The 113,591-nt window shown below is 64.9% G+C and carries 104 protein-coding genes, 4 tRNA genes and 4 pseudogenes (1 of these 112 running past the window's edge); 68 read left to right on the top strand and 44 right to left on the bottom strand.

What is annotated here, in order from left to right:
• Positions 1–1,987: the 5' portion of a flagellin gene (locus RQI43_RS05015; RefSeq protein ID WP_311274429.1), read on the bottom strand. 1,664 nt of this gene lie to the left of the window's left edge; the window shows 1,987 of its 3,651 coding nt (coding positions 1–1,987); it begins with the start codon at positions 1,985–1,987; its stop codon lies beyond the left edge, outside the window.
• Positions 1,988–2,555: 568 nt separating this feature from the next.
• Between RQI43_RS05015 and RQI43_RS05010 the strand changes: the two genes are divergently transcribed.
• From RQI43_RS05010 to RQI43_RS04970, 9 genes are all read left to right on the top strand, one after another.
• The gene (locus RQI43_RS05010; RefSeq protein WP_056433940.1) at positions 2,556–3,557 is read left to right on the top strand and encodes a helix-turn-helix domain-containing protein; all 1,002 of its coding nucleotides are present in this window, start codon (positions 2,556–2,558) and stop codon (positions 3,555–3,557) included.
• Between the two features lie 673 nt (positions 3,558–4,230).
• Positions 4,231–5,700 carry a carbohydrate porin gene (locus RQI43_RS05005; protein WP_311274428.1) on the top strand — a complete coding sequence of 490 codons (1,470 nt, stop codon included), beginning with the start codon at positions 4,231–4,233 and terminating at the stop codon, positions 5,698–5,700.
• Between the two features lie 47 nt (positions 5,701–5,747).
• Positions 5,748–7,016, top strand: coding sequence for an SfnB family sulfur acquisition oxidoreductase (locus RQI43_RS05000; RefSeq protein ID WP_311274427.1), 1,269 nt, complete (start codon positions 5,748–5,750; stop codon positions 7,014–7,016).
• A gap of 47 nt (positions 7,017–7,063) precedes the next feature.
• Positions 7,064–8,473 (top strand): LLM class flavin-dependent oxidoreductase, encoded by a 1,410-nt coding sequence (locus RQI43_RS04995; RefSeq protein ID WP_311274426.1) that lies wholly within the window; start codon positions 7,064–7,066, stop codon positions 8,471–8,473.
• Positions 8,474–8,481: 8 nt separating this feature from the next.
• Positions 8,482–9,252, top strand: a complete 771-nt coding sequence (locus RQI43_RS04990) for an ABC transporter ATP-binding protein (protein WP_056433926.1) — start codon at positions 8,482–8,484, stop codon at positions 9,250–9,252.
• 13 nt (positions 9,253–9,265) lie between these two features.
• Positions 9,266–10,147, top strand: a complete 882-nt coding sequence (locus tag RQI43_RS04985; RefSeq protein WP_056433922.1) for a branched-chain amino acid ABC transporter permease — start codon at positions 9,266–9,268, stop codon at positions 10,145–10,147.
• Positions 10,148–10,151: 4 nt separating this feature from the next.
• Positions 10,152–11,210, top strand: coding sequence for a branched-chain amino acid ABC transporter permease (locus RQI43_RS04980; RefSeq protein WP_056433919.1), 1,059 nt, complete (start codon positions 10,152–10,154; stop codon positions 11,208–11,210).
• Between the two features lie 32 nt (positions 11,211–11,242).
• On the top strand, positions 11,243–12,592 hold the full coding sequence (locus tag RQI43_RS04975) for an ABC transporter substrate-binding protein (RefSeq protein WP_311274425.1): 1,350 nt from the start codon (positions 11,243–11,245) through the stop codon (positions 12,590–12,592).
• Between the two features lie 11 nt (positions 12,593–12,603).
• Positions 12,604–13,371 carry an ABC transporter ATP-binding protein gene (locus RQI43_RS04970; RefSeq protein WP_311274424.1) on the top strand — a complete coding sequence of 256 codons (768 nt, stop codon included), beginning with the start codon at positions 12,604–12,606 and terminating at the stop codon, positions 13,369–13,371.
• 17 nt (positions 13,372–13,388) lie between these two features.
• On the opposite strand, the gene RQI43_RS04965 is transcribed toward RQI43_RS04970, so the two are convergent.
• Positions 13,389–13,778, bottom strand: a complete 390-nt coding sequence (locus RQI43_RS04965; RefSeq protein WP_311274423.1) for a DUF6538 domain-containing protein — start codon at positions 13,776–13,778, stop codon at positions 13,389–13,391.
• Between the two features lie 219 nt (positions 13,779–13,997).
• Between RQI43_RS04965 and RQI43_RS04960 the strand changes: the two genes are divergently transcribed.
• The 4 genes from RQI43_RS04960 to RQI43_RS04945 are packed head-to-tail and all read left to right on the top strand — an operon-like array spanning position 13,998 to position 16,900.
• Positions 13,998–14,264: a hypothetical protein gene (locus RQI43_RS04960; RefSeq protein WP_311274422.1), complete on the top strand. Its 267-nt coding sequence runs from the start codon at positions 13,998–14,000 to the stop codon at positions 14,262–14,264.
• Positions 14,261–14,644 (top strand): hypothetical protein, encoded by a 384-nt coding sequence (locus tag RQI43_RS04955; protein ID WP_311274421.1) that lies wholly within the window; start codon positions 14,261–14,263, stop codon positions 14,642–14,644. Before RQI43_RS04960 ends, RQI43_RS04955 begins: the two co-directional genes overlap by 4 nt.
• Positions 14,641–15,498, top strand: coding sequence for a bifunctional DNA primase/polymerase (locus RQI43_RS04950; protein WP_311274420.1), 858 nt, complete (start codon positions 14,641–14,643; stop codon positions 15,496–15,498). The genes RQI43_RS04955 and RQI43_RS04950 overlap by 4 nt, the downstream gene beginning before the upstream one ends.
• The gene (locus RQI43_RS04945; RefSeq protein ID WP_311274419.1) at positions 15,446–16,900 is read left to right on the top strand and encodes a phage/plasmid primase, P4 family; all 1,455 of its coding nucleotides are present in this window, start codon (positions 15,446–15,448) and stop codon (positions 16,898–16,900) included. The genes RQI43_RS04950 and RQI43_RS04945 overlap by 53 nt, the downstream gene beginning before the upstream one ends.
• A gap of 112 nt (positions 16,901–17,012) precedes the next feature.
• Here RQI43_RS04945 and RQI43_RS04940 read toward each other — a convergent pair whose 3' ends face one another.
• Together RQI43_RS04940 and RQI43_RS04935 are read right to left on the bottom strand one after the other, a co-directional pair.
• Positions 17,013–17,249: a DUF2188 domain-containing protein gene (locus RQI43_RS04940; RefSeq protein ID WP_311274418.1), complete on the bottom strand. Its 237-nt coding sequence runs from the start codon at positions 17,247–17,249 to the stop codon at positions 17,013–17,015.
• Positions 17,250–17,397: 148 nt separating this feature from the next.
• Positions 17,398–17,712: a hypothetical protein gene (locus RQI43_RS04935; RefSeq protein WP_311274417.1), complete on the bottom strand. Its 315-nt coding sequence runs from the start codon at positions 17,710–17,712 to the stop codon at positions 17,398–17,400.
• A gap of 191 nt (positions 17,713–17,903) precedes the next feature.
• Here RQI43_RS04935 and RQI43_RS04930 point away from each other — a divergent pair, with 191 nt between their 5' ends.
• Entirely contained in the window at positions 17,904–18,338 is a 435-nt protein-coding gene (locus RQI43_RS04930; protein ID WP_311274416.1) for a hypothetical protein, read from the top strand.
• A gap of 12 nt (positions 18,339–18,350) precedes the next feature.
• Here RQI43_RS04930 and RQI43_RS04925 read toward each other — a convergent pair whose 3' ends face one another.
• Positions 18,351–18,728 carry a hypothetical protein gene (locus RQI43_RS04925; RefSeq protein ID WP_311274415.1) on the bottom strand — a complete coding sequence of 126 codons (378 nt, stop codon included), beginning with the start codon at positions 18,726–18,728 and terminating at the stop codon, positions 18,351–18,353.
• Between the two features lie 864 nt (positions 18,729–19,592).
• On the opposite strand from RQI43_RS04925, the gene RQI43_RS04920 reads away from it, so the two are divergent.
• The 4 genes from RQI43_RS04920 (at position 19,593) to RQI43_RS04905 (ending at position 22,606) form a co-directional block, all read left to right on the top strand.
• On the top strand, positions 19,593–20,729 hold the full coding sequence (locus tag RQI43_RS04920; protein WP_311274414.1) for a phage major capsid protein: 1,137 nt from the start codon (positions 19,593–19,595) through the stop codon (positions 20,727–20,729).
• 318 nt (positions 20,730–21,047) lie between these two features.
• Entirely contained in the window at positions 21,048–21,695 is a 648-nt protein-coding gene (locus RQI43_RS04915) for a hypothetical protein (protein ID WP_311274413.1), read from the top strand.
• Positions 21,679–22,152, top strand: a complete 474-nt coding sequence (locus tag RQI43_RS04910) for a hypothetical protein (protein ID WP_311274412.1) — start codon at positions 21,679–21,681, stop codon at positions 22,150–22,152. Before RQI43_RS04915 ends, RQI43_RS04910 begins: the two co-directional genes overlap by 17 nt.
• Positions 22,153–22,411: 259 nt before the next feature.
• Entirely contained in the window at positions 22,412–22,606 is a 195-nt protein-coding gene (locus RQI43_RS04905; RefSeq protein WP_311274411.1) for a hypothetical protein, read from the top strand.
• Here RQI43_RS04905 and RQI43_RS04900 read toward each other — a convergent pair.
• The gene (locus tag RQI43_RS04900) at positions 22,603–23,175 is read right to left on the bottom strand and encodes a hypothetical protein (RefSeq protein WP_311274410.1); all 573 of its coding nucleotides are present in this window, start codon (positions 23,173–23,175) and stop codon (positions 22,603–22,605) included. The two genes, RQI43_RS04905 and RQI43_RS04900, sit on opposite strands and share 4 nt — an antisense overlap.
• Positions 23,176–23,628: 453 nt before the next feature.
• Here RQI43_RS04900 and RQI43_RS04895 point away from each other — a divergent pair, with 453 nt between their 5' ends.
• Positions 23,629–24,510, top strand: coding sequence for an exonuclease domain-containing protein (locus RQI43_RS04895; protein WP_311274409.1), 882 nt, complete (start codon positions 23,629–23,631; stop codon positions 24,508–24,510).
• 222 nt (positions 24,511–24,732) lie between these two features.
• On the opposite strand, the gene RQI43_RS04890 is transcribed toward RQI43_RS04895, so the two are convergent.
• The 3 genes from RQI43_RS04890 to RQI43_RS24535 form a co-directional block, all read right to left on the bottom strand.
• A complete protein-coding gene (locus RQI43_RS04890; RefSeq protein WP_311274408.1) occupies positions 24,733–26,325 on the bottom strand; it encodes a C39 family peptidase in 1,593 nt (530 codons plus the stop codon).
• Positions 26,326–26,463: 138 nt separating this feature from the next.
• A complete protein-coding gene (locus tag RQI43_RS04885) occupies positions 26,464–26,727 on the bottom strand; it encodes a hypothetical protein (protein WP_311274407.1) in 264 nt (87 codons plus the stop codon).
• 308 nt (positions 26,728–27,035) lie between these two features.
• On the bottom strand, positions 27,036–27,197 hold the full coding sequence (locus RQI43_RS24535) for a ribbon-helix-helix domain-containing protein (protein ID WP_405030562.1): 162 nt from the start codon (positions 27,195–27,197) through the stop codon (positions 27,036–27,038).
• A 430-nt stretch (positions 27,198–27,627) separates the two neighbouring features.
• Here RQI43_RS24535 and RQI43_RS04880 point away from each other — a divergent pair, with 430 nt between their 5' ends.
• The 5 genes from RQI43_RS04880 to RQI43_RS04860 all read left to right on the top strand — a co-directional run bounded on the left by RQI43_RS04880 (position 27,628) and on the right by RQI43_RS04860 (position 30,268).
• Positions 27,628–28,161: a hypothetical protein gene (locus tag RQI43_RS04880; RefSeq protein WP_311274406.1), complete on the top strand. Its 534-nt coding sequence runs from the start codon at positions 27,628–27,630 to the stop codon at positions 28,159–28,161.
• A 1-nt stretch (position 28,162) separates the two neighbouring features.
• Complete coding sequence (locus tag RQI43_RS04875) at positions 28,163–28,411, top strand: hypothetical protein (RefSeq protein WP_311274404.1); 249 nt, start codon at positions 28,163–28,165, stop codon at positions 28,409–28,411.
• Between the two features lie 85 nt (positions 28,412–28,496).
• Positions 28,497–29,036 (top strand): hypothetical protein, encoded by a 540-nt coding sequence (locus RQI43_RS04870; RefSeq protein ID WP_311274403.1) that lies wholly within the window; start codon positions 28,497–28,499, stop codon positions 29,034–29,036.
• A gap of 4 nt (positions 29,037–29,040) precedes the next feature.
• A complete protein-coding gene (locus RQI43_RS04865; RefSeq protein WP_311274402.1) occupies positions 29,041–29,229 on the top strand; it encodes a hypothetical protein in 189 nt (62 codons plus the stop codon).
• Positions 29,219–30,268 (top strand): tyrosine-type recombinase/integrase, encoded by a 1,050-nt coding sequence (locus tag RQI43_RS04860; RefSeq protein WP_311274401.1) that lies wholly within the window; start codon positions 29,219–29,221, stop codon positions 30,266–30,268. Before RQI43_RS04865 ends, RQI43_RS04860 begins: the two co-directional genes overlap by 11 nt.
• A 40-nt stretch (positions 30,269–30,308) precedes the next feature.
• Here the strand turns inward: RQI43_RS04860 and RQI43_RS04855 are convergent.
• Positions 30,309–30,382 (bottom strand) — tRNA-Gln (locus RQI43_RS04855).
• 523 nt (positions 30,383–30,905) lie between these two features.
• Between RQI43_RS04855 and glpD the strand changes: the two genes are divergently transcribed.
• Positions 30,906–32,414: a glycerol-3-phosphate dehydrogenase gene (gene glpD / locus RQI43_RS04850; protein WP_311274400.1), complete on the top strand. Its 1,509-nt coding sequence runs from the start codon at positions 30,906–30,908 to the stop codon at positions 32,412–32,414.
• A 70-nt stretch (positions 32,415–32,484) separates the two neighbouring features.
• The gene (gene glpK / locus RQI43_RS04845; RefSeq protein WP_311274399.1) at positions 32,485–33,990 is read left to right on the top strand and encodes a glycerol kinase GlpK; all 1,506 of its coding nucleotides are present in this window, start codon (positions 32,485–32,487) and stop codon (positions 33,988–33,990) included.
• A 57-nt stretch (positions 33,991–34,047) separates the two neighbouring features.
• Here glpK and RQI43_RS04840 read toward each other — a convergent pair.
• Positions 34,048–34,121, bottom strand: a tRNA-Cys gene (locus RQI43_RS04840).
• Between the two features lie 206 nt (positions 34,122–34,327).
• Here RQI43_RS04840 and RQI43_RS04835 point away from each other — a divergent pair.
• From RQI43_RS04835 to RQI43_RS04805, 7 genes are all read left to right on the top strand, one after another.
• Positions 34,328–34,403: transfer RNA gene (locus tag RQI43_RS04835), tRNA-Asn, on the top strand.
• A gap of 332 nt (positions 34,404–34,735) precedes the next feature.
• Positions 34,736–36,058 carry a glycosyltransferase family 1 protein gene (locus tag RQI43_RS04830; protein WP_056433899.1) on the top strand — a complete coding sequence of 441 codons (1,323 nt, stop codon included), beginning with the start codon at positions 34,736–34,738 and terminating at the stop codon, positions 36,056–36,058.
• 358 nt (positions 36,059–36,416) lie between these two features.
• The gene (locus tag RQI43_RS04825; RefSeq protein ID WP_311274398.1) at positions 36,417–38,621 is read left to right on the top strand and encodes a polysaccharide pyruvyl transferase family protein; all 2,205 of its coding nucleotides are present in this window, start codon (positions 36,417–36,419) and stop codon (positions 38,619–38,621) included.
• 230 nt (positions 38,622–38,851) lie between these two features.
• Positions 38,852–40,165 (top strand): glycosyltransferase family 1 protein, encoded by a 1,314-nt coding sequence (locus tag RQI43_RS04820; RefSeq protein ID WP_244477932.1) that lies wholly within the window; start codon positions 38,852–38,854, stop codon positions 40,163–40,165.
• Between the two features lie 70 nt (positions 40,166–40,235).
• A complete protein-coding gene (locus RQI43_RS04815; protein WP_056433889.1) occupies positions 40,236–41,237 on the top strand; it encodes an NAD-dependent epimerase/dehydratase family protein in 1,002 nt (333 codons plus the stop codon).
• 176 nt (positions 41,238–41,413) lie between these two features.
• The gene (locus RQI43_RS04810; protein ID WP_056433887.1) at positions 41,414–41,620 is read left to right on the top strand and encodes a hypothetical protein; all 207 of its coding nucleotides are present in this window, start codon (positions 41,414–41,416) and stop codon (positions 41,618–41,620) included.
• A 341-nt stretch (positions 41,621–41,961) separates the two neighbouring features.
• A complete protein-coding gene (locus tag RQI43_RS04805) occupies positions 41,962–43,716 on the top strand; it encodes an outer membrane beta-barrel protein (protein ID WP_311274397.1) in 1,755 nt (584 codons plus the stop codon).
• Positions 43,717–43,792: 76 nt separating this feature from the next.
• Here the strand turns inward: RQI43_RS04805 and RQI43_RS04800 are convergent, their stop codons facing one another.
• The 6 genes from RQI43_RS04800 to RQI43_RS04775 all read right to left on the bottom strand — a co-directional run bounded on the left by RQI43_RS04800 (position 43,793) and on the right by RQI43_RS04775 (position 48,690).
• Positions 43,793–44,386 (bottom strand): AprI/Inh family metalloprotease inhibitor, encoded by a 594-nt coding sequence (locus tag RQI43_RS04800; protein WP_311274396.1) that lies wholly within the window; start codon positions 44,384–44,386, stop codon positions 43,793–43,795.
• A 168-nt stretch (positions 44,387–44,554) separates the two neighbouring features.
• A complete protein-coding gene (locus RQI43_RS04795) occupies positions 44,555–45,808 on the bottom strand; it encodes a cytochrome P450 (RefSeq protein WP_311274394.1) in 1,254 nt (417 codons plus the stop codon).
• Positions 45,805–47,106 (bottom strand): FAD-dependent oxidoreductase, encoded by a 1,302-nt coding sequence (locus RQI43_RS04790; protein ID WP_311274393.1) that lies wholly within the window; start codon positions 47,104–47,106, stop codon positions 45,805–45,807. The genes RQI43_RS04795 and RQI43_RS04790 overlap by 4 nt, the downstream gene beginning before the upstream one ends.
• 5 nt (positions 47,107–47,111) lie before the next feature.
• Positions 47,112–47,357: a ferredoxin gene (locus RQI43_RS04785; RefSeq protein ID WP_200919226.1), complete on the bottom strand. Its 246-nt coding sequence runs from the start codon at positions 47,355–47,357 to the stop codon at positions 47,112–47,114.
• Between the two features lie 80 nt (positions 47,358–47,437).
• Positions 47,438–47,947 carry a GNAT family N-acetyltransferase gene (locus RQI43_RS04780; protein WP_311274392.1) on the bottom strand — a complete coding sequence of 170 codons (510 nt, stop codon included), beginning with the start codon at positions 47,945–47,947 and terminating at the stop codon, positions 47,438–47,440.
• Between the two features lie 14 nt (positions 47,948–47,961).
• Entirely contained in the window at positions 47,962–48,690 is a 729-nt protein-coding gene (locus RQI43_RS04775; RefSeq protein ID WP_056434251.1) for a DUF3750 domain-containing protein, read from the bottom strand.
• A gap of 224 nt (positions 48,691–48,914) precedes the next feature.
• Between RQI43_RS04775 and RQI43_RS04770 the strand changes: the two genes are divergently transcribed.
• Positions 48,915–51,092, top strand: coding sequence for a TonB-dependent receptor (locus tag RQI43_RS04770; protein ID WP_405030555.1), 2,178 nt, complete (start codon positions 48,915–48,917; stop codon positions 51,090–51,092).
• Between the two features lie 153 nt (positions 51,093–51,245).
• Entirely contained in the window at positions 51,246–51,485 is a 240-nt protein-coding gene (locus tag RQI43_RS04765; RefSeq protein ID WP_056433863.1) for a hypothetical protein, read from the top strand.
• Positions 51,486–51,740: 255 nt separating this feature from the next.
• On the opposite strand, the gene RQI43_RS04760 is transcribed toward RQI43_RS04765, so the two are convergent.
• The gene (locus tag RQI43_RS04760) at positions 51,741–52,115 is read right to left on the bottom strand and encodes a DUF6481 family protein (protein ID WP_056433860.1); all 375 of its coding nucleotides are present in this window, start codon (positions 52,113–52,115) and stop codon (positions 51,741–51,743) included.
• A 212-nt stretch (positions 52,116–52,327) separates the two neighbouring features.
• Positions 52,328–52,537, bottom strand: coding sequence for a cold-shock protein (locus tag RQI43_RS04755; protein ID WP_018043862.1), 210 nt, complete (start codon positions 52,535–52,537; stop codon positions 52,328–52,330).
• A 658-nt stretch (positions 52,538–53,195) separates the two neighbouring features.
• Here RQI43_RS04755 and RQI43_RS04750 point away from each other — a divergent pair.
• From RQI43_RS04750 to RQI43_RS04730, 5 genes are all read left to right on the top strand, one after another.
• The gene (locus RQI43_RS04750) at positions 53,196–55,109 is read left to right on the top strand and encodes an autotransporter assembly complex family protein (protein ID WP_311274391.1); all 1,914 of its coding nucleotides are present in this window, start codon (positions 53,196–53,198) and stop codon (positions 55,107–55,109) included.
• 104 nt (positions 55,110–55,213) lie between these two features.
• Complete coding sequence (locus RQI43_RS04745; RefSeq protein ID WP_405030554.1) at positions 55,214–59,581, top strand: translocation/assembly module TamB domain-containing protein; 4,368 nt, start codon at positions 55,214–55,216, stop codon at positions 59,579–59,581.
• A gap of 146 nt (positions 59,582–59,727) precedes the next feature.
• Positions 59,728–60,384, top strand: coding sequence for a DUF47 domain-containing protein (locus RQI43_RS04740; protein ID WP_056433851.1), 657 nt, complete (start codon positions 59,728–59,730; stop codon positions 60,382–60,384).
• A gap of 5 nt (positions 60,385–60,389) precedes the next feature.
• Complete coding sequence (locus tag RQI43_RS04735; protein WP_311274389.1) at positions 60,390–61,397, top strand: inorganic phosphate transporter; 1,008 nt, start codon at positions 60,390–60,392, stop codon at positions 61,395–61,397.
• A gap of 385 nt (positions 61,398–61,782) precedes the next feature.
• Positions 61,783–63,459, top strand: coding sequence for a methyl-accepting chemotaxis protein (locus RQI43_RS04730; protein ID WP_311274388.1), 1,677 nt, complete (start codon positions 61,783–61,785; stop codon positions 63,457–63,459).
• A gap of 99 nt (positions 63,460–63,558) precedes the next feature.
• On the opposite strand, the gene RQI43_RS04725 is transcribed toward RQI43_RS04730, so the two are convergent.
• The gene (locus RQI43_RS04725) at positions 63,559–63,933 is read right to left on the bottom strand and encodes a hypothetical protein (protein ID WP_311274387.1); all 375 of its coding nucleotides are present in this window, start codon (positions 63,931–63,933) and stop codon (positions 63,559–63,561) included.
• A gap of 90 nt (positions 63,934–64,023) precedes the next feature.
• Positions 64,024–65,646: an ABC-F family ATP-binding cassette domain-containing protein gene (locus RQI43_RS04720; RefSeq protein WP_056433838.1), complete on the bottom strand. Its 1,623-nt coding sequence runs from the start codon at positions 65,644–65,646 to the stop codon at positions 64,024–64,026.
• A gap of 247 nt (positions 65,647–65,893) precedes the next feature.
• On the opposite strand from RQI43_RS04720, the gene RQI43_RS04715 reads away from it, so the two are divergent.
• From RQI43_RS04715 to RQI43_RS04705, 3 genes are all read left to right on the top strand, one after another.
• Positions 65,894–66,394 (top strand): peptide deformylase, encoded by a 501-nt coding sequence (locus RQI43_RS04715; RefSeq protein ID WP_311274386.1) that lies wholly within the window; start codon positions 65,894–65,896, stop codon positions 66,392–66,394.
• Positions 66,391–66,819: a hypothetical protein gene (locus RQI43_RS04710; RefSeq protein ID WP_311274385.1), complete on the top strand. Its 429-nt coding sequence runs from the start codon at positions 66,391–66,393 to the stop codon at positions 66,817–66,819. Before RQI43_RS04715 ends, RQI43_RS04710 begins: the two co-directional genes overlap by 4 nt.
• A gap of 77 nt (positions 66,820–66,896) precedes the next feature.
• Complete coding sequence (locus RQI43_RS04705) at positions 66,897–67,199, top strand: hypothetical protein (RefSeq protein WP_311274384.1); 303 nt, start codon at positions 66,897–66,899, stop codon at positions 67,197–67,199.
• Positions 67,200–67,593: 394 nt separating this feature from the next.
• Here RQI43_RS04705 and RQI43_RS04700 read toward each other — a convergent pair whose 3' ends face one another.
• Positions 67,594–67,803, bottom strand: coding sequence for a hypothetical protein (locus RQI43_RS04700; protein WP_056433825.1), 210 nt, complete (start codon positions 67,801–67,803; stop codon positions 67,594–67,596).
• A 159-nt stretch (positions 67,804–67,962) separates the two neighbouring features.
• On the bottom strand, positions 67,963–68,256 hold the full coding sequence (locus RQI43_RS04695; protein ID WP_311274383.1) for a hypothetical protein: 294 nt from the start codon (positions 68,254–68,256) through the stop codon (positions 67,963–67,965).
• 200 nt (positions 68,257–68,456) lie between these two features.
• On the opposite strand from RQI43_RS04695, the gene RQI43_RS04690 reads away from it, so the two are divergent.
• Entirely contained in the window at positions 68,457–69,083 is a 627-nt protein-coding gene (locus RQI43_RS04690; RefSeq protein WP_311274382.1) for a hypothetical protein, read from the top strand.
• 69 nt (positions 69,084–69,152) lie between these two features.
• Here RQI43_RS04690 and RQI43_RS04685 read toward each other — a convergent pair whose 3' ends face one another.
• From RQI43_RS04685 to RQI43_RS04670, 4 genes are all read right to left on the bottom strand, one after another.
• Entirely contained in the window at positions 69,153–69,659 is a 507-nt protein-coding gene (locus RQI43_RS04685) for a DUF2934 domain-containing protein (protein ID WP_311274381.1), read from the bottom strand.
• An 84-nt stretch (positions 69,660–69,743) separates the two neighbouring features.
• Entirely contained in the window at positions 69,744–70,004 is a 261-nt protein-coding gene (locus tag RQI43_RS04680) for a hypothetical protein (RefSeq protein ID WP_056433811.1), read from the bottom strand.
• Between the two features lie 119 nt (positions 70,005–70,123).
• Complete coding sequence (locus RQI43_RS04675) at positions 70,124–70,531, bottom strand: hypothetical protein (protein ID WP_018043878.1); 408 nt, start codon at positions 70,529–70,531, stop codon at positions 70,124–70,126.
• The gene (locus RQI43_RS04670; RefSeq protein WP_311274380.1) at positions 70,528–70,929 is read right to left on the bottom strand and encodes a hypothetical protein; all 402 of its coding nucleotides are present in this window, start codon (positions 70,927–70,929) and stop codon (positions 70,528–70,530) included. The genes RQI43_RS04675 and RQI43_RS04670 overlap by 4 nt, the downstream gene beginning before the upstream one ends.
• 439 nt (positions 70,930–71,368) lie before the next feature.
• On the opposite strand from RQI43_RS04670, the gene RQI43_RS04665 reads away from it, so the two are divergent.
• The 5 genes and pseudogenes from RQI43_RS04665 to RQI43_RS04645 all read left to right on the top strand — a co-directional run.
• Positions 71,369–71,444 (top strand) — tRNA-Ile (locus tag RQI43_RS04665).
• Between the two features lie 416 nt (positions 71,445–71,860).
• Complete coding sequence (locus tag RQI43_RS04660) at positions 71,861–72,349, top strand: DUF3489 domain-containing protein (RefSeq protein ID WP_311274379.1); 489 nt, start codon at positions 71,861–71,863, stop codon at positions 72,347–72,349.
• Complete coding sequence (locus tag RQI43_RS04655; protein WP_311274378.1) at positions 72,349–72,681, top strand: DUF2924 domain-containing protein; 333 nt, start codon at positions 72,349–72,351, stop codon at positions 72,679–72,681. The genes RQI43_RS04660 and RQI43_RS04655 overlap by 1 nt, the downstream gene beginning before the upstream one ends.
• Positions 72,662–72,883 carry a DUF2924 domain-containing protein gene (locus tag RQI43_RS04650; protein WP_311274377.1) on the top strand — a complete coding sequence of 74 codons (222 nt, stop codon included), beginning with the start codon at positions 72,662–72,664 and terminating at the stop codon, positions 72,881–72,883. The genes RQI43_RS04655 and RQI43_RS04650 overlap by 20 nt, the downstream gene beginning before the upstream one ends.
• Positions 72,883–73,482: pseudogene (locus tag RQI43_RS04645) on the top strand (recombinase family protein); the annotation flags it as partial. The gene RQI43_RS04650 and the pseudogene RQI43_RS04645, both read left to right, overlap by 1 nt.
• Before the next feature lie 44 nt (positions 73,483–73,526).
• On the opposite strand, the gene tnpC reads toward RQI43_RS04645, so the two are convergent.
• The 3 genes from tnpC to tnpA all read right to left on the bottom strand — a co-directional run bounded on the left by tnpC (position 73,527) and on the right by tnpA (position 75,898).
• Positions 73,527–75,029: an IS66 family transposase gene (tnpC, locus tag RQI43_RS04640; protein WP_311274376.1), complete on the bottom strand. Its 1,503-nt coding sequence runs from the start codon at positions 75,027–75,029 to the stop codon at positions 73,527–73,529.
• Between the two features lie 111 nt (positions 75,030–75,140).
• Positions 75,141–75,488 carry an IS66 family insertion sequence element accessory protein TnpB gene (gene tnpB, locus RQI43_RS04635; protein ID WP_311274375.1) on the bottom strand — a complete coding sequence of 116 codons (348 nt, stop codon included), beginning with the start codon at positions 75,486–75,488 and terminating at the stop codon, positions 75,141–75,143.
• Positions 75,485–75,898 carry an IS66-like element accessory protein TnpA gene (gene tnpA, locus RQI43_RS04630; RefSeq protein WP_311274374.1) on the bottom strand — a complete coding sequence of 138 codons (414 nt, stop codon included), beginning with the start codon at positions 75,896–75,898 and terminating at the stop codon, positions 75,485–75,487. Before tnpA ends, tnpB begins: the two co-directional genes overlap by 4 nt.
• Before the next feature lie 51 nt (positions 75,899–75,949).
• Between tnpA and RQI43_RS04625 the strand changes: the two genes are divergently transcribed.
• The gene (locus RQI43_RS04625; protein ID WP_311274373.1) at positions 75,950–77,050 is read left to right on the top strand and encodes a recombinase family protein; all 1,101 of its coding nucleotides are present in this window, start codon (positions 75,950–75,952) and stop codon (positions 77,048–77,050) included.
• A gap of 416 nt (positions 77,051–77,466) precedes the next feature.
• Here RQI43_RS04625 and RQI43_RS04620 read toward each other — a convergent pair whose 3' ends face one another.
• Positions 77,467–77,628, bottom strand: a complete 162-nt coding sequence (locus tag RQI43_RS04620) for a hypothetical protein (protein WP_156652653.1) — start codon at positions 77,626–77,628, stop codon at positions 77,467–77,469.
• The gene (locus tag RQI43_RS04615; protein ID WP_311274372.1) at positions 77,625–79,082 is read right to left on the bottom strand and encodes an amidase; all 1,458 of its coding nucleotides are present in this window, start codon (positions 79,080–79,082) and stop codon (positions 77,625–77,627) included. The genes RQI43_RS04620 and RQI43_RS04615 overlap by 4 nt, the downstream gene beginning before the upstream one ends.
• Positions 79,083–79,188: 106 nt before the next feature.
• Between RQI43_RS04615 and RQI43_RS04610 the strand changes: the two genes are divergently transcribed.
• The 7 genes from RQI43_RS04610 to RQI43_RS04580 all read left to right on the top strand — a co-directional run bounded on the left by RQI43_RS04610 (position 79,189) and on the right by RQI43_RS04580 (position 89,473).
• Positions 79,189–81,636 carry a penicillin acylase family protein gene (locus tag RQI43_RS04610; protein ID WP_311274371.1) on the top strand — a complete coding sequence of 816 codons (2,448 nt, stop codon included), beginning with the start codon at positions 79,189–79,191 and terminating at the stop codon, positions 81,634–81,636.
• Positions 81,633–83,096, top strand: coding sequence for a M81 family metallopeptidase (locus RQI43_RS04605; protein ID WP_311274370.1), 1,464 nt, complete (start codon positions 81,633–81,635; stop codon positions 83,094–83,096). The genes RQI43_RS04610 and RQI43_RS04605 overlap by 4 nt, the downstream gene beginning before the upstream one ends.
• A gap of 3 nt (positions 83,097–83,099) precedes the next feature.
• A complete protein-coding gene (locus RQI43_RS04600; protein ID WP_311274369.1) occupies positions 83,100–84,251 on the top strand; it encodes a M20/M25/M40 family metallo-hydrolase in 1,152 nt (383 codons plus the stop codon).
• A 61-nt stretch (positions 84,252–84,312) separates the two neighbouring features.
• Positions 84,313–85,902, top strand: a complete 1,590-nt coding sequence (locus tag RQI43_RS04595) for an ABC transporter substrate-binding protein (RefSeq protein ID WP_311274368.1) — start codon at positions 84,313–84,315, stop codon at positions 85,900–85,902.
• 117 nt (positions 85,903–86,019) lie between these two features.
• Entirely contained in the window at positions 86,020–86,961 is a 942-nt protein-coding gene (locus RQI43_RS04590) for an ABC transporter permease (protein WP_056429711.1), read from the top strand.
• Positions 86,962–86,978: 17 nt separating this feature from the next.
• Positions 86,979–87,845: an ABC transporter permease gene (locus tag RQI43_RS04585; RefSeq protein WP_056429709.1), complete on the top strand. Its 867-nt coding sequence runs from the start codon at positions 86,979–86,981 to the stop codon at positions 87,843–87,845.
• Positions 87,846–87,859: 14 nt separating this feature from the next.
• Positions 87,860–89,473, top strand: a complete 1,614-nt coding sequence (locus tag RQI43_RS04580) for an ABC transporter ATP-binding protein (protein ID WP_311274367.1) — start codon at positions 87,860–87,862, stop codon at positions 89,471–89,473.
• 309 nt (positions 89,474–89,782) lie between these two features.
• On the opposite strand, the gene RQI43_RS04575 is transcribed toward RQI43_RS04580, so the two are convergent.
• The gene (locus RQI43_RS04575) at positions 89,783–91,255 is read right to left on the bottom strand and encodes a protein adenylyltransferase SelO family protein (RefSeq protein WP_311274366.1); all 1,473 of its coding nucleotides are present in this window, start codon (positions 91,253–91,255) and stop codon (positions 89,783–89,785) included.
• 204 nt (positions 91,256–91,459) lie between these two features.
• Positions 91,460–91,622 (bottom strand): annotated as a pseudogene (locus RQI43_RS04570) (integrase); the annotation flags it as partial.
• Between RQI43_RS04570 and RQI43_RS24530 the strand changes: the two are divergent.
• Positions 91,613–91,930 (top strand): annotated as a pseudogene (locus RQI43_RS24530) (hypothetical protein); the annotation flags it as partial. The pseudogenes RQI43_RS04570 and RQI43_RS24530 sit on opposite strands and share 10 nt — an antisense overlap.
• Before the next feature lie 437 nt (positions 91,931–92,367).
• On the opposite strand, the gene RQI43_RS04560 reads toward RQI43_RS24530, so the two are convergent.
• Positions 92,368–93,000: a tyrosine-type recombinase/integrase gene (locus RQI43_RS04560; protein WP_311274365.1), complete on the bottom strand. Its 633-nt coding sequence runs from the start codon at positions 92,998–93,000 to the stop codon at positions 92,368–92,370.
• A gap of 380 nt (positions 93,001–93,380) precedes the next feature.
• Here RQI43_RS04560 and RQI43_RS24525 point away from each other — a divergent pair, with 380 nt between their 5' ends.
• From RQI43_RS24525 to RQI43_RS04550, 3 genes are all read left to right on the top strand, one after another.
• A complete protein-coding gene (locus tag RQI43_RS24525) occupies positions 93,381–93,869 on the top strand; it encodes a TonB-dependent receptor plug domain-containing protein (RefSeq protein WP_405030553.1) in 489 nt (162 codons plus the stop codon).
• A gap of 2 nt (positions 93,870–93,871) precedes the next feature.
• Positions 93,872–95,476: a TonB-dependent siderophore receptor gene (locus RQI43_RS04555; protein ID WP_405030552.1), complete on the top strand. Its 1,605-nt coding sequence runs from the start codon at positions 93,872–93,874 to the stop codon at positions 95,474–95,476.
• 230 nt (positions 95,477–95,706) lie between these two features.
• Positions 95,707–96,600: an alpha/beta hydrolase gene (locus tag RQI43_RS04550; RefSeq protein WP_405030561.1), complete on the top strand. Its 894-nt coding sequence runs from the start codon at positions 95,707–95,709 to the stop codon at positions 96,598–96,600.
• Positions 96,601–96,936: 336 nt separating this feature from the next.
• Here the strand turns inward: RQI43_RS04550 and RQI43_RS04545 are convergent, their stop codons facing one another.
• Together RQI43_RS04545 and RQI43_RS04540 are read right to left on the bottom strand one after the other, a co-directional pair.
• The gene (locus RQI43_RS04545; RefSeq protein WP_311274363.1) at positions 96,937–98,322 is read right to left on the bottom strand and encodes a hypothetical protein; all 1,386 of its coding nucleotides are present in this window, start codon (positions 98,320–98,322) and stop codon (positions 96,937–96,939) included.
• Positions 98,315–99,493, bottom strand: a complete 1,179-nt coding sequence (locus tag RQI43_RS04540; RefSeq protein ID WP_311274362.1) for a nucleoid-associated protein — start codon at positions 99,491–99,493, stop codon at positions 98,315–98,317. Before RQI43_RS04540 ends, RQI43_RS04545 begins: the two co-directional genes overlap by 8 nt.
• On the opposite strand from RQI43_RS04540, the pseudogene RQI43_RS04535 reads away from it, so the two are divergent.
• Both RQI43_RS04535 and RQI43_RS04530 read left to right on the top strand, forming a co-directional pair.
• A pseudogene (locus RQI43_RS04535) lies at positions 99,473–100,373 on the top strand (IS3 family transposase); the annotation flags it as partial. The gene RQI43_RS04540 and the pseudogene RQI43_RS04535 overlap by 21 nt on opposite strands.
• A gap of 239 nt (positions 100,374–100,612) precedes the next feature.
• Positions 100,613–101,179 (top strand): fasciclin domain-containing protein, encoded by a 567-nt coding sequence (locus RQI43_RS04530; protein WP_056431732.1) that lies wholly within the window; start codon positions 100,613–100,615, stop codon positions 101,177–101,179.
• Positions 101,180–101,858: 679 nt separating this feature from the next.
• On the opposite strand, the gene RQI43_RS04525 is transcribed toward RQI43_RS04530, so the two are convergent.
• The 7 genes from RQI43_RS04525 to RQI43_RS04495 all read right to left on the bottom strand — a co-directional run bounded on the left by RQI43_RS04525 (position 101,859) and on the right by RQI43_RS04495 (position 108,466).
• A complete protein-coding gene (locus RQI43_RS04525) occupies positions 101,859–102,989 on the bottom strand; it encodes a M20 family metallopeptidase (RefSeq protein ID WP_311274361.1) in 1,131 nt (376 codons plus the stop codon).
• A 216-nt stretch (positions 102,990–103,205) separates the two neighbouring features.
• Positions 103,206–103,958 (bottom strand): amino acid ABC transporter ATP-binding protein, encoded by a 753-nt coding sequence (locus RQI43_RS04520; protein WP_311274360.1) that lies wholly within the window; start codon positions 103,956–103,958, stop codon positions 103,206–103,208.
• A gap of 42 nt (positions 103,959–104,000) precedes the next feature.
• Positions 104,001–104,852, bottom strand: coding sequence for an amino acid ABC transporter permease (locus RQI43_RS04515; protein ID WP_311274359.1), 852 nt, complete (start codon positions 104,850–104,852; stop codon positions 104,001–104,003).
• Positions 104,849–105,595: an amino acid ABC transporter permease gene (locus RQI43_RS04510; protein WP_311274358.1), complete on the bottom strand. Its 747-nt coding sequence runs from the start codon at positions 105,593–105,595 to the stop codon at positions 104,849–104,851. Before RQI43_RS04510 ends, RQI43_RS04515 begins: the two co-directional genes overlap by 4 nt.
• A gap of 40 nt (positions 105,596–105,635) precedes the next feature.
• Complete coding sequence (locus RQI43_RS04505) at positions 105,636–106,466, bottom strand: transporter substrate-binding domain-containing protein (protein WP_056426279.1); 831 nt, start codon at positions 106,464–106,466, stop codon at positions 105,636–105,638.
• Positions 106,467–106,597: 131 nt separating this feature from the next.
• Entirely contained in the window at positions 106,598–107,767 is a 1,170-nt protein-coding gene (gene solA, locus RQI43_RS04500; RefSeq protein WP_311274357.1) for an N-methyl-L-tryptophan oxidase, read from the bottom strand.
• Positions 107,768–107,845: 78 nt separating this feature from the next.
• Positions 107,846–108,466, bottom strand: coding sequence for a helix-turn-helix domain-containing protein (locus RQI43_RS04495; RefSeq protein ID WP_244478074.1), 621 nt, complete (start codon positions 108,464–108,466; stop codon positions 107,846–107,848).
• A gap of 254 nt (positions 108,467–108,720) precedes the next feature.
• Between RQI43_RS04495 and RQI43_RS04490 the strand changes: the two genes are divergently transcribed.
• The 5 genes from RQI43_RS04490 to RQI43_RS04470 all read left to right on the top strand — a co-directional run bounded on the left by RQI43_RS04490 (position 108,721) and on the right by RQI43_RS04470 (position 113,315).
• Positions 108,721–110,028, top strand: a complete 1,308-nt coding sequence (locus RQI43_RS04490; RefSeq protein WP_200919076.1) for an MFS transporter — start codon at positions 108,721–108,723, stop codon at positions 110,026–110,028.
• 123 nt (positions 110,029–110,151) lie between these two features.
• Positions 110,152–110,550, top strand: coding sequence for a Rid family detoxifying hydrolase (locus RQI43_RS04485; protein ID WP_056426290.1), 399 nt, complete (start codon positions 110,152–110,154; stop codon positions 110,548–110,550).
• Positions 110,547–111,116: an MOSC domain-containing protein gene (locus RQI43_RS04480; RefSeq protein WP_082490389.1), complete on the top strand. Its 570-nt coding sequence runs from the start codon at positions 110,547–110,549 to the stop codon at positions 111,114–111,116. Before RQI43_RS04485 ends, RQI43_RS04480 begins: the two co-directional genes overlap by 4 nt.
• A gap of 156 nt (positions 111,117–111,272) precedes the next feature.
• A complete protein-coding gene (locus RQI43_RS04475) occupies positions 111,273–112,067 on the top strand; it encodes a PDR/VanB family oxidoreductase (RefSeq protein WP_311274356.1) in 795 nt (264 codons plus the stop codon).
• 48 nt (positions 112,068–112,115) lie between these two features.
• Positions 112,116–113,315 carry a Zn-dependent hydrolase gene (locus RQI43_RS04470; RefSeq protein ID WP_311274355.1) on the top strand — a complete coding sequence of 400 codons (1,200 nt, stop codon included), beginning with the start codon at positions 112,116–112,118 and terminating at the stop codon, positions 113,313–113,315.
• Positions 113,316–113,591 lie beyond the last annotated feature (276 nt).

Genomic DNA, 113,591 nt, shown 5'->3' with positions numbered 1-113,591 from the left:
GATCGCCCGATGCTCCAGAGACCGCCGTACCGGTCGCAGTCACCTTCGCGGCGGTGCTGGCGGACGGCGTGGTCGCCTCGTTGGTGGCCGTCAGCGTGTTGGCTGTGCCGAGGCCGAGGCCGATCGTATCGGAGGCGTTGGTGATCTGCGGGGCTGCGGCCGTATCGTTCGGCCCGACGAAGGTCAGCTTGTTGGAGCTATCGATGTAGGCGGAGTATTCCGAGCCGCTGAGCTGGTTGTTGATGGCCTCTACCAGCGATTGCTGGTTCGGGTTGGTACCGATCGCGGTGCCGGATGCGTCGAGCTTCGCCGCATCGATGGTGATGGTCTTCGGCGTCGTGCCGTCGGTGACGGTGAACGTGGCGGATTTGCCCTCCGTCAGGTCGGTGTTCGCGGCGATCGTCCCGGCTACCGTCGTCGAGGGCGCGCTGAACAGGCCGATCTGATCGGTGAGGTTGTTGCCCTGGGTCGTGAGGACTGGGTCGCTACCAGCGCCGACGGCCGCGTTCTCGAACTTCAGTGCACCTTCCGTGCCTCCGGACAAGGTCGCGACGATTCCCGATCCGGCGGCCGTAAGCTGCCGCTTGACTGCTTCGAGGATCTTATCGTCGGTGATGCCTGTCGTTCCAAGAGCAGCCCCGTTCGCGTCGAGCGAGTCCTTGTTGATCGTGATGTTGATGGTCTTGTTGGCGACTGCGTCGGTGACCGAAAAGGTCGTGCTCTGACCGGCGCCGAGGTCGGATGTTTCGGGGACTGCAGTAGTGGAAGCTACGGCACCCTTGACCGACGCTGTACCGGTGGTCAGTGTCTGGGCGGCTACCGCGGTACTGTCGGTTGAGTCCGTGGAATCCGCCGCCGCGGGAGAGCTCGCGACCGGCGTGCTCGCGGTGAAGGTGCTGAAGCCGATGCCGGCCGCGCTGTTGCCGCCCGTGGTGTCGATGCCGCCGATCACGGAGATCTGCGCGTCGGGGCCGACATCGGCCGACTTGAATACGAGGCTGTTGGTGCTGGACAGTTCAACCGTCGCGGTGGAGCCGCTATCCTTGAGCTGCTTGTTGATCGCCTTTGCGACATCCTCCCGCGAGGCCGAGGCGCCGAGCGTGCCGCCGAGCTCGTCGGTGGCCGAGTTCTTGTCGAGCTGCACCTGGACCGAGGTGTTGCCGTCGCTGACCACCAGGGAGGCGCTGCCGGTGGAGAAGTCCGTGGCGACGGCCAGGGCGGCATTGGCGGTGACGGTGGCGGAGGTCGGCGTGGTGGTGGACTTGCCGTAGCCGATATCCATGGTGGAATTGGCCGAGCCCGCCACGGTCAGGCTGGCGGATGCTCCCGTCGTCGTGGTCGCGAAGGTGATGCGGCCGTCGGGGCTGGTGCCGGCCGTGACCTTGCCGGCCAGCGCGCTGTTGTTGGCGATCTGGCCGTTGATGGCGGTGAGGAGCTGGTCCGACGTGATCTTGGAGAGGTCGGTGCCGGACGAGGCGAGGGTCGCGGAATCGATGCGGATGGTCGACTTGGTGCCGCCGAGGGTGATCTCGAGAGAGGCGTCCTTGGTCGGGCCGGAGAAGTCGAACGTGGTTTCGCCGGTGGCGTCGGTGGTGCCGAGGGAGGCCAAGGTCGAGGTGCCCGTCACCTTGGCAGCCTGCTCCGTCGCGCCGCCGCTGATGCCGCTGCTGCCGCCGGTCTTGTCGGCGAGCGCCTGACTGGCCGTGGACTTGGCGGTTTCGAGAAGCTTGGTGATCGAGGTGATGCCCTGGCTCGCCGCCTGGATCGCCTGGACGCCGTTGGAGATGCCGTCGAGCAGCGAGCTGATGTCGCTGGAGCGCGCCGACAGGCTCTGCGCCGTGAAGAAGTTGGTGGGGTTGTCCAGCGCCGAGTTCACCTTCTTGCCGGTGGAGAGCCGGTTCTGGGTGGTCGAGAGCAGGTTTGCCGTGTCCTGGAGCGAGAGCAGGTTTTGGCGCGTTGCGGATGTGAGGGTGATGCTGCCGGACATCGGGCGGATCCTGTTGATCGAGACATCGCCCTGTTGGCGACGCCCCAGACAGGGGGGGATCCACTTATCGACATCTTAATTGATGCTCGAATTGTGTTTGTATTGAGGGGCAATGCGTCTCACATAAGTAGCATAGTGTCTCAAATCGTCTTTAGGTTACTTCGTATCTCAAACATAGTCGTTTTTGTCTCATAATCGAGCCCCCATGCGGATTGGCCTGCTTGCCTTGGTCGCCGGCCCGTTTCAAATGACCCTGACGGCCGGCCGGATCACAATCGGCCGATAAGACTGTTCATCGCGACCCGATCACGTTGAAATCCAAGTCTCCGTAAATTAAAGATTTATTAAAATATGATGTTATGCTGGTGATGTTGTACGTAAGTACTTCTCTATCTCTAGGATGTGGTCTGTTTGTACAAAGTCATGGTCGAGATGAATTCTCTTTCGAGTATCGGTTGATGATGCCGCCATTAGAAAATCTGTCTCAGGGCGAAGCTTCCATAAGACATCAGGTTCCGTGCTGCGGCGTGACGACCATGGGCCTTCACCGTTTTGAAGGCCTTGATTTATGACGGGCATTCTCTGCGACCGTTTCATCGCTCCCACCGATCCGGCTTTGCTGGCTCAGTCCTGGTGCAATCATCTTGCGCCGGTCTTCGAGGCCGAGCTCGCGTCGGATGCCGATCTGGCCTCGCCGATCGCCCTGACCACGTATCATTTCGGGGAAGCCCTGATTGGCTCCGTGACCGCGCCGGCCCAGCGCCTGAAGCGCTCGGCCCGGACCATCGCCCGGCAGGGCGTCGACCACATCCTGATCCAGTTCTACACCGCCGGCCAAAGCCGGATGGGCGCCGCTCGACGCTCAGTGGAGATCAAGGCTTCCCAGCTCGTGGTCTTCGACCTCACCCAGCCGATCGTCAGCGAGGCCGGGCCGGTCTCTGCCACCAACGTGATGCTGCCGCGCAAGCTCCTCGGCGACCAGATCGCCACCATCGAGAATTTGCACGGGCAACCCCTCGATTACCGCTCGGCCCCCGTGCGGCACCTCTCCTACACGTACCTGTCCGGCCTGGTGGCCAGCGCCGCCTCCGCCGAGGCGCACCAGCTGCGCTACCTGTCGAGCGCGGCCGCCGATCTCTGCGCCGCCTGTTTCCAGCCCGACGTGAACCAGGCGCCGGCCCTCGACCGGCTCAACAAGATCGCCATCTGCCAGTTCATCGAGCAGGAACTGGCCTCGGAATCCCTTGGGATCGATACGCTGATCACCCAGTTCGGGCTTTCGCGGGCCACCCTCTACCGGCTCTTCGAGCATGAGGGCGGGGTCGCCAGCTACATCCGCGAGCGGCGCCTGCTGCGGGCGATGAAGCTCCTCGGCGCGGCGGGCGGCCGCCCGCGCATCTCGTCGGTGGCCTACGCCACGGGCTTCTCCGACGAGAAGACCTTCAGCCGTGCCTTTCGCAGACGCTTCGGATTCCTTCCGAGCGAGGCACTGGAGGAGCGGCTGGTCGCGCACCGTAGCCAAGATAGCATTCCGGTGCTGCTCGGCTGGATGCGGAGCCTCAGCGCCTGAGCGCCACACGAGATCGGCAGAGACGTCGCCCGTCCGATCGTGAGGAGCGTTATCGTAATTGCGGCCCGTTCGGCCGTTGAACCGCTCCGTGTTTCCCAGAGGCTCCCACTCTCGAGAGGGCGGAGCGAGGGCGAAGTGAATCCCACCGTATTCCCCTGAGGTTCGTGCCGGCGCGGTGCGGATGGTCCTGGACCACCAGGGCGAGCATGCCTCGCAATGGACGGCGATCACCTCGATCTCGGCCAAGATCGACGGTTCGGGCGGTCTTTTTCGAAAACGGTCACAGCGTCCTGAACGGCACGGCCGTGGACCTCCGTGGGCACGACGGCATCGAGACGTTTTATCTCGGATTGAATGCCAGGACCGCCGGTATCACGACGTCAGCAATCGTATTTTCAAATGTGGTCCCAGGAGGAAATCATCTTCCGAGAGAGTCGATAAATTAGGCAACACCGTTCATTGACGTTCGTTTCGATATCATTGCATATTTATTCATAAGCTAAGCTCGTTCAGAAGCGGGAATTTTCCACTTCGAGACAGGGCTACAACAGCGGGAACATTGCGCGAGACATGCTTTGTCTTGTGCCGGCCTGCACTCCATTCCGTTTCGACTTCACGAACGCGTGCTTGCGCCCGCCGATGGCACCCGCATGCCCGCGAGAGACGAGCCTCGATGACCGATTTCGCGAATTCCCCGTCTCATAGCCGCCGCCTTCAGAGCGCCCTGCTGGGAACGTGCCTCGCCTGCACCCTGCCGCTCAGTCTGACGGGCGCATGGGCTCAGTCGCCGAGCGCGATCGAGACCTTTACCGGAGAGGCCGGCCCCCGTACCGATCCGAGCGCGATCGGCGTCGCACCGGACGGCACCGAGAAATGGCATGGGCCGCTGGCGCCCTATGCGGCCAGCCTCGCCGCCCATGGCCTCAGCTTCGACGTCAATGCTTACGAATACTTCTTCTCCAATCCGAGCGCCGGACTTCGTCCGGGACAATTATCCAATTCGACCTATTATCTGCTGAGCCTCGACGCCGATCTCGACAGGATCGCCGGCATCAAGGGCGGCTGGTTCCACTACACGCAGACCTTCTTCGGCTTGCGTTGGAACAACCGCAACATGGGCGGAGACATCGGCGATACCACGATCGGTTATCAGCCGACCTTCAACCGCGACTTCGCCCGCCTCTCGGTGCTGACCTACGAGCAGCGCCTGTTCGACGATCGGCTGGCCATAGAGGTCGGACGCACCCATCCCAATCGCTATTATGCGCTGCCGCCCTGCCAATCGAGCGTCAGCTGCTTTCAGGACATCCTCCAGATCAATGCCGGCCTGAGTTCACCGCTTTACGGCGTGTGGGGCGGCAACGTCGCCTACAAGCTGTCGGCGCAGGATTACGTTCAGGCCGGCGCTTTCGCGGTCACGAGCGGCGCCAACTTCCTGTCGGGCTACGACTGGAACTACGAGCCGCTCAATGGCGCATTGGTCCTCGCGGAGGCCGGGCACGCCACGACCTTCGTGACGGATCCCTATCCGAGCCGGGTGGCGCTGACCGGCTTCTACAACACGGCCGACCACGCCGATAATTTCAAGACGGTGTTCGGCACCTCGAAGGGACTCGATCCCGGCGCCCCGGTGCTGCAGAAATCGGGCACTTCGGGCGTGATCCTCACCGCGAGCCAGGTCGTCTGGCGAGCCGATGGCGGTGCCGACGCGGCCAACCTGAACCCGACCTCCATCCAGGCCTATACCAGCCTCGCCTACGCGCCCGACCCGACCATTCCGATCCGCTGGAACGCGTTCGCGGGCGTCACCCTCCAGGCCCCCGACCAATCGCGTCCCTTCGACCGTTACGGGGTCAAGGTGAACTGGCAGCGGATCGCGGGTGACTACGCGCAGTTCCTCTCGGATGCCAACTTCATCTCGGGCGGGACCGGCGCACCGTATTCCCGCGGCAAGCTTGTCTTCGAGGCCAACGCCCATCTGGCGCTCGGCCAGGGCATCTTCTTCGAGCCGGTGGTTCAATACTTGGTCAACGGGAGTTCCTACTGGAACCCCTACACCGCCAACCGCAGCAAGGACGGCTTCTACGTCGGTGCGACATTGATCGTGCCGCTGGGAGCGATCTTCGGTCTGTCTCCGGGCTGAAGCCCCGGATCGTCGCACAGTCACCATCATTCAGAAGGAGGGCCATCATGGGTTCCCTGACCGAGACCAGCATCGACTATACCGCGCACCCCCGGGTCAATTCACACGACCCGATCCCGCCGCGGCCACGGCCGGACCGACCTGCGGACGTGATCCGGACGGATGAGGACGCCATCGCCACCGCGACGCGGCTCGCGGCGGACTTCGCGGTGGGAGCCGCGCTGAGGGACCGGGAAGGACTCCTGCCCCTGCCGGAACTCGACGCTTATTCCCAGAGCGGCCTGTGGGCGATCAACGTGCCGAAAGCCTATGGCGGCCCCGGGCTCTCCTATGCGACGCTCGCGAAGGTGATCGCGATCATCGCGGCGGCCGACAGTTCCCTCGCGCAAATCACCCAGAACCATCTTGCGATCAATGCGCATATCGACATCGACGGGACCGACGCCCAGAAAGCCGAATTCTTCGGTTGGGTCCTGGCGGGACTGCGCTTCGGCAACGCCTTCTCCGAACTCAACAGCAAGACCGTCGCCGCCTTCGAGACCACCATCCGCTATGAGGGCGACGAGGCGGTCATCAACGGCCAGAAATTCTACAGCACCGGTGCGCTTCTCGCGCATATCATTCCCATCGTCGCCATAGACCCGGACGGGCAAGGCTTCCTGTCCTTCGCCGACCGGGACGCGCCCGGGATCAGCATCAGCAACGACTGGTCGAGCTTCGGGCAACGCACGACGGCATCGGGAAGCGTGAACATCGACAATGTGCGCCTCCCGCGCCGCTGCCTCCTGCCGGTCAAGGCGTTCGACCGTCCCACCATCGCCGGACCGGTCTCGCAGATCATCCAGTCGGCGATCGATGCCGGCATCGCCAGGGGCGCCATCGAGGACACCATCGCGTTCGTGCGGACGAAGAGCCGGCCCTGGGTCGATAGCGGCCAGGACCGGGCGTCGGAGGACGTGTTCACCATCGCGGCAATCGGCGACCTCTCCATCCGGTTGCACGCCGCCGAAGCCCTTGTGGACATTGCCGGCAAGGCCATCGACCGCGCCCATACCGATCCGTCCGAAGCCAATGTCGGCGAGGCCACCGTGCGGACCGCCGAATCCAAGGTGTTGACCACCGATATCGCGATCCTGGCGACGAACAAGCTGTTCGAACGGGCGGGAACCCGCTCGACCCTGGCCCAGCACGGTCTCGACCGCCATTGGCGCAACGCCCGCACCCACACGCTCCACGACCCGGTTCGCTGGAAGCTGTTCCACGTGGGCAACCACTACCTCAACGGTATTCACCCGCCGCGCCATCCCTGGAGCTGACGCAACCGCGCTTCGGAGCCGACCGCCCGCCTCAACGGACTTGATCCATGACCCGCCAGATCCGCTTCAACGCCTTCGACATGAATTGTGTCGGCCACCAGTCGCCGGGCCTCTGGGCGCATCCGCGCGACCGGTCCTGGCAGTACAAGGACCTGGAATACTGGACAGATCTCGCCAAGACCTTGGAGCGGGGCATCTTCGACGGGATCTTCATCGCCGACGTCGTGGGCTATTACGACGTCTACAAGGGATCGAACTGGCACGCGCTGCATCAGGCGGCGCAGATCCCTTTGAACGACCCGATCCAGCTCGCGGCGCCGATCGCGCTCGCCACCGAGCATCTCGGCATCGGCATCACCGCCTCGACCTCGTTCGAGCACCCCTACACCTTCGCCCGCCGCCTCTCGACAGCCGACCACCACACCAAGGGCCGGGTCGGCTGGAACATCGTCACCTCCTATTTGGAGAGTGGGGCGAAGAATATCGGCGAAGGCGGACTCAAGCGGCACGATAACCGCTACGAGGTCGCGGCCGAGTATGTCGAGGTTCTCTACAAGCTGTTCGAGGGCAGCTGGGAGGACGGTGCCGTCCAGCGCGACCGCGACAGGCGTATCTTCACCGACCCGGCCAAGGTCCACGAGATCGCGCATCAGGGCCGTCACTTCACCGTGCCGGGCTATCATCTCTGCGAGCCGTCGCCCCAGCGCACGCCTGTACTCTATCAGGCCGGCGCGTCAGGCCCCGGCAAGGCATTCGCCGCGGGACATGCCGAATGCGTGTTCGTGGCGTCCCCGATCAAGGCGACCCTCAAGGCTTATGTGGCTGACGTGCGCGCCAAAGCGGCGGCCTCGGGCCGCGATCCGCGCGACGTCCTCGTCTACAACCTCACCACCGTCATCGTGGCCGAGACCGACGAGAAGGCGCAAGCGAAGTTCGAGGAATACCAGAGCTATACGTCCTATGACGGTGCTTTGGTCTTCATGTCGGGCTGGAGCGGGATCGATTTCGGGCAATACGCGCCCACCGATCAGATCCGAAAGGTCGAGACCAACGCCATCGTCTCGATGGTGGAGAATTTTGCCGGCTCGGAGAAGCCCTGGTCCATCGAGGAGCTGGCCCGCTGGGGCGGGATCGGCGGCCTGGGGCCGGTCTTCGTCGGCTCTCCCTCGACGGTCGCCGACATCCTCCAGGAATGGGCCGAGGAGACGGACGTCGACGGTTTCAACCTCGCCTATGCGGTCACGCCGGAGACATTCGAGGACGCAGTGAACCTGCTCGTGCCCGAGCTCCAGAAGCGTGGCGCCTATCCGAAAGCCTATCGCCCCGGAACGCTGCGCGAGAAGTTGTTCGGTCGCGGGCCGCTCCTGCCCGAGACCCACCCGGCCCATGCCTATCGCGATATCGAGGCGGTGAAGGCACGGGAGGCCGCGCTCCGCCCCGCCGCGGCGGCCGAGTGAGACCGGCCATGCCCGATCCGATCCTCACACTCACCGATGTCTCCCTGGCCTTCAAGGGCATCAAGGCGATCAACGCCCTGAGCTTCACGGTGGAGCGCGGCGAGATCTGCGCGCTCATCGGGCCGAACGGAGCCGGCAAGAGTTCGCTGCTGAACATCCTCAACGGCGTCTACAGGGCGGATTCCGGAGAGGTCGTGTTCGAGGGCGAGCGCTTCACCCGTATCCGTCCCCTGCAGGCGGCGCGACGCGGCATCGGACGCACTTTCCAGCATGCGGCCCTGTTCGGGAAACTCAGCGTCCTCGACAACGTCCTGGCGGGTCTGACGCGCCATAGCCGCACAACCCTCGTCGAGCATGCCTTCGGAGTATTCCGCGACGCATCCGAGACCGCGGATTTCCGCGACCGCGCCGAGGCCATCCTGGCCTTTCTCGATCTGTCGGCCCATCGCGACGCCATCGTCTCCACCCTGTCCTACGGGGTCCAGAAGCGCGTCGACCTGGCCCGTGCCCTCGTCGGCCGGCCGACGCTCCTCCTGCTCGATGAGCCGATGGCGGGCATGAACCAGGACGAGAAGCGCGCCATGAGCGCCTTCATCGCGGATGCGAGAGCCGAGTTCGGCACCACCATCGTCCTCATCGAACACGATATCGGGGTGATCATGGACCTCTCGGACCACGTCGTCGTGCTGGATTACGGCCGCAAGGTCGGGGACGGCACGCCGGAGGCCATCCGCACCGACCCGGCCGTCATCGCCGCCTATCTCGGCACGCCCCATTGAGGCCTTCCCAGCCATGAGCTTCTTCCTCGAGACCTTGGCCGGCGGCCTGCTGGCGGGGGTGATGTATGCCCTCGTCGCGATCGGCTTCGTGCTGGTCTACAAAGCGTCGGGCGTCTTCAACTTCGCGCAAGGCGCGATGGTACTCTGCGCTGCGCTCACCTTCGTCACCCTGCGGGAGAAGGGGATCGAACTCTGGCTCTCGGGCCTGATCACCCTGGCGATCCTGGTAGCGGTGGCGGTGGCGGTGGAGCGGGTCGTGCTTCGCCCCCTGGCCAACCGGCCTCAGATCACCCTGTTCATGGCGACCCTCGGGCTCTCCTACGTGATCGAGGGGACGTCGCAGCTCCTGATGGGAGCGAGCGTGCATGAGCTCGATCTCGGCATTCCCGACACGCCGATCGCATTCGGGCCGATCCAGCTCAGCCAGTTCGATCTCGCCGCAGCAGCCAGCGCGGGCGCGCTCGTCATCGCCCTGTCGCTCTTCTTCGACCGGACGCGGATCGGCCTGTCCCTACGCGCCGTCGCCGACGATCCGGGTGCGGCCCTCTCCATCGGCATCCGGCTGCAGACCCTGTGGGCGGTGGTCTGGGCCGCCGCCGGCTTCGTCGCCCTCGTGGCGGGCCTACTCTGGGGCGCACGCCAGGGCGTCCAGTTCTCCCTCAGCTTCGTGGTCCTGAAGGCGTTGCCGGTCCTCATCATCGGCGGCTTCACCTCGATCGCCGGCGCCATCGTCGGCGGTCTCATCGTCGGGGCGAGCGACAGTCTCGCCGAGATCTATCTCGGCCCGCTGCTCGGCGGCAGCGTCTCCACCTGGTTCGCCTACGTGCTCGCCGTCGCCTTCCTGCTCGCCCGGCCCTCCGGCCTGTTCGGCGAGCGCACCATCGAGAGGGTCTGACCAGATGCCCCCCGCCTCGGCCTCAATGATGCCCGCCCCCGCATTCCTGCGCCGCGTCATCGTCCCGATCCTGCCGGCCCGGGCCGTGATGCTGGCGCTCCTCGTCGCCACCGCCTTAGCGGTACCGGCCATTGCCAGCGATTACTGGCTCAACGCGATCCTGATCCCGTTCCTGATCATGACGCTCGCGGGCCTCGGCCTCAACCTGACCATGGGCTATGCGGGCCAAGCCTCGCTCGGCACCGGCGCCTTCATGGCGGCGGGGGCCTACGCCACCTACAATTTGCTCCTGCGGGTGCCCGAACTGCCGTTGCCGGTGAGTCTCGTCCTCGGCGGCCTCATCGCCGGTATGGTCGGGCTCGTCGTCGGCCTGCCGTCTCTTCGCATCAAAGGCTTCTACCTCGTAGCGACGACACTGGCCGCGCAGTTCCTGATCGAGTGGGTGCTGAACCAGTATCCATGGTTCTCCAACTACGCCTCATCGAGCACGATCTCGGCGCCACGGTTGGCCATCGCCGGGTATGACCTGTCGCGGCCGGGTGGGCGCTACCTCCTCACCCTCGGCACCGTGGTGCTGGTGACGGCCGTGGCGTGGCGCCTGGTGCGAAGCCAGACCGGCCGCATCTGGATGGCCGTGCGCGACATGGACACCGCCGCCGCGGTGATCGGCATCCCGGTTGTGCAGGCCAAGCTCAAGGCCTTCTTCGTCGGCGCCACCGTCTGCGGCATCGCCGGTGCGCTCTGGGCCTTCGCCTATCTCGGCACGGTGGATGCGCGCAGCTTCGATCTCGACCGTTCGTTCCAGGTGATGTTCGTCATCATCATCGGCGGGATGGGCAGCCTCGCCGGCTCGTTCATCGGCGCGGCCTTCATCGTCCTGCTGCCGATCCTCCTCAGCCACGTGGCCGGGATCGCGTTCGGAGGCGCCATCGATGGCGGCCAATTGCAGAACCTCCAGCACATCCTCTTCGGCGGCCTGATCGTCTGGCTGCTGATCCACGAGCCGGACGGCCTGTCGGCCCTCGCCAGCCGCCTTTGGCGCCGCCTCGCCGCGCGCGCCTGATCCCCTCGCCCCTACACTCCCGGAGTTTCCCGATGACGATCCTCACCCGTGCGATCCGCGCCGCCGCGGTCGCGGCCTCCTTCGCCCTGGCGGCGCCTGTCTCGGCCGGGGAGGCGAAGGAGCAGTACTTCCCGCTGGCGACCTTCCGGGTCGGCGCCTACGCGTCCTCCGGCATCCCTTCCTGGGCGGGGGTGATCGACTACCTGCGCTACATCAACGAGGTCGAAGGCGGCATCAACGGCGTGAAGCTGTTCTGGGACGAGTGCGAGACCGAATGGGCGGTGGAGAAGGGGGTCGAGTGCTACGAACGGGTGAAGGGCGGCAAGAACGGGTCGCCGGTGGCGGTCTTCCTACCGCATGGCGACCCGGTCTCGAAGGCGCTGACCGAGAAATCGGTGGCCGACAAGATCCCGCTGATCACCACCGGCTACGGCCGCACCGAGGCCATCGACGGACGGGTCTTCCCCTATAGCTTCACGGTGCTCTTCAGTTTCTGGAGCGAGGCCTCCTCGGTGGTGAACTACATCGCCGAGCGGGTGGGCGGAAAGGACAAGCTCAACGGCGTCAAGATCGCCACGATCTATCACGATAGCCCCTACGGCAAGGAAACCCAGACGCCCCTCGACATCCTCTCGAAAGAATACGGGTTCGAGAACATCCAGATCCCGGTGCCCCATCCCGGCAACGACCAGTCCGCGCAATGGGCGCGTGTCCGTCAGATCAAGCCGGACTGGGTGTTCCTGCGCGGTTGGGGCGTGATGACGCCGGTGGCGATCAAGACCGCGGCCAAGACCGGCTTTCCCGTCAACCGGATCATCGGTGGGATCTGGTCGGGATCGGAAGAGGACGTCCGGCCCGCCGGGAGCGTCGGCAAGGGCTATCTGGCGATCACGCCCTTTCCCGCAGGCCAGGATTTCGAGATCCTCAAGAAGATCAAGACGGAGATCGTCGACAAGAACCGCAGCGACCTGCGGGATGCGAAGAGCTTCGGCTCGGTCTACTACAATTCGGGAATCATCGAGACGATCATCGCCGTCGAGGCGATCCGGACGGCGCAAGCGCGCTTCGGCTACCGGCCCATCACCGGCGAGGAGGCTCAATGGGGCCTCGAACATCTCGTCCTCGACGAAGCCCGCCTGAAGCAGATCGGCGCCGAGGGGCTGGTGCAGCCCCTCAAGCTCTCGATCAAGGATCACGAGGGCGGCGGCGCCGGCAAGGTGCTGCAATGGGACGGCGCCAAATGGGCCATCGTCAGCAACGGCTGGGTGAAGTCGGACCGCGAACTCCTGCTGCCGCTGATCTACGAGCGCGCCGCGGCCTACGCGAAGGAGAAGGGCATCGTCCCCCGCACGGCCGAATCTTCCGAGGCCAGCGCACGCTGATAGGGGGCGTCATGACGCGGTCGCACGATTTCCTCGCCGTCGAGTCCATCGATGCCTCCTATGGGCAGGCGGGGCCCGCCCTGCGCGGCGTCTCGCTCACCGTCGCGGAAGGCTCCATCGTGGCGCTGCTGGGCTCCAACGGCGCCGGCAAATCCACGACGCTGCGGGCGATCTCGAACCTGCTCGGACCGCAGCGTGGCGCCCTGCGGGGCGGTAGTATCCGCTGGCGGGGCGAGTCGACGGCCGGCCTCGATCCGGCCGATCTGGTGCGGCGGGGCATCGTGCAGGTGCTCGAGGGCCGCCACGTCTTCGGGCAGCTCACCGTCGAGGAGAATCTCAGAACGGGTGGCTTCCTGCGCCGCCCAAGCCGGCGGCAGCTCGCGGACGACCTGGAGCGGGTCTATGCGTGGTTCCCCCGCCTGCGCGACCGGCGCTCGGCCAAGGCCGGACTCACGTCCGGCGGCGAGCAGCAGATGGTGGCGATCGGCCGGGCGCTGATGACCCGCCCGACCCTGGTCCTCCTCGACGAGCCGTCGATGGGGCTCGCGCCGATCATCGTCGGAGAGATCTTCGAGATCATCCGTCGCCTCAACCGTGAGGAGGGCGTGAGCTTCCTCCTCGCCGAGCAGAGCGCCAACCTCGTTCTGGCCTATGCCGACCGTGCCTACGTGTTGGAGAGCGGTCGCGTCGTCGAAGCCGGCCCGGCTGCGGACCTCGCCGCGAGCGGCCGCCTCGGCGAGATCTACCTCGGGGGTGCTGCGACGGCGACGCGGCACTGACCATTTCCCATTCTCGATCAAGGACAGGCGATGAGCGAGCCGAACACGACCGCTTGGGGTGCCGCCATTGTCTCGTACTGAGCGACGCGGCGCTCACGGATGTCGTTCGGGATTGCGCCGCGCGTCAGACGCCCCTGGTTCTCCTGATCGAGAATCAGCCCGTAAAAATCCTGTACGAGGCGGGCGAGTTGGGCGTCGGTCAGCATCGGCGTCGCGTTCAGGGTCGAGAAGATATTCTCTGACGCGACGTATAGCTGACAGGCCCGCAGCTTGGCAGTCCGCGCGTCCGATGTCCCGAGGCTGCGTACCATCTCGGTGAGGCGCAATTTCGGCTGCAGGCCAGCCGGTATGCGTCGGCGGAAATGAAAGGTGCGTCCACGCAGGACGACATTCGCGATCGGTGCCACTCCGCTCCTTCGGCACCTGGCTGGGTGCCTTGTGTAGCAGCGGTGTGTAGCAACAGGCTCACACCGCAGGGCGACTGCGCGAGGAGCTCAATGATCTGAATGACTTAGATGTGACAGTGGCTGGGGGACGAGGATTCGAACCTCGACTAGAGGAGTCAGAGTCCCCCCTGCCCCATTGAAATAACAACGCTTTTTCTCCGAACGAGGAGAAAAGCGGTTATGCAATATCAAAGGGTTAGAAGGGGAAACCCGACCAAAATCGGGGTGCCGGACAAGGCAAAAACGAAAAACGCCGTCGCGGGGGTGAAGGCCCGCAACGGCGCTAAACGGAAGGTCTCTGGTAAAAACCTCGAACTGAACAATACCGCCCCGCGCCCTGCGCTGGCAAGTCGTCTCGTTGCGTTGATTGACCGGGACGGCACGGTCACTGCCCTCTTCCGCGGGCCCGATGAAGTTCGTGCCTTCCTGCAGGGAGGCGCCGCATGAGCATTGCCCGCCTGCCACGCGCCGGCCAGCGCCGCCTGAAGCGCCTCACCGCCGACAACGAGCCCAGCATCCTGTCCGACGCCCGGTTCTTCGAGCGCCGGCCAGGTCGGAACCATCGCATCCGCGTCTCTTCCGTGGCCGAGGTCGAGATGATCCGGCTGCTCCATCCCGGCAACGACCTGACGCCCGGCATGCGCTGGTACACATCTGTTCGGCAGATCCGGAAGGGCATCCGGTGCCGGGTCTTCACCATCGGGCTCGCCGATCTCGACTGCGACGCGCCGGAGGACGTCTGCCTCTGGGTCTACGAGCGTGGCCGCACGAATCGTGATGCGGAGATCGAGACCAGCCTCCGGAAGGCGATGGAGGCGCTGCCATGAGCGATCGTCTCGAAGCAGCCCTCTATCTCGCCAACCGCGGCGGCCGGGTCTTCCCGCTCCACGGAATGCGGCCCGCTCCCGATGGCCGTCTCGTCTGCACCTGCGGAAAGGCCGACTGCACCGACGCGGGCAAACACCCGATGGCGAAGCTGGCGCCCCGCGGCCTGACCAACGCGACGAACGAGGAGCATATCGTCCGGCGCTGGTTCACCAGTGCGCCATACGCCAACATTGGCCTGGTGACGGGCGCGGCCATTGTCCTCGATGTGGATCCGCGTCACGGCGGGGATGAGAGCCTGCAGGCTCTGGAGGAGGAGCATGGTCCCCTGCCGGAGACATGTCGCTCGATCACCGGCAGCGGCGGGCAGCACATCTTCTTTCGGCCACCGCCCGGCGTCGAGATCCGCAACTCAGCCGGTGACTTGGCCCCTGGCCTCGATATCCGCGGCATCGGTGGGTACATCGTCGCCCCGTCGAGCCTCCATGCCTCCGGCCGGTCCTATGAATGGTCGGTGGATCATCACCCCGACGAGGTTCCGCCTGCCCCGATGCCGGCCTGGATGGTTGCGGCACTGGCGCAGCCGAAGGCTGGCACCGGCCGAGATCCTTCCTACTGGCGCAAGCTCGTCACCGAGGGCGTGACCGAAGGCGATCGCAACAAGTCACTGACCAGCCTCACCGGCCACCTGTTGCGCCGCTACGTCGATCCGGAAGTGGCGCATCAGCTCGTCCAGGCCTGGAACATGGTCCGGTGCGTCCCGCCGATGAAGCCGGAGGAGGTGACGAAAACCGTCGGCTCGATTGCCCGAACCGAACTCAGACGCAGGGAGGCACGCAATGACGGCCGGCGCTGACGATATCTATCGCCTGTTCGATTTTGAGCAGGCCCGGACCGCCCGCCCCGGCGGTAACGGCGACCTCCTCACCGAAGACCATGCCGCCCGTACCTTCGCCGAGCGTTATGCCGGAGAACTGCTGTTCTGCCACGACACCGGCAAATGGCATGAATGGACCGGAGCGGCCTGGGTGCCGAACCGTCAGGGTAAAGCCTTCCAGTGGGCGCGCGAGCTCGCCCGAGAACTATGTGCGGACGAGGATCCGAAGACCCGCTTCATCGCCTCAAAGACGAGCTTTGCTGGTGGAGTCGAGCGGTTCTGTCGATCCGATCCTGTCTTTGCTGTGACGATCGAAGGCTGGGACCGCGATCCCTGGCTGTTGGGTACGCCTGGCGGGACGGTCAACTTGAAGACGGGCGAGCTCAGGCCCGCTGACCGGAACGACCGCATCACGAAGCTGACTGCGGTCACGCCGGCGGAAACTCCAGACTGTCCGACCTGGCTGCAGTTCCTGCAGGACGTCACTCAGGGCGATGCGGGCTACATCCGCTTCATCCAGCAGTGGGCCGGGTACTGCCTCACGGGCGACACCAGCGAGCAGGCGCTGTGCTTCGCCTTCGGTGGCGGCGGCAACGGCAAGGGCGTGCTGATCCATGTCCTGGCCGGCATCCTACGGGACTACGCCCTGAACGCTGCCATGGAGACGTTCACCGCGGCCAAGCACGATCGGCACCCGACCGAGATCGCGGCGTTGCGCGGAGCTCGCCTCGTCACGGCATCCGAGACCGAGCAGGGGCGCCAGTGGGCCGAGAGCCGGATCAAGCAGCTCACCGGCGGCGACGTCATGCGCGCCCGCTACATGCGACGGGACGAGTTCGAGTTCACGCCCGTCCTGAAGCTGCTCATTATCGGCAACAACAAGCCCGGCCTGTCCAGCGTGGATGATGCCGCCCGGCGCCGGTTCAATCTACTCCCGTTCCTGTTCAAGCCCGCGGTGCCTGATCCAAGGCTTGAGGAAAAGCTGCAGGCGGAATGGCCGGCGATCCTGCGCTGGATGATCGAGGGATGCCTGGACTGGCAGGCCAACCGTCTGGTTCGGCCCGAAGTCGTGAAGGACGCCACCGACGAGTACTTCACCGCGCAGGACACCTTCAGCCAGTGGCTGGATGAGCGGTGCATCGTAGATCGAGGGAACCCGTATCGGAAGGCCACCACGAAGGAGTTGTTCGACTCCTGGTCGAAGTATGCCTTCGGCAACAACGAAGCGGTCGGCTCGCTGAAGGCCTTCTCGGAGAGCTTCGAGAAGCGCGGGTTCAAGAAGCTTAGTAATGTCCCGACCGGCCTTGGGACGAGAACCAAGGGATTTGCTGGCGTCGAGGTGCGTCCGGACCACCACCATGGGGGGAATGATGCGGATTGATGCGGATCTACCCTACTGCACGCACAGGCGCGGGCGCGCGTATGAGAGTTATGCGGAAAACCCGCATCAATCCGCATCATTTGCGCATAGTGGTGGCCAACACGCCGCTCGATCAGCCCTTCGGAGGATTGGGATCGTCTCCATAGGTCCTCTCGTCTCGAACTTGGCCTTCTCGGTTCTTAATGAGGACCTGAGCCTTGCCACCATCCTTCTCGATTTTTTTCGCTTCCCGCACTGCTTTATCGATGCCGGCCTGCTGCGTCTTTGGATTGGCGATCACCTCCCCGCCTTGTTTGACGGTCCACCCTTTTCCTTTGTTTGGGTTCACCGTGATGCGTTCGCGAGCCATGAATACCTCCTGAGTAACGATTGGCAGAATGGAACTCAGCTGGGAGAGAGTCGACTCCGCATTCGAAGGCGGCCCCACCTGCTTGCTCTAAAGTTATTCCGCCAATCGCACTGGGCAGACTGAGACCGAGCGAGTTAATGCGGGTTAGTCAGATGACCTCCCAAGGAAAAGTCTCCATGTCACCCATTTTTTCCACTCGATACCCCGGCTTACTTGGATCCGCAGGCACAATCACAATGGGGTCGCGGTCAGCAATGTCTATCGTTACCGTTCTTCCCGCCACGGCGGTAACCACGCCTTTCAGCCAGGAATTTACGGGATGCGCAAAATCAAACTCGTGGCCTACCGCAGGAAAACGAGGGTGCTCGGGTTGAGGAGTAGGCGTCAGTTGAAGCAACGCACCTTTGGCCAAGTCCCCATTCATAAGGACATGCCACTTCTGAACATACGCTTTCTTTTTCAAAATGATCTCCTATCCATCTTCAGATCACAAACGACGGTGGGGTACCCCAAAGTTCCAAGCCCTAAGACCACGCTACCGCATGGGATCGCATGCACAGATTTTTTCGCTGCTGACGGTTTTCGCTGGGGTCTCGGTAAGGACGTCCCGCCGACTGTCCGCCGATTTTTCCATCTTTCGCAGAGGGGAATGCCATGACTGCCAAGGCAGCACTGTGCCCGCCGACCTGGATGAAACGGGCCGAGAAGCGCGAGTTTCGCAGGGTGATCGCAGCCCGTTCGAGCCTCGGCACGCCGGTTTCGGAGGCGGAACTCGACACCGTGGCCGATTACGTGTCGGCGCGGCTGAGGCTGGTCGAGCTCCGCGATCGGGCGGCGAAGGCCGAGTTTCCCAACAGCTACCTGAAGATCGTCCGGGCCATCGAGGCGACGACGGCAACTAGCCGGAGGTTGGCGCAGGATCTTCGGCTGATCGCCCCGCCCTCCCCGCCGCTTGGCAAAAAGGCCGCGGCAGCACTCGCCGCTGAGAAGGCTGCCGGTGGTGGGTGGGATGGCTTGCTGGACACCGGCACGCCGGCATCCGTTTTCCGCACCCCGCGGCCTCCACAAGCGCGGAAAGGTAGTGAATAGTGCTCAAGACCTTTAGGCGTCTAATTCCTCAGGCATTGACCCCCACCATACAAGATAAACGCATTGTTCATCGTGCTGACTGGCGTTTGGCTGGTGCCGGTCGTGAGCTTGTTTTGCATACTTGCGATGCGCGCTGAGATTTTCAAATAGCCATCGCTCATAGTTTAGAACTTCATCTCGGCTGAGGCTCCAGTCCAATTGAACAAAACCACGCATCTCAAGATTTTGCTTGGCCAGCCATCGCCGCCACGTACCACGTCGGGCTATTGGAGTAGCAGAAATGCCCGTTGAGAATTGCTCAACCTTGGATGATGAAATGACATCTTTTACTGTACGCAAAGACGCGTTGTAGCGGATCAGTCGACGACCCGTGGCAGGCAGGATGCGCATATGAGACTTCCGATCAACGCGACTGCAAGAGCAGAAGTCCCACCCAACCTGTACGGCTCAGGATTATCAAAGACCGTATCTCGGATCCTGGCCCTAGCACCACCCCAACTTCATCGCGCCCCCTAAGGGGAAGGAGAAAATTCGATGACCGATGTCCCTCAGACCACCCGCCGAGCCGTCCGAGCCTACGAGGCGGCAAGCGAACGCCTCGCAGATCGCGGTGTGAGTGATGCCGAGAATGGTCGCGCCATGGTCGCGGCCGGCCTATCTCGATGGTCTCGCGCAGTCGAACCTGAAGCGCTGATTGAGGAACTAGCGAAACTTGTCGGCGGACTGGCGCGAGCAACTGACGTCGATCTTAATGGCGCAAATGATGTGCGTCCCTCATCCCACTAGTTTACCGTCCATCGAAAGAGCTTGACGGAACTACTACCATCCTTATTGATTGTTGCAGGTCACAGTACGGCACGCCGGGCGCTGCCATAATGATTGCAGAGGTTACCTCTGCGAGGGACCGACTAAACTCCGGCCTTTCGGTACGCCAGGCGCTGCCGAGAACGCTGCGAGACCCAAGGGGACGGCACGCCTGGCGCTGTCGCATCTGAGGGTGATGGATCGAGGCCGTTGGCGAGGCAAAGCCGCCAGTGTGAGCGCGGGTCCGCTGCAGGCAACGCCAGTGGCAGTGCCATGTCCTCCTCTGATCAGAGATCACCCATGCTGAATCATCGAACCTCTTCCTCAAAGCCTTATCCGAAGGCCATGCTTGGCCCGGTGATGGCCTCTGCTGGATTCCCGCGCGCCTTCCTTAATTCTCGACCCGACGGCCTACCTGCAATCCGCGCCGAGGCGCCCGATCCGCGCAAGGTGCTCGCCGACCTCACCAAGTCGGTCGACGACTTTCAGACCCGATATGATGCCCGTTTCGGCGACATGCAGACCGCCTATGACGGCATCCAGAAGCAGCTTGCCGCTGCCGGGATGAACGTCGCCGCCCTCGACGGCGCGGCTCCTCCCGATCCGGAATACAGCCGAATATTCGCTACCTACGCCCGGAGGGGCCACAACGAGAGCGAACTCGACGCCGCGAGCCGGACCGGCGAACGCGCGATCATCCGTGCCGCCATGAGCACCGGTTCCAACAGCGATGGCGGCTATGTGGCCCCTGTCGAATGGGATCGACGGATCAGCAAGGCGTTGCGGGCGGAAAGCTCTCTCCGCACCTTGTGCCGTGTCGTCAGCACGACGACGGCCGGCTACTCTACCCTCTGGAACAACTCGGCCTGGGTTTCTGGCTGGGTCGGTGAGACCGCGTCTCGACCGCAGACCACGACCCCAACCCTGTCGCCTATCAACTTCAAGACGGGTGAACTCTACGCGCAGCCGGCCATCACGCAGCAGCTTTTGGAGGATTCGCAGATCAACCTTGAAGACTGGCTTGCTCTTGAGGTCGCGGACGAGTTCAACCGGCAAGAGAGCGTCGCGTTCGTCTCCGGCGATGGCGTGAACAAGCCGCAGGGCTTCCTATCCTACGTCGGCACCGGCACGACTTTGCATCCGGGCGGCGAGCCGGGCGTGACGGTTTCCGGCGCGGCGACGGCCCTGACCGGCGACGGCCTGATTGGCCTCGTCTATTCGCTGGCAGCACCCTACCGGGCCAACGCCTCGTTCCTCATGAACTCGTCCACCATCGCTGCAGTGTCGAGGCTGAAGGACGGCCAGGGCAATTACCTCTGGCAGCCGTCGTTCATTCTGGGCCAGCCGCCGACCTTGCTCGGCAAGCCGGTGTACTTCGACGAGGCCATGCCGAACGTAGGGGCAGGCACTCTGCCAATCGCTTTCGGCGATTGGAGCCGGTTTTACGTCATCAACGACCGGCTCGGCACGACCGTTCTTCGCGATCCCTACACGGCCAAGCCCTACGTGCTGTTCTACACCCGCAAGCGCGTCGGCGGCGGCGTCCTCGATCCGAACGCGGTGCGTTTCCTCAAGGTCAGCACCTAATTCGAGATGGGTCCGGTCCATCAGGCCGCGAAACCTCCTCCCGGACCCTAGCGCCGGCCCTGTCGATACCTGGCGCCGGGGCCGGCGCCCCCCCCCTTTCCGAGCTTGCGGGTAGCTTCGTGTTTCGCGCCCGCCGGACCACTCGCACGGTGTCCGCAACAACAGCGAGAGCCGGCGGCCTTTTCCCTAGAGGCGCGGCCGGCAGATCTCTTCAGCGCTTCGCTTCGGAGCGCCGAACCTCCCGGCCGGGACCACGGATGTACTGGCCCGGCCGGGACTTACTTTCTCCAGCCATTCACCCGACAGGCAGGGCGATCCATGACAGCCATCAACGTCATCAAGCAGAGCGATTCGGTTCACATGCTGACCGACGGGGCCACGTGTCGGGACGGCTCGCGCTACGCGGCCAGCACCTGCAAGGCATTCCCGGTCCCGCACCTCAACGCCGTGATCGCGACGAGCGGCAGTCTGATGTGGTCGCCGCTGATCCTGTCGAACCTACTGCTCTCGGTGACCACCTATGACGAGCTGAAGCAGTGGGCGCCGACCCTGCTCCAGAAGGCGGTCGTGGAGGCATCTCAAGTCTTCATCGGCGAAGGGACGCCTGAGGTACTCCTCGTCGTCGCCGGCATCTCCGAGACGACCGGGCCGGATGCCTTCAGCGTCACCACCTGCGAACGGATCGCCGAACCGTGGGTCGCGCTCACCCACGGCGACTGCTCCCTATGGCCGAGTACCCCGGAGATCCAGGCGGAGTTCCGAGAGGCCTACGGGGACGTCACATCCGGCGACGAGCTCGATCCGGCCCGTTGGGGCGTGCGGGCCATCGAGATGCAGCGCCGACACCCGGAGGCCATCATCGGCGGTTTTGTCCAGCTCAGCAGCGTGACGCGAGACGGCATCTCGACCCGCATCGTTCACCGCTGGGACGAGCCGATCGTGGGAGTGCATGCTGATGCAGCCTGAGACCTTACCGAACACGATTCAGGTTCTTGCAATCCCGCACATGTTGGACCCAACACGGGATCGCGTGAAGCTCACTTTTCTACCGGGCCAGACGATCGCCGAGATGGTGGACGAGACGCTGCCAGCAGCTCGCGAGCTTGGCCCTAGCTACATCCGCGTGACGATCGACGGCCATGTTGTCGAAGCCGAGCATTGGCACCGCGTCCGCGCCAAGGCTGGGATGCATGTCCTCATTCGAATCGTCCCCCAGGGCGACGCTCTGAAGAGCGTACTCACCATCGCCCTAACCGTGGCGGCTGTGGCAGCAGGGCAATACTACGCCCTCGGCCTGCTGGAAGTCCTGAGCATCGGCGCCGGCGTGGCCACGCAAGCGGCAGCGGCGGCAGCGATCACCAGTCCGATCCTGAGAGGCGGACGGCTTATGTCGAACGGCTTCGAAAGTGCGCGGGATACCTAGGGGGAGTCGCGACTTCGTAGTCACTCATTATCCTCGTCAGTACGCCGCCAAAGCCGCTTGGAACGAGGACAACTGTCGCATGCCATACGGCATGATCTTCGTCCGCACGCTTCACTCAGCGGGGGCGTCGCCCATCAGCCGCGCTCGGAAAGGTTATTGGCAACGTTGCGCTGTGTGAATAGAAGCTACTATTCTAGGGCCAAGAAATGCTACGCAGCCCTACCTGAGACAACGATCTGATTCGATAGGACCAGCACAAATGGCCAAGGACGGCAAGGACAAACCAGCGGGCGGGCATTTTGCGACAAAGCCGAGCAAGCATTTAAATGAGCAGCATAAAATCATCCACGGAAGCGATCATGTAAAAAACCCAAGCAACACAACCAGCGACAATAATAAAAAGGGCAAAAAGCCGGGGCAAGCTCCATTAGAGGTTAAGAGTAGAGACGATTAATGTTGAATCGGGCTTGATTCACAAATATATGTTTTGATACCGCTTACGCCGAGACCTGATTTTATATAATAGGTCGCCCCGAAGACCAGAGGGCTTAATGCAAACATAATCATGGCAATCCTCACGTACCTGCTGTTTTTGTTTAAAAAAGTTGAGTTAGTTTCTATTCTTTCCTGATAATTTTCTGTTTCGCCGCCGATGAGAGAGACTGGACTCTCTCCGGCGACATCCCACCATAGCGCTGGTCGGCTCCCAGGCAGCGCAAATGGCACAGGACGAGCAGCAAAAAAACAGAAATAAGCTGCAATTAATACCCAGATGGATGTTACACCTAAGGACCAGACAATATACTGGGAGATATTGTTATTATAAACAACAAGAGCGGCCGCGAACAGTGCGGTCGAGAATGTTATGCATCCAGTCGCAAGCGTTAGCGCCCTCTTGTCAGCATCAAGAGCGAACTGCATCTGAGCCTTTAGATATGTTTCGCCTTGTGAAAGAATTGTTTTTGCAACTTCTTCTTCCACATTGCTCCAGTTCGGCGGTGAGTGGTTGGTGTTCGAACCCATGACAAATCCTACCTGAATTTTTTCAATTCTCAATTAGCAACTCTGACCATCATTGTTAAGTCCGTCGGATAAAAATGCCGCCGACGATGGGGATGCGTGTCAGTTCGACAGTGCAATAAGGCCGCCATTTTACCTAGCGACGGCCCCATACCTGCCAGTCCTTCGTCCGCCCCCCATCTACCATTCGGCTCGCGCACCCGTCTAAGCGCGCAGTCGACGCGGCGGGATACGGCAGTTATCCATGCTACCGCTCAAACAAGCCAACAACTACCGGCTTGAACGTATCCGACGCCCCTCTCGTCCGAAACCAGATGCGCTAACAAGCGCCAGCGAAGGCCTAGAACCGGGCGTGTGACACCGATGCAACGCATCAGTTCTCGATTGAGGACCTGACTTTCACATCGAGAAATTGCACGATCTTTTTTCACGCTCGCTTGATGGAAGGCGATGCATATGGATTTCGTGGCACTCGACATCGAAACTGCGAACGCGGATCAGTCCAGCATTTGCGCCATAGGGCTTGTTAGCTTCAAAGGCGGCCAGATCATTGACGAGCGCCACCTGCTCGTCGATCCGGATGATGAATTCTCCCCACACCATGTCCGCATCCATGGCATCACTGCCGAGCACGTGCGAGGCAAGCCAACCGTGCCGCAGATGCTGGCGGAGTTGGGGGAGACCTACAAGGGAGCCACACTGCTCCATCACGGTCCATTCGACCGAACCGCCTTCCGCCGTGCGTTCCATAAGCACACTCACACCCCGTGGGCCTGTAATTGGCTCGACAGCCTGATGGTCGCTCGCCGGACATGGTTCGAGCACGCCGGCATGGGCGGATACGGCCTGAAATTCCTGGCAAAGCACTACGGTATTCCGCTCGTGAATCACCACGACGCGGTCGAAGACGCTCGCGCTGCAGGGCTGCTTTTCATCCGCGCCAGCAAGGAAACAGGGCTCTCGATAGACGAGTGGTTCGATCGTGTCGCCGCCCCTATTGGAGCCCCCAGGATCGGCATAAGTGGGCCTGCTCAAGCCCTGGAAGAAGTGCTTAAGAACGAGACGATCGTTATCACCGGCGCATTGCAGGTGATGGAAAGGAAAGAAGCGCGTGAGCGGGCCGTGGCTGCTGGCTTCAAGGTGGGTGAGAACGTCACTGCGAAGACGACGATACTCGTCGTGGGAAATCAAGACGTCCGAAGGCTTGCTGGCAAATCGATCAGCAACAAACAAAGCGAGGCCGAGAAACGAGCTGAAAATGGGCAGTCGATCCGGATTGTGACGGAATCGGATTTCCTCGACCTCATATCATTCCCCCTGAATGGAGAAGCCGTCTAACTGCAGAGATCCGCTGCATCTAGAAGGCAACGGGAAAAGCGTAATTTCTCAACGCAGCAGACATGTCCGTCGGCTTTGGCCGCGGCAGGATGGCCGCACGTCCTCGACCAGCTACCTCTAGCCAGATTTGATTAGGGCGGGAGTTGGTGTGACACGGGAGGAATTGATGCCGAAGGGCCTGTGACTCCGGTACATTAAGGAGGCTGGACTATAATTAAACCGTCACCAAGTCGAATGACCCTTTCCGATTTTATCAATACATTCAATATGAGACACCATGGAAAAATTAGTCCACGCTGCGCCCGCAGGTGTTTTGAAGTTGATTAAAAGTCCGGGAAGTCGCATGCATAGAACAAGATCCTCAATTTTTGCTGGGTCAACAGGGGTGCATGCTTCTACGATGACTTCCCCCAGCTTGGAATGATTTCCCGTATGAAGGGACGGCATGCTGAATTCCACCATCCAAAAATAGTCTGGAAGCCCCACAAATTGAGTTATGTCCTGCGATGATATATTTGACCCGTCGTGGGCGGTAGATGTCAGCAGGTGATTCTCGTACTCATCTTTAGTCAACAGTATTGGCCTAAGAACGAAATTATCATTCCTACTTGTTATATAGTCGAACCACGGATTGCTGGCTAAAGGACCAAGACTTGGAAGTAAATTTTTTAGCATAATCACCGCTGCAAGTTCAGCGCCAACGGCATTGCAGTTAGAGGTCTCAGGTGCAATCGCGATGATCCAATGCGCCTTAACGTCTTTATCCACTTCAAGAGCGCGAGCGCTCAAGGTATAGTATGGCCCGAAATTGTCATCGTGAATAACGAAGTGATCGATCCAGAGGCTTGATTGACGGTAGGGTGCTGATGCAGGCCCAGAGTACGCAGGGATCGCCTGTGGGTGCCATTCGTCACTATTCTGTGTGTACCCACATACGAACACGACATGCTCTTCAGGCACGGCCCCCGGCTGACTAGTAGGCTGAGTTCCTGTAGTAAATACGAGCAATACCGGGTGAGCAGACTGCACGTGCGATGCAATAATTGACACGTACTGTTCAGACGTAAGGCTCGTACAATCCTGAATAATAGGCTTGCCGACGCCGGAATTCTCGATGAAGCTTGCTACATTTCCGATCTTCAATCCTTCTCTCGGGTTAGAGATCGACTCTCGGTCATTAATGGCTTTCCCGGTTACTGGGCCAACTGATCCGCTGATCGTATTAAGGGCCATTCTCAAGCAAGCATGCGCACAAACATGTGTCATGCTGTTCTGTTGGCAATAATAAGCTGCATCTATATAAAATTTCTTTCCGCGTGCAAAAATATTAAACGAGCTCTCAGCGCAAATATAATTATTTAATAGCCTTTTTCTCTCTCCGGATTCGGCCGTGATCTCAGGGGGGTGAAAATAGGCCTCGTAAACATAGGACTTGCAGAAGTCCGACTCTGCCGGCTTTCGATAATTAATAAAGACAACTTGGCCTATTATTGCATCGGCATTAACACGGTTGATGTCGTTGTTGTGATCGATTTTTCTAAGGAACGTAATTTTTACGGCTTCCGCAGCGCCGCCGCTTCCATGATAGCTGTCGAGATAGTCGATCTCTTCGTCGACTCCATTCGAACCATGGGCTGTCTCAACAACAAACGACGCAGCCCCTTGTTTTCTGGCAAGAGTACAAACACGATGCAGTGGTATGTAATTTGAATTCTTAGTCTTCCAATGCTTGGCGACTAAGTCAAAATAAAAGGAATATGGCGGAATGCAATCTATCCACTCATCTATGGTGGGGAGACACGAATATGCTGCCATCTATGTCGCTTCTTGATTTTTCTGACGAAAACGGCCAACAAAAATGGCGCTTCACCACTCTGGGTCAAGCGCCATTCCAGAATTTTGTCGCTTGCCGCAAAATTATTTCGGCATGCTTGGCTTCGCTGAAAAGCCGGATCAATCCCGCTTGGTGCCGCAAATGACGATGTTAGGGTCATAATCCCCCGACGAAACCTGAATGCGCTCCAGGTACAACTGCTGGTCTTTGGTCGGGCGCGGCACGTTCAACAACTGATGTGCGCCGCGATCGGCAGCCGCAGAGATACCGGCCGCCTGAGCGGACACTTCCTCAGAAGCGTTTTTCGGCATAGATGATTTCCCCGCCTTGGTACGGTCATGCGAAACAGTAGCGCGCCGACGACCGGATTGTTCCTTTGGCATGCCAACCTCCTCGCCGATTTCGCACCAGGGACTCATCTCGCCGAGCTGCTACTCTACGAGGGTTGGGTACCCAAACTTACGAATCAGACGCCTAGAATTGTAATCATGCGCTTGGCCGCGACCTAGCACCCACAACCTGCGTCCGCAAGCGCAGGATGGGTCGGCATGGTTAATTTTTTCTTTCAGATCATCGTGTCTGTCAGTCAGTTGGCTGTTCCAATCGTTGGCTTCAAGGCTTCAGCATTCAAGCTTGTCAGCTTGGATTGCTCCCACATGAGACAAGTCAGCGGCTTTGAGAAGGCATGCCGTCATCGCTCGCCATCATTGTTGTCTGGACGGGCCAGACGCCCCTTGTTCACAAGCCAATCCCGCAGTGCCTGACGGATCCAGTCGGGCCTAGACGCATTCCGACCGCTTTCGGCCATGTGGACGTCGAGGGCGGCGAGCAAATCTGGTGGGAGCCGGACCATCACGGGCGTAGCGTCCGTGCGGGGGCGACCGCCCTTGTTCTTTGTTTTCAATATTGACAACGACATAGCTTGATAATATCAAAAACAGTGCGGACCGCCAAGGTGCTACCAACACCGAAGCGGCCCTAACCACACACGTCGAGGGACGACGCACCATGGCTATCCGGAATTCTACAGCATCGGCTCGCGCCGGTGAACGCTCTCGCTCGCCTTTTGCAGCGGCATACGCTCGTCCATTCCCCGAGCTTGAGGCTCCGGAGGACGAGGGAGGAGAGTACGGGCCCGTCATCCGCGCCGACCGGCCTGACACAGACCACGTCCGCCCCCCACGCTTCCTCGATATGGCCGGTGACCTCGTCTCCGCCGTCCTCATCATCGCCGGGGGCGTGCTTGCCTACGGCTTCGTGCATCTGACTTGAGGGAGGCTGGCATGAGCACCGCCCGAAAGATCGCCCCTGGCGACCAGAAGCCAAACCTGCGCCAGCGCGCAAAGGCATCGAGGCAATCAGTCCGTTCCATCCTGGAGGCCTCGCCCGGAATCGAACTTCGACAGGAGATCTGCGCCCCCGGCCGGCTAGGCGAAATGCTGGCAAAGGCGTGGGACCTTCGGGACAAACTAGACGACGAAACCACACCGGAGAACCGCGCGATCCTCCAACCCATGGAGGACTACTACCTCCGCAAGATCGACGATCTGGAGATGGCTATAAGCTTCGCGCGGGCAACCAGTCCCGCAGGCATGCTAGCGCAGCTCGCTGTAGCTGCTTCAGCTGTCGATGCGGCGGCCAATGGTTCGAACCATGCGGTCTGCTCGGCAGCCGGCGAGCGAGCAGAACGATGCCTGTTCTCGGTCACAGCTGCCCTCTGCACGATGTTTGGCCTGGACCGCGTGCGCTTCGGAGCGAGTCGCTATCTGTCAGAGAACTGCGACCAACTCGCTGTCCTCGCGCCCGAGGTGGCCTGACATGACCAACGTCGTTCGCTTCCCCGCCTCTCGCCGGATCCAGGCCACCACCATCCCTCGCGAGGAGTTCGAGCGCCTGGCCGAGCTCGCCCTCGATATCGTCGACCGCATCGTAGCGCTTCTCGATGAGGCTGACGGTGATGCAGATCTCGAACCGGACGCGGATCGAGAGCCGTCCCTTGGCGCACCGGAAGGACACGAGGGCCAAGTTACATGGTTGCGCGGTGGAAGCCGCGACGCAGAGCTCTGAAGGTCCAAGCGCGATATCCATTTGACCTCGCTTGACAACAGATGGCAGCGCTATACATTGCTTGATGTCACGCGAGGTCAAATCGATGCATGCAGTCCTGGACGAGCCCCGGTCAAGCGATGCCGCGACAGGCGCACGGTTTGGTTCTGCGATTACCTGCTACGCGGCAGGTATCGATAAAAAGACGTTGAACAATTGGCTTAGCCGTCAGCCGGCCGTGGTGCTGCTGACCGAGGAAGAGCGTCGAGAGGCTGGAGAGCGAAATCGCTTCAGCTTCGATCGCAATCGGGTGGTGCAAATCGCTTTGACGGCCGAGTTGGTTCGGCTCGGCGTGCAGCCTCGTCGGTCCGCAATGTGTGCTGCCACGTTCACGGACGCGGCTGAAGGCCCAGGAGCTCATCCGCATTTTGCACCACGGATGCCCGGCGAACTTTTCAAGAATGCCTTCACCTTCCTCGTCGTGCCGCCTGGTGATGTCGCGCCCAAAGTTGTCCCTGTCTCTGCGGAGACGACCGTCATTGAACTCATGCATCCGGAGTACGGGCTGCCGTTCTCCACTGCCATCGTAGTCAAGGTCGATGACGTCGTTGATCGCGTCCGGGCCGCTTTGCTTGCAGGTTCTTAGCCCCATGCCCCGCCGCCCCACCATCACCCAAGCTGCCATCTCCCGCGCCGTGAAAGGTGCTCAGGCTGCCGGCCTGAAAGTCGGTCGCATCGAGATCGATGGCGGCCGAATCGTGATTCACTCCGGCAATGACGTGCGACAGGAGCCGGCATCCGACTTCGATTCGTGGAGGGCAAAGCGCGATGCGCGTTAGGCTGAAGGGTCTCAATTCCAAAACGAAGGTGCTCAGCGACGGCACCAAACGGACCTACTGGTACGCCTGGAAGGGTGGTCCGAGGATCGAAGGCCAGCCCGGCACACCCGAGTTCATGGCGAGCTACAACGAGGCGGTCTCCGAACGGCGGAAGCCGGCGGCTGGCGTCATGTTCTCGATCCTCAAAGGATACCAGGCCAGCGCCGAGTTCCAGGGGCGCAGCGCCATCACCCGTAAGGACTACATCCGCCACATCAAGGCGATCGAGGTCGAATTCGGTGACCTCCCCCTTGGTGCCCTCACCGACCGGCGGGTGCGTGGTGAGTTCATGGCTTGGCGGGATCGTCTCGCCGTGAGGTCTCGTCGGCAGGCCGATTATGCCTGGAGCGTTCTAGCCCGCGTCCTGTCATGGGCCCTCGATCGCGGCCTCGTGCTGGTGAACCCCTGTGAGAAGGGTGGCCGTCTCTACCGGGCCCAGCGCACCGACAAGGTGTGGACGGCGGCGGACGAGGCCGCATTCCTGGCAAGGGCGCCCGTGCACATGCGCCTGCCCCTAATCCTAGCCCTCTGGACCGGTCAGCGGCAGGGCGACCTCCTCCGCCTCACCTGGTCAGCCTATGACGGCGAGACGATTCGCCTCCAGCAGAGCAAGACCGGCGCGCGCGTGGTCATCCCGGTCAGCGGACCGCTGCGCGAGGCCCTAGCAGCCACGGTACGTAAGAGCCCGATCGTCCTGGTGAACTCCGAAGGTCGCCCCTGGACGAGTGACGGCTTCCGCTCGTCGTGGCGGAAGGCCTGCCAAGCGGTCGCGGTGAGCGGTGTGACATTCCACGACCTGCGCGGCACGGCGGTGAGCCGTCTGGCGCTGGCAGGTTGTTCTGAGGCTGAGATTGCGACCCTGACCGGGCACTCGCTGAACGATGTGCGCTCGATCTTGGATGCTCACTACCTGAACCGGGATCCGGCACTTGCCATCTCGGCCATCAGGAAGCTCGAAACAAGAACGCAATTTCCCGACCGGGTACCCGACCGGGCCTAGATGTTCTTGGACTGAAGTGGAAAAAGCGTAGTTAAATCAGTGGCTGGGGGACGAGGATTCGAACCTCGACTAGAGGAGTCAGAGTCCACTGTTCTACCGTTAAACTATCCCCCAACGAACCCTTTGAAGACAAGGCGTTTTTTACCGCCGCTCTTCGAACTGGGCCGGAAGCTTCGTGAGCGCCTCCGAACGAGGTTGTTCGCATAAGCCACTGCTCCCGTCCGGTCAACCACCCCGATGACGCCAAAATCACCGAGGATGGATTTCCACGGTCGGCGTCTCGCGGGCGGCGGAGTCGACTTCCCCGCCCAGCCTAGACCGGCCTTGCCGAGGGAGATGCAACCCGCCGACATCCATGTCACGCATTCCCGACGCGACGCACGCGCGCCCCCGCTCCTGACTGGCCGTATGTGCTGCGGCCGTGGGGCCATTCGTCCGATGGGAAAATCGTGCGTAAATGTCAGCTCACCGAAACATCCATACTTGTCCGGGGTTGGCGAAGAGAGCGTGAGGCCCGATTCATTCCGGCGGCGTTTTGGGCAGGGACCGTCAGTGTTCGAGGAACGTCACAGGGTCCGCGTGGAATGAGCCCCGCCGGACAAGAGCGCTCCCGCCATGGGGCGAGGGAGGTCGCGGGTTGAGCGCGCGCGAATACGATCTTCTCGTCATTGGCGGCGGCATCAACGGCGCGGGTATCGCTCGCGACGCGGCCGGGCGCGGCCTCGGGGTGCTGCTCTGCGAGAAGGGCGATCTGTCCGAGTTCACTTCGTCCGCCTCGACGAAACTCATTCATGGCGGTCTTCGCTACCTTGAACATTACGAGTTCCGACTGGTGCGGGAGGCACTGGCCGAGCGCGAGCGCCTATTGCGGCTCGCTCCCCACATCATCTGGCCGCTGCGCTTCGTCCTGCCACACGACGAGGGCTTACGCCCTGCCTGGATGCTGAGGCTCGGTCTGTTTCTCTACGACCACCTCGCCCGCCTGCAGACCCTGCCCGGCTCGGCCTCCCTGCGCCTGCAAGGCACGGATCTGGGCGCGCCGTTGCAGCCGCGCCTGACGCGCGGGTTCGCTTATTCGGATTGCTGGGTCGAGGATAGCCGCCTCGTGGTGCTCAACGCCATGGATGCGCGCGAGCGCGGCGCCGAAATCCGGACGCGCACCGCCGTCGAATCCGCCCATCGCGATGAGACATCCTGGGTCGCCACAATCCGCGACGTCGTATCCGGCCGCCGCGAGACCGTACGTGCGGGCATGGTCGTCAACGCCGCTGGTCCCTGGGTCAGTGAGACCCTGGGGCGCACGCTCGGCCTCGCAAGCCGTGCGACGGTCAGGCTCGTCAAGGGTAGCCATATCGTCGTGAAGAGGCTCTATGACGGCGCGCAGGCCTATATCCTGCAACAGCCGGACGGGCGGATCGTCTTCGCGATCCCCTACGAGCGCGACTTCACCCTCATCGGTACCACGGATGTGCCCCATGGGGGGGAGCCGGGCCCGGTCCGAATCTCCGAGGACGAGACCCGCTATCTCTGCGACTGCATCAACCGGTCGTTCCGGGCTCGGGTCGGCCCCAACGACGTGGTGTGGAGCTTCTCGGGCGTGCGCCCGCTCTTCGACGATGCCGCCACGAATGTCTCCGCGGTGACTCGCGACTACGTCCTCGATGTCTCGGACCGCGATGGCCGCCTGCCCGTGCTCTCGGTCTATGGCGGCAAGATCACCACCTACCGGCGCCTCGCCGAACACGCGATCGGTAAGCTCGCCCCCTATCGACCGGGGTTGAAGCCCGCCTGGACCGCCACTGGGATTCTTCCCGGCGGCGACTTGCCGAATGCCGATATCACGAGGTTCCTCGGCGATCTCATGGCGCGACGGCCCTTCCTACCGCCGATGATGGCGCGGCGCCTGGCCCGTGCCTATGGCACCTGCACGGACGAGCTACTGGGCCCGGCACGGAGCCTCGCCGATCTCGGCACCGATTTCGGAGAGGGACTCACGGCGGCGGAGGTGGATTACCTGATCGATCGCGAATGGGCACGCAGCGCGCAGGACATCCTCTGGCGCCGCTCGAAACTCGGCCTGCATCTGTCACCCGAGGGACAGGCCCGGCTCGAAGACTATATGACCGGCAAGGCCAGCGCAGCCTGAGAGCCGATGGACTCGCGCCCGGCCTCGCGAGCCGTACAGGAACGACACGCTCCAAGGATGGGAGGCGGCCATGACCCGTTATGTCGGTGCCCTCGATCAGGGCACGAGCAGCACGCGCTTCATCGTCTTCGATCGCGGCGGCGCAATCGTCGCGTCGGCCCAGCGTGAGCACGAGCAGATCTATCCCTGCCCCGGCCATGTGGAGCACGACGCGAACGAGATCTGGCGCAACACCCGCATCGTCATGCGCGAGGCCCTGGCGATGGCGGGGCTGGTCGCTTCCGACCTCGTCTCCATCGGCATCACCAACCAGCGCGAGACGACGTTGATCTGGGATCGCGCCACCGGGCGCCCGCTTCACAACGCCCTGGTCTGGCAGGATACGCGAGTGGACGGGCTCGTGAGCGAGTTCGCGCGCGATGGCGGCAAGGACCGCTTCCGGACGGTCACGGGGCTACCCTTGGCGAGCTACTTCTCCGGCCTCAAACTCGCATGGCTTCTCGACCGGGTACCCGGCGCCCGCGTAGCGGCGGAGGCCGGGGATGTCCTGTTCGGCACCATCGATAGCTGGCTCGTCTGGAACCTCACGGGCGGACCCGCGGGCGGTCTGCACGTCACCGACGCAACCAATGCCAGCCGAACCCAGCTCATGGCTCTCGACACCCTCGATTGGGATCCCGGCATGATCTCGGCCTTCGGCATCCCGCGGGCGATGCTGCCGAAGATCGTCTCCTCGAGCATGGTCTATGGCGAGACGCGCGGCGCCCTCCCCGGGGTTCCCATCGCCGGCATCCTCGGCGACCAGCAGGCGGCCCTGTTCGGCCAGGCCTGCTTCTCTCCCGGCGAGGCCAAGAACACCTACGGCACCGGCTGTTTCGTGCTGATGAATACCGGCACGGCGCCGGTACCTTCCACCTGCGGCCTCGTCACCACCCTCGCCTACCGGCTCGGTGATCAGGCGCCGGTCTATGCGCTGGAAGGGTCCATCGCCATTACGGGGGCCCTGGTGCAATGGTTGCGCGACAACCTCGGCCTCATTCGGGACAGTGCCGAGATCGAGCCCCTCGCCCGCACCGTGGAGGACAATGGCGACGTGTATTTCGTGCCGGCCTTTTCCGGGCTCTACGCGCCGCATTGGCGCGAGAGTGCGCGCGGCATCATCGCGGGCCTCACCCGCTACGCCAACAAGGGCCACATCGCCCGCGCCGCTTTGGAGGCCACCGCCTACCAGACCCGCGAGGTCATCGAGGCGATGGAGACGGATTCCGGGATCGCCATCAAGGAATTACGGGCCGATGGCGGCATGGTCCGCAACGACCTCCTCATGCAGTTCCAGGCGAACCTCCTCGCGGTGCCGGTTCTGCGCCCGAAGGTGACCGAGACCACGGCACTGGGCGCCGCATACGCGGCAGGCCTCGCCACGGGCTACTGGGCCGGCACGGGCGACCTCGTCGCCAATTGGGGCGTCGACCATCGCTGGCACCCACGAATGGACGAGGACCGGCGCAACCGGCTCTACGCCGCCTGGGGCAAGGCGGTGACGCGTTCGTTCGGGTGGACGGAAGCGACGGGATGAGGAAGGTCGGCCATTGCCGGCCTTCTTCGCCTCACCGTGGCCCATCGAGAGAGAAATTGGAGGCCTCGCCCGGAATCGAACCGGGGTGCAAGGATTTGCAGTCCTCTGCGTAACCACTCCGCCACGAGGCCTCTCGCACATCCCATCGATGAGGGAATGGCGCCACCGGATCGGACGGTCGATCCGGGGTGACCGGTCTCTTACAGAGCCCGGGCCCCATCCGCAACGGGGATTCCGCGACAGGAGGCCAAACGGTGGCGAGGCCGTAAACAAAGCCGACAAATATGCGAAGAGGCCTTGCGTCCCGCCAAAGCCGTGTGTAGAGACCCCGCCGTGGTCCCCGATAGCTCAGTTGGTAGAGCAAGCGACTGTTAATCGCTTTGTCGTAGGTTCGAGTCCTACTCGGGGAGCCAATTTCCTCTTCGGTCGATTGTGACGCCGAACGAGGTATGGGTGTGAGGCCGAGCGGTCTCCTCATTTCAAACCTATTCCTGTTCAACCTCGGCCATCCATGAGCGCTTCGTTCCGCCGGACCGGCTATGCGTGGGTAGTGCAATGCGGTAGCGTCACTCGGTGCGGGGGACGTCATATTTTCGGCGTGTAGTGCTCGCATTGAGCTTCTATGTTCTCGAGCGGACGGGGCCTTCCTAACGATGGCAAAGATCGCTGACTCCGGGGGCAGTCAGAGACGGGGGCATGTCATGCTGCGGTCTATCTCCATCGTCGGAACCGCATTGCACGTTCGATGAAGTCTGCAAACATCCTGATGGACTACACGGATCTGGTGTCCTTCTTCAAAAGAGGGTTGCCGATCACCGGGATCCAACGCGTCGTCTATGAGATCACCAGCGCTATACAGGCGGACGATCTCGACTGCGTCATCACTCCCATCGGCATCACCCCCTTCAAACGGCGGCTCGCGCCCATCAGTGCCCCGATGTTGGAGCTCATCGAGGCCTATGGCCGGACCAATACCGTCAAGGGGCGCTCCCTCGTCGCCAAGGCGGTGGAGGAGCTGAGTTATGTCCGCATCTTCAAGAACCAGCCGGCGGCGGCTGCCGACAGTTCCATGCCCCGGTCCGCCCCGTGGCTCGTCATGCTCGGGGCGAGCTGGTCGCGCTCGAATTATGCCGGCATCGTCAGCGCGCTGAAATCCGCCAACATCTCCTGCCGCAAGGCGATCCTGGTCCACGACATGCTGCCGATCGAGCAGCCGAAGCTCACCTTCCGTTCAGCCCATGAGACGTTCAAGCGCTGGATCGATCTCGTGCTCGAGACGGCGGATGTGATCTTCACGCCATCTCGCGCCACCGCGGAAGCCTTGATCACCTATCAGGGGTTCGATTGCGGGCGGATCGTGACCCTCGATTTCGGAGTGTCGCAGATCGGTGACAACACCCCGCCGAGGCCGTTGAAGGTGAAGGGGCCCTACATCCTCTATGTCTCTTCGGTGCATCCGCGGAAGAATCACCGGGTCGCCATCAAGGCTTGGTCATTGGCCTTCAAGGGCAATGAGGAGGCGGCCCCGAGCCTGGTTTGCGTCGGGCACAGCAAGCGCAGGAAGCGCATGATGCTACGCGCTATTGTCAGGCGCACGCCGCTGGCCCGTAAGCTTCACTTCCTCGCCAAAGTGGACGATCTGGCGCTGCGGACCCTCTACAAGAACTGCCAGATGTTCCTGTTTCCCTCCCGCTACGAGGGGTGGGGCCTCCCGGTCGCCGAGGCCCTGAGCTTTGGCAAATTCGGCATCGTCTCGAAGACCACGTCCCTGCCCGAAGTCGGTCAGCACTTCGTCGATTATGCCCCTCCCCATATGACGAGCGAATGGGCCGCCAAGATCAAATCTTACGCAAGCGATCCCGGGTTGCTCCGGGCGAAGGAGCGCGAGATCGACAGGAACTATCGCCCCGCTACCTGGACCGATACGGGCCGGCAGATCATGGCGGCCCTTCGACGTGTGGACGAGGAGGCCAAGACCGCTCGGGCCGTCAAACGTCCCACCCCGTCCCACGGGACCCCGGCGCCGGCGGACACCGCCAGGCAGCGCGTCTCTCAGACGACATCGTGATGCTGGTCGCTCCCTCGCTGCCTTCCCATTAACGTGAACTCCTGCCCTGGACACCCCGCAGGAACCGCCTTAATCAGGCGCACCAATGACTTGAAGAGGATCCATGGATTCGGGATCGAGGCAATCAAATGCGAGATGACCTTGCTGTCTGTCGGCGAGATAAGATCTTTGGTCGCGTTGGATTGCTGGGTTTATAGTCACCTAAGCATCGATATCACTTTGTTTGGCTCCTAAATATTGATTGCCGTGGGACGAAAGCTAGAGCGTCGATCGTGTTGATGCTTGTGGGTCTAGGTTGTGCAGTGACGATGAGGTCGTCGTTTTCGTTTAGATAATCCAAGAATTGAGGACGTGATCTATGGCGACATCCATCACCCGGTACGTGCGTGAAAAAGGCGAGATTCCGCTGGCCTGGGCCGGTTCGACCATGGACATGAACTATCTCAACTTCGGCGACGCTTTGAGCCCGGTGATGATCGCGCTGCTTTCGGGCAAGCCGATCCGCAGAACGCCGATGAAGTCCTTCGCGCCTCGCCTGTCCTGCGTCGGTACGATCGGACACGGCTTCGCCAATGGTGAGGTCTGGTTCTGGGGGACGGGCTGCTCGAACTGGGCCAACCCCTCGGCGCCGGCGAACGAAAAGAAGCCGTTCGTTCCTTCGGCGGATTCGCACTTTACCGTGACCGCCACACGTGGGCCGGTCTCGGAATCGCTCCTCTCGGCCAAGACCCTCTCGCATGCCGTTCCCTACGGTGACCCAGTCTGGCTGCTGCCGCTTTTCTACAAGCCGACCGTCAAGAAGCGCTACAAGCTCGGTGTCATCCTACATCTGTCGGAGCTCGCCAATCGCGAGATGGAGGCGGTGCCGCGCAAGGAAATCGCGCGCTTCAGAATTCCGGCCGAACTCGCCGACGACGTCCATCTCATCACGACCGTCACCGAACTGCATGTCGGCGCGCTTCAGTCGAAGATCGACGAGATCCTGTCCTGCGAGCGGATCGTTTCCACCAGCCTCCACGGGATGGTGATCGCGGAATCCTACGGCATTCCCTGCCTGTATTTCGCGCCGAGCCTGAGCAAAGACGGGCTGCAATCGGTGGAGCTTACCCCCGAGGGGGATGTCGACCTGCGCATCGTCGATCTCTATACCGGCCTCGGCCTGCCGAAGATCGATGTCTACAATCAGCCGCGGCCCAAGCCGAGCGACTGGCCCGCCATCATGAAGGCCATCGACAAGAGCTGGTCGCCGAAGAGCTTCGATGGCGATGCCTTGATCAACGCCTTCCCTGTCGATCTGAGCCCGATCTCCGCCGCGCCCGGCGAGACGATCTGGGAGCACAAGGCACTGACCGACCTGAAACTCCGCCACGATGTCGGCGAATTGAACCGTCTCGACCGCAAGGAATTTCCGGGAGGTGCCAAGGCGGTGGCTGCCCGATTTCCTGATGAACCTTCCAAAGGCGCTCCCCAAGCTATGGCTGAAAAAAATGCCCCCCAACCGACTGTCGAAGATGCTGCCTTGGACGACGCGGCGAAGTTAGAAAAAAAAAAGACTTCCGCCGCTCTCCTGAAGCGCGTTAGGTCGACCTTGCCGCCCGGTTCAGTTCCCTTGGCCTGGGCGGCCAGCTCTCAGAAGTTTCCCCACGCAAATTTTGGTGACGCACTGAGTGCCGTGATGGTCGCCGCCATCTCGGGATGCGTCGTGCGGCATGCGGCCTTCGACAGCAATTCCGAGCGTCTCGTCGCGGTCGGTACCATTGGACACGCCATCCGCAACGGGACGGTCCACATGTGGGGCACCGGTCTCGATGCCCAGCGCTGCCCGGGTAGTCCGAACCCGGCGCCTTATCAGCGGCCTGCGGGAACCGAGTTCCACGTCCATGCCGTGCGTGGCCCCAAGACCGGCGCCGTGCTGAGGGCGCAGGGTATCGCGGTTCCGGAGATCTACGGCGACCCCGTTTACCTGCTGCCTAAATTCTGGCCCATGGATCACGTGGTGAAAACCCATGAGATCGGCGTCATCGTTCACCTGACCGAGCTTGCCTCCCAGGACCCCGCCGCCACTGTTCTCGACGTGATGACCCGCTACGGCATTCCCCCCGAGCGCAAGGGTGACATCCGGATCATCAACACGATCACCGACCGTGATGCGCCGTCCTTGCGCGCCAAGGTCGAGGAGATCGTGTCCTGCCGACACATCCTCTCCACCTCGCTCCACGGCCTCGTGATCGCGGAATGCTACGGTATTCCCAGTTCCTGGTTCGCTACCTATGGCCAGGGTGAAGGCCGGGAACTCAAACTCGACGACGATCAGGAGAAAGTCGATCACCGGGTGCGGGATTTCTATCTCGGCGCCGGTGTGACCCGCCTCAACGCCTTCTGCCTGGAGCGGCGCGCCAAGCCTGAATGGGACAAGGCCCTCGACTGGATCAAGGCCACATGGCGTCCCTTGGCCTACTCGCCCCAGGCCCTGTTCGAGGCCTTCCCGCTGCCGAAGGCGGTCGAGTACGAGGCGACCCCCTGGCCGGTGGAGCCGAAAGTGCTCAAAGCGCTGAAGTTCTAGGCTTCCGGCTCCGCGGAACGCGTCATATCGTCGTCCACGCGGCGATCTGGGAGAGCTGAACTCCGTCCCTTTCGGAGACGTCACCGCCCGGGGAGCAGGAACGGAATGCTTCCGTCATGGACCCGGGCCGCCGACGCGAAGACGGCACTTGGTCCAACTCTTTCATTTGGTCCGAGTCTTCTATCCTTGTCGCCAACGACCCATCGCAGAACCATCCAAGGAAGTCTGGAATGCCTAAAAGTGTGATGCTGGATGGGTATAACCTCGGGCTGGAGAAGGGTACCGGCGTCGCCACCTATGCCCGCAACCTGAGCTACGAGTTGCACGAGCTCGGCTATCGGACCGATGTCCTCTACGGGACCCGCGCCTCGCCAGGCATCGATCCGCTCCTGCGCGAGATCTCGTTCTTCGATCCGGCGGTCGGTACCCCGCCCCAATGGCTGGTGATCCTGCGCTATATCCGCGACCAGCTCACCTCACCTCTCGGGCGGCGTGCGGTGAAAGTGCCGATCACCGGCACCGTCATCAGCAAGACGTTCGAAGCGCGGATGCCGTATTTCGATCAGATCTGGAACAGCGTGAATCTGTTCGACGTCTCGCTCAGCTATTTCAAGACCTACAACCGCACGCTACGCGTCAGCGGCCTGCGCACGCCCGACATCATGCATTGGACCTATCCTCTGCCGATCCGGATTCCGGGCGCCAAGAACATCTACACCCTGCACGACCTCGTGCCCCTGCGCCTGCCCTTCACAACCGGCGACATCAAGCGGCGTTACCTGCGCCTGATGCGGCGCATCGTGAAGGATGCCGATCACATCGTCACCGTGTCCGAGACCTCGCGCCGCGACATCATCAACCTGCTCGGCTGCCCCGAGCACCGGATCACCAACACCTACCAGTCGGTGGAAATCCCGAAGAAGTTCGCCGAGAAGCCCGAAGACGTGGTCCGTCGCGAGATCGAGGGCGCGTTCGGCTTGCCCTATAAGGGCTATTTCCTGTTCTTCGGCGCCATCGAGCCCAAGAAGAATGTCGGCCGCCTCGTCGAAGCCTATCTTGCCAGCCAGGTCTCGGCGCCTCTCGTCATCGTCGGCGGCGCGGCCTGGAAATCGGATGTCGAGTTCAAGTTCATCAATCCGACGACGAACTCGTATCTCGAACAGATCGACAACATGACCTACCAGCGCGACCGCATCCGGCGGTTCGACTACGCGCCGTTCTCCCTTCTCGTCAGTCTCATCCGCGGCGCCAAGGGCGTGGTGTTCCCCTCCCTCTACGAAGGCTTCGGCCTGCCGGTCTTGGAGAGCATGCTGCTCGGCACCCCGGTCATCACCTCCAAGGAGGGCTCGACGCCTGAGGTCGCCGGCGATGCCGCGCTTCTGATCAACCCCTACGATGCCCGCGACATCGCCGACGCGATCCGCGCCGTGGATTCGGATGCGGATCTGCGCGGGCGCCTCTCCGAGATGGGCAAGGTCCAGGCGGCGAAGTATAGCCCCGAGATCTATCGCGGCCGCCTCAAGGAACTCTACGAGCGACTCTGAACGAACCTTTCCGGACCGCCGCCGGCCTCGTCGGCAGGCGGTTCGGACCACGATGAGGCCTCGACCCGAAATGGCGATTCTCGTGACCGGAGCGGCGGGCTTCATCGGTTACCATGTGGCCGATCGCTTGCTCGCACGTGGCGAGACGGTCTTCGGCATCGACAATCTCAATGATTATTATTCGGTCGCACTCAAGCGTGACCGGATTACCGATATCGCGACGCGCCGGGGCGACTCGTTCCGCTTCCTTCCCCTCGACTTCTCGGATCACGAGGCCCTGGACAGGGGGCTGGACGGGCATGGGATCGACAGGATCGTCCATCTCGGGGCGCAGGCCGGGGTGCGCTACTCCATCGAGAACCCGCGCGCCTACGTTCAGGCCAACGTGGTCGGTCACCTCAACATCCTGGAATTTGCGCGCCACCGGGGTGTGGCGCATCTCGCCTATGCCTCGTCCTCCTCGGTCTATGGCGGCAATACCTCCCTGCCCTTCCGGGTCGAGGACCGTGTCGACCATCCGGTCTCGCTCTATGCCGCCACAAAGAAAGCGGACGAGTTGATGAGCGAGACCTACGCCCATCTTTATCGCCTGCCCCAGACGGGCCTGCGCTTCTTCACCGTCTACGGGCCGTGGGGACGGCCCGACATGGCCTTGTGGCTGTTCGCCAAAGCCATCTTCGCGGGCGAGCCGATCCGTGTGTTCAACGACGGTGCGATGCGGCGGGATTTCACCTATATCGATGACATCGTCGCCGGCATCCTCGCCTGCCTCGACAATCCGCCGCCCGATGACGGCGCGGAGAAGGCGGGCGGCAGTCATGCGCCGCACCGGCTCTACAACATCGGCAACAACACGTCGGTGCCGCTTCTGCGCATGATCGACGTGCTGGAGGAAGCTTGCGGGCGTCCGGCGATCCGTCGGTCCGAGCCGATGCAGTCCGGCGACGTGAGGGAGACCTATGCCGATCTCAGCGCCATCTCCCGTGACCTCGGCTATGCCCCGACGACGCCGATCGAAATCGGCATCCCGGCCTTCGTGCGCTGGTTCAAGGCCTATCACCGGCTCGGCTGATACGAACCAGACACCCCCGCGGCGACGGCATTGCAGATGGACAGCGTCCTGTCGGGGATCCGGCTGCTAGCGGGAGGTCCCTCATCCCCCAAATGGGGGATGGCAGCAATGGGCGGGATGCTAGTGTTCCCAGGACCGACGGGCTCGACCTTACCCGGGATTCCTATGGAACAGAGATGTTCATCGATTGCCGTATCACCTACGACCTCCGATCAGATGATCGGAGCCTCGACCTTTGGACAGTGTTCGACACCAAGACCGGCCGCCCGGCATTGGTGAATGGTGTCCGGCAGGTCGGGCTTGCCTTCGCTGCGGCCGACGCACTGGTCGACGTCCTGAACGCCATGGAGCGCGCCGCGCCTGGCTCGTCCGTAACCTGGTGAAGCAGGGCTCAGCGCCCTGGATCGTCCGTCTTTTCGCCCTTATGGCCGGGAGCGTTCGCGCCGTGAGCCGATCACGGGCGTGAACGACTTTAGCCCCTTCGGCGCCCCGTCCTTAAGACAACGCTAACCCTGTTCTTTTACCACGTTGGGGTCGGCGAGGAGCCGTCCCGATGTAAGGGCCGTGCGTCTTGGACGTGGGCGATCCTCTGGGGCGATCTTTGGCCGCCGCGTCCGTCGCGCCGGTCCGGGATGCGTGAAGGGACGTCCGAGAAACACCCCGGGCAGTGGTCTTGTCGCGCGAGACGTTCGACGCCAGGGCCGCGGAGAGACAGTCGTCCGGGATGCGTGCAGGGCCGACCGCAGGATGGCACAGGACGGGGCTTCGTAGCCTGATCCTGACGGCCGCCGTCGCCTTGCCGGGGGTGCAGGCGCAGGCCCAGTCGCGCCCGGCGACACAGCTTGCTACCCCGACTTTCGGCAGCACGAATCCCTCCTCCGCCACGGGTGCCGGTACCACGGGTGGTCCGACCCTGCGTGGGAGCGGCGCGTCCGGCGATGCATCGACGGGTGCCGCCTCCCCAAGCGACGGCGCTTTTTCGCAGACGGACGATGGTTCGGCCGGCACCGCTGCCCGGCGGCGCTCCCCTTCGCCCGTTCCGCCTGTGGCTTCGAGCGCCGGCAACAACCGCAATCCCACCGATCTCTTGCGCCTGCGCGCGATCCCACCTCGTCGTTTCGGCGTGGCGACGACGCGGCCGGTCCGTTCCATCGTGCGGACACCGTCGCCGGACCTGCGCCTGACCCCGGTGATCCGCAACGCCGTCGTCGGCGCGCCGCTGCCGACCCCGTCACCCGCCCCGCCCCTGGCGCCGTCCCTGACCCTGCTACCGCTCGCCGGGATCAGCACGCCGGGTGCTTTCCTCGGCTCGGCCCTGCGCAGGCCGCTGGTGGTGGACGAGGCCTATGCCCCCCTCGGCATCAAGCTCGGGACCTTCACCTTCCTGCCGGTGTTCCAGCAGAGCGTGGGCTACGACACCAATCCGGACCAGGTCACGCCCAACCGCGCCAAGGGGTCGCTCGCCCTGCGCACCGAGGGCGAACTCGCCTTCCGCAGCGACTGGTCCTCGCACGAACTCGCGGGCGAACTCCGCGGCGGCTATCTCGACTTCCCTGACAACCAGGCCGCCAGCCGGCCCAACGGCGCGGGTACCGTTCGCCTGCGCCTCGACGCCAACCGCAGCACCACCGTCGATGTGGAGACCCGCTTCCTCGTCGACACGCAGCGGCCGGGCTCGCCCGACATCAATGCCACGCTCTCGAACCGCCCGATCGTGGCGAGTTACGGCACGACGATCGGTGTCACCGAGACGTTCAACCGTCTCCAGGTCTCCCTGCGGGGCCTCATCGACCGGTCGGAGTTCGAGAGCGCGACGCTCTCCAACGGGGCGATCCTGAACCAGAGCGACCGCAACCTGAACCAGTACGGGCTGAGGCTGCGCGCCTCCTACGAGATCTCGCCCGTCATCTCGCCCTTCGTCGACGTCCTGGCCGATACCCGCGTCTATGACCTGCGCACGGATTCCAACGGGATCCGCCGGAATTCCGATGGCATCACGGTCACGGGCGGCGCGCGCGTGGCGCTCACCCGTTTCGTCAACGGCGAGGTCTCGGCGGGTCTCCAGCATCGGACCTATGTCGATCCGGGCCTGAAGGACCTCACCGCGCCGATCATTAATGCGGCCCTGATCTGGACGGCGAGCCCGCTCACCACGGTGCGGCTCAACGCGGCCACCGGCATCATCGAAACCGCCGTCCCGGGATCGAGCGGCGTGCTGACCAAGGCGGTGACGCTGGAGGTGCAGCACGACCTCCTGCGCAACCTGTCGATCACGCTGGGCGGCGGTTACCTCGCCAGCGACTACGATCGGGTCAACATCACCGAGCGTGGTTTCTCAGCCACTGCCCGGCTCGACTACCGCTTCAACCGCTGGCTCTCCCTGCGCGGCAGCTACATCTACCAGCAGATCGACAGCAGTTCCGCTGGGTCGAGCTTCAGTGCCAATACCTGGCTGCTGGGGCTACGGGTCACGCCTTGAGGGGGCTCGGGCCGCCTCCTGAAACCTGAGCGTCCGCAGGGCTTCAGGCGGCCTCTGTCAGGTGCCGGATAAGGCCCTACCGCGCCAATGCCAGCGACGCGCCGGACTTGGAAAGCGCACCGTCCAGCGCCCCGCCGCCCTGGCGCAGGCGGGCCGTCACGGTGCCGCCGGGTTGGTAGAGATAGACTTCGCCGTCGCGGTAATCCCAGGCGGTGACCTTCGCCAGATCCTTGTTGGCGCAACCGGACGCATTCGCCTTGTAGAGGTCGAGGGCGGGGGCGCTCGACAGGGATACCTTGCAAGTCGCGCCCGTGGCGTCCCTGGCGTTCCAGCTTCCCACCACCGAGGAGCGACCGCTCGACACGACCGGCGGAGCCGGCGGTGGCACGTAGACCGGCTCGGCAACGACCGGCGCAGGCGCGACGGCCACGTCCGTACCTACCGGAGGCGGGGCGTCGACAGGGGCGGCGCTGGCGCCGGGGGGAGGAGCAAGGGGGGAAGAGGTCACCGGACCGGCGGGCATGGCCGGAGCGGCCGGCTCGAGGGCGGCCTGGGCACCCAGACCGGCACGGCTGCCGCGGCTCGGCCCATCGAGGCGCGACGAGCTGCAGGCGCCGAGGCCTGCGGCAAGGGCGACGAGGGCAACGGTCGACAGGACTTGACGCGGCATCGATCTCTCTTCCCGGCGGGGACATCGGCAATAGACCGCTGCGTCACCGCCAATTGCGCTGACGGCAAGGCAATGCGGGACGACCGAGAGGGGAAAGGCGCATCGCTCTGGCTTTTCGGACACGGTGTGGCGGCAAGGCCTCAATCGCCTCCGCGCATGCTCGCGGCCTCAGCGCCGAGGTGCCACTCCATCGATGGCAAGCCGAAGATGCATGGGCCCGCGCAAGGCAGCGCCCGAGCGATAGGGAGGCGGATCGTCGACGAGACGCGGATGGACGAGGCGTTGCGCCAGCGCCACCAGGGCCGCCTCGGCCTCGAACCGGGCGAGCGGGGCGCCCGCGCAATAATGGAGTCCGCCGCCGAAGCCGAAATGACGGATATCGGGGCGATCCGGATCGAACCGGTCCGGATCGCAGAACACTGCCGGGTCGCGATTTCCGGAGGCAAGGAGGAGGACAATGTCGGCACCCTCCGGGATGGTGATGCCGGCGATGTCGATGGCGCTCAATGCCCGCCTTGTCCGGAAATGCACCGGTGGGTCGTAGCGCAGCATCTCTTCGATCAGACGCGGCGCGAGGTCCGGCTCGCCGGCGAGCCGCGCGAGGATATCGGGGTGGCGCACCAGAGCCAGCGTGCTGTTGGCGATGAGGTTCACGGTGGTTTCGTGCCCGGCCACCAGCAGCAGGATGGCGCTGGCGATGAGGTCGACTTCGCCCATCCCCGGTTCGCCGCCTGGCCCGGAACCGGCACTCAGGCCCGACAGCATGTCGTCTTGCGGATGTCGGCGCTTTTCCTTGATGAGGCCACGCATGTAGGTGGAGATCTCGTCGAAGGTGATGATGTTCTTCGCTCGTGCCTCTTCGTTGCCGAGGTTGTCCGGTTCGAGGGCCGAGGCGAGCTGCGTCGCCCAGCCGTGGAATTGCGGCTCGTCCTCCGGCGGCACGCCGAGCATTTCGCAGATCACCGTGACGGGAAGCGGATAGGCGAGGTCGCAGACGAGGTCGAAGCTCGTCGCATCGCTCTGCTTGTCCAGGAGGTCGGCCACGAGGTCATGCGAGCGCCCACGCATGGCATGAACGCGCTGATGGGTGAATTGCCCCATCACGGCCATCCGCAACCTGTCGTGATCCGGTGGATCGCGGAAGATGAAGGGGCGATGGGTGTTGGTGAGGTGGTCCTTGACCGGGTTGACGATCCAGTCCGAGAACGGATTACCGGTCCGGGGGCGTTCGCTCGGCGGCAGTGTCTCCGAACTGATCCGCGGATCGTGCAGAAGGCTCGTGATCGCCGCATGGGTCGAGACCACATAGATGCCGTCGTCCTGGCGTGAGACGGGCGTCTCGCGCAGTCGGGCATAGAGCGGATAGGGATCGGCCCGGTTCGCCTCGTCCTTGACCGCCTCGAACAGCTGTCCGGTCTTCATGGCGATGTCCGTTTCTCGGGAAAGCCCGGCGACAGCACCGTCAGATTGTGTTCGTCGGTTCCACCGCGGATGGGGGGGAATGGTGCGCGGGCGGCGATCTGCTCGGCATAGGCGGGAAGCCACCGGGCGGAATCGAACGACACGGCTGCGATGCAGCGGCCTTTCGCGCCGTAGACGACGACGAAGCGGCCCTCCTTCGGGCTCCCCTGCGCGAAGACCATGGAATCCGCCCCTTCGGTGAGGCCGACCGACTTGATCGTGATCCCGCCCTGGGACGACCAGAAGGCGGGCATCTCGTCATAGTCCGTCTCATTGGCTTCGCCCGCGAGAAGGCGCCCGGCGTGCTCGCCCTGCGCCACGGCGTGTCCCCAATGTTCAAGGGCGACGGGACGTCCGTCAAAGAGCGGATGGGGGAACCGCGCCACGTCGCCGGCCGCGGCGATGGCCCTGTCCGGACGCCCCTCGGTGTCGAGGGCGTGGCCGGCCTCGTTGCAGACGACGCCGCCCGGCCCGGCATCGAGCCCCGATCCACTCAGCCATTCAGTGTTGCGCACCGCGCCCAACGCCACCACCACGAGGTCGGTTTCGACTACATTGCCGTCCTCGAGAATGGCCCGGACCACCCGGCCTGCCTCATTGCCTTCGAGCCGCGCGACCTTGGTCCGGCTGCGCAGGTCGACGCCGAGAGCTCGGTGCAGGGCAGCGACGATCTCGCCCACCGGCTGCCCGAGGATCCGGGCGAGGGGCGCCGGCCCCGGATCGATCAGCGTGACGGCGCGGTCGAGGGCCCGGCAGGAGGCCGCGACCTCGCAGCCGATGAAACCCGCGCCGATGATGAGGACGCGCTTGGGGCCGGCGGCGAGCGCCTGACGCAGGGCGGCGGCATCGTCGCGCCCGCGCAGGGTATGGACCCCGGCAAGGCCTGCCTCGGTCGGGTTCGGCCATGATCGTGCGCGCGAACCCGTGGCGATGAGAAGCCGGTCATACGACAAGGTCGTACCGTCGGCGAGGCGGACCTCGCGCGCCTGCCTGTCGAGACCGGTGGCGGCGACGCCGAGCCGCCAATCGGCAGCGAGGGCGTGGAGGTTCGGCAGGACCGTCGCTTCGGGCGCCACCTCGCCCGTAAGAGCGGATTTGGAGAGCGGCGGCCGGTCGTAGGGGCGATGTGGCTCATCGCCGACAAGGGTGAGGCGGCCGGCAAAGCCCGCGCGGCGCAGGGCCTCGGCCCCGCGCAGGCCCGCCAGGGACGCGCCGACCACCACCGTATGTCCCCCGGTGTTCTTCCTTTCGGCGTCCATGCTTCTCATCGGCCCTGTCGCTCCGGATCCTCGACGCGGATCGCCTGGACCGGGCAGGACACCCGAGCGCGCTCGATGGCGAGACGGGCGGAGGAAGAGGGAGCGGGGTCGTAAAACAAAGCCTCTCGCCCATGCAGCACGAAATGTCCCGGCGCCGCGTAGCAGCACTGAGCATAGGCTTGGCAACGGTTGAGATCGACGGTGACGCGCAAGGGTGGCGTCGCGTCGGGTGGCAAGGAAGAATCTGGCATGAGGCTCGCTGCAGGAATCACCCGACAAGGTTTCCGGCGAGCCGAGGTTCCGTCGCGAGCGCAAAGGTCGCGTGAGCGCTTCACGATTCGGCGTCGGTCCCGAGCTTCCGGTGCATCACCAGGGCATCGACCAATCCGAGGGTCGGATGCCGGAACGCGTCGGGCAGGCGCGCAAGTTCCGAGAAGCCGAGGCTCTTCCACAGGGCTACCGCGCGGGTATTGCTGGCGACGACGAAGTTGAACTGCATTGCCAGGAAGCCCTGCCGGGCGGCATCGTCGATGGCGTGTCGTCCCATGGCGCGGGCGATGCCGCGGCCGACCGCGTCGGGATGCGTCATGAAACCGGCATTGGCCACATGGGCCCCGCCACCCTGCTGGTTCGCCTTGAGCATGAAGGTACCGAGCACCCTGCCCTCGTCCACGGCGACGAAGACCTGGTTTGCCAGGCCGAACCAATAGTCCAGCATGGCCTTGCGGGATCCGTCACGCGGAAGCGCATAGGTCTCGCCCGCCCGGATCACCGGCTCGAGGATGGACCAGATCGCATCGGAATCGTCGGGTTCGGCGGCACGAATAAGAAGGGACGTCATCGTTCGATCCGGGCTCATGCCACTCCGATTCTTCCCCAACCGGGAAGTTTGATCGCCGGGCGGCGCAGGTCGAGTCCTGCGACGAGGCCGAGCAGGTTGATCTCGACCCCCTCGACCCAGCCGACAGTGATACCGGCATAGCCGCCGACGGTCAGCCTGATTCCAGTGCCGCTCGGCGTGCGCTCGACGATGCGTCCGGGGGGCGCCCAATCCTTCCCCAGCGCCGTCGGCGGAAGAGTGACTTGCGGCTCCGGCAGGCGGGCCAGCACATGCGCCGCGAAGCTGTTCGAGTTCGGGCCTGGCCAGGCCCGGTAGGTTCCGAGCGCCCGGTAGGGGTAGTCGGCCACGGCCGCGCGGATCGCCGGGATGGCGCGGGCGGCATCGTCCCCGTCGAGGGCGAGAATGGTTTGCGGATCGTTGCCGAACCAGCGGCCGTCTGCGGCCCAGCCATCCGTGCGGACCGGCATCCCCCAGCCGACCACGTCGTAGCGGGTGTAGCGAGCGGCACCGGCCGGTTTCACCACGATCCAGCTGTGATGGGCAAAGATCCCGCGCCAGCGCCCGACACGCGCCGCATAGACCCTGACGAGGGCCGGATCGGTCGCTTTGGGCGGGCGCAACAGCCCGGCGCTCGACCAGTCGGCCACTGCCCAATCCGCTGCGCCGCCGCCCCGCGCCGTCCACCACAGCGCATGGGTGCCGAGCGGCAGAAGGAACAGACCGAGCAGAAGGAGGCCGAGCATTCGGACGGTGGTGCCAAGGAGGGAGAGGGAGATCACGAGCAAGGATGTTTGCCTGCGCCGAGCCTCCCGCAAGCGCCGCTTTCGTCGCAGCGGCGCATGCCGTTGATGCCGTTGATGCAGTTCGGCAACAGGCGGGGCTCCAACCGTCCATCTGCGCCCTCCCCCCTTGCGGAAATAGACGCTCTCGCGGATGAAACATTATAACATAATTCTTGAGGGGCGTGATGCGGACGAGACGATCGAGGATCTGGCTGGCCGGGACGATGCTATCCGGCGCGGGCCTGACATCCGGCGCGATGGTCGCTCCCGTAGCGGCCCAGCAGGCCGAGGCGACGCTCTCCGAACTCAGCGTGACCTCCGCGAGCCCGATCCTTCCCGCCCCCGGCCCTTCCGCCGTGGGTGGGTTTCCCACCGGCGTGCTACCGGTCGTCGGCGACAGCTTTTCCCCCGTCACGGTGGTGACCCGCTCCGAGATTCAGCGCAACCAGCCCCGCACCCTCGGCGACGCCCTGTCCGACCGCCCCGGTATCTCGTCCTCGACCTATGCGCCGGGCGCGGCTTCGCGGCCGATCATTCGCGGCCTCGACAATGCGCGGGTGCGAATTCAGGAGAACGGAATCGTCAATGGCGGCGTATCCGATCTCGGCGAGGACCATGCGGTGCCGGTCAACCCGCTCACCGCCGATCGTATCGAGGTGATCCGGGGCCCGGCGACCCTGCGCTACGGCTCGGGAGCTATCGGCGGCGTGGTCTCGTCCGAGAATAACCAGGTGCCGACCTTCATTCCGGCCCGGGGTGTCTCCGGCCAGGTCACCACCGGCTATTCCAGTGTCGATAACGGTCGGCTCGGCGCGGCGAGCGTCGATGCCGGGGCCAACGGCATCGCGGTCCATGCCGACGGGTTCAAGACGGCAACCGATTCCTACGCGATTCCCGGCGGCATCCAGCGCAATTCGGCCACCGAGACGCAGGGCGGCTCCATCGGAATCTCGGCGATCGGCGATCGCGGCTTCCTCGGCGTGTCGTTTAGCCATTACGAGGCGATGTACCAGATCCCCGGTGGCGAGTCGGAAGAGACCCGCTCAAGTCTGAACCCGAAGCAGGACCGGGTGCTCGCACGTGGCGAGTACCGACCGCTCCAAGGGCCGTTCGAGGTTCTGCGGTTCTGGGCCGGCGGCTCGGTCTACCGCCACGAAGAGATCGGTCTGGCGCATCACGACCATGAGCATGAGCACGACCATGAGGAGGTGGCCGGCCCCGAGGGCGTGCAGGCCATCTTCAAGAACCGCGAGGTCGAGGCCAGGTTCGAGGCGCAGCACGTGCCGGTCGTCACCGCGCTCGGCACCCTGACCGGCGCGGTCGGCGTGCAGACTAGCCGGCGCGTCCTCAATTCGCAGCTCGAGAGCTTCCTGCCGCCCACGGAATCGCGCTCCCTGGCCGCTTATCTGTTCGAGGAACTCGCAGTGGGGGGCGGCCTGCGCTTCCAGGCGGCCGGCCGGATCGGGAACGACCGGCTCAACAGCATCGCCACGCTGTTCCCGGCCGACTATCTGCCCGGCGGCATCGATCCGTCGAGCTACGCACTGACCCGCCGCTTCGCCCCCAAGAGTCTGAGCTTCGGCGCTCTGCAGGACCTCCCCTACGGGTTCGTGGCGAGCATCAACGGCTCCTATGTCGAGCGCGCGCCCACCAGCTACGAGCTGTTCTCGCAGGGACCGCACCACGCCTCCGCGACCTTCGAGATCGGTGATCCGACCCTGAAGCTGGAACGCGCCCGCACGATGGAGCTCAGTCTGCGCCGGGCCGAAGGTCCCCTGCGCCTCGACGCGACCGGATATGTCACGCGCTATACCGGCTTCATCTACCGCCGGGATACGGGCAACCGCTGCGATGACGATTTCGCCTCTTGCGGCAGCGGCGACGAATTGCGCCAGATCGTCTACTCCCAGGCCAACACGACCTTCTACGGGGCCGAGATCGGCGCGCAGCTTGACATCGTTCCCGTTGGCGACGGCTGGGCAGGGATCGAGGCGCAATACGATTTCGTACGGGCGCAGTTCGACGACGGTTCCTACGTTCCGCGCATTCCTCCCCATCGTCTGGGTGGTGGCGCCTTCCTACGGGCGAATGGCTGGTTCGGCCGTGTGAACCTCCTTCACGCCTTCGACCATACGGAGATCGCGCCGTTCGAGACGCTGACCCGGGGCTGGAACGACCTGCGCGCCGAACTGGCCTACACGCAGTCCCTCGACCCGGCGATCTACGGCGCCACCGAGGTCACGGTGGGGCTCCAGGGGCGCAACCTCCTCGACGACGATATCCGCAACTCCGCCTCGTTCAAGAAGGACGAGATCCTGCTGCCAGGTCGCAACGTTCGGCTGTTCCTGACGGCCCGGTTCTGAAGCCGGACCCCTCCTCGAAACGGGCCGCACCGGCCCGTTTCGGGACCGATGAGACCGAAGTCGGACAGTTAGCTGCCCGCGGCGTGGCAAACCGTGCTATAAGGTGAGCAACCCCGCACGAACCCGTGCCCTGGGCAACTCCATGAGGCCCAAGTGGCGAATGCGTTTAAAAGTGGTGCGTCCCAGTCGCGCACCACCAACGATTTCAACGAACGGGCCAAGCAGCTCTCCGAGCGTCTCGGCGCTATCGAGAAGCCGGCGCAGATGAAGCGCGGCAACGCCCCGCGCCGCTCGTTCAAGGCCGGCCCCCGCCCCGAGGCCGATACCGAGCCGAAAGGCGAGGTCGAGACGACCTCCGAGAAAGACGAAGGCGAAGCTGAGGGCGAGGCTTAAACTTCGGCCTCCTGTCACTAGTCCTGATGTGGCATTGAACCGGCGCGCCGAATCTCGCGTTCCGAGCATCTGTTCAATGCCTGTCATCGTGCTCCATTCTCGGCGTGTGTGCCGCGTCGAAACGCGAAGGGCCCGGAGCGCCGCAGCGGATGCGAAATCCGGTACGACGTTCCGAGCCCTTGACTCATCCAGCTTCCGGCGTCCCCCGGAGCGGCGAGGCTAACCCTTCCCCGGGAAGGGCTTCCTCTGTGGGTGTCAGCGGCGAGCCTTGGCCTTGCGAGCCGCGTAGCGCGCATCGCGCTGGGCCTTCTTCTCGGCGAGTTCGATCGCCTTGCGTTCGGCGGCGAGACGCGTCTCTTCCTCTTCGCGGGCGATCTGTGCGGCGAGTTCCGCCTCCTCGCGGGCGCGCTTCTCTTCAGCGGCCTTCTTTTCGGCCGCGATGCGGGCGGCTTCGCGTTCGCGAGCCCTCTCGTCCCGGGCGCGGGCAACCGCTGCGCGGGCCTGGGCCTTGGCAACCATTTCCGGGTCATCCGCCGGAGGACGGGCCTTGAATTTTTCCAGCAGCATCTGCTTGGCGCTGGCGGAGTTCTTACGGCGGTCGTCGAAATTCCTGTAGTCGAAGGCGCTCATCTGACCTTTCTCGGGTGGTGCGTCTCGGCCCGTTCCGCGAGCGGAAGCGCGCGGCGCTGAGCCTTGCTGTGAATCATCGAAAGACGGGATCGAATCGAAAAGCCCAATGCCTCACGATTCGGCCGGAATCAACAGAAGCCGCCCATGACAGGGCGGCTTCCTACGCATGTGTTGAACGAAGGCCTCACTGAACGGCCCTTGCCCTTAGCGGTTCAGGCCGCCTGAAGGTTGCCGGCGGACTGCTTGCCGGTGCGACGGTCGTTCTCGATCTCGTAGGACAGCTTCTGTCCTTCGATGAGATTGCGCATGCCGGCACGTTCTACGGCCGAGATATGGACGAACACGTCCTTGCCGCCGTCATCAGGCTGAATGAAGCCGTAGCCCTTGGTCTCGTTGAACCATTTCACGGTGCCCGTGCTCATGGTGATGTCCTTCTCGTCGTCGGGAGGAACGCGATTGCAGTCTTCGCGCCCTCGTCTCGAATTGTGTGGGGAGGGGCCTCTCGGGCTGCAGAAAACGACGTGCGGCCGACAGGGCGCAGGGTTTCGGAGATGCGATGAGATCGAAGCGACAGACCGCGGCAGTTCTGCAATGACTGCTGGGCGTGCGACCCGGATTGAACCGGCGGGGGATCGTGGAAGACAAGGTCCGATAGGTGAAAGTTAGGGTGCCTGCGATGTTCAGACAAGGCTCCCGGCCGTTCCGGGTTCCCGTCGAGATGCGCGATTTCCATCCTTCCCCGGAGCCGACTGAACGAAGGGCTGCGGCACCGGCCGAGATTGCCCTCGTGGGTGGTGCGGTCTAGGCTTGCCACTCTGCGACATGAGGCGAGGAACGACCTTAACGACCCGGTGAGGGGTCGTCACGGAAGGTTGACCGGCATCGAAGCGGGGGCGGGATGACGGAATCGACGGCTGACGGACGAACCTTTGCGGGCATGCCGTTGCAAGGGGCGAGAGCGGACCGGTCCGAATCACGGGCGGGCCGTGTTTCGTGACGTCGAACACGCGTGACCTAAAGGGCAGAGGCCTGAAACACGGCTGCGCGGGCGTGGCCATGGCCGTCCTCGGCGGCGTGTCGATGAGCACCTTAGCCGCCTCCCCCGCCATCGCCTTCGACCTGTTCGGCATGTTCGGTTCCGAAGAAGAGCCGCCGGCACCGAGCGGCGACACGCTGCCCTATTCGGTGAAGTTTCAGGGGCTCGAGGATGACGACGTGCTGCAGGCTCTGCAGGACACCTCCACGCTCTATCGCCTTCGCCAGGACGCTCCGCCCGACGGCGAGGGCATCGTGCGGCGGGCGGAGGCGGACCTTCGCCGCCTGTCCGACGTGCTCTCCGGCTACGGCTATTACCAGGGCAAGGTCGCCATCCGCATCGATGGCGTGGAACTGACGGGCGAGGCCTCGGTGGCGGCTGCGGCGCGTGCCGCCGAGGGCGGCCGGAACCGGGCCTTGGTGCCCGTGAAGATCGTCGTCGATGCCGGACCGCTCTATAAGCTCCGCACGGTGACGGCTTCCGATCCGCGCGGCAACGATTTCCCGTCCGAAGTGCTGCCCGAGCGTTTCACCCGGGTGGGTGACGACGTCCCCGCTCGTTCCGCCACCGTTCTCGCCCGCGAGGCGAAGATCGTCGACCGCTTCCGGGCGCTGGGCCATCCCTTCGCCAAGGCGGTTTCGCGCGATCCTGTGGTGGATGACGAGGCCCACGTCATGGATGTGCGCTTCACCATCGATCCCGGGCCGATCGCGGGGCTGGGCGAGGTCGTCGTGCGCGGTACCACCGGCATCGACCCGGCGGTGGTGCGCTCCTTCATCTATAGCGAGCCGGGCGATCCCTATTCACCCAAGGCCGTGGCCGACATTCGCCGGTCCGTCGCCAAGGTGGAGGCCCTGGGTTCCGTCCGGGTACGCGAGGGCGAGGCGCTCGACGCGCAGGGCAACCTGCCGATCTTCGTCGACGTGACCGAGCGCGACCGTAACCTGATCGGGGTCGCGGCCCGCTTCTCCACGGTCGATGGCCCGGGCATCCGTGCCTATTATGCCAACCGGAATCTGTTCGGCGGCGGCGAGACTCTGCGGCTCGATGCCGACATCTACTATCTCGGCAACGACCTCTACGCTGCGCAGCGCAAGGCCGCCGGGATCGATTCGAACGGGCTGGGCGGCCGGATCTCCGCAACCTTCGTCAAGCCGGCTCTATGGGGCACGCGCAACGATCTCGTGGCCAATGTCTTCGCGGGCCGCGAGGCGCAGCAATCCTACGTCTCGGACGCGGCCGGCGGCACGATCGGCATCCGGCACCGGTTCTCCGACACGTTCTACGCGCAGATCGGCGTCGACGGTCAGGCCGGACGCTCGCAGGACGCGCTCGGAAAGGTCGATTACCGCCTCGTCGGCGTGCCACTCTCCGTCGCCTACGATTCCACCGACAATCTGCTCGATCCGACGCAGGGGTTCCGTGCCACCGCCTCGGTGACACCCTATGCCGGGTTCCTGGGCTCGGATCCGTCGATCTTCGTCGCCAAGGCGCAGGGCTCTACTTATTACGCCCTCGACGACGAGGCCCGCTACATCCTCGCCGGCCGCGTCGGATTCGGCTCCATCTCGGGCGCAAGCCTGGAGGACATCCCGGCCAATATCCGCTTCTTCGCCGGCGGTGGCGGCTCGGTGCGTGGCTTCCCCTATCGGACCTTGGGCCCACGCGGGCCGTTCAACCTTCCGGTGGGCGGGCGTAGCCTGCTCGAAGCTTCGGTGGAGGCGCGGGTCAAGATCACCGACACAATCGGAATCGTGCCGTTCTTCGACGCCGGCACAGCCTTCGAGGGCAGCCTGCCCGATTTCGGGGAGCGCATCCGCTACGCGGCGGGCCTCGGTCTTCGCTATTATACCGGCATCGGCCCCATCCGCGTCGACGTGGCGTTCCCCCTCGACCGCATCAAGGGGAACCGCGAACGTCCCGTGGCCCTGTACATCAGCCTGGGGCAGTCGTTCTGATGGAATTTTTCGGACGGGTTATAGTTCGGTGCGCATCGACCCTCCCCCCTCTGCGGGGGAGGGTGCCTGCGGAGCAGGCGGGAGAGGGGCCGACCTCTCCGGACATGGCGCTCCCCTCTCCCGACCCGCTTCGCGGGCCACCCTCCCCCGCAAGGGGGGGAGGGAGAACGCGCGTCATCGTGGCGATCGTCTCTCTGACCGTCTGCATCGCCGTTCCCGCGACCTACACCCGCGCCGACGACGGCGAGAAGACCGTGCTCGGCGGGCTCCTGTCGAAGGCTTTGTCCACGCCGGGCTCCCAGGTGTCCATCGGTGCCGTGGACGGGGCGCTCTCGTCGAACGCCACGATCCGCGACGTGGTGATCAGCGATCGCAACGGTCCCTGGCTGAAGCTCGACAAGGCGCGCCTCGTCTGGAGCCGCCTCGCCCTCCTCTCCGGCCGGCTGCAGGTGGACAGCCTGGAGATCGGCCGCCTCGAAGTGCTGCGCCGTCCCCTCCCCGCCCCGGTCTCGGCGACGCCGGAGCCCGATGGCTCGCTGCTTCCCGAGTTGCCCGTGAAGGTGGAGATCACCGCCTTCAAGCTCGCCGAACTCGTCCTCGGCGAGACCGTCGCCGGTCAGCCGGCGCGCCTGTCCGCCGAGGGGAAGGCCAAGCTCGGCGCCCCGTCCGAAGGGCTCGACCTCGACCTGTCCGTGCGCCGCCTCGACGCCACCGGGCATTTCGTCGCCCGCCTGCTCTTCGTGCCCAAGGGCGAGAAGCTCGAGGTGAAGACCACCCTGGTGGAGGCCGCCGGTGGCCTCCTCTCCAAATTCGCCAATCTCCCCGGCGAGCCGCCGATCAACCTCGATCTCGACGGGCGCGGCACCCTCGATGCCTGGAACGCCCGGCTCGATTTCGATGCCGGCCCCGATCTCGGCGCCAAGGGCACGGCCCGCATCGCCCGGGCCGGCGCCGACCGCTCCCTCACCCTCGACCTCTCCTCGCGGATCGAGGGGCTGCTGCCCGGCCCGGCGGCGGCGATCTTCTCCGGCACCACCAAGCTCGACGGCGCCCTGCGCTTTGCCGATAACGGCGCGTTCGGCATCGACCGCCTCGCCCTCGCTTCCCGCACCGCCCGCCTCGACGCGTCGGGCGGCCTCACGCCCGAGCGGGTCGCCGACTTCACCATCTCGGCCCGCGCCGTCCCCACCGATGGCAGCGTCACCAAGGCGGCCAATGCCGAGCTCGACACCCTCGTCTTCGACGGGACCGTGAAGGGGCCGATCGCGCGGCCACGGGTGAACGGCGACCTCAAGGCGGCGGGCCTGCGCGCGGACGGCAACGTCCTCGAGCGGATCGCCGCCAGCCTCGCCATGGAACCCACGGGCGGCGACCCCAATGCCACCCGCTTCGCGCTCCGTGCGGATGCCAATGTGGAAGGATTGAAGCTCGCCGACCCGGCCCTGCGCCGTGCGGTCGGATCGCGCGGTGCCTTCACCTTCCGTGGCACGCTCCAACCCGATGGCGTGGTCGATGTGGCGGCGTTCGATCTTGACGCGCCCACCGCCACGCTCTCCTATGCCGGCCGCGTCGGCCAGAACACGCTTACGGGCACGCTGAAGGCGGGCCTCGCCGATCTCTCGGCCTTCTCCGATGTCGCCGACCGGACCCTGGCCGGCAGCGTCGCCGTTAAGGCGAACTTGAGCGGGGACCCCGCCCGCAAGGCCGTGACCGCCGATGTAGATGCGACGACACAAGGGCTTGTCCTCGGCCTGCCGGCCCTCGACCGGCTCCTGGGCCGCGAGCCGCATTTCTCGGGCAGGCTTTCCCAGGTTTTCGATGGGTACAGCTTCGATGGTGTGAAGCTCGACGGCGCCGAGATGGTGGCCCGGCTGGAGGGCAAGGCCACGGCGCGTCTCGCCGACGCCAAGCTCCTGGTGGACGTGAAGACCCTCTCCGCCCTCGATCCGCGCCTTGCCGGTCGCGCCCTCCTCGACGGACGGCTCTCCGGAACCCTGGAGAAACCGGACCTCACCGCCACCCTCACCGCTGCCGACGGACGGGCGCTCGGCCGCCCGATCCGGGACGTGCGCGTAGCCGCGGCGCTCAAGGACCTCACCGGGGCGCTCGATGGAACGGTGGCGCTGGGCGGCGAGATCGGCGGCAAGACCCTGCGCGGGGACGTGCATCTCGCCCGCTCGGGCGCAGATTGGTCCCTCGACCGGCTCGCGGTGAATCTCGGCTCGGCCACCCTCGCCGGTAAGGCGGCCGTCGATGCGGCCACCCTCCTCACGCAGGGCAGCGTCACGCTCTCGGCCGCCAATCTCGACGATCTGTCGCCGCTCGCCCTCACGCCGCTGGCCGGAAGCCTCGACGCGACCGTCGCCCTCTCGCGCGATGGGGGACGCCAGGACGCGTCGGTGAAGGCCAAGGGCGCCTCCCTGCGCTCGGGTGAGATCGGCCTCGCGCAGCTCGACGCCGACCTCACCGGCCGCGATCTCCTCGCCCATCCCGTGGTGGACGGCCGGGTCAATGCCGACCGGGTCATCGCCGCCGGCGAGTCCATCGACACCGTGCGCCTCCTGGCCGTGGGGTCGCCCAATGCCAGCGACATCACCCTCACCGCCAAGGCGCGAGGTTTCGATCTCGACGGGGCTGCCCGGCTGGTTCCGGCCGAGGCCACGCGGATCGAGCTGTCGCGCTTCTCCGCGTCACGCGGCAAGGATCGTCTGGCGCTGGCTGGTCCCGCCACGATCACCCTCGACCGGGGCTCGGCCGTCATCGACGGTCTCGTCATCGCCGCCGGTACCGGGCGGGTCAGCCTCGCCGGCCGCGCCGGATCGAATCTCGACCTGAAACTCGGCATCCGGGCGCTGCCGTTGGCTCTTGCCCGGATCGCTTCGCCGAGCCTCGCCCTCACCGGCACCCTCGACGGGGACGCCGATATCCGCGGTACCAGCGCGCGGCCGGAGGGGCGCTATGCCCTGTCGGTGGCGAAGCTGGTGACCCCGGAGACACGCAAGGCCGGCCTGCCGCCCATCGACGCCAAGGCGAGTGGCACACTGGGCGACGGCCGCGCCGGGATCGAGGGCCGGGTCTCGGCCGGTCGCGGCGCCGAGCTGACCCTTGCCGGCTTCCTGCCCGTCTCGGCGGGCGGACCCATCGCGCTGAAACTGCGCGGCACCCTCGACGCGGCCATGGCCAACAGCCTGCTCAGCGTCGGCGGTCAGCGGGTCGCCGGCCGGATCGCCCTCGACGGGGGCGTCTCGGGCACCCTCGACGCGCCCCGTGCCGAGGGTGCCGCCACCCTCTCCGGCGGCAGCTTCACCGATCCGCTCCAGGGCATCGCCCTCAAGCAGATCGAGGGCCGCGTCACCGGGCGGGGCGATACCCTCGTGGTGGAGCGCCTGACAGCGCAGACCCGGAACGGCGGCGGCCTTCAGGCCAGCGGGCGCGTGGCCCTGGACCCGAATGGCGGGTTCCCCGGCGCGTTCAAGATCACCGCCGAGCGGGCCGAGCTCGTCTCCAGCCCCATCGTCACCGCCACTGCGAGCCTCAACCTCGCCCTGAGCGGTCCTTTGGCGCGGACGCCGAAAGTGTCGGGACGGGTCGACCTCGTCTCCGTCGATGTGACGGTCCCCGATCGGCTGCCCGCGACCGTGCAGCCCCTGCCCGGCGTGCGCCGGGTCAATACGCCCGCCGACGTACGGGTGCGCCTCGATGCGAAGGCCGACCGCAAGGCGAAGGTCGCCGCATTGGGCAAGCGCAGGAAGGCGCCCCCGCCCTTCGACGCCACGCTGGACGTGGCCGTCCATGCGCCGAACCGCATCTTCGTGCGTGGACGCGGAATCGACGCGGAACTCGGCGGTGACCTGCGCCTCACCGGCACTTCGCGCGACCCGGTGGCGGTGGGCGATTTCGCCATGCGTCGCGGGCGCCTCAGCATCATCGGTCAGCGCCTCGATTTCACCCGCGGCCGCCTGGCCTTCAACGGCGAGCTCGCGATCCCCGATCTCGACTTCCAGGCCGAGACCAAGGCCGCCGAGGTCACCGCCCGCGTCGCCGTGACCGGCCCCGCCAACCAGCCCGACTTCGTCCTCACCTCCGACCCGTCCCTGCCGCAGGACGAAGTGCTGTCGCGGCTGCTGTTCAAGAAGGCGGCCGGGGGACTCTCGCCCTTCCAGGCGCTCCAGCTCGCCCAGGCCGTGTCGCAGCTCTCCGGCGGCGCCGGCGGCCCGGACGTGTTCGAACAGGCCCGCAAGGGGCTCGGCCTCGACAGCCTGGACGTTTCCACCGGAGCCAGCGGCGGTCCGGCCCTGGGTGCCTCGCGCTATCTCAGCGACCGTCTCAGCGTCGGCGTGAAGGCGGGCGCCAAGCCCCAGGATACCGCTGCCACCGTGGATTACGACGTGACCCGTCGCATCAAGATCCAGGGCGAGGCCGGCAGCGACGGTCGCACCGCCGTGGGGGTGGGCGCCGAATGGGAATATTGATGGGGTCGGAGCGAATGACCGGCACCGGAGCGGCCTCGAAGACGTTATCGGCCGGCAGGACTCTCAGGGCCACGGTCACCTGACGGCTGACATAGCCTGCGGCGCCGAGCGGAGAGTGCCCGCCACATCGGGAAGGGGCACGCCGAATGATGGGCTGGTTTCGGGCCTTGATGCCGCGGGAGGATCGCTTCTTCGACCTGTTCGAACGCCATTCCCAGACCCTCGTCGCGGGAGCGGAGGCACTCCAGGGCGTCCTGAAGGGCGGCGACGGCGTGCCGCGCTACTGCCAGGTGATCGTCGATCGCGAGCACGAGGCCGACGCGATCACCGCAGAGGTTCTGCTCGCGGTCCGGCGCAGCTTCATCACCCCCTTCGACCGCGGCGACATCAAGGATCTGATCCAGTCGATGGACGACGCCATCGACCAGATGAACAAGACCGTGAAGACGATCACCCTCTACGAAATCCGTTCTTTCGACCCCCTCATGCGCGAGATGGGCGACACCGTGCTCGAGGCGGCGCGTCTCACGGCCGAGACGATCCCCCTGCTCAACGCCGTCGGCACCCATGCGGGACGCATCAACACCCTCACGGAGCGCATCACCCGGGTCGAGGGCCGCTCGGACGAGTTGCAGGAGCGTGGCCTCAAGGCTCTCTACCGGGCTCATCGCAAGGATGGCGGCGACGGTGACACCATGGCCTACATCATCGGCGCCGAGATCTACGGGCATCTGGAGGATGTGGTCGACCGGTTCGAGGACGTCGCCAACGAGATCAGCGGCATCGTGATCGAGAACGTGTGACGGGCATGGACGCCGCCTCCCTCGCGCTGCCGGCGCTGGCCGGCCTCATCGCCGTCGCCCTGTTCTTCGACTTCCTCAACGGCCTGCACGACGCGGCCAATTCCATCGCCACCATCGTCTCGACGCGGGTGCTGCGCCCACAATACGCGGTGCTGTGGGCGGCGTTCTTCAACTTCATCGCCTTCCTGTTCTTCGGCCTCCATGTGGCGCAGACCCTGGGGACCGGGATCGTCGATGCCGGGATAGTCGATCCGCGCGTCATCCTGAGCGCGCTGGTCGGCGCCATCGCCTGGAACATCGCCACCTGGGTGTTCGGCATCCCGTCGAGTTCATCGCACGCCCTGGTCGGTGGCCTCGTCGGGGCGGGCATCACCAAGGCGGGGTTCGACGTCGTGGTCTGGTCCGGCCTGTCGAAGACGATCGCGGCCATCGTGCTGTCTCCGCTCGTCGGATTCCTCCTCGCCCTCCTCCTCGTGCTGATCGTGTCCTGGACCTGCCGACGCGCCACGCCCTTCGGGGTCGACCGGAGCTTCCGGCTCCTGCAATTCGTCTCGGCCTCGCTCTATTCCCTCGGACATGGCGGCAACGACGCCCAGAAGACCATGGGGATCATCGCTGTGCTGCTCTACTCGCAGGGGCATCTGGGGAGCAGCTTCCACGTTCCGCTCTGGGTGGTCCTGGCCTGCCAATCGGCCATGGCGCTCGGGACCCTTTTCGGCGGCTGGCGCATCGTCCACACGATGGGCTCGAAGATCACCCGCCTGAACCCGATGCAGGGCTTCTGCGCCGAGACGGGTGGCGCCATCACCCTGTTCCTGGCGACCTGGCTCGGTGTCCCGGTCTCGACCACGCACACCATCACCGGCGCCATCGTCGGCGTGGGCGCGGCCCGCCGGACCTCGGCGGTCCGTTGGGGCATCGCCGGCAACATCGTCGTTGCCTGGGTCCTGACCCTGCCCGCCGCGGCCCTCATCGCCGCATGCTGCTACGTCCTGACGGGCTGGCTTGGCTGAGCGAACTTGCCCGACTCGCTTGGAGCCATGATGTCGCGAAGCTCCGTGCGAGACCCTTCTGCTCGTCGTCGAGGGAAATCAGGCACGCCTCACACTATCGCTGTTGCGCCGGTATTGGTGGCAAGTTGTGATGCTCATGAATACTAAAAAATGTTTCGTGATAACGTTTTCGTGAGTTGGGCGTGACAATATATGATTTATCGTTATTCAAGTCATTGGGGGGCGGGCAGAGTTTTTATTTACGTAAATCGGAATACGCGACCGTTCAGGCGGAGCGATTATAAATCAAATATCGATGAACTATATTTCATACAAGTAGTTATAAAATATTAAATAAGACTCTTTATTCGGTTATTATCATTGTATCGTTGGGGGAGTATAAGTCATGCGATTGTCGATCAAGGCCGTACTGATCGGTCTGTTCAGCATCGTCGTTTCGATTTCGGCAGCGCAGGGCTTGGTGGCCCTATACAAGCTTCAGGACATCGGCACGAAGATTGCCGTTCTGGTCGACAATGCCGTGCCGTCGGTGACCCAGGCCGACAAGATCAATCGTCTGGTGCTCCGGGTCCGCACGTCCCAGCTGCGCTACCTGACCGCTCCCAACAGCACCATCGAGCAGGCCGATCTCAAGCTTGCGAACGAAATGATGCTGGAGCGCAACAAGTCCATCGAAGACTACAAGTCCCTGATCTCCGGAGCGGAAGAAAAGGCGATCTATGAGGATCTGATCGCCAAGATGGAGATTCTGAAGGCCGATTGGGGAAAGCTCCGCTCCATGCGCGAGACCGACAGGGACCAGGCGCTGAGCTTCTTCCGCGAAGGCAACCACGCGAATTATCGGGCGGTCGCCGACGCGGCCACCCGTCTGGTCGAGATCAACGTGGTAGCTGCCAACGCCGCCGGAGAGGCGGCGCGCAGCCAGCAGGCCGAAGCGATCCGGATCTCGATCATCATGCTCACGGTCTGCATCGTGATGGCCGTCTCGGCCATGATCTTCTCGTTCCTCGGCGTTGCCCGCCCGATCGAGCGCATGACCCAGGCCATGCGTCACATCGCCGGCGGTGACGAGACGACCGCCGTTCCGTCCATGGGCCGCCGCGACGAGATCGGCGAGATGGCCCAGGCGGTGGAAGTGTTCCGGACCAACCTGATCCGCACGCGTCAGCTCGAAGGGGACACGGTCCTCGCCCGGGCTTCCGCCGAGGAGCAGCGCCGTGCTGGAATGCGCAAGATGGCCGAGGATTTCGAGACGGCCGTCGGCGGCATCATCGGCATGGTCTCCTCCTCCGCCACCGAGCTTCAGGCCACGGCGCAGGCCATGACGGTGACGGCGACGCAGACCGCGTCGCAATCCACCACCGTGGCCGCCGCAGCCGAGGAGGCCGCCGTCAACGTGAACACCGTCGCTGCCGCTGCCGAGGAACTCGGCACGTCCGTGCAGGAAATCGGCCGACAGGTCTCGAGCTCCGCCACTCTCGCGCAATCCGCCGTCTCCGAGGCCGACACCACGGCGGTGCTCGTGCAGGAACTCAGCGGCGCCGTCAGCCGGATCGGGGATGTGGTGAGCCTGATCTCGACCATCGCCAGCCAGACCAACCTGCTCGCCCTCAACGCCACCATCGAGGCCGCGCGTGCCGGTGAAGCGGGCCGGGGCTTCGCGGTGGTCGCCGCCGAGGTGAAGGAACTGGCCAACCAGACGGCCCGCGCCACGGAGGAGATCTCCCAGCAGATCGGCCACATCCAGGGCGCAACCGGCCAGGCGGTCTCGGCCATCGGTTCGATCACGATGCGGATCCGGGACATCAATGCCGTGGCGACTGCCATCGCGGCGGCGGTCGAGCAGCAGAGCGCGGCGACGCAGGAGATCGTGCGCAACGTCTCGCAGGCCTCGGCCGGTACCAACGAGGTGACGAGCAACATCGCCGGCGTGGCCAGTGCTGCCGAAGAGACCGGAGCGGCCGTGAGCCAAGTGCTCGGCGCCGCTGGCGAACTCTCCCAGCAATCCGAACATCTCACCGGAGAAGTGCACCGCTTCCTCGCCACGGTGCGGGCCGCCTGACCCAACTTCACCGCGCGGACCTACAAACGGGTCGGGCTCGCGGGAGCCTGGCCCGTTCTCATGTCGACCGTCCGGGTTCACCCCCGGAGGGCGAAACCCTCACCGTCCGTCGGTTACCCTCTGTCCCGTCTCGCCGTAGCCGAGCCTGGCTCCCTGGCGGTTGACGCTTCCGAAGCGCAGGACGGCCTGTTCGAGGTAGTCGATCGCATCGATGAGGGCATCCCGCGCGGCCCCGACCGCCTCCTCGCCGTCCTCGTCCGGTGTCTCGGCGAAATTGACGGCGGCGATGAGAACCCGGTCGCGTTCCTCTTCGATCCGGCGGTCGCGCTCCACATGTCCACGCACATCGGCATCGAAGGCCTCGATCACCGCCCAGGGCAATGCGTCCTTCGACGACGATGCGTCGAAGGCGCGGGCCTTGCGCCGGGCCTGTGCCGCCGCCGCCCTGACGATGTCAGCGAGTTTGGCATCCATGGTCGGTCTCCTGGGGTGATCGGGTTCGAGGCGCTTTCGTTGCCGTGCATCCCCTCACCTCGCCCGCGGTGAGAGAGGGAAACCAGCCGCTCAGCTCCTCAGCCCCGGTGCCTCCTGGCCGGTGCGCGCGACGTATTCGGTGTAGCCGCCGCCATATTGATGGATGCCGTCGGCGGTGAGTTCGAGGACGCGGTTCGACAGGGCGGCGAGGAAGTGCCGGTCGTGGCTCACGAACAGCATCGTGCCCTCGTAGTTCGCCAGCGCGGTGATGAGCATCTCCTTGGTGCCCATGTCGAGGTGGTTGGTCGGCTCGTCGAGGACGAGGAAGTTCGGCGGGTCGAACAGCATCTTGGCCATGACCAGCCGGGCCTTCTCGCCGCCCGAGAGCACGCGGCAGCGCTTCTCGACGTCGTCGCCCGAGAAGCCGAAGCAGCCGGCCAGCGCCCGCAGGCTACCCTGGCCCGCCTGCGGGAACGAGCGCTCCAGGTCCTGGAACACGGTGAGGTCGCCGTCGAGGAGGTCCATGGCGTGCTGGGCGAAGTAGCCGAGCTTGACGCTTCCCCCCACCGCGATGCTGCCGTCGTCGGGCGGGGTCGAGCCGGTCACGAGCTTGAGCAGGGTCGACTTGCCGGCGCCGTTGATACCCATCACGCACCAGCGCTCCCGGCGGCGGATCGAGAAGTCGAGTCCCTCGTAGATGGTGCGGCTGCCGTAGCGTTTGTGCACGTTCTTGATGATGACGACGTCGTCGCCCGAACGCGGCGCCGGCTGGAACTCGAACGCCACCGATTGCCGGCGCTTGGGGGGCTCCACCCGCTCGATCTTGTCGAGCTTCTTCACCCGGCTCTGCACCTGTGCGGCGTGGCTGGCGCGGGCCTTAAACCGCTCGATGAACTTGATCTCCTTGGCGAGCATCGCCTGCTGGCGCTCGAACTGAGCCTGCTGGTGCGTCTCGTTCAGGGCCCGCTGCTGCTCGTAGAAGCCGTAGTCACCGGAATAGGTGGTGAGTGTGCCGCCGTCGATCTCGATGACCTTGGAGACGATGCGGTTCATGAACTCGCGGTCGTGCGAGGTCATCAGCAGGGCGCCCTCGTAGTTCTTGAGGAACGCCTCGAGCCAGATCAGGCTTTCGAGGTCGAGATGGTTGGAGGGCTCGTCGAGGAGCATCACGTCCGGGTTCATCAGGAGGATGCGGGCCAAAGCCACACGCATCTTCCAGCCGCCCGAGAGCTTGCCGACGTCGCCGTCCATCATCTCCTGGGAGAAGCTCAGGCCCGCCAGCACCTCATAGGCCCGGCCTTCGAGGGCGTAGCCGTCGAGCTCTTCGAACCGGGCCTGGACCTCGCCGTAGCGCTCCACGAGCGCATCCATCTCGTCCATCCGGTCGGGATCGGCGAGGCCGGCTTCGATCTGCTTCAGTTCTGTGGCGACCACGCTCACCGGGCCGGCCCCGTCCATCACGGCGGAGACGACGGAGCAGCCCGACATCTCGCCGACATCCTGGCTGAAATAGCCGATGGTGATGCCCCGGTCGGTGGCGACCTGGCCCTCGTCGGGCTCCTCCTCGCCGGTGATCATCCGGAACAGGGTGGTCTTGCCGGCGCCGTTCGGCCCCACGAGGCCGACCTTCTCGCCCTTCTGGAGCGCGGCCGACGCCTCGATGAAGACGATCTGCCGTCCGTTCTGCTTGCCGATTTTCTCGAGGCGGATCATGCGCGCATCGGTGTCCTGAGATCTGTCCCGCGGGCCTTACGGCATGGCGCGCGGAAGCGGAAGGCGGGGCACCACGGGCACGATCCGCGAGGCACGGCCTCGCTGTCGCGGATGGGTGCCCCGGCCAGACCCGAGCCCAGATACCGCGAGGGCCTTGCTTGGACAGCGCCGGGCCGATCGCGTATCCACGCATCGCCTCATTCAAAGGGTATTTGCCGAAGCTTCTCTGCCGAAGGTCCCCTACCCCGTGCCGGTCCAGTCGCTGATCCTCTACCCCGATCCACGGCTGCGTCTGCGTGCCGAACCGGTAAGCGTGTTCGACGAGGACCTTCGCCGCGATGCCGCGGATCTTGTCGCCGCCCTCGCCCGGGTTTCGGCCATCGGCCTCGCCGGGCCACATGTGGGGTGGCTCGCCCGGGTTGTGGCGCTTCGGCTCGAGCCCGGTACGCCGGCGACGATCTACGTCAATCCGGAGATCGTCTTCGCCTCACCCGAGACGGAGCCTCAGACCGAGGGTAGCGTCTCGATGCCGGGCGTCTCCGACACCGTGGAGCGGGCCGCGCGGATACGCCTGCGCTATTCCGATCTCGACGGGGTCTCACACGAGGTTGAATCGGTGGGGTTCGAAGCGGCCTGCCTGCAGCACGAGATCGACCAGCTCGACGGCATTTTCTGGATCGAGCGCCTGTCGCGGCTTCGTCGGGACCGTGCGGTGAAGCGCTACGCGAAGGCGAGGCGCGCGGCATGAGGCGTGGATCCCGTTCCCGCCCGCTGGCGGCCTTGTTCCTCGCAGCGATAGGGGCGGCGCGCGCCGAAGCGCAGCCGGCCAAAGCTCCGACGCCCCTGCCGTCGTCGGCGGCCCTGCCCTCCGCGCCGGCGATTGGCTGCCCGTCATTGGCCAATCTGCGTCTTCTCCTGCGCCAGTCGGAAGGTGACCTCAAGAAAGCGGCCGCGACCCTGGCCGATCCGAAGGCCGACCACCTGAGTTGCAATCTTCTCGGACGTGATACGGTCAATGCCATCACGGACCATGCCGCCCTCAACGGCAACGAGTACGACTGCGTTGGCATCACCGGAACCAGCATCTGTTCCTGGACCATCGCCGGAACGGTCGTCCCGGCCGATCCGGCGCGATCGGTCAAAAAGGCGCCGCCCCCCAAATCCAAGCGCTGACGGCGCGTCATGGCGGCGGGCGATGCCGCAGCGCGCCCTATATCGCCTCCGGTAGAGCCAAGCCGGAGATCCACACCATGAAGCTGTCGCAACGCCGGGGAATCGCCCTCCTGTTGATCATGACGGGAGTGAGCATGGCGGGAACGACCCTGGCCGGCGCCGGCTCGATGTCGCCGAGCGAGGTGGTCGCCTGCGATACCTTGGTCAACCTGCGGGTCTTGATGGGGCAGGCTCGGGCCGATCTCGGCGACCATCCCGTCTGCCGCCGAATCGCCCGCGATCGTGTCGGCGCACCGGAACACCGCGCCATGATCGGCGGCGCTCCGTTCGAATGCCTCGCAGTGAGGGACGAGCCCTCCTGCCTCTGGATCAAACCATAGGGAGTCGTGCCGGAGGGAAGCGGATATTCGGCACCTAATACCGATGCGCTTTTCCGACGAACCACCCTACCTTAGCCGCAACGAAGGGGGGTAAACTCATGGGTGACACTGCCGGATCATGCGGTGGAGAATCGGCTGGCCGTCAAGGGCGCCGCATCGCCTGCATGGTCGCTGTGGGATTGTTGGGATTGGTCTCGCAGGCTCGAGCAGAGGCCCCGATCAAGAGCCCGCAGGATGCAGCCTGCCGCAACGAGGCGCGTGCGAAGGTGTTCGTCACGCCCGATCCGGGTGGGATTGGGCTCTACGCGGTCGGCCGGCAGATCTACATGACCTGCATGGCGCGTTCCCAGCCACGCGCCGCACGTCGGCGGCGATAGGCTACGTCCGCCGACGATCAGACGCTTCGCGGCGCGCCGATACGTGCCCGCAAGCGCAGGCGCAGGTTCTCGTTGGCCGTTGCATCCGCATCGACGGCGAACATCAGCCGAAGAAGCCGGCTGATCGGGGTCGTGCCGTCTTGAACTGCGGCCTCGACCTGGTCCTGGAGCGCCATCCGCTCATAAGGACGCTGAGAATCGAAGCTCGACTGGGCCTGATGCGCCATGGTCTGCGTTCCGTCGCTTGGGATCACTTTTCCCCGGGCGGTTCGCTACGCGAAGACGTCCGCCTCCGCCAGTCCCTTTCGCCGACTATTCATAGCCGGCAGCCGGTTCTGACGCATTTGTGTCATGTGTGGCTTGCAGAGCGGTTCCAGACTGGACCCTCAGCGCGGGACAATGTGGAGACCGTCATCGGGCAAGAGGTTGCGTGCCGGCCCGCCGGTCTGCTGGCCACGGCCCTGCTGATAATAGGGCAGTTCCGGCCGGCGGTCGTTATCGCTGCCGGAATCGTATTCCCAGGCCTGGTTCCACGGCGCCCGGCCACCCACCGTGATGCCACCGGTGGAGTCGATGTCCCGCACCACCGGACGATCCGGATAGGGACCGGAACCGGCCTCGGCGGCAAAGGGAGCCGCCATCATCGTCAGGGCGAGCAAGGCGGAAAAGGCGGTCTTCATCACAGGCCTCGGAAGCACTGGCCGGGATCCGGCGCGAATCGATCACGTGATCCTATAACAGCAAAGGTTGTCGCGACGTTCCGCCCGTCCCATCGCGGCGCCATGGGAAGGGCGGACCAGAACGGAGAGGATCTCCATCGGTTCTGCCCGACCTGTCCCTACGCTCTCAGCATTTCCCCGACCCAGATGCCGCGCTCGACATGGTCCGTTTCATCAGGCGTTCGGGCATCAACACGGCGTACCATCTGGGAGCCTGGGCCTGTCACCTGCGTCATCCCGGCCTGCCGCTGCTCTTCGCCACCAGGTTCCTTGTTCTCGGCGTCTTCGTCGCGACCTTCAACGACCTGACGTTCCGGCTGAGTGCCCCACCCTACGGCCTCAACCAGGCCCAGATCAGTCTGGTCTTCGCCGTCTTCCTGTTCGGTGTGATGTCATCCTCGACGGCAGGCTCCCGGGCGGACCTGTTCGGTCGTGGTTCCGTCCTCGCCTCGGGGATCCTGATCATGGCGGTGGGCATCGCCCTCACGCTGCTGCCCTCGCTTCCCGGCATGATCGTCGGCGTTGCGGCGGTCACGGTCGGGTTCTTCGTGGCGCGTTCGGTGGCGAGCGGCTGGGTCGGTCGGATGGCGGCCGGGTCCAAGGGCCATGCAGCGTCCTTGTACCTTCGCGCTGGCTATCTCGGTTCGAGCTGCCTTGGTTTGGCCGGCGGATGGTTCTGGACAGCCCAGGCTTGGCCGGCTGTGGCAGTGTTCAACATTGTCCTGCTCGCCCTCACCATGGTGGCGGCCGCGCTCTTGTGCTGGAGCAAGCGACGGCGCGCCGCTTGAATCACAAGGTACAAAAAAGAAGCCCGACGCCCGGCGAGGGGCGGCGGGCTTGAGCGGATCCGCTTGCCGTCAATGCACGGTCGCGGCGGATTCCATCGGCGCCACGGCGCGCGGCTTCGTGGCGCGGAGCGGTTTCGTCGCCGTGGAGCTCGATGCAGTCTTGGTCGATGCGGTCTTGGTCGCGGCAGTTTTGGTCGCGGCAGTTTTGGTCGAGGCGGCCTTGGGCGCCTTGGGCGCGGCCGGTGTTTTGGCAGAAGCAGCCTTGGCCGAAGACGATTTGGCGCTGGCCGTCCTGGTCTGGCGCGGCGCGGTCTCGGACGCCTGGACCACGGCCTTCTCGGCGACGGCCTTGGCGGCGGTGCTCCGCGAGGCGCGGGGTTTCAGGGTCTTGGCCGGGCTCGGTGCCAGGCTGAGATCGGCGGTCACGGGCTGAACGTAGACCGGTGCGGAAAGGCTCGCCGCGCGCAACTCGGCCTCGGCCGTCAGCCAGTGATCCTCGGCGCGGCCGAACACTCGGCCCTCGCTTTCCCAAATGTCATAGGCGCGCTCGCGCACCAGCTGCTCGAAGGGATTCATTCGCGCTCTCCTCGTGGGTGGTGGCCCCGATGGAAGCGGAGGTTGGTTAATGCTCGGTTAATGTCGCCCCGCGGCCAGGGCGTCTCAGGCTTGCGAGAGGCGTCGCGCGTTGGCGCGGACCTTTCGGCGGTATCCCGTGACCACCTTCTGCGTGGAGACCCCGGTCGCGATCATCATGGCAGCCTCGCCGGCCGCCATGATCTTCTCGCTGACCATACGCTGAGCCTCGATCTGCGCGGCCGGACCGCCCAGGGAAAGCTTCGCGAGACGAAGGCCGATCACCTGCTGCGATTCCATCGCGAGCAGGGTCGCGTCCATGCCGAGCTTCCACCACGCACCGAACATGTCAGTCCTCTCCACGCCGATGGGCGCAATGGCCGCGCTTATGCCACGCGGCTCGCCATGGTCGAAACGGGCGGCTCTGTCGAACCGACGTCACGGATGCACGATTCCGTGAGCGCGTCTCAATCGAAGGAGCGCGACTTCGCAGAGGACCCGCCGAGGCTGATCTTCTTCGGGGCCGAACCGCCGCCGAGGCTGATCTTGCGGGGCGGCGGCGGGGCGGCGGGGTTCGGAGCCGCGGGCCGTGCGGATTTCATCTGCGCCTGGCCATGGACCACCGAGCCGATCTCGCCCGCGACACGCACGAGGTCGTCCCGCTCGCAGGCTCGGGCGACAGAGAGGCCGAGCTGATGCATGTGGCTCTTGCCGTAGAGATAGACGGCAAGCTTGGCGCGAGTGGTGGGGGGGATTTCGGCGAGGATCTCGGGCAGGTCCTCGGGCTCGGCACGGTAGACCGCTCCGAGCAGGTCGAGGGAGACCGGGCAGGCGGGATCCGGCTCGGCGCCGCTGGTGGGGTGCGACTGGGTCATGGAATACCTGTCTGGCTCGTGGATGTCTGGGCAAGTGTGTGGGCCGGAGCCGTGTCGGCGGCGGGCGGTGTCGTCTGTGTCCGGACGACGGCGTCCTCCGGGCGCGGTTGAGGATTGGGCCGCGCCGGCCGCTCCGGCTGCAGACAGCCGCTGCAGACGGAGGCGATCGCGATGCGGGCGCGGCGGTCGGCTCGCTCCCACACCGCTTCGCGAGCGGCCCGGGCCCGTGCCACTTCCTCCGCCGATGGCATTCCCCCGCTGGCGCCGATCTCGGCCGGAGCGGCGTCGGGAGGCCTGATTCTCAGGAGGAGCGGTTCCTGGGCCAGAACGGGCGATCCTGCAAGGGTGCAGGCGAGAGATGAAGCGGCGAGCCGGCAAGCGAGGATCGTGCGGCCCATCGGCTCCTCAATCGGATCGGCAGACCCCTGGTCCGTCGGGGAACGATCGTCGGCCTAGGGTTAACATGACCTTAACGCGAAGACGACCTTGCCCCATGGGAGTCTCCATTCTCATCCAACACCGCTGTGCCCCGTATTCGACCCGAGAGCTCGAAGCGCATCGCTGCGCATATGTCTGAGGGCTTGCCGGTTGCCGAGGGATGAATCTCGACCAGCGACGGTCGGCGTCTGGAGCTTCGCTGACAGGACGACAAAAGCCGATCCGGCTCTACACCACCCGTCAATATCTGAACCGTCCGGCATAAACAGGCTGCCCGGAACGGATACCGCACGCCTCGATCGCGCAATGACAGGAGAGGGCCAACCAGCGAAAATCCGTGATCTTCGGACTCCCCACGGCTGGACGAAGCCCCCTCTTTCCTTTTACGGGATAGACGTGGGGCCTGTAGCTCAATGGTTAGAGCCGACCGCTCATAACGGTCTGGTTGCAGGTTCGAGTCCTGCCGGGCCCACCACTCTCTCCGCGAACGACGGACGTTCGGGTTTGGCGGGAGATGTGCGGCGTCTCAAGGGCATAGCGAAAAGCTGCAGTTTTGAGGCCTCTTCTCCGGGGCGGACCTACGGCCCTGATTCCTGGCGATTTCGGGCGGTTTCTCGCCTGCCGCCGGTGCAGCTTCCACACCGATGTGGCTGGCTGGGCTGGAGACCGGTTCGCAGGCTAGCAGAGCCGTGGTTCGGTAGTGGCTGTGCACTGGCGTGTGAGCGATTACCGCCACTTCGGACTGGACTTGCGCTGCGAATGGAGCGGAACTGTCAGCGTCCTTGAGGCCGCCTACGCGGTGCGCCCTCGACCCCCTGCCGATCCCTCGCGATCCGCGGGGTTGCGCTGGTGGCAGCAGACCCGCTGCCGACCCATCGCAAGGCCACCCTCATGATCGACGAGAACTACCACGCGCTGCTGAAGGCAGCCGCCGAGTCTCACGACCAGTTGATCGCCCGTCCCGCCGGACTGAACGCTCGAGCCGCCAAGGCGCTGTTGCCTAAACTCTGCCAAACCGCGTTGGTGGTCGAGGTCGTCGTGACAGCGGATGAGCCGCACTGGCACAGCGACGAGCGCGGTCCGATCGGGCTGCGCCTCACGACCGCCGGTCGAGAAAGCCTCGGCCTCGATGCCGGACCGGACAGAGTTGAGACAAAGCCGCGATCCGGCACGAAGCAGGCGCTGATCGTCGCGATGCTGCAGCGTGAGGAAGGGGCCACACTCGCCGACCTGATGGCCGCCACCGGCTGGCTCGCCCATTCGACGCGCGCCGCCCTGACTGGCCTGCGCAAGCGAGGGATGATCCTCACGAAGGGATGCGATGCGGAGGGTCGGACCGCCTATCGTCTGACCGACGATGCCACGGTTGAGGTCCGGTGATGGCCGCCGTGATCAGCCCCGAGCTCAAGCGCGAGATCGAGGCGCTTGCCTCCCTCGATCTGGGCGACCTGCGCATCCGCTGGCGGCATCACCTGCGAACCGCCCCTCCCCCGCATCTGTCCCGCCCCCTGATGGTGCGGCTCGTCGCCTATCGCATCCAAGCCAGGATGCTGGGCGACCTCGATCGCGACAGCGCCCGGCTGCTCGATCGGATCGCGAAGGAGCGCCTGCGCCGAACGCGCGGCCAAGCCGAAGGCGCCGCCCCTCGTCCCGCCGATCCCGACGCCCGGGCTTCGGCCCGGCACGCTGCTGGTGCGGGAGTTCGGGGGTGAGGTCCACACCGTCACTGTGGTGGCGGGTGGGTTTGCCTGGAGGGAGACGACCTATGCCAGCCTGTCGGAGGTCGCTCGTGCGATCACCGGCACCCGCTGGAACGGACCCCGCTTCTTCGGGCTGCGGGACAAGGTAGTCACCAGGGCGCCAAGCAGCGGCGATGAGCCGTTCATGGCTGTGGCCGCGGGAGGGATCGCGTGATGGCATCGCCCTCCAAGTCGCTGCATGCCAAGGCCCTGCCGTCGAAGACCCAGGCCCCCAAGGCTCTGCGCTGCGCGATCTACACCCGCAAATCCACCGAGCACGGGCTCGATCAGGCCTTCACCTCCCTCGACAACCAGCGCGAGGCCGCCGAAGCCTACATCAAGAGCCAGGCCCATGAAGGCTGGCGCCTGCTGCCCGACGCCTACGACGATGCCGGCGTCTCGGGCGGCAGTCTCGAGCGTCCGGCCTTGCAGCGGCTGCTTGCCGAGGTCGAGGCGGGACGCGTCGATGTGGTGGTGGTCTACAAGGTCGACCGGCTCACCCGCGCCCTGTCGGACTTTGCCAAGCTCGTCGAGCTGTTCGACGCGCACGCCGTCTCCTTCGTCTCGGTGACGCAGGCCTTCAACACCACCAACAGCATGGGGCGGCTGACGCTCAACGTCCTGCTGTCGTTCGCCCAGTTCGAGCGCGAGGTCACGGCCGAGCGCATCCGAGACAAGATCGCGGCCTCGAAGCGCAAGGGCATGCGCATGGGCGGACCTGTGCCGCTGGGCTACCGCGTCCATGACAAGAAGCTGGTCCCCTGCCCCGATGAGGGTACGCCTTCGGTGAAGGCCGCGGTCGTGGTCCCGGCGGGGTGTCAGGCCGCGATTTGATGGAGCCGAGACGGGGTCCAGTTCCACGGCAGCAGATCGTCGATGCGCCGGGCCGAATGGTCGGGTAGCCGCCCGAGCACGTCGGCGAGCCAGGCCTGGGGGTCGATGCGATTGAGCTTGGCAGTCTCGATGAGCGTGTAGAGGGCAGCCGTGCGATGGCCGCCCGCATCCGATCCGGCGAAGGTCCAGTTGCGGCGGCCCACCGCGATGGGCCGGATCGCCCGTTCGGCGGCATTGTTGGACAGGCAGATGCGTCCGTCGTCGAGGAACCGGGTGAAGGCGGTCCAGCGCTTGAGCAGGTAGTCGATCGCCGCGGCTGTGGGAGCCTTGGCCGAGAGCCTGGCACGGTTCTCTCGCAGCCAAGCCTCCAGGTCGGCGACGATGGCGGCCGAGCGGGCTTGGCGGTGCGCACGGCGTTCATCCGGCTCAAGACCGTTGGCGGCGCGCTCGATGGCGAAGATCGCATCGATCCGCGTCACCGCCTCGATGGCGATCGGAGCCTTCCTGAGGTCGGCCAGCTCGAAGAACTTGCGTCTTGCATGGGCCCAGCAGGCCGCCTCGCGGATCGGACCCGGCTTGCGGCCGGGCTCGTACAGCCGGCCGAACCCCGAGAAGGCGTCCGCCTGCACGATGCCGTGGAAGTTGCCGAGCCAGGTCTCGGCATGCGCGCCGGAGCGGTCGGGGGAGTAGAAGTAGGCTGCGGCCGGCGGCTCGGGTCCGCCGAAGGGGCGGTCGTCGCGCACCACCGTCCAGAGCCGGCCGGTGCGGGTCTTCCCTTTGGCCAGGACCGGCACCGGCGTGTCGTCGAGATGGAGGCGGTCGGCTTCCCGGACATGGGCCTCGATCCGGGCCACCAGCGGCGACAGGGCGGTGGTGACGGCCCCGACCCAGCCGGCCAGGGTCGAGACGTCGATCGGCACGCCTTCGTGGGCGAAGCGCTGGCTCTGGCGATGCAGCGGTAGGTGGAGGCCGAACTTGGCCATCATCACCTCGGCCAGGAGGTTCGGCCCGGCCCGCCCCCGCGGGATCGGGTGGAAGGGGGCCGGGTTCTGCGCGATGGTCTCGCAGTCGCGGCAGGAGAAGCGCTCGCGCACGTGCTGGATCACGACCCAGCGCGCCGGGATCCGCTCCAGAGTCTCGGTGACGTCCTCGCCGAGGTGGCGTAGGCGTGCCCCGCCACAGCAGGCGCAGGTCGTCGGGCCGGGATGGAGAATGCGCTCGCGCGGCAGATGCTCGGGCAAGGGCCTACGAGCGGGCTTGCGCTGGGAAGAGGTCGGGGTGGTATGCGGCTCGGGCTCAGCCGCTCGCGCCTCCGTCTCGGCCAGCGTCTCCTCCAGATCCTCCAGGACGAGTTCGAGCTGGTCGATCCGGGCGCTGCGTTCCGAGGAGGCCCCGAAGCGCTCCCGTCGCAGCCGGGCGACCTCCAGCTTGAGCCGTTCGACCGCGATCTCGGAGGCGAGCCGCGCCGCCCGCTCGGCCAGGATCATGGCGTGGGCGGCAGCGAGATCGGTGGGAAGCGGTGGGAAGCGGTGGCGGCTCAGGCGCGTTCGGCACGCCGACAGAAGAGCATATTGCTCAGCCCCTGTAACGCGTTATCCTCAGCCGACGGCGCTCGGACGCCAGCTTGTCCGCGGCATCCGCCAGTCGATCCCCGAGAGCAGGTAGCCGAGCTGCGCCGTCGAGATCGTCACGGCTCCGGCCGCCACCGACGGCCACAGGAAACGGCCGCGGTCGAGCCGCTTCGTGTACAGGCACGCGCCCTGGCTATCGTGCCAGATCACCTTGATCAGGTCGCCGCGCCGGCCGCGGAAGACGAACAGGTGCCCGGAGTGGGAATCGCGCTTCAGCGTCTCCTGGACAATCATCCCCAAGCTGGAGAAGCCCTTGCGCATGTCGGTGTGGCCGGTGGCCAGCCAGACCCGAACGTTGGCCGGCAGCGGGATCATCGGCCCTCCAGGGCATCGAGCACCCGACGCAGTGCCGCGGCATCGACGTCCCGGTCGACCTTGAGACGCCGACCACCACCGCGATCGATCTCCATGACGCCGGTCTTGCGCCGCGCTCGACGGGGCTGGGCCGCAGCATCATGATCATCCGACCGCAGAACTGGAACTGCCGGCGAGGGCTCCGGGGTGATCGCGACGGGCACGAAGACGGGGGCCTGCTCGTCCCCGCCCAAACGGCCTTCCCGAGCCTGGCGTCGCCACGTGAACAGCAGGCCCTGGGCGATCCCGTGCCGGCGCGCCACCGAACACACCGACACGCCCGCCTCGTACGAGGCTTCGACGATCCGCACCTTGTCCTCGAACGACCGGCGCCGCCGTCGTTCGGCCCCCTCCAGTACCTCGACCCGCATCGCCTCGACCCGCTGACCTCAATGCCAGCATTAAGGTCAGGCTTCAGCCGAGTGCGCGATGCCGTCGACCGCGGCCATCACCGAACGCGTACCGATGAGGCGGCCCAGGTACGAACGATCTTCGAGCGCTACCTCGCGCTCGGCTGCCTGAACGGACTGGCTGTCGATCTTCAGGGCCACGGCATCCTGACCAAGCGATCCCCGCGCCGGGACGGCACGATCCGGGGCGGTATCGCCTTCACCAAGGGTCCGCTGGCCTATCTGCTGCGCAACCGGGTCTATATCGGCGAGGTGATCCACAAGGACCGGTACTATCCCGGAGAGCACGAGGGCATCGTCCCGCGCGAGCTGTTCGATGCGGTACAGGCGGCGCTGAGCGAGAAGGCGCGGGCGCAAGGTTCCGCCCGGGGCAACACCGGCTCGTGGCTGACGGGGCTGCTCCACGATGACCGCGGCAACCGGATGACGCCGAGCTCGGCCAGGAAGGGCGCTCTCCGCTACCGCTACTACGTCTCACGCGCCCTCGAGACGGGCCAGCGCAGCGAGGCCGGCTCGGTCTCCCGGGTGTCGGCGCCCGAGATCGAGCAGGCCGTGCGGGAGGCGCTTGCACCACCCTCCCCTGACCAACCTTCCCCATCCAACGAGATGCCCCTGCTGGCCCAGGTTGGCCGCATCGTCGTTCACCCGAGCCATCTTGCCATCAGCTTTGTCGGGCCGGACGAGGCTGAGCGCGATGACAGAGCGTGCGGAGCAGAAGCCATCGAGCTGGCCCCGCTCAACGTGCCCTGGTCAGCCCGATCGAGCCGTCGTCGGCGCCAGATCATCCGTACCGACGGTGATGACGGAGCAGCGCCGTTGCGGCCGATGCGGGTCGAGACCCGAGCCCGCCTCGTCGACGGGATCGCCAAGGCGCGCTTCTGGCTCGATGACCTTGTCAGCGGCCGCGTGGCGGACACCCATGCCATCGCCACAGCGGAAGGCTGCAGCGAGCGCTCGGTGCGCATGACCCTCAACCTCGCCTTCCTGGCTCCATCCGTCATCCAGGCGGCGATCGCTGGCACCTTGCCGGAAGGGTCCGGCATCTCCGTGCTCATGAATGCGCCAATAGCCTGGAGCGAATATCCTGACGCTTGCGGCGGCAATGCAGCGTGAAGGAGCACGTGCTGCGATTGACTGGCAGCGCATGGTCATACTGGCAGTCGGACGCTCGTTGTCATATTGCTGCGGAAGTAATGCGCCATAAGCGGAAGTTTACCGCCTGCCCGGAAGCGGACGTTCCGCATGCGACCCAATCCGGGCGTTCAACGGACATTTTGGCGTTCTCGGAGGTGGACCTAAGCCAAACGGCTCCTTGGGCAGGACTACACCTGATCTGGAGCCATTGAGCAGTTTCCAAAACATGACGCGGTAAGCTCTATCCCGCGCGCTTGAGTGGTTCCTTCCCAGGACTGGAACGCACGGTAAAATGAGTTCGTGTCCTCATAACCCAGTACTGGCTTTTTGTTGTAGTGAACGGTGCCTCAGTTGATGATCGACTGCGAGTCGACGAAGCCAGTGAAGGTATATCGCTACAGGCGCCGACGGGTCAGGCCCCAGAAGAAGCCCTGGATATTGTTAAGGAGGCGGTTGAGCGTGCCGTGGCGATGATGCTGCGTGCAGTGGCCGAGCAAGGTACCGTCCAGGACGTTGAAGGCGGCAAACAGCGCTGCCGTGTATGCCCATCTCTTCATAAAGGAAGTCGCTGTGATGGCTGACTCACTTCCTCGAATGCATGGGCTATGCAAAGCAGCGCCCTGTCCTGTCCCGGCCTTCCGATGAGCTGCAACCCCGATGATCGTCCGTCCGGTGCCCATGGACCTAACGGCAGGCAGATTGTGGGGCATCCGGACAAGGTCGCTGGCACCACCACTTCCATCCAACGATGATACGTATCCATGGACGTGCCGGCGATGATCGTGGGCCAGGGCTCGGCCTGAGCAAACGGAAAGACCTGAGCGCTCGGCAGGGCCAGCGCGTCGAAATCGGCGAAGAGCGCAAGGAAGCGCTGGTAGAGGCGCGTCCGAGACACCGACGCTCGATAGAGATCGTCGGCGGAAAGACCGAGGCTGCCTTCGATCTCCCAGATCAGTTCCGGCTTCATCTGCTCGCGTTTGATTAGATCGTCATAGAGCGGTCGGTAGCGGCTGCCGACCAGGACGTGGCGCCAGACCAGCCAGGATGCCCAGATCTCGTCCCGGCTGATCCCGAGACCGGTCTCCTCGATGCGGCATCCCGCGGCTTCGAGGGCGGAGAGGCCCGTCTGGGACAGCGGCAGGATGCCGTCTTCCAGGGGAAGAGCACTGACGAAATCGCCGAGCCAGCCGATGCGGGCACCCTCCACTCTGCCCGGCAGCAACTCGGCAGTGAGGCCCGGCTCTGCCAGGGAGAGGGGTGCACGGGGATCGGGACCACTCATCACCGATAAGAGGAGCGCGAGATCGGTGACGTTCCGCGCCATGGGACCATCAGTGGCAAGTTGCTGGATATAGCCCTCCGGGCCCGGCAGCGATGGGACCCTGCCCTGAGAAGGCCGGAACCCGAAGATACCGTTCCAGCCGGCAGGGTTACGGAGGGAGCCGGCGAAGTCGCTGCCATCGGCCATGGGCACCATGTGGAGGGCCGTTGCGACAGCGGCGCCGCCCGAGCTTCCGCCGGCACTTAGAGCGGGATCATAGGCGTTGAGCGTGGTGCCCCAGACGGGGTTGTAGCTATGCGAGCCAAGGCCGAACTCGGAGACGTTCGTCTTGCCGATGAGGATCGCCCCTGCCGCGCGCAGGCGTTCGACGAATAAAGCATCTTCCTTCGGAACATGCTCCGCGAAGATCGGTGAGCCGAAAGTGGTGCGAAGTCCGCGCGTCGGCGCCAAGTCCTTCACCGCGTGGGGCAATCCATGCATCGGCCCGCGCCACAGCCCGCGCCGAAGGTCGGCATCGGCCGCTTCGGCCTCGGTTAAAAGCCTCCCCCGGTCACGCAGGGACACGATAGCGTTCACTCGCCCGTTCACCAGCGCGATGCGATCGAGATGAGCCTCCATCACCTCCCGGCAGGAGATGTGCCGGTCGCGGATCGCCGCCATCATCTGTGTCGCGTCGAGGCCGACGATCCCGCCCTGCGGCAGACTTGGCATCGTAGAAGTCCCGCTCATCCCATCACTCCAGGTTGGCGCACGGCTTGCCAGAACGCCGAATACAGGATGGAATTGCATACATGATGCGTGCCGCAGGCCGACAACACTGTCCGAAGCCGCGCCGATGGAATCCGTGCTGATGGTGACGCCACCGAGCTTGGACGGCCCTGCCTTCTCCATCGAAGGATTGGCTGCGCCCGCCGAGATCCGTCTCGACAGATGGGGCGTCGCCCATATCCGGGCGGAATCGCAGGACGATGCGTTCCTCGTGCAGGGGTTCAATGCGGGTCGTGACCGACTCTGGCAGCTCGACCTGTGGCGCAAGCGCGGATTGGGCCTGCTCGCCGCAGATTTCGGTCCGGGCTACCTCGCCCAGGATCGGGCCGCGCGGCTGTTCCTGTATCGCGGAGACATGGAGGCCGAATGGGCGGCCTATGGCCATCCCCGCGCAAAGGGCATCGTCGAGGCCTTCGTCCGTGGGCTCAACGCGTTCATCGTCCTGACGCGTGACAGGGACGATCTACTGCCGCCGGAATTCGCATCCATGGGCACGCGGCCCGCCTTGTGGGATGCGGAGGACGTGGTGCGGATCCGCAGCCATGCCCTCGTGCGCAACGTCGCCTCGGAGGTCGCCCGCGCCCGTGTCCTGGCGCGTTTCGGCCTTGCGACGGATGTCCTGCGCAAGTCGTTGAGCCCGGACCACCATCCCGTGATTCCCGAAGGGTTGGCGCCCGAGCGATTGCCCCAAGACCTCCTCACGGTCTTCCGTCTCGCCACTGCGCCGGTGAGCTTCGATCCGGCCCGCCTCGCCGCCCATCGCGCCGATGCCTTGGTATGGAGCGAGGTCGATGCGTTCGGCGCCGTCCATCGCTCGGATCGCCAACCTGTCGTGACGCTGGCGGAGGCCAGCGAAGGCTCGAACAACTGGGCGGTCTCGGGGGCACGGACCGCCACCGGCCGTCCGATCCTGGCGAGCGACCCGCATCGCGCCTACCAGCTCCCCTCCCTGCGCTACGTCGTTCATCTCACCGCGCCGGGGCTCGACGTGATCGGAGCCGGAGAACCGGCGCTGCCGGGCATCTCCATCGGCCATAACGGCACCGCCGCCTTCAGCCTCACCATCGCGCCGATCGATCAGGAAGACCTGTTCGTCTACGAGACCCATCCGGATGATCCCGGCCTCTACCGCTATGGAACGGGCTGGGAGGCGATGGCGCGGGTCGTCGAGCGCATTCCCGTGCGCGACGGCTCCGACGAAGAGGTCACCCTCGCTTTCACCCGTCACGGGCCGGTGATTTGTGAGGATGTGTCCGGGCGCCAAGCTTTCGCCGTGCGGACGGTCTGGTCCGAGCCGGGGACAGCCGCCTATCTCGGCAGCCTCGCCTATCTTGGCGCCACCACGGTGACGGAATTTCGTGAGGCGTTGCGCGATTGGTCGGCACCCTCCACCAACCAGGTCTATGCGGATACCGGTGGCACCATCGCATGGTTCATGGCCGGCAAGGCGCCCGTGCGCTCGAACTGGGACGGGCTGCTCCCGGTGCCCGGTGACGGGCGTTACGAATGGGCGGGTTTCCACGATCCGTTCGTGCTGCCGCACCATGTGGACCCCGAATGCGGCTTCGTCTTCAGCGCGAACGAGATGAACCTGCCCGCGGATTATCCGGCTGAGACGCGCAAGCTGAGCTTCGAGTGGCTGGAGCCCTGGCGGGCCCGGCGCATCCGCTCCGTCCTCGAGGACGATGCCGGGCATACGCTCGACGCCTCGACCCGCCTGCAGGCCGACGTGTTCTCGGAACCCGCCCTCCGCCTCGGCCGACTCGTAGCCGCCCTGCCCCCGGCCGACGATGCTGCGTCCCGGGCCGCCATCCACCTGCTCCTCGGTTTCGACGGATACCTGCATGCCGGGAGCGCCGCCGCCTGCCTCATCGAGACGCTCTGGGTCCGTCACCTGCGTCCGGCCCTCGTGACCGCCCTGGCGCCCGAGCCGGCCGATGCAGACCTGTTCCGGCCCGGTGACACGGAGACCCTGCTCGACGCGCTCGACCATGGTCACCCGCACCTCGACGAAGCGACGCGCACGGCGCTCGTCACCCGCGCCCTCGCCTCGGCCTGGCTCGATTGCCAGGCGCGGTTCGGCACCGATCCTGCCGGATGGGAATGGGGCCGGTTCCATCATGGATTCTTCCGGCATCCCCTCTCCGGCATCGGCGGCGCGGTCAGCGAGAATGTCGGTCCGCTGCCTGTCGGCGGTTCGGCCGCCTCCGTGATGCATGCGGATTACCGCCCCCATGACGGCGCCCTCACCACGGGCGCTTCGTTCCGCATGGTCGTCGATGTGGGCGATTGGGACGCCAGCGTGTTCGTGAACGCTCCGGGCCAGTCGGGCCGCACCGACAGCCGCCATTACGCCGACCATGCTGTGTCCTGGGCGGCGGGCGCAACGGTGCCCCTGCTCTATTCCCGCGAGGCCGTGGACGCGGCCACCGAGAGCATCATCACCCTTCGACCCAGCCAGTCCCTTCGACCCAGCCAGCCCCTTCGACCTAGCCAGGAGTTGCCGAGCACGTGAAGATCTTCATCGCCGGCCTCGCCACCGAGACGAACACCTTCGCTCCCCTGCCCACGGGCAGGGCCGCCTTCCTCGCCGATTACGCCCGCCGCGATGGGAGCCTCGGACCGCCGAGCCTCAGCAATATCGGCCTCAAGGCCTGGCGGGAGATGGCCGAGAGCGACGGGCACATCGTGGTCGAAAGCCTGTCCACCTTCGCCCAGCCCGGTGGCATCACCCTGCGCGCGGTCTACGAAGACTTGCGCGACACGCTGCTGTCTGATCTCGAAGCGGCGCTACCCGTCGATGCGGTGCTGCTGTTCATGCATGGCGCCATGGTCGCGCAGGGCTACGACGATTGCGAGGGCGACACGCTGGAGCGGGTCCGCGCCCTGGTCGGGCCGAAAGTGGCGGTCGGGGTCGAACTCGACCTGCATTGCCATCTGACCGAGACGATCCGCCGGGCGGCCGACGTCGTCGTGATCTATAAGGAATACCCGCATACGGACATCGTGGCGCGGGCGCGCGACCTCTATCCGCTCGTCATCGGCACGGCCGAGGGGACGATCCGCCCGGTCATGGCGATCCAGGATTGCCGCATGGTCAATATGTGGCGCACCACGGCGGAGCCGGTCGCTGGGTTCGTGCGGCGGATGGAGGCGCTGGAGGGCAGGGATGGCATCCTGTCCGTCTCGTTCGGACACGGTTTTCCATGGGGGGACGTCGCCGAGGTCGGCGCCCGGATGCTCGTGGTGGCCAACGGCGATACGGCCAAGGCCGCTTCCCTCGCCCGAATTCTCGCCGCCGAGATCTGGGCGATGCGCGGGGAGGCCGCGACACGGGTCGATACGGTCGACGCCGCTCTCGACGCGGCGCTAGCCTCCACCGATCCGCGCCCGATGGTGCTCGCGGACATCGCGGACAATGCCGGGGCGGGCGCTCCCTCCGACAACACCGCTCTCCTCGCCCGGATGGTCGAGCGCGGCATCCGCGACGCCGTCACCGGCCTGTACTGGGATCCGGGCGCGGTAGGCATCTGTCACGAGGCCGGAATCGGCGCCACGTTCGATCTGCGCATCGCTGGCAAGTGCGGTGTCACCTCCGGCGATCCCCTCGACCTGCGCATCACCGTGCGCGGACTCTCCGAGGCTCATAGCCAGGGCGGCCTCAGCGGGGGCCGCGCGCAACTCGGTCCCTGCGCCTGGATCGAGGCGGACGGCATCCATATCGTTCTGGCCTCGCAGCGCCAGCAGCCCTTCGCCCCGGATGCCTATACTGGCCTCGGCCTCACCCTCGACGACAAGCGCATCGTCGTGGTGAAATCGATGCAACACTTCCACGCGGCCTTCGCGCCCATCGCCAGCGAGATTCGCTACGTCGCCGCCCCCGGCGCGGTTCCACCGGATTACGGAGCGATCCCCTACACCAAACGCGACCCGGCCTATTGGCCCCGCATCGCCGACCCGTTCGCACAGGATTGATCGATGGCTCTTGAGGATCTCGCTCTGAACGACCTTCCGTTCGAACTCGGCGACCTGCTCGCCGGCCTTCGCCCCTGGATCGAGTGCGAGAGCCCGACCCATGACAGGGCGGCGGTGAACCGGATGATGGGTATTGCCGCGCGCGACCTCGCCATGGCCGGTGCGTCGGTGGAGTCGATCCCCGGACGCATGGATTTCGGCGATTGCGTCCGCGCCCGGTTCCCGCATCCGCGCCGGGACGAGCCGGGCATCCTCGTCCTCGGCCATCTGGACACGGTCCATCCCCTCGGCACCCTGGCCGCCCTCCCCTGGCGGGTGGAAGGCGATCGCTGCTACGGCCCGGGCATCCTCGATATGAAGGGGGGCAACTTCATCGCCCTCGAGGCCGTGAAGGCGCTACGCAAAGCCGCCGTCGAGACACCGCTCCCGGTTACTTTTCTGCTCACGAGCGACGAAGAGGTCGGCAGCCCTTCGACCCGCGACCTGATCGAGGCGGAGGCCCAGCGCCATCGCTACGTCCTGGTGCCGGAGCCCGGCCAGCCGGGGGACGGAGTGCTCACGGGCCGCTACGCCATCGCCCGCTTCGATCTCACCGCCAACGGCCGTCCGAGCCATGCGGGAGCGCGACTCGGCGACGGACGCTCGGCCATCCGGGCCATGGCGCAGCAGATCATCGCCATCGAGGCGATGTCGGATGCCGATTGCACCTTCAGCGTCGGCATCGTCCAGGGCGGGCAATGGGTGAACTGCGTCGCCACCACATGCCGGGCCGAGGTGCTGAGCATGGCCAAGCGCCAGGGCGATCTCGACCGCGGCGTCCAGCGGATGCTCGCCCTATCCGGAGAGGCGGACGGCGTCGCCCTCACGGTAACGCGTGGTGTCACCCGCCCGGTCTGGGAGCCCGATGCCGGCACCATGGCGCTCTACGAGACCGCCCGGACGACCGCCGGCGAGCTCGGCTCGGCCCTCCCGCACGAGAGCTTCGGCGGCGGCTCCGATGGCAATTTCACGGCCAATCTCGGCATCCCGACCCTCGACGGGCTCGGTCCCTGCGGGGCAGGCTACCATACCCTGGAAGAGTACGTGAGCATCGCGTCGCTGACCCATCGCGCTCGGTTGCTGGCCGGCCTCATGACGAAGCTCGGCCGGCCATAACGGCCCGCATCCTGCATACACTTTCGCAAGAGAACCGCATCGCGGCAGGGGGAATGAGTTCATGGACAAGGCGATCAGGACAGGTTTCCAGGCGGCACTCGCCCTTGCCGCCGCCACGGTCGGCGTGATGCCGGGCGCGGCGATGGCACAGGCCAAGCCCGTCACCATCCGCGCCGTGATGCATTCGGGCCTGCGGATCACCGATCCGATCATCACCACGGCCTACATCGCCCGTAACCACGGCTACATGATCTACGACACGCTGTTCGCCACGGACGCGAACTTCAAGGTCCAGCCGCAGATGGTGAAGGAGTATAGCGTCAGCGACGACAAGCTCACCTACACCTTCACCTTGCGCGACGGGCTCAAGTTCCATGACGGCGCGCCGGTCACCTCGGCCGATTGCATCGCGTCGATCCAGCGTTGGGGCAAGCGCGACAGCATGGGCCAGAAGCTCATGGAATACACCGTCTCCCTGGATGCAGCGGACGACAAGACCTTCACGCTAAAGCTCAAGCAGCCCTACGGGCTTGTCCTGACTTCGCTCGGCAAGCCCTCGTCCAACGTGCCGTTCATCATGCCGAAGCGCATCGCCGAGACCCCGGCGGACAAGAACGTTCCGGAGGAAATCGGCTCCGGCCCGTTCCGCTTCGTGAAGGGCGAGTTCCAGCCCGGCCTGAAGGTCGTCTACGAGAAAAACCCGGATTACGTACCGCGTAGCGAAGCGCCGAGCTGGGCCGCTGGTGCCAAGGTGGTGAAGGTCGACCGGGTCGAGTGGCTCAACATCCCCGATTACCAGACCGCCGTGAACGCGCTCATCAACGGCGAGATCGATTATATCGAGCAGCCGCCGCACGACTTCCTGCCGATCCTGAAGGCCGCGTCCGGCATCCAGATCGTCAATTACAACACCTTGGGCGTGTCCGGCATGCTGCGCATGAACTGGCTCAACCCGCCCTTCGACAACGAGAAGATCCGCCAAGCGGCGCTGCTGGCGGTCAACCAGCAGGATTATCTCGACGCCCAGATCGGCGACCCAGACTACATGGTGCCCTGTCTGGCCATGTTCGTCTGCAACACCCCCAACGCGACAGATGCGGGGGCACCCAAGACCGACCTTGCCCGCGCGAAGCAGCTCCTCAAGGAGGGCGGCTATGACGGGAAGCCCGTTGTCGTGATGCAGCCGACGGATCTTGCCATCGCCGCACCGCTCGGGCCGGTGACGGCGCAGGCCCTGCGCAAGATCGGCATGAACGTCGATCTGCAATCGATGGACTGGCAGACCCTGGTGGGACGCCGCGCGAAGCAGGACCCGGTGGATCAAGGCGGCTGGAACATCTTCCACACCTTCTGGGTCAACGCGGACATGCTCAACCCAGTGAGCAATGTCGGCATCAATGCGAAGGGCCGGAAAGGCGGGTTCTTCGGCTGGGCGGAGGACGCCGAGATCGAGACGATGCGCAATGCCTATGCGCTGGAATCCGATCCTGCCAAGCAGGCCGCCATCGCTAAGGCAGTGCAGGAGCGGGCCTACGCAGTCGGCATGTATTATCCGACGGGCCAGTTCATCAGCCCGCTCGCGGTCAGCCCCAAGCTGACGGGGATCCTCGAAGCCCCGGCGCCGGTATTCTGGAACATCGAGAAGAAGTGAGCGGGCGCTTCGTCTCCTATCTCCTTTCGATCTCCCCCCGATTGGGTTCGGGGGGAACCGGAGAGGCGAGGGAAGTGCCGGGCCGCTACGGGCTCTCATAATCCGCCGGAGATCTGAATGGGTCGTTTTCTCGCCGGACGTCTCGCCGCCACCCTCCCCGTGATGGGCATCGTGGCCGTCATCGTGTTCCTGTTGCTGCGGCTCGCACCGGGGGATCCCGCGGCCATCCTGGCCGGCGATGCCGCGAGCCCCGAACAGATCGCGGCGATCCGCGCCAATCTAGGCCTCGACAAGCCGATCCTGACCCAGTTCCTGTCCTGGAGCGGACGCCTCCTCCAGGGGGATCTCGGCTCCTCGATCATCTCGAACCAGCCCGTCGCGAAACTCATCTTCGAGCGGATCGAGCCGACCCTGGCTCTCGCCACCACCACCATCGTGTTCGCCGTCATCGTAGCGGTGCCCCTCGGGGTGCTGGCGGCCTGGTGGCACGGCACCTGGATCGATCGGGCCATCATGGCCGTCTCGGTGCTGGGCTTCTCGGTGCCGGTCTTCGTGCTCGGCTACCTGCTGATCTTCGGTTTCGCCATGCAGCTCCGGTTCTTGCCGGTGCAGGGGTATGTCAGCATCACAGAAGGGATCTGGCCTTTCCTGTCGCGGCTGATCCTGCCGACCCTCACCCTGTCGGTGATCTACGTCGCCCTTATCGCCCGCACGACCCGCTCGAGCGTGCTGGAGGTTCTGGGCGAGGATTACATCCGCACCGCCCGCGCCAAGGGAATCGGCGAGAGCCAGGTGCTGTGGCGCCATGCGTTGCGCAATGCAGCCGTCCCGGTGGTCTCGGTGATCGGCCTCGGCATCGCCCTGCTCATCAGCGGCGTCGTCGTCACCGAGAGCGTGTTCAACCTGCCGGGTCTCGGCCGACTCACCGTCGATGCCGTGCTGGCGCACGATTACCCCGTCATTCAGGGCGTGATCCTGCTCTTTTCCGCCCTCTACGTGGTGGTGAACCTCGCCATCGACCTGTCCTACCTGCTGTTTGACCCGAGGATACGCTATTGAGCCGGCAGGAACGGACGATGTCTTCCCCCGCTGTCGCGCGGTTCACGACCCTGCCTCCGGTCCTACGCCATCCGGGCGTGCTCTTCGGCCTCGCGGTCCTGCTGATCGTCGGAGGAGCGGCGCTGCTCGCGCCGTACCTCTGGACCGGCGATCCGATCCTGCTGCGCCCGCGCCTGCGCCACAGGCCACCCTCGGCACCGGCATGGCTCGGCACCGACGCGTATGGCCGCGACGTCTGGAGCCGGGTCGTCTACGGTGCCCGCGTCTCGCTCGGCATCGGCTTCTCGGTGGCTGCCGCCGCGGTGCTCATCGGTCTCGTCATCGGCCTCGTCGCCGGTTACTTGCGCCGGCTCGACGCGGTGGTGATGCGGATCATGGATGGTCTCATGGCCATCCCCTCGATTCTGCTCGCCATCGCCATGGTGACCCTATCGGGAGCCGGGATCGCCACGGTGATCGTCGCCATCACCATCCCGGAGATCCCGCGCGTGGCCCGTCTGGTGCGCAGCGTCGTGCTATCGGTCCGCTCGGAGCCCTATGTCGAGGCCGCCATCGGCGCTGGGACGCGCCTGCCGATGCTGCTGACGCGGCACGTCCTCCCCAACACCATCGCGCCCCTCATCGTCCAGGGCACCTATGTTTGCGCTTCGGCGATCCTCACCGAGGCGATCCTGAGCTTCCTCGGGGCCGGGATCCCCACCGAGATCCCGAGCTGGGGCAACATCATGGCCGAAGGCCGGCAGGCCTTTCAGATCGCGCCTTGGGTGATCCTGTTCCCGGGCCTCTGCGTCGCCGCCACGGTGCTCGCCGTCAACATCATCGGCGACGGCCTGCGCGATGCCCTCGACCCGCGCACTGCCCGGCGCGTGGGAGCCCTGCGATGATACGATCCCCGGCAATGAACGAGCCCGTCCTGTCCATCACCGGCCTCACCGTTCCGCTTCCGCTTGGCGCCGACCGGGCCAATGCCATCGAGGGCCTGTCGCTCAGCGTAGGTCCGAACGAGATCGTCTGCGTCGTTGGTGAATCCGGCTCGGGCAAATCCGTCACCGCCAGCGCGGTGATGGGGCTCCTGCCGCCGGGTCTGACCCCATCGGCCGGGCGGATCCTGTTGCAGGGCGAGGACGTGCTGACGGTCGGTCCCGCGCGCCTGCGCGCCCTGCGCGGCAGCCGCATGGCGATGGTGTTCCAGGAGCCGATGACGGCCTTGAACCCGGTTCTGAAGGTCGGCGACCAAATCGCCGAGATGCTGGAAGCCCATTCCGGCCGGGGCGACCGCGAGACACGGCGTCGTCGCGTTCTCGACCTTCTCGCCGATGTCCACCTGCCCGATCCACCGAGCTTGGCGAAGGCCTACCCGCACCAACTGTCCGGCGGCCAGCGCCAGCGGGTGATGATCGCCATGGCCCTTGCCAACGACCCGGCCCTGATCATCGCCGACGAGCCGACCACCGCCCTCGATGTCACCACCCAGGCGCAGATCCTGAAGCTGCTGAAGGAACTCCAAGCTCGGCGCAACGCCGGCATCCTGTTCATCACCCATGATTTCGGCGTGGTCTCCCAGATCGCCGACCGGGTGGTGGTGATGCAGAAGGGGCGGCTCGTAGAGGAAGGCAGCGTCGAGGACGTGCTCACCCGGCCGCGCGACCCCTATACCCGCATGCTCATCGCGGCGGTTCCCCGTGCCGAGCCTCCACCGCCCAGGCCGCGCCCTCAGCCTTCGGCGCCGATCCTCACCGTGCGCGACCTCACCAAGACTTATGGCGGGCGCGGCCTCTTCGGTGGCGGCCGCGCCGTGACGGCCTTGGACAGTGTCAGCCTCGCGTTGCAACCAGGGGAAACCCTCGGCATCGTCGGGGAATCGGGCTCCGGCAAATCGACCCTGGCGCGCTGCGTCGCCCGCTTCGTCGATCCGTCCGCCGGTCATATCCGTATCGGTGGCGACGACATCGCCCTGTTGCCGACGCGGGAACTTCGCCCCTATCGGCGTCGCATCCAGATGGTGTTCCAAGATCCCTACCGCTCGCTCAATCCACGCCGGACGGTGGGGCAGTCGATCATCGAGGGGCCGATGAATTACGGTCTGTCGAAAGATGCAGCTTGGGCGCGCGCGACGCGCCTCCTCGATCTCGTCCATCTCGATACCGGCGCGCTCGACCGCTATCCGCACGAATTCTCCGGCGGCCAGCGCCAGCGCATCGCCATTGCGCGGGCGTTGGCCATGGAACCCGATGTACTCATCGCGGATGAGGCCGTATCGGCACTGGACGTCTCGGTGCAGCGCCAGGTGCTGGAATTGCTGGAGGATATCCGCGAGCGTCTCAACCTCTCGATCCTTTTCATCACGCACGACCTGCGCGTGGCTGCACGCCTCTGCGACCGCCTCGTGGTCATGCTCGGCGGACGGATCGTCGAGGAAGGGGCGACCGCCGCACTTTTCGCCAACCCGCGCCACGCCTATACGCAGGCACTGTTCGCAGCGGCTCCAAAGCTTCGTCTTGCCCAGGAGTGATCGGACATGTCCTCCCTGAGGATTCAGCTGCGCCATCACAGCTCAGACGAAGATTACCCAGGGTACAAAGAGGAAGTTTGCTACGGCGCCTAGTTCGTGCCGGAGAGCGGAGAGCAAGAGGAGTGGCTCGTCGTCGACACGGCAAGGGACACAACGGACTTGACCGTTCTCCACGTATACGTTTGAGGCGCCGCCCATCGCCATGGACGAGCTGGGGCACCGGATGCCGCCAAGGATGCCACGGAAACCGGTTTCCGAACCATGAGGCCGAATGACGATCTCCAGTGACGCGGACGCCGACGCGCGCGTTCACGTGCCGCAGAATGTCCGGTAGTCCGCCCCGCCGCCCTCGGGCGCCTCGGCATAGCAGGCGTGGGCGGGCTGGTCGTCGTAGGGCCGCGACAGCACCGCCAATAGCTCCTCAAACGGGCCGAAGTCGCCTTGCTCGACCGCCGCCGCGATCATCGCTTCGACGTGGTGGTTGCGCGGGATGAAGGCCGGGTTGATGGCGCGCATCGCTGACGCCGTCGCCGCGGGGGTCCGTCCCTCTTCATCCAACAGCTTCCGCCAGCGTACGGCCCAGGCGTCGTACTCGGTCGGGTCGACGAACAGGTCGCGCACCCCGGCGTCCGCCTCCGGCCGCTCGGCCGCGTCGCACAGGCGGCGGAAGGTCAGAGTAAAATCCGCCCGGTTCTCCGCCATCCGCGCCAGCAAGTCGTCCGCGAGCGCGACGGCTCCGTCCCGATCCGCGGACAGCCCGAGCTTGTGCGCCAGGCCATCGTGATACGCTTTCTCGAAGCGCGGGCCGAACCCGGCGAGCAGCGCCTCGGCCGCTTCGACCGCCGCCTCGTCGTCGGCCAGCAGCGGCAAGAGGGCCTCGGCCAGACGGGTGAGGTTCCAAAGGGCGATCCCGGGCTGCTGGCCGTAGGCGTAGCGCCCGTGCGCGTCGATCGAGCTAAAGCTCGTGCGCGGATCGTAGGCGTCGAGGAAGGCGCAGGGACCGTAGTCGATCGTCTCGCCGGCCACCGACATGTTGTCGGTGTTCATCACCCCGTGGACGAAGCCGACCAGCAGCCAGCTCGCCACGAGCTCGGCTTGGCGGGCCACGACGCCGTCGAGCAGCGCTCGGTAGGGATGTTCCGCGGAGGATGCCTCGGGATAGTGCCGGGCGAGAGCATGATCGGCGAGCGTCCGCACCGCCTCCGCGTCGCCCCGGGCGGCGAAGTATTGGAAGGTGCCAACTCTGATGTGGCTAGCCGCCACGCGAGCGAGCACCGCCCCAGGTAGCCGGGTCTCACGCACGACCAACTCGCCGGTGGCAACCGCCGCCAGCGCCCGTGTGGTGGGGATGCCGAGCGCGGCCATGGCCTCGCTCACGAGATACTCGCGCAGCACCGGCCCAAGCGCCGCGCGCCCGTCGCCACGGCGGGAGAACGGAGTCGGGCCCGCGCCCTTGAGCTGGATGTCGCGGCGCTGCCCGTCACGGTCGACGACCTCGCCGAGCAGAACGGCGCGCCCGTCACCGAGCTGCGGCGCGAAGTTGCCGAACTGGTGCCCGGCGTAAGCTGTCGCGATCGGCTCGGCGCCTTCCGGGACGCTGTTCCCCGCGAGCATCCTCACCCCAGCGGATCCGGCGAGCCAATCCGGGTCCATGCCAAGGTTCGCCGCCAGCGCGCGGTTCAAACGGATCAGGCGCGGGGCTGCGACAGGTGTCGGGGCGCGGCGGACGAAGAAGCCGTCCGGTAAGCGGACGTAGCTGTTGTCGAAAGGGATCTTGGTCATAGTCGAGAGCTATGAGCGATCGCGCCGGTGGACAAGCGCCTTCCGGGAACCCAGTGGGGCAGTGCGCGCGAGAAGGCGCGTGTCCGTGTCGCCTCCTCTACTTCACGGCTAATGCCAGCATGGTCGAGCGACAGTCATGGGCTTTATCCGGCCCAGCGGCTTCGGAGGCCCTCTCCGCATTGCCGTCGAGATGGCTCGCTCTATGATTTCGGTTCCTTCTGCTAGAGCGAACGCGTCTTCGACGTCCATATCAAGGTAGCGTACCGTACTTTCGATCTTCGAATGCCCGAGCAGAATCTGCACCGCGCAGGTTGCCAGTTCCCTTGTCGATCAACGATGCCTCTGTTCGGCGCAGCGACGGAACTCCTCGTGCGCTTCGTCCAGGCAAAGGCCGACGGCGATCCGTCAGAGGTCGCGGATACTACGGCGCTGGCGCGATTGCTGTTGACGGTGGCCTCCGCCATGGGCGTCATCGCGTCGTCCGAGGCCAATCGCGAGGCCCTGCGAGAGGTGGCGCGCGTCTCGCTCGGCCCCTTCGCCAGGAGCGGTAGGGACCGAACGCTCGGACAATCAGGGCTGCAGGCAGGCGCGGTCGCGCTCAGCCCAAACCGCCGTTGGCCCGTAGAATCGGGCCGTTCACCCAACCGCCGTCCGGTCCGACCAAAAACGCGATAGCGGCGGCGATGTCGCCGGGTTCACTCGGGCGACCGAGCGGGATCATTCTCGTCCCTTGTACAACCTGCTCCTAGGTCCGCCGCTGAGGAACAGTTCGATCGCCTCCGACCCAGGGTCTAGCGCGTTGGCCGCGACTCTCCTCGGGTCTGGCTCCTTGGCAAGGGCATGCGTCATCGCTGAGAGCACTCACCTGCCCCCGTCGAGTGGCTGCGATTGGAGCGTTGCGCCCCCCTTGTGGCCCGAGCCACCGTCTGTTTCTTGTGTTTTGCTCTCCGAGACCGGACAGGCGGAAAACCACCCAGGGCGGAAGGGCTGGGTTCGTTCGAGAACGCCTATGTCCGGGACGGCATTATGTTGGGGTAACCGACTGCATCAAACGCGCTGCATTCCTGAAGCATGCATGGCCTCCACAACTTTGCCGCCGAGGAGGCCGGGCTTCAGATTTCGGTCCCTTCGGCCAGAGCGAGCGCGTCTTCAACGTCCACGCCGAGGTAGCGTACCGTGCTCACGATTTTCGTATGCCCGAGTAGAAGCTGCACAGCGCGCAAGTTGCCTGTTCGCTTGTAGATCAACGCCGCCTTTGTTCGACGTAGGGAATGTGTTCCGTAGTCCTCGCGCCGTAGCCCTATGCCCGTCACCCATTCATCTACCAGACGGGCGTACTGTCGGGTGCTTATGTGCGCTTCATGGTCGATCCGGCTGGGAAAAGCGTAATCATCAAGCCCGCCTCCTCGACACCCCAGCCAAGTCAGAATGCTGGTACGTGCTGGTTCAAGCAGTTCGAACTGTACAGGCCGTCCTGTCTTTCGCTGAACGACGATGACTCGCGGCCGCACCTGCTCACCGCTGACAAGCTCACCGATCTTCAATTTGACGATGTCACAACCGCGCAGCTTGCTGTCGATGGCGAGGTCAAACATGGCGCGGTCGCGTACGCGCCGCTCTCCATCAAGCCAGAAACGGATGGCCCAAACCTGCTGAGGCTTGAGAGCGCGCTTGGCGCCGAGCTTCCGTCCTGCGTTCCACGGACGGCGGTTCTTGAAGGCTGGGTCGTGCTCTGAATGTCCCATCTCTCATCTCCCAACCGGCAGATGCCGGCAGAGAGAGAAGGGGTGCTGCGAACGTAGCCTGCGCATTACCGGTCAGACGTTCGGGATGTGTGCAACGCAGCTGCCAGGCTTGAAATGCAGCCCTGCTGCGTCCGACACGACTACGCCGTTTGAGCCAGTTGCCCCACCGTCCAGAGGCGGACATTCGATCTTTCGCGCAGGTGGAAACGTAGAGGTTGTGAAAGCGCTCTTGCCATCGCAGCCATGCATCAACTTAGGATTAATTCAGCTTTGAAGTGCTCTAAGTGTGTGATTTCTATCAAGTTTTCGCCTTGCCTCGCAACGCAACAAAAGCAATGGAACGGTCACTGCGCCGCTTGAGGCGTCTACTAGCGTGCTCCATGTCCCATCGCCCCCCGCTCTTCGCTCTGCTTCTTGCCACGACCGCCCTCACGGGACCTGTGACGGCACAGGAAGTGAGCGTGCAGCTCAACCAATTGACGGTCGAGGGTACGGCACCAGCGCCCGTGCTGGGGGGCGGGGCCAATCTCAGCGGTGGGGATGGCGGCACGGCGGCGACCAGTGGCGGCGGGGGTGGCCCTTCCGGGGTCACCGGTTACACCGCCCGCATCAGCCCCACGGAGACCAAGACTAACACGCCGCTGCTCGAGACGCCCCAATCGGTCACGGTGCTCACCCGCGAGGCGCTCAACGACCGCAACGTCCAGACCCTCAACGAGGCCATCGGCTACGTGGCCGGCGTCTCCTCGAACGTCTTCGGCTTCGATCCCCGCTTCGATTCGTTCTTTGTGCGCGGCTTCAGTCTGACCTATGACGGCATCTTCCGCGACGGCCTGCGCCAGGTGGCGTCGGGTCTGACGGTGCCCTGACGGTGCCCCGCATCGAGCCCTACGGTATCGAGGCGGCAACGATCCTGCGCGGACCGGCCTCCGGACTCTACGGCCTCGGCTCGCCCGGCGGCATCCTCGATGTCACCACGAAGCGGCCGGTCTTCACGCCCTTCGGCGAGGTCCAGTTGCAGGTCGGTAACTACGACCGCTACCAGGGCAATTTCGATATCGGTGGCCCGGTCGAAGGCACGGGTGGCACGCTCGCCTACCGCGTCACGGGCATCAAGCGGCAGTCCGACACCTTCATCCCCGGTGGCTCAGATGATCGGGGCTATATCGCGCCGTCGTTTACCTGGAAGCCCTCGGCCGACACGACCTTCACGTTCCTAAGCGAGTACCAGGAAACCAAGCTTCCGGCCTCGACGACGTTCTTCAACCAGAACCTGCGACCGACCCGCATCTATTCGGGCGATCCGGCCTTCAACGACTTCAAACAGCAGCAGGGCCGCGTCGGCTACGCGTTCGAGCACCGCTTCGATCCGGATCTGGTCTTCCGGCAGAACTTCCGCTTCTACGACATCAGCAACGACTATCGCTACGCGTCGATCGCCATGCTCAGCCCCGACGGCCTGAGCGCGAGCCGGTCGACCGGATATTCCCGGCAGTTCCTCAGCCAGTTCACCCTCGACAACCAGATCGAGGCACATGTCACCACCGGGCCGTTCCAGCACACGCTAGTGGCGGGGCTCGACTACGCGCATTCCGACTTCAACTACCGCTTCGGCTTCGGCGCGGCCCCCGATCTCAACCTCGTCACGCGCAATTACGGTCAGCAGCCGATCCTGGCGCCGGTGCTGGGGCCCCGCACCGCGCAGAGCCAGGATCAGGTCGGGCTGTACCTGCAGGAGCAGGCCAAATTCGACCGCTTCGTGCTCACCCTCACCGGCCGCTACGACTGGGTGTCCCAGAACACGACCACAGCCGCCGCCGCAACCGAGCAGAACGACCAGGCCTTCACCGGCCGCGTCGGCCTCAACTATCTCCTGGCCCCCGGGCTGGTGCCCTATGTCAGCTACGCGACCACCTTCGCGCCGCAGCCGGGCGTCGATGTCGCCGGGCACGCCTTCAAGCCGGCGACCGGCGATCAGATCGAGGCGGGCATCGAGTACCTGATTCCAGGCACGAACATCCAGGCAGGATTTGCCGGCTTCGACATCGTCCAGAGCAGCGTGCTGCGCACGGACCCTAACAACGTCGCCTTCCAGGTGGCGACGGGCGCCGTCGAGTCGCGAGGCTTCGAGATGGAGGCGATCGCCAATTTCGCGCCCGGCACCAACCTGACCCTCGCCTACACCCATCTCGACCTGCGCTATCTCAGCCAGACCTCGTTCGCGGGCCAGTCCCTGGACGGCAACGCGCTCTCCGGCATTCCGGGAGATACGTTCACCGGCTTTCTGACCTACCTGTTCCCGCCGGGCTCGGCTTTGCGCGGACTGACGCTCGGAGGCGGCCTCCGCTTCAACGCCAACAGCTTCGCCAATGACGAGAACACGGTCCGTAACCCGACCGTGACGCTGTTCGATGCGCTGCTCGCCTACGACTTCGCCGCCCTCGATCCCAGTACAAGGGCTTCCGCGCCCAGGTGAATGCCAACAACGTCCTCGACCGCGACTACTTCACCTGCCAAGCCGGTTTCTGCTATCGGGGCGCACCGGCCATTGTCATCGGAAGCCTGATCTACCGGTGGTAGCGCGAGCGTCCGTGAAGCCGGTTCAGGACCCGTGCGCATGACGATCGAGGCTTTCCCGGACCATGTCCGGTGACGACGCTCATTTCGCGCCGTGCCCTTGCGGGCCTCCTGGCAGCAGCCCCACTGATGCTTGAGCAGCGTTCGGTGATGGCCGCCGCCGGCCCGGACGAGCCGGCACGGCTCGCCGGTGCGGTCAGCTTCGATCTCGCGGGCGACAAAGGGCAGGCCCCATGGCGGATCACGCTTTACATTCCGCCCGGCGAGCCTCCGGCCGCAGGCTGGCCCGCCTTGTATCTCCTGGACGGCAACGCGGTGACGGCCACCGCGATCGATATCGAGCGCGTGCAGGCCCCCTACCCGGATGCAACCGGGATCGGGTCTCGATTCGTCATCGTGGGGGTCGGATACCCAGGCGAGGAGGCCTATGACACCCGGCGCCGCTCCTGGGATTACACGCCTCCGCCGGGCCGGTCCTACCCGACGTCCATGCCCGACGGGCCGGTGCTGAGGACGGGGGGCGCCGAGGGGTTCCTGCGTTTCGTCGTCGATGACCTCAAGCCCGTGATCGCGCAGCGCTGCCGAATCGACCCGTCACGGCAGGGCTTGTTTGGGCATTCCTTCGGTGGGCTCTTCGTCCTCTACGCCTTGGCCCATATGCCAACGGCGTTCTCGCACTGGATCGCGGCGAGCCCGTCCATCTACTGGGAGGATCTCGTCCTGCTGAAGAGTATCGAGCGCCTCGAAACCGGCCCCCCCGTCCGCGCCCGCACGCTTCTCCTCGCGGGAGCTTTCGAGGAGGAACTCGCCCCGTTTCAGCGCGAGGCGCCCGATCGCGAGGCGCGCCTCGACCGCTTGAAGTCGGCGCGGACGGTCGAGCTTACCCGTGCCATGGCAGACCGGCTTAGCCGGATCCCTGGTTTAACAAGCCAGTTCCGGCTGATTTCCGGACGAACGCACATGACCGTTTTGCCCGATGCCGTGAACGAGGCCGTCGCCTTCGTTATGCAACGAGATAGATAGGCTGGTGATAAGGAAAGCCGCCTTACACAGACGGTGGCCCCATCGCGAGTTGACTGGCCACAAAGCCGTCGATCGCTCTCGCTCGTTCGAATGTCTGCCTTTCTTATTCCGCGCCATGTAAGCAGTCCGTGTGAAGGCCATTCATCATCGCAGCTGCGCGCCATGAACGGACATCAGCTGACCGCCCGGTAGCGGAATTCAGTTTCGGATGACCGTCGCCGTGTCGGCCCCTGGAGCGGGCCGCTCCTATGCGATCAGTTCTACCGAGCTATCAGCCGAACTGCGGGGACACGGAATGTCCTCTCCTCCCCTGGCGCTTCTGACAGCGCAAACCACTTACGGCTGCGGGTGGGCCTGTGGCGTGGGAGCCATTTTCGGCTTGGCGGGCGTTGGCGGAGCCGGATCGGGTGGCGGGCTTGGCTTAGGCGGCGACGCGTTCGTCGGTGTGTCGGTTGGCGAGACAGGCGACGGAGGCGTCGGACCCGATGCGACAGGCGTCACAGCCGGCGGGATCGGGGTTGGTGCCGACGCCGAGACTTCACCCGACCAACAGCTCATGTACGGGACGTTGGTCACTCGATACGCGACGAACGTGGCCACCGCTGCCCCGACGACTGCGAGCACGCCAACAAACCCAAGAAACCTTCGCTGCCATTTGATCCGACCGGCGAGGGTGACGAAAATCGTATCGAACTGATCGCTGAGCGCCGCAAAGTCCCTCTGAAACTTGGTTTTTTGGCGCGCGATATCGTCGGATATGGACGCCAGCGTCGCCCATTGGTTTCCGATGGCGATCGCCAAGAGCGCGACGAAGATCCACGCTCCCACGACGACGGCGAAGTTGGTCCAGAACTCGACGCCGCAGGCGGATGTGACTTTCAGCTGCGAGGCGACGATGACCGTTGCGACAGGGATACCGAGCAACTGCGTCTGGATATCGATAATCGTTTTATGGATCTTGTTGAGATAATCGATGCGTGCGGCTTCGATCTCGTTGCGGATCTTTGAGTAAGAGAAGCTGGACGCGAACAGCTGATAGCCGTTGCGAACTTCCTCGTTCACCGAACCGAGGTTTGCGATGAGGTGGCGAAACCGGACTGCGACCGGCTGAGACGCGCAGATCCCGATGACGGCTTCGGCGAGGATCGCGAGCTTCTGGTCTCGGTGAATCTCGTCGGCGCACGCGCTGAGAATGGCGTCGGCGTCGGAGACGCTCACACGGTCCAAGCCGGCGGCCTTATACGCCAGCGGAACGCTGAACTTGCCATCCTTGATGAAGATCAATTCCCTTTTGGATTGATCGACATAGGCCGCTGCTTCGCCGACGAGCTTCGTGAACTCGAGGACCTTGCGATAGGTCGCTAAGCGCTCGGGACAGGGATCGATGTCCGGTGTGATACCGCCGTCGATGACGAAGTAGGCGCGCGGTTCTTTGACCCGCGCTTCCGGGGTATCGAGCAACCCGTCGAAGTCGCGAATGAGGGAGCCGAGCGCAGTCCGGGGTGGGCCGACGCGGACTGATACGATCTGACCGACTTGAAGCGCGTCGTCGTCGAGCACCACGATGTCTGCGTCAACAGCGACATCCTGGTCATCTTCGATGAGTTGGATGACCTCCAGGACTTCTGGGGTCGCAATCGACAGCCTTCCCTGATCGCCGTTCTGATCGAAGGCGATATGACGATACAGCAGGATCAGCTGGTCGAATGTGATCTTAGCCATCTTGGCTGTACTCAGTGCGCAGCTGCGCTGTGAGATCCTCGGGCAGGCCGGTCAACGTGAGGGTGTTGTCCTCAGCGTTGAACCGCACATTTCCGCGGGTGATCGCGTCGCGGTTGAACTCGATGCTCCAGGTCGGGGTCTTGCCCTTGAATTTGATCAGCGGTCCGAGGGCGCGGCGATCAGGCACGAAGCCGTCGTTGAGGCGTAGATCAGGATCGGCCAGAACGCTCATCAGCCTCTCGGGATCCTGCGGGCTCAGTTCGTTGGCCAGCGCCTCGAAGCTAAGTTCCTCCTGAGCCTTGGCCGAACGCTCGCAGATGGTTTTCGCGCGGGCGAGGAAATCGTCCTTGCTTGGGGTGTCCATGCCATCATCGGTGGCGAATGCCATCAGCGCCTGGACGAGCTCGGCTGTGTCGCGGCGGTTCTGGACCGTGGTGTCACAGCCGAGGAATTCCTTGAAGTACTCGGAGACCTCCCGCATGCCCTTCAAGAAGCCAATGTAGCGCTCCTCGCCGTTGGTCCAGCCGGTCATGTTGATGCGGCCCGCGAACCGAAAACCGTCCATGTCGAGATGGCGGACATCCTGGACATCGAGGTCGCTCGTCATCGACGCGCCGAGCTTCTCGTTGACGATCGCGATGAGGAGGTACTGCCGTTCTTCGCGCTCGAAGTGAGCGAAGAAGACGTGGCCGCCCGTGGCAGCACCCTTGTAGCCCGCCTGGGCTTTCAGCGTTTCCATCATCTTGTGCGTCAGCGTCGTGAAGTCATTGGGCTGGACGTTGAGGTAGGCGCGGAGGTGCTTCTCGGTCGGAAATCGATCTTCATCGACCGCGAATTTCCCGTAAGATTTCGAGGTCCGCTTGGCGTAGAGAGCGGTGAGGTCGTCGATCACGCGTTGCATCGTCTGAGTCACTTTCAGATCGCTTTTTCCGTGCTTAACGACGAAGGCCCCCTGGGTTTTGGTCAGGTCGTGGATCGCGACGCGGATAATGGTGTTTGTCACCTGCCCTCCCAGCGGCGAATGCAACGACCTCAGGTGTCGTTCACTGCGGCCGAGACTGGCTTGGCGCAAGGACGCTGACGACCCAACCGGTCGCGCCGAGGCGGTGCGAAACGGCGTCGAAGGTTTTGCCGTCGCGACCCGCGAACCCTGAAGGAGGGTGGATGCCATGCCTCGCAATGCTTCACGAATGAACAGATCGCCTTTGCCCTGCGGCAGGCGGAGAATGGCGCCACGGTGGACCAGGTCTGCCGGAAGATGGGCGTCTCTGAGCCGACCTTTTATCGCTGGAAGAAACAGTTCGTCGGCATGGGTGTGCCGGAGATCCGACGGCTCAAGCAGCTGCAGGACGAGAACGGCAAGCTCAAACGGCTGGTCGCCGACCTGACGCTGGACCGCTCCATGCTGCAGGACGTCCTTAAGCGACCCGAAGGGCGGCGTCAGCAAAAGTGGTGAGGCTCGCCGCTCGTCCCAGCGCTACAGGAAGCGATCCGACCCTCAGGTCGCGCTGCGGATGCGTTTGAAGGAGTTGGCCGCCGCGCGGGTACGCTATGGCTATCGGCGGCTGCACATCCTGTTGCGACGGGAGGGCTGGGCCGTGAACCACAAGCGAACCTGCCGGATATACCGGGATGAGGGGCTGTCGATCCGGTCCAAGCTGCCCAATCGCAAGCGAGCCTGGCGCTACCGTCAGGGTCGACCGGCGATCGGTGGACCCAATGAGGTCTGGGCGATGGAGTTCATGTCCGATCGCCTCTTCGACAGGCGTCCGTTCCGGATCCTGACCGTCGTCGATTGCCACACGCGAGAGGCGCTCTCGCTCACCCCGAGAGCCAACTTCCGCGCCTACCAGGTGACCGGGGCCCTGGACGCCTTGGTCCGGCTGCGAGGTCGACCCAAAAGCCTGCGGGTGGACAACGGACCGGAGTTCGCCGGGCGCATGCTCGACCGGTGGGCCTATCTGAACGGGGTCGAGATCGACTTCTCCCGACCGGGCAAGCCGACCGACAACGCCTACATCGAGTCGTTCAACGGCCGTCTGCGGGCGGAATGATGCCGTTCGCCCCGCCGGGCATGATCGCGTCCGTGAAGACAAGCTTGAACCCGTCTCCCCTTCGCGACGGACACGCAGCCCCCTCACGAAGCACGATCCACTCGGAATTATTGCAACGGGAAGTCAGGAATTTTCTCTTCCGGCTATGATTTTTTTGAAACTTCACCTCTCGCAGGGCCGTAACGAGCGATGATCCCACATAACGGGTTCGGAACTTGGAGATACGTATGACCAGCATGTTTAAGGTCGCCAGCTTCACCCTCGCCATGGCGCTTACCGGCGCAGGCGCGTTTGGCACGGCGGTCCAGGCGGCGGAAGAGAAGACGGTAATGGTCGGCGGGGCGCCGATGTACCCGTCCAAGACCATCGTCGAGAACGCGGTCAACTCGAAAGACCACACTACCCTGGTTGCCGCTGTGAAGGCCGCCGGCCTCGTCGAGACGCTCTCCGGGAAGGGCCCGTTCACGGTGTTCGCGCCGACCAACGCCGCCTTCGCCAAGCTTCCAGCCGGCACCGTCGACACCTTGGTGAAGCCTGAGAGCAAGGCGACGCTGACCAAGATCCTGACCTACCATGTGGTGTCCGGCACCATGACGGCGGCCGATCTCCAGAAGGCGATTAAGGCCGGTGGTGGCAAGGCCATGCTGAAGACGGTCGAGGGCGGTAGCCTGACTGCTGAGGAGAAGGGCGGTAAGATTGAGCTCGTCGACGGCAAGGGCGGCAAGTCGACCGTCACTATCGCCGACGTGATGCAGTCGAACGGCGTGATCCACGTCGTCGACACGGTCCTGATGCCAAAGTAGGTTCCGAATTTAGAGCGAAGCAAGGCTGTCCGGGCACGGTCCGGGCAGCTTTTTGTTATCCTGATCGTACGTCGGTGGAAGTTATAATGGGGGCCCTTGGTCCCGCTCAAAGGTACGGCCGGCGGTTATTTTGGATGTAATGTGAGATTGATCGCATCCTTGCGCTCAATGAGAGCTTAAGGTCGGTAAAACATCTTATTTCGGGCGATACGCCTCATGCTCTCATTATCGACGATGAAACCCATCATCGTGATGGGTGACGATCAGCATTCTGGAGGACGCGGGTTCCAGGCGCTGGAGGCCATGCACGTCGCCAATTGTAGCACCCTAGGCGGAAAGGCACGTCCGCTTCGCTAAGCGTCTGTCACTGAGCAGGAAGACTGAAAACCACCTGTTGCAGACCTCGGGAAGGTCCGCTTTCGGGCGACCTCGGGGACAAAGAACTACGACTAGATCGGGTGGATTTTTGCCCATCCGCTTTTAGAGGCCGTAGCCACAAGACCGGACTTTCACCTAGGCCAAGCTGTTCGATGGAGTTGCGCCCGACCCAGTTATTCGCTGGCTTGCAGCGGTATTTTCGGAACGGACCTGGGCTGGCTCTTAGGCGCAGTGTGAGGCAACCGCGCAAGCGCTCACGTCAGGCCTGCCGGACGGCGGCAGCGGCGTCGGCCAATGCGCCTCATCCCGCGCGGTCGCAGCACATGCGGAGCATCAAGTCCCTGTAGATGGCCTGCGCCTCCTCGATCCGGTCGACGAGGCAGTACTCGTCCGTCTTATGGCACTGCGCCGGCTCGCCGGGTCCTACGATCACCGTGGCGACTCCGTCGAAGGCCGGCACAAGAGCCGACGCATCGGTGAAGTAGGGTGCCCCAGCTGGTTCCGCCGACGCCCCAGTCCGCTCGCGCAGCAGCGTCAGGAGCAGGGCGGCGGACGGATCGTCCGGCTCGGTAGCGAACCCAGGGAAGCTCGTGACAACCCGGATCTCAGCCTCCGGTCCGAACAGGCGGCTGAGTTCGGCGATCAGCGTTTCGTGCTTCTGCTCCGGCAGGGTCCGGATATCCACGGTGAACTCGACGAAGTCAGGGACGGAGTTGATATTTTCTCCGCCGCGGATGGTGGTGACGCAGGCTGTGGCGCTGCCGAGCAGTGGGTGGCGGGCGCCGAACTCGTGGCCCTCAAGTCTCCGGATCCACTCCGCCGCCTTGCTGATGGCGTTTTCGCCCTCATGCGGCATGGAGGAATGCGCTGTCCTCCCACGCGCGGTTACGATGACGCGGAGAGAACCCTTATGGGCGAATATGGGGGCATTAGACGTCGGCTCGGCCACGATCAGGAGTTCGGCTGGCCCGAGGACTTTCTCACGGCCGACATGGAATGCGCCTTCACATCCCGTCTCTTCTCCGGCGGTGATCACGAGCGTGACACCGCGGTGGAAGCTAAGCCCGTCCCCGATCAGGTTGCATGCAGCCGCGATGAACGCCGCTACGCCGGCCTTCATGTCGCTGGAACCGCGGCCGTACAACCGGCCATCTTGCACGATCCCTTCGAAGGGTGGGAATTGCCACTCGTTCGACCCAAGTGGCACGACGTCGATGTGCCCAGTGAAGCAGAGCGGCTTGCCACCGGCCGTCCCAGGGATGCGCGCGACCAGTGTTGGTCGGTCCTTGGCAAATTCGTAGCTGGCGACGTCGAACCCGTGTTCGGTCAGTAGCCGGGCAATGAACTCGGAACATTCCTTCTCATCGCCTGGAGGATTGATTGATCGAAACCGGATGAGCTGCTTCGAGAGTTCGAGACCGTTCAGGGGCATTGGTGCTTCCACGTGAAGTTTCGCGTCGTTGCCGGCCGCGAGTTCGAGGTACCCAAGTTAGATCATGAAGATCCTGCGTCTTCGTCAAGAATAACCGCTATCGATAAGGACCCAAGTCCGGTCTGACGACCAGCGAGGGTCGCAAGTAGCTGGTCCGTTTCCGAACAGGTAGTTGGGCGATACTCGCAGCTCGCCTGAATTGACTTGAATCGGTTCCTACAGAACCTGGGACAGAAACCGTCGCGTGCGCGGATCGACGGCGGACGAGAACAAAGTCTCGGGCGGCCCGTGCTCGACGATGACACCGCGATCGGTGAAGTAGACGTGGCCGGCGACCTCGCGCGCGAAATTCATCTCGTGGGTGACGAGAAGGCAGGTCATGCCCTCCTCTGCCAATTCGCGAATGGTGACGAGAACCTCCTTGACCGTCTCGGGATCGAGCGCGGCGGTGACTTCGTCGAACAGCATCACGTCCGGCCGCATCGCGAGCGAGCGGGCGATGGCCACGCGTTGCTGCTGCCCGCCCGACATCTCGCCGGGATAAGCCGCTTCCTTGCCGGCGAGACGCACCTTGGCAAGGAGAGTGCGTGCCCGGACCTCGACCTCGCGTCTGTCCTGGCCCAGCACGTGGATCGGCGCCATCATGACGTTTTCCAACGCCGTCTTGTGCGGGAACAGGTTGTACTGCTGGAATACCATGCCGACCTTGCGTCGCAAGGCCAGCTTGTCGAGCTTCGGGTCGACTACTTCGATCCCGTCGACCCGGATGGTGCCGGACGTGACCGGAACGAGGGCGTTGATGCAGCGGATCAGCGTCGACTTGCCCGATCCCGACGGGCCGATGATGCAGACGACCTCGCCCCGGCGTACGTCGAAGCTGATCCCCTTGAGGACCTCCACCTCACCGAAGGACTTGTGCACGTCGAGCAGCTGCACGATCGGTGGGCCGGAGGAGGAGACACCCACCATCAGAAAAGCACCATCAGAAACGCACCATCGGACACCCGGGCCTCACGCTGTCTCGAAGCGCCGCTCCAGGCGCGCGGTCAGCCGGTCGATCGGGTAGCAGTATAGGAAGAAGCAAAGCAGGGCGAAGCCGTAGAGGGGGGCGAACAGCTCGGGCCGCCCGCCTTCGGCGGCGTGAACCTGCGCCGTCAATGTCAGCATCTCGGTGACACCGACGATGGAGGCCTGCACCGTTGCCATGGCGATCAGAGCGTAGACGTTCATCCACGGTGGCAGCATCCGCTTGAGGCATTGGGGCAGGATGATGCGGAACAAGGTCTGGCGCCGGGTGAAAGCCAGGGATTCGGCCGCCTCCCACTGTGTGGCCGGCACCGAGCTCACGGCGCCGCGTACGATCTCGGCGACGTTGGCCATAACCGGCAGCGCGAACCCCACCGTCGCCTTGACCCAGTCGGGCAGCGGCACGCGCAGGCCGAACACCGTGACCTGAAACGGCACGAGAAACATCACAAAGAACAGCAGTACCAGCCAGGGCACGTTGCGGAAGAACTGTGTCACGCCCCAGGCGATACGGCGCAGGACTGGCCCCTCGCTCACTAGGGCGAGCCCCAGCCCAAGACCCGCCCCCGTGCCGAGGAGCATCGCCACAAGCGAGATCGCGACGTTGAAGGCAAAGCCCGTCAGCAGGAGCGGCGCCCAGCGCAGGACGACCTGGAGCGGCGACAGCACGGCGTCCGGCTCTTGCGCGAAGGCTGGTACCATGAGGACGAGGCCGGCGAGCCACGCCCCGAGAAGCCACCCTTGAGCCGGGCGGAGGGTGAACCGGGTCCGCGTACGCGAGACCCGGAACGGCAGTAGGACCGGCAGGTCGCTTGCAGGCGGCTCAAGCGCCCTCACCGGCTGTAGCCCGGGATCCGCAAGGCCCGCTCCCAGCGATGCATGATCCAGACGAGGACGCCGACCAGGACCGCGTAAGTGACGAGCAGCACGATCATCATCTCGAGCACGTTCTGCGATTCCGACCAGATCTGCTTTACCGCATAGAGCGTCTCGGGCACCGCGATGGCGTAGGCCAGGGTGGTGGTCTTGAGCAGGTTGATGAGGTTGTTGTTGAGGGCCGGCAGGCAGACGCGGAGCGCGAGCGGCAGCACGATGTAGAGGTAGGCCTTCAGGCGGGTATAGCCGAGGGCCTCGGCCGCCTCAATGGTGGTGCGCGGCACCGCTTCGATTCCGGAGCGGAAGATTTCGACGTTGAAGGCGCCGGCGAACAGGGACAGCGAGACGATGGCCCATTGCACGTTGTCGAGGATCGGCACGCGCAACCCGTCTGCGGTCTGGGTGGCCGGCAGCAGGGTGCCCAGCCCAAAGTAGAAGAAGAAGATCTGCACCAGGGGCGGCGTGTTGCGGAACACCACGACGAAGCCGTTGACGAATCCGCGCATGAGCCGCGACGGGCCTCCTTGGAGAAGTGCCCCGACTGCGCCGATGACGAGGCTCGCCAGGATCGTCGTCACCGCCAGCAGCAGCGTCGTCTTCAGGCCGTTGACGTAGCGGTCCCAATCATAGGGGTCGTAGAAGACCGTGAAGTTGAAACCCGTCGTGTCGTAAAGGGTCCGGAACCAGTTTGGGACGGCGTCCATCGTGTTCCTCAAGACGGCGGGTCATTCGGCCCGGCGCGGCTCAGTTGGTCGCGTTCTTGTACTTCTCGTGCATCGCCTTCGAGTATTCCGTCGGCTCGATGCCCCACTTCTTCTCTGATTCGACGATGAAGCCGGACTTCATCCAGTCCTTGGTCGTAGCTTCCATCATGGTTTGGAGGGAGCCATTGCCGGGCGCCACCGCCATCATCCAGGGGGCGTCGAGGATACCCTTCAGCGGCAGGGCGTAATCCGCCTTCCAGTCGGCGTCGAGGAGCTTCCCCTGCAGCATGCTCTGATCGTAGACGTAGCCGAGGCAGTTGCCCTGCTTGAGGGCGAAGAGCGGCTTCTCCGAGCCATCGAAGGCGACGATTTCGACACCGTAGGTGCGGGCCACGTCCTTGTTGTACCAAGCGCCGGAGGTGGCGCAGAGGGGCTTGCCCTTCAGCTGCGCCCAGTCGGTGATATTGGCCTTCTTGGGCAGCATCACGTTGACGAAGTCGGAATAATATTGCGGGTCGATAGCCTGCACCACGCGGCGGCGCTCCGGCTTGTCCGAGATCGTGGCGATGAGGAGGTCGACCTTGCCCTGCTGCAGGAACTCGATCCGGTTGGAGGAGACCACCGGCACGAGTTCGAGCTTCACGCCGAGGCGCTTGGCGACGTCGGCGGCAAGGTCCGGTTCCATCCCGATGATCGCTCCGCTCGGATCGCGAAAGCCGAAGGGACGGTAATCCGCCTTCACGCCGACGATGAGCGTCCCGCGCTGTTTGATGGCCTCGATCCCATCCGCAGCCGAGGCCAAGGAGGCAGGGAGCAATGCGGTGGCGGCGAGCAGGCTGCAGCCGAGGAACGCCTGAGTCAGCTTACGCATCGCACCACATCCCTGCTTGGTTCATGCCGATCGACCGGAAATCAAGACCGAGACCCGACGATCCCTCTTCGAGCAGATTGCCTTGTCCGGTCCGAACGGGTCAAGCAATCGGCAGGCCATCACTGGGGGGATCAGCCGAACCGTCCGAGCGAATACGGTGCGAGATCGATCCGCCCGCTGGCCTGCACCATCTCGTTCGCCACGGCCTCGCCGATCCCGGCAGAGTGCTTGAAGCCGTGCCCCGAACAGGCCGAGACGACGAGAACCCGGTTCATCTGCGGATGGCGGTCGATGATGAAGCCGCGGTCGGGGGTCACGGTGTAGAGGCAGGCGGCGGACTTGGTCACTCGCCCCGTCGCGCCGGCGAGCCGGCCCGCCACGTGGTGCCGGTACATGGCGGTGGATTCCTCGGGGCTCACGGCGCGGTCAAAGGCCTCGGCCCGCGTGGCGGTCTCGTATTGTTCGGTGGCGACCTTGACCTGGACCTCCCCCGGCAGGGGCGGGAAGCCATAGAGGTAGTCCGTGTCGCCGGAACCGTGCATCCAGATGAAGACCGGCGACTCCGAGCCGTAGGCCGAGGCGTCGTCGAGGGCGTACCAGTGCAGGAGTTGGCGGCTGACCGTCAGCAGCTCCGTGAACGGCGCGCCGAGAAGAGGCGCGGTCCAGGCCCCGGCCGAGACCACCACCTGATCGGCCAGGACGACGCCGTTTTCGGTCTCGATGCGGATCCCGCCCGGCTCTTGGATAATCGACAGCACCGTCGTCCCGGTGCGGATGTCGGCGCCGAGCTCGCCGGCCCGTTGCAGCTGCGCAGCGATGCAGCGCTCGGGGCGCACGTAGCCGCCGCCAGGCTCGTAATAGGCCCTCTCGTCGCCGCCGAGATTCAGAAATTGCGGGAAGCGGCGCGCGATCTCGCCTCCGTCGAGGACCTCGTGCGGGATCGCGAAGGCCTGCGCGGCATCGATCGAACGCCCGACGAAATCCGGCTTGCCGTGATGGGAGGTGTCACCGCTGCCCGGCCCCATCACCAAGGCGCCGCATGCCGTCAGTAGCGTCTCGCCGGTCTCCGCCTCCAGGGTTCGCCAGATCCGGTGCGAAGCCAGGACGAAGGGGACGTAGTCGCGGCCCTCCCCGACAGCCTGCCGGGTGATGCGGCTCTCTCCGTGGCTCGACCCCAGAATGTGCGGCGGGGCAAAGCGATCGAGGCCAACCGCTTTCGCGCCCCGCAGCCCCAGTTGATAGAGGGCCGCGCTTCCCATGGCGCCAAGGCCGACGACGGCGATGTCAAAACGGTCTTCCATCGCAGGATGCGCTCCGGTTCGTTCTCAAGCCCATTCTCTGCAACGCATGCGAACCCCCGAGATTCCGACGGAAGATCGCTACCGAGCGCGGGACGGATCGATCACCAGGATATACTCGCACGGGTCCGTGCCGAGATTCGTGAACGCGTGCCCGGCATCGGCTTCGAAGTACAGGCTGTCCCCCGTCTCCGCGACGACGGTCCGGTCGCCGATCACGGCGCGCAGGCGGCCGCGCAGGATGTAGATGTATTCCGAGACGCCAGGGCGATGGGCCGTGAATTCGCCCGTGCTGCCACCGGGCGGCAAGGTGTTCAGCACCAGATCGATGCCTCGGCCCGGTAGGACCGGCGACAGGCAGCGACGCAGGAAGCCCGATTCTTCGTCCCGAAGGATGGGTTGGCGACGTGCCGGGATCAGCAGGACTTCGAGTTCGGTCGCCGGGGCCATCAAGCGCGAGAAGGTCACGCCGAGCGCCTCCGCCAGGCGGGAGAGTACAGCGGTCGAGGGCACCGCCTCGGCGCGCTCGATCTTCGAGATCATCGAGCGGCTCACGCCGGAGCGCGTCGCCAGCGCCTCCAGGGACAGGTGGAGTTCCCTGCGGCGGCGACGGATCTCCTCGGACACGTAGGCCTGGGAACTCGTTTCGGCCGCTGTCTGCGCCGGGGCAACCATCTCCCTCACCGCCATGCCGTCATCCACTCCCATCCTCCCAATAGACCGGCAAGTAGGGCCGTGCGGGTCAGCTTCGCCCCTGAATAGGGGATCGTCCTGACGTTTGCACGCGCCCCATCCCGCGACGTCCCGGCTTTCGCCGCACGGCCGGGCGCCGTCGTGCGCGCCCGGGGCGCGCCAAACGATCGCTGCCGCATCTGGCACGGCGATTGCCTCCACATCAGTGGAATTTTCTCCAGTTCGGTGGAGGGTCGAAGGCCATGGCGAGTACGGCGATTGTGATGGAAACCGAAGGCGGTCTCGACCGGCATGAGGTCTCGCTCGCGGACCGACGACAGATTGTCTGGTCGAGCGTGATCGGCACGACAGTCGAATGGTACGACTTTCTGATTTACGGCACCGCCAGTGCCCTGGTGTTCAACAAGCTCTTCTTTCCGAGTATCGACCCCGTCGTCGGGACGATAGCCGCCTTCGGTTCCTACGCTGTCGGATTCCTGGCCCGCCCCCTGGGCGGCATCGTCTTCGGCCATTTCGGCGACAAGATCGGTCGAAAGGCCATGCTCTCCCTGACGATCATGATCATGGGCCTCGGCACATTCCTGATCGGCTGCCTGCCGACTTATTCCCAGATCGGCGTCTGGGCACCGATCCTGCTCGTCACCCTGCGACTGGTCCAGGGCATCGGTATCGGTGGGGAGTGGGGCGGCGCGGTCCTGATGGTGGTCGAAAGCGTACCGGCCCATCGACGGGGCTTCTTCGGGAGCATCGTCCAACTCGGCTATCCCTTGGGCGTCATCCTCTCCATCGGAGCCTTCGCTCTGGCGGGGCTGATGCCCGAGGCCGAGTTCCTGGCCTGGGGCTGGCGGCTGCCGTTCCTGGCGAGCGCCTTCCTCGTCGGTGTCGGCCTCTTCATCCGGCTTCGCCTGCACGAAACACCCTCCTTTCAGCGGGTGAAGCAGCGCGCTGCCGTTGCCAAGATCCCGGTCGTCGAGATCCTCACCGAGCATCCCCGCACCTTCCTGAAGGCTGTCGGCCTGAAGGTGTCGGAGATCGCCTATGTCAGTATCGTCACGGTGTTCTCGATCTCCTACGTGACGGGGCAGCTCGGTTTGCCGCGAAGCGTCATCCTCAACGGCATCCTGATCGCGGCGATCATCGAGCTCTTCACGATTCCCGTCTTTGGATGGCTCTCGGACCGCTATGGCCGGCGCACCCTGTTCGTCGTCGCCTGCCTGTTCTCCATCGTTTTTGCCTTCCCGCTGTTCCAGCTTCTCGACACCCGCGATCCGACCGTCATCACGCTGACCGTCGCGGTGGCCCTGAGCTTCGGCCAGGGCATCATGTTCGGGACGGGCGCGGCCTGGATGTCGGAGCTGTTCGATGCGCGCCTGCGCTACAGCGGCGCCTCGCTCGGATTCCAGGTCGGAGCAGCCCTGAGCGGAGGCTTCACGCCGCTCATCGCCGCCGCACTGTTGACCTGGAGCAGCGGCGCGACATGGCCGATCTCGGTCTACCTAATCGTGCTGGCCTGCGTGACGCTGGTCGCTGCGTTCCTGTCGCCCGAAACCGCTCGACGACAGATCGACTGAGCCGCTGGACCGCCCGAGCTCGGCGCATGATTGGGAACTTCGATGCCGCCGATCCTTCACAGTGGATATTTTTCTAGTATCGTAGATTGATCCCGACAGCCCCGTTCACACCGAGGAACACGAATGAACCGAACCATCATCAAGACGGACAAGGCCGCACCGGCCGCCGGACCCTATGCGCAGGCAACCCGTGTCGGCGATCTCGTCTTCGCCTCGGGGCAACTCCCGATCGACCCGGAGACCGGCGCATTTCCCGACGGGATTGCGGCGCAGACCAAGGCCTCGCTCGCCAATCTCGCGGCGGTTCTCGATGCGGGCGGCGCGAGCCTGGCGACGGTCGCCAAGACGACCGTGTTCCTCAAGGACATGAACGACTTCGCCGCCATGAATGCCGTCTATGCGGAGCATTTCCCCGGTGATGCCCCGGCGCGATCGACGATCGAGGTCGCCCGGCTGCCCCGCGACGCCATGGTCGAGATCGAAGCCATCGCTCTCGCGACACAATCGGAGGCCACGCGATGACGGACGTAACAGCACCCCGCATGGTCGAGGCGTTCGCACATCCGGCCGGTTCGATAGCGGTCGGCGTTCCGGGAGGCGCAGTGGGCTGGCGGGGCAGCCTGCTCAACATCCATACGGCCTCGGCGGCGAGCTACGAGATGGAAGAACGCACCGAGGCCCGGTGTGTCGCCGGACGCGGCATCGAGGGGGACCGCTACTTTCTCGGTTTGGGCACTTATTCGCCCAAGCCCGACACCCGCGAGGTGACCCTGATCGAGCAGGAGGCGCTGGATGCGATCAACCGCAACGACCCGCCGCTCCAAAGCGGTCCTCTGCACATCGCGCCGATCGACCACCGCCGCAATCTCACGGTTCGGGGCGTCCCACTGAACCACCTCGTGGGGCGTCGATTTCGCGTCGGCGAGGTGATCCTGCGCGGCGGACGGCTCAACTTTCCTTGCAAGTACCTAGAGGAACTCCTGGGCCAGCCGGTCTACCTGCCTCTCTACAACCGCTCGGGCCTCAATTGCGGGATCGAGCGCGGCGGAATCATCCGGGTCGGCGATACGATCGAGATGGTGGACTAGGTCGTGAGCGCACGTCTGGTCATGAGGCTGCAGGTCTCGGCGGCTATGGCGACAACGTCCGAAGTACTGCATCTAACCCTGGTCCATCCGCGGCGGCCGGAGCTCCCATCTTGGACAGCCGGCGCCCACGTGGATCTTAGGCTGCCGGATGGACGCGTGCGCCAGTACTCCCTTTGCGGCGACCCTGCAGATCGCACGCGATACGAGATCGCGATCAAGCGCGAGGAGGCGGGACGCGGGGGTTCGACTTGGGTGCACGGCAACCTCACCGTCGGCGCGGTCGTCGATGTCTCAGCGCCCCGCAACAACTTCCCCCTCGCACCCGCCGCACGTCGGCACATCCTTGTGGCGGGCGGCATCGGCGTGACGCCGCTCCTCGCTATGGCACGCACGCTTGCGGCGGAAGGAGCGGACTTCGTGCTCCATTTCTGTGCGTCGTCGGCCACCCATGCGCCTCTCCTCGCGGACGTCCGCGCGATCTGCGGTGACCGACTTCAGGGTTGGTTCGCCGATGAAGGTCGACGCTTCGATCCGATGCGTCTCGGCGACGTCAAGGTGGACACGCATGTCTATGCCTGTGGCCCGCAGCGTCTCACCGACGCCGTCCAAGCTGCCCTCGACTCGCAGGGCTGGCCACCGGAGCAGGTCCATGTCGAGCATTTCGCCCCACTGTCGGACGAAACCTTCAAACCCGAGCCGTTCGAAGTTCGCATCGCATCCACAGGCGCCCAGCTCCACGTAGCTGCGAACCGTTCGCTCCTCGACGTCCTGCGGGAGCACGGCTTCTCCCAACCCTCCTCATGCGAACTCGGAGTCTGCGGCGCCTGCGAGTGCGGCTATCACGATGGCACAGTGATCCATCGTGATGCCGTGCTCTCGGTTGGGAAACGCCGGGACCGGATGACGCCATGCGTCTCGCGCGCTCAGGGCAGCGTGACCCTCGAACTCTGAAAGAGGGTGGGGGTGACTACCGAACGCGATCAACCGCCTGGACCCAGCATGACCGAAATCGAGACCGACACCTTCCTCCACGACCTGTACGCCTTGCGCGAGATCGGGCGGTTCCGCACCGGCGTCCACCGGCCGACCTTTTCGCCTGAAGATATGCAGGCGCGTCGCTGGCTGATGGGCCGGATCGAGGCTTGCGGTCTCGAGACGTCGATCGACGGCATCGGCAACGTGCTTGGGCGGCATCGTGGCCCGGGGCCCCACCTCCTGGTCGGCAGCCACATTGAGACCCAGAACGAGGCCGGCTGGCTCGACGGGGCGCTCGGCGTCGTCGCCGGACTGGCGCTGGCCCGGGCCGGGCTTCCCGTCGACGTCGTCGCCTTCGCAGATGAGGAGGGACATTTTTCCGGCGGCTTCCTGGGTAGCCGCTCGGCGATCGGTGACCTGACCGAGGCCGAGATCGACGCCGCCCGCAACCGCACCGACGGCACCCCCCTGCGCGTGGCGCTCGAATCGGCCGGACTGGCCGGAAAACCTCGGATGCAGTTGGATCCCGCGCGCTACCGGGGCTTTCTGGAACTGCATATCGAGCAGGGCACGCAACTCGAATCCGCAGGTCTGCATCTCGGTGTCGTCAGCGGCATCGTGGCGATCTGGCAGTTTCAGATCGTCTTCGAAGGCAAGCAGGACCATGCCGGAGGCACCACCATGGCCGAGCGCAGGGATGCGGGACTCTCCGCGGTACGCCTGCTCGCGGCCATCGATCGGGAATTTCCGAAGGTCTGCGGCCCGCGTAGCACCTGGACGACAGGGCGGATCACGCTCGATCCCGGCGGCTACAGCATCATTCCGGGCCGCGCAGAGGTGGCCTTCCAGTTCCGCGACGTGTCGGTCCCGGTGCTGGAGCGAATGGAAGCTTGCCTCGAAGCACTGGTGCAAGAGTCGAACCGGCGTGAGCGCTGCACTGCCACGCTCATACCCTGGTCGAAGGCGATCCCCGCCCGGTGTGATCCGAACCTGATGCGGGCCCTCTCGGAGGCTGCCGAGCAGGTCTGCCCCGGCCGTTGGCAGGTGATGCCCTCGGGCGCCGGCCACGACGCCCAGAACATCGCCCGTATCCTGCCGGCCGCCATGCTGTTCGTCCCGTCGGTCGGCGGCATCAGCCATCACTGGACAGAGGATACCAGCGATGCAGATCTCGCCTTTGGCGTGCGCGCGCTCGGAGTGGCGGCGCGGGTGTTGTCCAGATAGTTCGGGCACATGTTTCCGGAGCCCCGATCAACGCTTCAGCCGCGAATCCGTCGCGATTTGCAATGAACACGACCTAGGATGTCGGCGATGGGACCGACCCACACCAACGGAATGCCGCCGTAAGATTCCGCTTTCGAGCGTCGGCCGAATCCCTCGCTACGTCATGTTTGGGTCGGAGGCGGAACGTCCGCTTCAGGATGAAGGGTCAGGGTCCGCTATCCACCGAGGCTGTGTGAGAACGCATTTGCGGCCTGGAAAGATCTGACAGCGCATCGC

This window comes from Methylobacterium sp. WCS2018Hpa-22 (assembly GCF_031843785.1).
Classification (GTDB): Bacteria; Pseudomonadota; Alphaproteobacteria; order Rhizobiales; family Beijerinckiaceae; genus Methylobacterium.
This window is presented reverse-complemented; position numbering and strand designations above follow the sequence as displayed.

Bases quoted from the DNA above. Each gene is read 5' to 3' on its own strand.
- RQI43_RS05010 (WP_056433940.1), top strand. From the start codon at position 2,556: ATGACGGGCATTCTCTGCGACCGTTTCATCGCTCCCACCGATCCGGCT.
- RQI43_RS05005 (WP_311274428.1), top strand. From the start codon at position 4,231: ATGACCGATTTCGCGAATTCCCCGTCTCATAGCCGCCGCCTTCAGAGC.
- RQI43_RS05000 (WP_311274427.1), top strand. From the start codon at position 5,748: ATGGGTTCCCTGACCGAGACCAGCATCGACTATACCGCGCACCCCCGG.
- RQI43_RS04995 (WP_311274426.1), top strand. From the start codon at position 7,064: ATGACCCGCCAGATCCGCTTCAACGCCTTCGACATGAATTGTGTCGGC.
- RQI43_RS04990 (WP_056433926.1), top strand. From the start codon at position 8,482: ATGCCCGATCCGATCCTCACACTCACCGATGTCTCCCTGGCCTTCAAG.
- RQI43_RS04985 (WP_056433922.1), top strand. From the start codon at position 9,266: ATGAGCTTCTTCCTCGAGACCTTGGCCGGCGGCCTGCTGGCGGGGGTG.
- RQI43_RS04980 (WP_056433919.1), top strand. From the start codon at position 10,152: ATGCCCCCCGCCTCGGCCTCAATGATGCCCGCCCCCGCATTCCTGCGC.
- RQI43_RS04975 (WP_311274425.1), top strand. From the start codon at position 11,243: ATGACGATCCTCACCCGTGCGATCCGCGCCGCCGCGGTCGCGGCCTCC.
- RQI43_RS04970 (WP_311274424.1), top strand. From the start codon at position 12,604: ATGACGCGGTCGCACGATTTCCTCGCCGTCGAGTCCATCGATGCCTCC.
- RQI43_RS04960 (WP_311274422.1), top strand. From the start codon at position 13,998: ATGCAATATCAAAGGGTTAGAAGGGGAAACCCGACCAAAATCGGGGTG.
- RQI43_RS04955 (WP_311274421.1), top strand. From the start codon at position 14,261: ATGAGCATTGCCCGCCTGCCACGCGCCGGCCAGCGCCGCCTGAAGCGC.
- RQI43_RS04950 (WP_311274420.1), top strand. From the start codon at position 14,641: ATGAGCGATCGTCTCGAAGCAGCCCTCTATCTCGCCAACCGCGGCGGC.
- RQI43_RS04940 (WP_311274418.1), bottom strand. From the start codon at position 17,249: ATGGCTCGCGAACGCATCACGGTGAACCCAAACAAAGGAAAAGGGTGG.
- RQI43_RS04930 (WP_311274416.1), top strand. From the start codon at position 17,904: ATGACTGCCAAGGCAGCACTGTGCCCGCCGACCTGGATGAAACGGGCC.
- RQI43_RS04925 (WP_311274415.1), bottom strand. From the start codon at position 18,728: ATGCGCATCCTGCCTGCCACGGGTCGTCGACTGATCCGCTACAACGCG.
- RQI43_RS04915 (WP_311274413.1), top strand. From the start codon at position 21,048: ATGACAGCCATCAACGTCATCAAGCAGAGCGATTCGGTTCACATGCTG.
- RQI43_RS04910 (WP_311274412.1), top strand. From the start codon at position 21,679: ATGCTGATGCAGCCTGAGACCTTACCGAACACGATTCAGGTTCTTGCA.
- RQI43_RS04905 (WP_311274411.1), top strand. From the start codon at position 22,412: ATGGCCAAGGACGGCAAGGACAAACCAGCGGGCGGGCATTTTGCGACA.
- RQI43_RS04900 (WP_311274410.1), bottom strand. From the start codon at position 23,175: ATGGGTTCGAACACCAACCACTCACCGCCGAACTGGAGCAATGTGGAA.
- RQI43_RS04895 (WP_311274409.1), top strand. From the start codon at position 23,629: ATGGATTTCGTGGCACTCGACATCGAAACTGCGAACGCGGATCAGTCC.
- RQI43_RS04890 (WP_311274408.1), bottom strand. From the start codon at position 26,325: ATGGCAGCATATTCGTGTCTCCCCACCATAGATGAGTGGATAGATTGC.
- RQI43_RS04885 (WP_311274407.1), bottom strand. From the start codon at position 26,727: ATGCCAAAGGAACAATCCGGTCGTCGGCGCGCTACTGTTTCGCATGAC.
- RQI43_RS24535 (WP_405030562.1), bottom strand. From the start codon at position 27,197: ATGGTCCGGCTCCCACCAGATTTGCTCGCCGCCCTCGACGTCCACATG.
- RQI43_RS04880 (WP_311274406.1), top strand. From the start codon at position 27,628: ATGAGCACCGCCCGAAAGATCGCCCCTGGCGACCAGAAGCCAAACCTG.
- RQI43_RS04875 (WP_311274404.1), top strand. From the start codon at position 28,163: ATGACCAACGTCGTTCGCTTCCCCGCCTCTCGCCGGATCCAGGCCACC.
- RQI43_RS04870 (WP_311274403.1), top strand. From the start codon at position 28,497: ATGCATGCAGTCCTGGACGAGCCCCGGTCAAGCGATGCCGCGACAGGC.
- RQI43_RS04865 (WP_311274402.1), top strand. From the start codon at position 29,041: ATGCCCCGCCGCCCCACCATCACCCAAGCTGCCATCTCCCGCGCCGTG.
- RQI43_RS04860 (WP_311274401.1), top strand. From the start codon at position 29,219: ATGCGCGTTAGGCTGAAGGGTCTCAATTCCAAAACGAAGGTGCTCAGC.
- glpK (WP_311274399.1), top strand. From the start codon at position 32,485: ATGACCCGTTATGTCGGTGCCCTCGATCAGGGCACGAGCAGCACGCGC.
- RQI43_RS04830 (WP_056433899.1), top strand. From the start codon at position 34,736: ATGAAGTCTGCAAACATCCTGATGGACTACACGGATCTGGTGTCCTTC.
- RQI43_RS04825 (WP_311274398.1), top strand. From the start codon at position 36,417: ATGGCGACATCCATCACCCGGTACGTGCGTGAAAAAGGCGAGATTCCG.
- RQI43_RS04820 (WP_244477932.1), top strand. From the start codon at position 38,852: ATGCCTAAAAGTGTGATGCTGGATGGGTATAACCTCGGGCTGGAGAAG.
- RQI43_RS04815 (WP_056433889.1), top strand. From the start codon at position 40,236: ATGGCGATTCTCGTGACCGGAGCGGCGGGCTTCATCGGTTACCATGTG.
- RQI43_RS04810 (WP_056433887.1), top strand. From the start codon at position 41,414: ATGTTCATCGATTGCCGTATCACCTACGACCTCCGATCAGATGATCGG.
- RQI43_RS04805 (WP_311274397.1), top strand. From the start codon at position 41,962: ATGCGTGCAGGGCCGACCGCAGGATGGCACAGGACGGGGCTTCGTAGC.
- RQI43_RS04800 (WP_311274396.1), bottom strand. From the start codon at position 44,386: ATGCCGCGTCAAGTCCTGTCGACCGTTGCCCTCGTCGCCCTTGCCGCA.
- RQI43_RS04795 (WP_311274394.1), bottom strand. From the start codon at position 45,808: ATGAAGACCGGACAGCTGTTCGAGGCGGTCAAGGACGAGGCGAACCGG.
- RQI43_RS04790 (WP_311274393.1), bottom strand. From the start codon at position 47,106: ATGGACGCCGAAAGGAAGAACACCGGGGGACATACGGTGGTGGTCGGC.
- RQI43_RS04785 (WP_200919226.1), bottom strand. From the start codon at position 47,357: ATGCCAGATTCTTCCTTGCCACCCGACGCGACGCCACCCTTGCGCGTC.
- RQI43_RS04780 (WP_311274392.1), bottom strand. From the start codon at position 47,947: ATGACGTCCCTTCTTATTCGTGCCGCCGAACCCGACGATTCCGATGCG.
- RQI43_RS04775 (WP_056434251.1), bottom strand. From the start codon at position 48,690: ATGCTCGGCCTCCTTCTGCTCGGTCTGTTCCTTCTGCCGCTCGGCACC.
- RQI43_RS04770 (WP_405030555.1), top strand. From the start codon at position 48,915: ATGCGGACGAGACGATCGAGGATCTGGCTGGCCGGGACGATGCTATCC.
- RQI43_RS04760 (WP_056433860.1), bottom strand. From the start codon at position 52,115: ATGAGCGCCTTCGACTACAGGAATTTCGACGACCGCCGTAAGAACTCC.
- RQI43_RS04755 (WP_018043862.1), bottom strand. From the start codon at position 52,537: ATGAGCACGGGCACCGTGAAATGGTTCAACGAGACCAAGGGCTACGGC.
- RQI43_RS04750 (WP_311274391.1), top strand. From the start codon at position 53,196: ATGAGCACCTTAGCCGCCTCCCCCGCCATCGCCTTCGACCTGTTCGGC.
- RQI43_RS04745 (WP_405030554.1), top strand. From the start codon at position 55,214: ATGGCGCTCCCCTCTCCCGACCCGCTTCGCGGGCCACCCTCCCCCGCA.
- RQI43_RS04740 (WP_056433851.1), top strand. From the start codon at position 59,728: ATGATGGGCTGGTTTCGGGCCTTGATGCCGCGGGAGGATCGCTTCTTC.
- RQI43_RS04735 (WP_311274389.1), top strand. From the start codon at position 60,390: ATGGACGCCGCCTCCCTCGCGCTGCCGGCGCTGGCCGGCCTCATCGCC.
- RQI43_RS04730 (WP_311274388.1), top strand. From the start codon at position 61,783: ATGCGATTGTCGATCAAGGCCGTACTGATCGGTCTGTTCAGCATCGTC.
- RQI43_RS04725 (WP_311274387.1), bottom strand. From the start codon at position 63,933: ATGGATGCCAAACTCGCTGACATCGTCAGGGCGGCGGCGGCACAGGCC.
- RQI43_RS04720 (WP_056433838.1), bottom strand. From the start codon at position 65,646: ATGATCCGCCTCGAGAAAATCGGCAAGCAGAACGGACGGCAGATCGTC.
- RQI43_RS04710 (WP_311274385.1), top strand. From the start codon at position 66,391: ATGAGGCGTGGATCCCGTTCCCGCCCGCTGGCGGCCTTGTTCCTCGCA.
- RQI43_RS04705 (WP_311274384.1), top strand. From the start codon at position 66,897: ATGAAGCTGTCGCAACGCCGGGGAATCGCCCTCCTGTTGATCATGACG.
- RQI43_RS04700 (WP_056433825.1), bottom strand. From the start codon at position 67,803: ATGGCGCATCAGGCCCAGTCGAGCTTCGATTCTCAGCGTCCTTATGAG.
- RQI43_RS04695 (WP_311274383.1), bottom strand. From the start codon at position 68,256: ATGAAGACCGCCTTTTCCGCCTTGCTCGCCCTGACGATGATGGCGGCT.
- RQI43_RS04690 (WP_311274382.1), top strand. From the start codon at position 68,457: ATGGTCCGTTTCATCAGGCGTTCGGGCATCAACACGGCGTACCATCTG.
- RQI43_RS04685 (WP_311274381.1), bottom strand. From the start codon at position 69,659: ATGAATCCCTTCGAGCAGCTGGTGCGCGAGCGCGCCTATGACATTTGG.
- RQI43_RS04680 (WP_056433811.1), bottom strand. From the start codon at position 70,004: ATGTTCGGTGCGTGGTGGAAGCTCGGCATGGACGCGACCCTGCTCGCG.
- RQI43_RS04675 (WP_018043878.1), bottom strand. From the start codon at position 70,531: ATGACCCAGTCGCACCCCACCAGCGGCGCCGAGCCGGATCCCGCCTGC.
- RQI43_RS04670 (WP_311274380.1), bottom strand. From the start codon at position 70,929: ATGGGCCGCACGATCCTCGCTTGCCGGCTCGCCGCTTCATCTCTCGCC.
- RQI43_RS04660 (WP_311274379.1), top strand. From the start codon at position 71,861: ATGATCGACGAGAACTACCACGCGCTGCTGAAGGCAGCCGCCGAGTCT.
- RQI43_RS04655 (WP_311274378.1), top strand. From the start codon at position 72,349: ATGGCCGCCGTGATCAGCCCCGAGCTCAAGCGCGAGATCGAGGCGCTT.
- tnpC (WP_311274376.1), bottom strand. From the start codon at position 75,029: ATGATCCTGGCCGAGCGGGCGGCGCGGCTCGCCTCCGAGATCGCGGTC.
- tnpB (WP_311274375.1), bottom strand. From the start codon at position 75,488: ATGATCCCGCTGCCGGCCAACGTTCGGGTCTGGCTGGCCACCGGCCAC.
- tnpA (WP_311274374.1), bottom strand. From the start codon at position 75,898: ATGCGGGTCGAGGTACTGGAGGGGGCCGAACGACGGCGGCGCCGGTCG.
- RQI43_RS04620 (WP_156652653.1), bottom strand. From the start codon at position 77,628: ATGAAGAGATGGGCATACACGGCAGCGCTGTTTGCCGCCTTCAACGTC.
- RQI43_RS04615 (WP_311274372.1), bottom strand. From the start codon at position 79,082: ATGAGCGGGACTTCTACGATGCCAAGTCTGCCGCAGGGCGGGATCGTC.
- RQI43_RS04610 (WP_311274371.1), top strand. From the start codon at position 79,189: ATGGAATCCGTGCTGATGGTGACGCCACCGAGCTTGGACGGCCCTGCC.
- RQI43_RS04600 (WP_311274369.1), top strand. From the start codon at position 83,100: ATGGCTCTTGAGGATCTCGCTCTGAACGACCTTCCGTTCGAACTCGGC.
- RQI43_RS04595 (WP_311274368.1), top strand. From the start codon at position 84,313: ATGGACAAGGCGATCAGGACAGGTTTCCAGGCGGCACTCGCCCTTGCC.
- RQI43_RS04590 (WP_056429711.1), top strand. From the start codon at position 86,020: ATGGGTCGTTTTCTCGCCGGACGTCTCGCCGCCACCCTCCCCGTGATG.
- RQI43_RS04585 (WP_056429709.1), top strand. From the start codon at position 86,979: ATGTCTTCCCCCGCTGTCGCGCGGTTCACGACCCTGCCTCCGGTCCTA.
- RQI43_RS04580 (WP_311274367.1), top strand. From the start codon at position 87,860: ATGAACGAGCCCGTCCTGTCCATCACCGGCCTCACCGTTCCGCTTCCG.
- RQI43_RS04575 (WP_311274366.1), bottom strand. From the start codon at position 91,255: ATGACCAAGATCCCTTTCGACAACAGCTACGTCCGCTTACCGGACGGC.
- RQI43_RS04560 (WP_311274365.1), bottom strand. From the start codon at position 93,000: ATGGGACATTCAGAGCACGACCCAGCCTTCAAGAACCGCCGTCCGTGG.
- RQI43_RS24525 (WP_405030553.1), top strand. From the start codon at position 93,381: ATGTCCCATCGCCCCCCGCTCTTCGCTCTGCTTCTTGCCACGACCGCC.
- RQI43_RS04550 (WP_405030561.1), top strand. From the start codon at position 95,707: ATGCTTGAGCAGCGTTCGGTGATGGCCGCCGCCGGCCCGGACGAGCCG.
- RQI43_RS04545 (WP_311274363.1), bottom strand. From the start codon at position 98,322: ATGGCTAAGATCACATTCGACCAGCTGATCCTGCTGTATCGTCATATC.
- RQI43_RS04540 (WP_311274362.1), bottom strand. From the start codon at position 99,493: ATGGCATCCACCCTCCTTCAGGGTTCGCGGGTCGCGACGGCAAAACCT.
- RQI43_RS04530 (WP_056431732.1), top strand. From the start codon at position 100,613: ATGTTTAAGGTCGCCAGCTTCACCCTCGCCATGGCGCTTACCGGCGCA.
- RQI43_RS04525 (WP_311274361.1), bottom strand. From the start codon at position 102,989: ATGCCCCTGAACGGTCTCGAACTCTCGAAGCAGCTCATCCGGTTTCGA.
- RQI43_RS04520 (WP_311274360.1), bottom strand. From the start codon at position 103,958: ATGGTGGGTGTCTCCTCCTCCGGCCCACCGATCGTGCAGCTGCTCGAC.
- RQI43_RS04510 (WP_311274358.1), bottom strand. From the start codon at position 105,595: ATGGACGCCGTCCCAAACTGGTTCCGGACCCTTTACGACACGACGGGT.
- RQI43_RS04505 (WP_056426279.1), bottom strand. From the start codon at position 106,466: ATGCGTAAGCTGACTCAGGCGTTCCTCGGCTGCAGCCTGCTCGCCGCC.
- solA (WP_311274357.1), bottom strand. From the start codon at position 107,767: ATGGAAGACCGTTTTGACATCGCCGTCGTCGGCCTTGGCGCCATGGGA.
- RQI43_RS04490 (WP_200919076.1), top strand. From the start codon at position 108,721: ATGGAAACCGAAGGCGGTCTCGACCGGCATGAGGTCTCGCTCGCGGAC.
- RQI43_RS04485 (WP_056426290.1), top strand. From the start codon at position 110,152: ATGAACCGAACCATCATCAAGACGGACAAGGCCGCACCGGCCGCCGGA.
- RQI43_RS04480 (WP_082490389.1), top strand. From the start codon at position 110,547: ATGACGGACGTAACAGCACCCCGCATGGTCGAGGCGTTCGCACATCCG.
- RQI43_RS04470 (WP_311274355.1), top strand. From the start codon at position 112,116: ATGACCGAAATCGAGACCGACACCTTCCTCCACGACCTGTACGCCTTG.